The sequence below is a fragment of the Rothia sp. 11273D007AR genome, from assembly GCF_053547255.1.
Genome location: NZ_JBPPWJ010000004.1, coordinates 1 through 114,403, shown reverse-complemented (window position 1 = coordinate 114,403; position 114,403 = coordinate 1). Strand labels below are relative to the sequence as shown.

The 114,403-nt window shown below is 59.9% G+C and carries 102 protein-coding genes, 1 tRNA gene, 1 pseudogene and 2 riboswitches (1 of these 106 cut by a window edge); of the genes and pseudogenes, 74 read left to right on the top strand and 30 right to left on the bottom strand.

The genetic code is table 11. The annotated features are described in order from the left end of the window. Window positions 1–304: the 3' end of a DEAD/DEAH box helicase gene (locus ACED88_RS03415; RefSeq protein ID WP_449108707.1), read on the top strand. Its footprint begins 2,348 nt before the window's first position; the window shows 304 of its 2,652 coding nt (coding positions 2,349–2,652); its start codon lies off the left edge, out of view; it ends in the stop codon at window positions 302–304. 171 nt (window positions 305–475) lie between these two features. On the opposite strand, the gene ACED88_RS03410 is transcribed toward ACED88_RS03415, so the two are convergent. Next, window positions 476–949 (bottom strand): low molecular weight protein-tyrosine-phosphatase, encoded by a 474-nt coding sequence (locus tag ACED88_RS03410; protein WP_377125903.1) that lies wholly within the window; start codon window positions 947–949, stop codon window positions 476–478. Between the two features lie 302 nt (window positions 950–1,251). Here ACED88_RS03410 and ACED88_RS03405 point away from each other — a divergent pair, with 302 nt between their 5' ends. From ACED88_RS03405 to ACED88_RS03360, 10 genes are all read left to right on the top strand, one after another. Continuing rightward, on the top strand, window positions 1,252–1,677 hold the full coding sequence (locus ACED88_RS03405) for a hypothetical protein (protein ID WP_449108706.1): 426 nt from the start codon (window positions 1,252–1,254) through the stop codon (window positions 1,675–1,677). Beyond that, window positions 1,677–2,537, top strand: coding sequence for a hypothetical protein (locus tag ACED88_RS03400; RefSeq protein ID WP_449108705.1), 861 nt, complete (start codon window positions 1,677–1,679; stop codon window positions 2,535–2,537). Before ACED88_RS03405 ends, ACED88_RS03400 begins: the two co-directional genes overlap by 1 nt. Window positions 2,538–2,640: 103 nt before the next feature. Continuing rightward, a complete protein-coding gene (locus ACED88_RS03395) occupies window positions 2,641–3,318 on the top strand; it encodes a hypothetical protein (RefSeq protein ID WP_449108704.1) in 678 nt (225 codons plus the stop codon). Between the two features lie 315 nt (window positions 3,319–3,633). Next, entirely contained in the window at window positions 3,634–5,478 is a 1,845-nt protein-coding gene (gene dnaK, locus ACED88_RS03390; RefSeq protein WP_449108703.1) for a molecular chaperone DnaK, read from the top strand. A 2-nt stretch (window positions 5,479–5,480) separates the two neighbouring features. Next, a complete protein-coding gene (locus ACED88_RS03385) occupies window positions 5,481–6,086 on the top strand; it encodes a nucleotide exchange factor GrpE (protein WP_449108702.1) in 606 nt (201 codons plus the stop codon). A 97-nt stretch (window positions 6,087–6,183) separates the two neighbouring features. Next, window positions 6,184–7,182 carry a DnaJ C-terminal domain-containing protein gene (locus ACED88_RS03380; RefSeq protein WP_449108701.1) on the top strand — a complete coding sequence of 333 codons (999 nt, stop codon included), beginning with the start codon at window positions 6,184–6,186 and terminating at the stop codon, window positions 7,180–7,182. Window positions 7,183–7,184: 2 nt separating this feature from the next. Further along, window positions 7,185–7,610, top strand: a complete 426-nt coding sequence (locus ACED88_RS03375; protein WP_346875346.1) for a heat shock protein transcriptional repressor HspR — start codon at window positions 7,185–7,187, stop codon at window positions 7,608–7,610. A 188-nt stretch (window positions 7,611–7,798) separates the two neighbouring features. After that, complete coding sequence (locus ACED88_RS03370; protein ID WP_449108700.1) at window positions 7,799–8,884, top strand: LLM class flavin-dependent oxidoreductase; 1,086 nt, start codon at window positions 7,799–7,801, stop codon at window positions 8,882–8,884. Window positions 8,885–9,146: 262 nt separating this feature from the next. Then, window positions 9,147–10,247 (top strand): baeRF3 domain-containing protein, encoded by a 1,101-nt coding sequence (locus tag ACED88_RS03365; protein ID WP_449108699.1) that lies wholly within the window; start codon window positions 9,147–9,149, stop codon window positions 10,245–10,247. A gap of 160 nt (window positions 10,248–10,407) precedes the next feature. Continuing rightward, the gene (locus ACED88_RS03360; protein ID WP_449108698.1) at window positions 10,408–11,862 is read left to right on the top strand and encodes an alanine/glycine:cation symporter family protein; all 1,455 of its coding nucleotides are present in this window, start codon (window positions 10,408–10,410) and stop codon (window positions 11,860–11,862) included. An 87-nt stretch (window positions 11,863–11,949) separates the two neighbouring features. Here the strand turns inward: ACED88_RS03360 and trmB are convergent, their stop codons facing one another. The 5 genes and pseudogenes from trmB to ACED88_RS03335 form a co-directional block, all read right to left on the bottom strand. After that, complete coding sequence (trmB, locus tag ACED88_RS03355) at window positions 11,950–12,771, bottom strand: tRNA (guanosine(46)-N7)-methyltransferase TrmB (RefSeq protein ID WP_449108697.1); 822 nt, start codon at window positions 12,769–12,771, stop codon at window positions 11,950–11,952. Between the two features lie 160 nt (window positions 12,772–12,931). Next, window positions 12,932–13,183 carry a hypothetical protein gene (locus ACED88_RS03350; RefSeq protein ID WP_449108696.1) on the bottom strand — a complete coding sequence of 84 codons (252 nt, stop codon included), beginning with the start codon at window positions 13,181–13,183 and terminating at the stop codon, window positions 12,932–12,934. Between the two features lie 393 nt (window positions 13,184–13,576). Further along, window positions 13,577–15,181, bottom strand: a complete 1,605-nt coding sequence (locus tag ACED88_RS03345) for a GMC oxidoreductase (RefSeq protein WP_449108695.1) — start codon at window positions 15,179–15,181, stop codon at window positions 13,577–13,579. 701 nt (window positions 15,182–15,882) lie between these two features. After that, window positions 15,883–17,307: pseudogene (locus ACED88_RS03340) on the bottom strand (alanine/glycine:cation symporter family protein); the annotation flags it as partial. 151 nt (window positions 17,308–17,458) lie between these two features. Beyond that, window positions 17,459–17,863, bottom strand: coding sequence for a hypothetical protein (locus ACED88_RS03335; RefSeq protein ID WP_237198796.1), 405 nt, complete (start codon window positions 17,861–17,863; stop codon window positions 17,459–17,461). A 286-nt stretch (window positions 17,864–18,149) separates the two neighbouring features. On the opposite strand from ACED88_RS03335, the gene ACED88_RS03330 reads away from it, so the two are divergent. Then, window positions 18,150–19,583, top strand: a complete 1,434-nt coding sequence (locus ACED88_RS03330) for an amino acid permease (protein WP_449108048.1) — start codon at window positions 18,150–18,152, stop codon at window positions 19,581–19,583. Here ACED88_RS03330 and ACED88_RS03325 read toward each other — a convergent pair. Both ACED88_RS03325 and ACED88_RS03320 read right to left on the bottom strand, forming a co-directional pair. Continuing rightward, complete coding sequence (locus ACED88_RS03325) at window positions 19,580–20,422, bottom strand: HNH endonuclease family protein (protein ID WP_449108694.1); 843 nt, start codon at window positions 20,420–20,422, stop codon at window positions 19,580–19,582. The genes ACED88_RS03330 and ACED88_RS03325 overlap by 4 nt on opposite strands. 41 nt (window positions 20,423–20,463) lie before the next feature. After that, complete coding sequence (locus ACED88_RS03320; RefSeq protein WP_449108693.1) at window positions 20,464–21,912, bottom strand: TY-Chap domain-containing protein; 1,449 nt, start codon at window positions 21,910–21,912, stop codon at window positions 20,464–20,466. A 268-nt stretch (window positions 21,913–22,180) separates the two neighbouring features. Here ACED88_RS03320 and ACED88_RS03315 point away from each other — a divergent pair, with 268 nt between their 5' ends. From ACED88_RS03315 to ACED88_RS03305, 3 genes are all read left to right on the top strand, one after another. Further along, a complete protein-coding gene (locus ACED88_RS03315; RefSeq protein WP_449108692.1) occupies window positions 22,181–24,547 on the top strand; it encodes a Tex family protein in 2,367 nt (788 codons plus the stop codon). Window positions 24,548–24,659: 112 nt separating this feature from the next. Then, the gene (locus tag ACED88_RS03310; protein WP_237187148.1) at window positions 24,660–25,538 is read left to right on the top strand and encodes an aldo/keto reductase; all 879 of its coding nucleotides are present in this window, start codon (window positions 24,660–24,662) and stop codon (window positions 25,536–25,538) included. A gap of 53 nt (window positions 25,539–25,591) precedes the next feature. Continuing rightward, entirely contained in the window at window positions 25,592–26,425 is an 834-nt protein-coding gene (locus tag ACED88_RS03305; RefSeq protein WP_449108691.1) for an aldo/keto reductase, read from the top strand. Here ACED88_RS03305 and ACED88_RS03300 read toward each other — a convergent pair. Together ACED88_RS03300 and ACED88_RS03295 are read right to left on the bottom strand one after the other, a co-directional pair. Then, window positions 26,422–27,738, bottom strand: a complete 1,317-nt coding sequence (locus ACED88_RS03300; RefSeq protein WP_449108690.1) for an MFS transporter — start codon at window positions 27,736–27,738, stop codon at window positions 26,422–26,424. The genes ACED88_RS03305 and ACED88_RS03300 overlap by 4 nt on opposite strands. Window positions 27,739–27,741: 3 nt before the next feature. Beyond that, a complete protein-coding gene (locus ACED88_RS03295; RefSeq protein WP_449108689.1) occupies window positions 27,742–31,446 on the bottom strand; it encodes a DEAD/DEAH box helicase in 3,705 nt (1,234 codons plus the stop codon). 150 nt (window positions 31,447–31,596) lie between these two features. Beyond that, a riboswitch (SAM riboswitch) is annotated at window positions 31,597–31,724 on the top strand. 35 nt (window positions 31,725–31,759) lie between these two features. Here ACED88_RS03295 and ACED88_RS03290 point away from each other — a divergent pair. Both ACED88_RS03290 and ACED88_RS03285 read left to right on the top strand, forming a co-directional pair. Then, window positions 31,760–31,975: a nuclease PIN gene (locus tag ACED88_RS03290; protein ID WP_083091505.1), complete on the top strand. Its 216-nt coding sequence runs from the start codon at window positions 31,760–31,762 to the stop codon at window positions 31,973–31,975. Further along, window positions 31,972–32,403, top strand: a complete 432-nt coding sequence (locus ACED88_RS03285) for a plasmid stabilization protein (protein ID WP_237197002.1) — start codon at window positions 31,972–31,974, stop codon at window positions 32,401–32,403. Before ACED88_RS03290 ends, ACED88_RS03285 begins: the two co-directional genes overlap by 4 nt. 211 nt (window positions 32,404–32,614) lie before the next feature. On the opposite strand, the gene ACED88_RS03280 is transcribed toward ACED88_RS03285, so the two are convergent. Then, window positions 32,615–33,388: an SDR family NAD(P)-dependent oxidoreductase gene (locus ACED88_RS03280; protein ID WP_449108688.1), complete on the bottom strand. Its 774-nt coding sequence runs from the start codon at window positions 33,386–33,388 to the stop codon at window positions 32,615–32,617. A 112-nt stretch (window positions 33,389–33,500) separates the two neighbouring features. On the opposite strand from ACED88_RS03280, the gene ACED88_RS03275 reads away from it, so the two are divergent. Continuing rightward, window positions 33,501–35,327: a cell division protein PerM gene (locus ACED88_RS03275; protein ID WP_449108687.1), complete on the top strand. Its 1,827-nt coding sequence runs from the start codon at window positions 33,501–33,503 to the stop codon at window positions 35,325–35,327. A 194-nt stretch (window positions 35,328–35,521) separates the two neighbouring features. On the opposite strand, the gene ACED88_RS03270 is transcribed toward ACED88_RS03275, so the two are convergent. Further along, window positions 35,522–35,935, bottom strand: coding sequence for a hypothetical protein (locus ACED88_RS03270; protein ID WP_449108058.1), 414 nt, complete (start codon window positions 35,933–35,935; stop codon window positions 35,522–35,524). 111 nt (window positions 35,936–36,046) lie between these two features. Between ACED88_RS03270 and purN the strand changes: the two genes are divergently transcribed. Then, window positions 36,047–36,625, top strand: coding sequence for a phosphoribosylglycinamide formyltransferase (gene purN / locus ACED88_RS03265; protein WP_449108686.1), 579 nt, complete (start codon window positions 36,047–36,049; stop codon window positions 36,623–36,625). Window positions 36,626–36,752: 127 nt separating this feature from the next. Next, window positions 36,753–38,369 carry a bifunctional phosphoribosylaminoimidazolecarboxamide formyltransferase/IMP cyclohydrolase gene (gene purH / locus ACED88_RS03260; RefSeq protein ID WP_449108685.1) on the top strand — a complete coding sequence of 539 codons (1,617 nt, stop codon included), beginning with the start codon at window positions 36,753–36,755 and terminating at the stop codon, window positions 38,367–38,369. A gap of 228 nt (window positions 38,370–38,597) precedes the next feature. On the opposite strand, the gene ACED88_RS03255 is transcribed toward purH, so the two are convergent. Beyond that, window positions 38,598–40,298: a substrate-binding domain-containing protein gene (locus tag ACED88_RS03255; protein ID WP_449108684.1), complete on the bottom strand. Its 1,701-nt coding sequence runs from the start codon at window positions 40,296–40,298 to the stop codon at window positions 38,598–38,600. Between the two features lie 230 nt (window positions 40,299–40,528). On the opposite strand from ACED88_RS03255, the gene ACED88_RS03250 reads away from it, so the two are divergent. The 8 genes from ACED88_RS03250 (at window position 40,529) to ACED88_RS03215 (ending at window position 48,913) form a co-directional block, all read left to right on the top strand. Continuing rightward, the gene (locus ACED88_RS03250; RefSeq protein WP_449108683.1) at window positions 40,529–41,077 is read left to right on the top strand and encodes a TetR/AcrR family transcriptional regulator; all 549 of its coding nucleotides are present in this window, start codon (window positions 40,529–40,531) and stop codon (window positions 41,075–41,077) included. Between the two features lie 157 nt (window positions 41,078–41,234). Further along, window positions 41,235–41,325: riboswitch (SAM riboswitch) on the top strand. 94 nt (window positions 41,326–41,419) lie between these two features. Beyond that, on the top strand, window positions 41,420–42,232 hold the full coding sequence (locus ACED88_RS03245) for a methionine ABC transporter ATP-binding protein (RefSeq protein ID WP_449108682.1): 813 nt from the start codon (window positions 41,420–41,422) through the stop codon (window positions 42,230–42,232). Continuing rightward, the gene (locus ACED88_RS03240; protein ID WP_449108062.1) at window positions 42,225–42,887 is read left to right on the top strand and encodes a methionine ABC transporter permease; all 663 of its coding nucleotides are present in this window, start codon (window positions 42,225–42,227) and stop codon (window positions 42,885–42,887) included. The genes ACED88_RS03245 and ACED88_RS03240 overlap by 8 nt, the downstream gene beginning before the upstream one ends. A gap of 32 nt (window positions 42,888–42,919) precedes the next feature. Further along, window positions 42,920–44,296, top strand: coding sequence for an LLM class flavin-dependent oxidoreductase (locus tag ACED88_RS03235; RefSeq protein WP_449108681.1), 1,377 nt, complete (start codon window positions 42,920–42,922; stop codon window positions 44,294–44,296). Between the two features lie 63 nt (window positions 44,297–44,359). Then, window positions 44,360–45,250, top strand: coding sequence for a MetQ/NlpA family ABC transporter substrate-binding protein (locus ACED88_RS03230; RefSeq protein ID WP_449108064.1), 891 nt, complete (start codon window positions 44,360–44,362; stop codon window positions 45,248–45,250). 18 nt (window positions 45,251–45,268) lie between these two features. Then, the gene (locus ACED88_RS03225; protein ID WP_449108680.1) at window positions 45,269–46,486 is read left to right on the top strand and encodes an acyl-CoA dehydrogenase family protein; all 1,218 of its coding nucleotides are present in this window, start codon (window positions 45,269–45,271) and stop codon (window positions 46,484–46,486) included. A 256-nt stretch (window positions 46,487–46,742) separates the two neighbouring features. Continuing rightward, window positions 46,743–48,026, top strand: a complete 1,284-nt coding sequence (glyA, locus tag ACED88_RS03220) for a serine hydroxymethyltransferase (protein ID WP_449108679.1) — start codon at window positions 46,743–46,745, stop codon at window positions 48,024–48,026. 2 nt (window positions 48,027–48,028) lie between these two features. Next, entirely contained in the window at window positions 48,029–48,913 is an 885-nt protein-coding gene (locus ACED88_RS03215) for a bifunctional methylenetetrahydrofolate dehydrogenase/methenyltetrahydrofolate cyclohydrolase (RefSeq protein WP_237196985.1), read from the top strand. Window positions 48,914–48,990: 77 nt separating this feature from the next. Here ACED88_RS03215 and ACED88_RS03210 read toward each other — a convergent pair whose 3' ends face one another. Continuing rightward, window positions 48,991–49,701: a GntR family transcriptional regulator gene (locus tag ACED88_RS03210; RefSeq protein WP_237196983.1), complete on the bottom strand. Its 711-nt coding sequence runs from the start codon at window positions 49,699–49,701 to the stop codon at window positions 48,991–48,993. Window positions 49,702–49,772: 71 nt separating this feature from the next. Between ACED88_RS03210 and ACED88_RS03205 the strand changes: the two genes are divergently transcribed. The 3 genes from ACED88_RS03205 to ACED88_RS03195 are packed head-to-tail and all read left to right on the top strand — an operon-like array spanning window position 49,773 to window position 51,863. Further along, window positions 49,773–50,225, top strand: coding sequence for a hypothetical protein (locus ACED88_RS03205; protein ID WP_449108678.1), 453 nt, complete (start codon window positions 49,773–49,775; stop codon window positions 50,223–50,225). A gap of 19 nt (window positions 50,226–50,244) precedes the next feature. Further along, window positions 50,245–51,312, top strand: coding sequence for a tryptophan--tRNA ligase (trpS, locus tag ACED88_RS03200; RefSeq protein WP_423817327.1), 1,068 nt, complete (start codon window positions 50,245–50,247; stop codon window positions 51,310–51,312). 20 nt (window positions 51,313–51,332) lie between these two features. Next, window positions 51,333–51,863 (top strand): 2'-5' RNA ligase family protein, encoded by a 531-nt coding sequence (locus ACED88_RS03195; RefSeq protein WP_449108677.1) that lies wholly within the window; start codon window positions 51,333–51,335, stop codon window positions 51,861–51,863. A 61-nt stretch (window positions 51,864–51,924) separates the two neighbouring features. On the opposite strand, the gene ACED88_RS03190 is transcribed toward ACED88_RS03195, so the two are convergent. Next, complete coding sequence (locus ACED88_RS03190) at window positions 51,925–53,265, bottom strand: hypothetical protein (RefSeq protein WP_449108676.1); 1,341 nt, start codon at window positions 53,263–53,265, stop codon at window positions 51,925–51,927. A gap of 100 nt (window positions 53,266–53,365) precedes the next feature. Continuing rightward, on the bottom strand, window positions 53,366–54,475 hold the full coding sequence (locus ACED88_RS03185) for a mannose-1-phosphate guanylyltransferase (RefSeq protein ID WP_449108675.1): 1,110 nt from the start codon (window positions 54,473–54,475) through the stop codon (window positions 53,366–53,368). Window positions 54,476–54,790: 315 nt separating this feature from the next. On the opposite strand from ACED88_RS03185, the gene sdhC reads away from it, so the two are divergent. From sdhC to ilvA, 29 genes are all read left to right on the top strand, one after another. Beyond that, a complete protein-coding gene (sdhC, locus tag ACED88_RS03180) occupies window positions 54,791–55,171 on the top strand; it encodes a succinate dehydrogenase, cytochrome b556 subunit (RefSeq protein ID WP_237196975.1) in 381 nt (126 codons plus the stop codon). A gap of 3 nt (window positions 55,172–55,174) precedes the next feature. After that, window positions 55,175–55,660 carry a succinate dehydrogenase hydrophobic membrane anchor subunit gene (locus tag ACED88_RS03175; RefSeq protein WP_237196973.1) on the top strand — a complete coding sequence of 162 codons (486 nt, stop codon included), beginning with the start codon at window positions 55,175–55,177 and terminating at the stop codon, window positions 55,658–55,660. Between the two features lie 40 nt (window positions 55,661–55,700). Further along, window positions 55,701–57,464: a succinate dehydrogenase flavoprotein subunit gene (gene sdhA / locus ACED88_RS03170; RefSeq protein WP_135011169.1), complete on the top strand. Its 1,764-nt coding sequence runs from the start codon at window positions 55,701–55,703 to the stop codon at window positions 57,462–57,464. 1 nt (window position 57,465) lies between these two features. Further along, window positions 57,466–58,251, top strand: coding sequence for a succinate dehydrogenase iron-sulfur subunit (locus ACED88_RS03165; RefSeq protein WP_135011168.1), 786 nt, complete (start codon window positions 57,466–57,468; stop codon window positions 58,249–58,251). Window positions 58,252–58,324: 73 nt separating this feature from the next. Continuing rightward, on the top strand, window positions 58,325–59,548 hold the full coding sequence (locus ACED88_RS03160) for an amidohydrolase (protein WP_449108674.1): 1,224 nt from the start codon (window positions 58,325–58,327) through the stop codon (window positions 59,546–59,548). A gap of 305 nt (window positions 59,549–59,853) precedes the next feature. Continuing rightward, entirely contained in the window at window positions 59,854–60,951 is a 1,098-nt protein-coding gene (locus ACED88_RS03155) for a BMP family lipoprotein (protein WP_449108673.1), read from the top strand. A 206-nt stretch (window positions 60,952–61,157) separates the two neighbouring features. After that, entirely contained in the window at window positions 61,158–62,774 is a 1,617-nt protein-coding gene (locus ACED88_RS03150) for an ABC transporter ATP-binding protein (protein ID WP_449108672.1), read from the top strand. Beyond that, complete coding sequence (locus tag ACED88_RS03145; protein ID WP_449108671.1) at window positions 62,761–64,059, top strand: ABC transporter permease; 1,299 nt, start codon at window positions 62,761–62,763, stop codon at window positions 64,057–64,059. The genes ACED88_RS03150 and ACED88_RS03145 overlap by 14 nt, the downstream gene beginning before the upstream one ends. 2 nt (window positions 64,060–64,061) lie before the next feature. After that, on the top strand, window positions 64,062–65,354 hold the full coding sequence (locus tag ACED88_RS03140) for an ABC transporter permease (protein WP_449108670.1): 1,293 nt from the start codon (window positions 64,062–64,064) through the stop codon (window positions 65,352–65,354). Window positions 65,355–65,790: 436 nt separating this feature from the next. Continuing rightward, a complete protein-coding gene (locus ACED88_RS03135) occupies window positions 65,791–66,192 on the top strand; it encodes a cytidine deaminase (RefSeq protein WP_449108075.1) in 402 nt (133 codons plus the stop codon). 139 nt (window positions 66,193–66,331) lie between these two features. Further along, the gene (locus ACED88_RS03130; RefSeq protein WP_449108669.1) at window positions 66,332–67,630 is read left to right on the top strand and encodes a thymidine phosphorylase; all 1,299 of its coding nucleotides are present in this window, start codon (window positions 66,332–66,334) and stop codon (window positions 67,628–67,630) included. A gap of 35 nt (window positions 67,631–67,665) precedes the next feature. Further along, window positions 67,666–69,354 (top strand): hypothetical protein, encoded by a 1,689-nt coding sequence (locus ACED88_RS03125; protein WP_449108668.1) that lies wholly within the window; start codon window positions 67,666–67,668, stop codon window positions 69,352–69,354. Between the two features lie 86 nt (window positions 69,355–69,440). Further along, entirely contained in the window at window positions 69,441–70,685 is a 1,245-nt protein-coding gene (locus ACED88_RS03120) for an adenosine deaminase (RefSeq protein ID WP_449108667.1), read from the top strand. Next, window positions 70,682–71,389, top strand: a complete 708-nt coding sequence (locus ACED88_RS03115) for a MazG nucleotide pyrophosphohydrolase domain-containing protein (protein WP_449108666.1) — start codon at window positions 70,682–70,684, stop codon at window positions 71,387–71,389. Before ACED88_RS03120 ends, ACED88_RS03115 begins: the two co-directional genes overlap by 4 nt. 383 nt (window positions 71,390–71,772) lie before the next feature. Beyond that, on the top strand, window positions 71,773–73,053 hold the full coding sequence (gene eno, locus ACED88_RS03110) for a phosphopyruvate hydratase (protein ID WP_135013140.1): 1,281 nt from the start codon (window positions 71,773–71,775) through the stop codon (window positions 73,051–73,053). 756 nt (window positions 73,054–73,809) lie between these two features. Then, a complete protein-coding gene (locus tag ACED88_RS03105; protein WP_449108665.1) occupies window positions 73,810–75,801 on the top strand; it encodes a hypothetical protein in 1,992 nt (663 codons plus the stop codon). After that, the gene (locus ACED88_RS03100) at window positions 75,798–76,424 is read left to right on the top strand and encodes an ABC transporter ATP-binding protein (RefSeq protein ID WP_237205934.1); all 627 of its coding nucleotides are present in this window, start codon (window positions 75,798–75,800) and stop codon (window positions 76,422–76,424) included. Before ACED88_RS03105 ends, ACED88_RS03100 begins: the two co-directional genes overlap by 4 nt. 195 nt (window positions 76,425–76,619) lie before the next feature. Then, window positions 76,620–77,270 (top strand): FtsB family cell division protein, encoded by a 651-nt coding sequence (locus tag ACED88_RS03095; RefSeq protein ID WP_449108255.1) that lies wholly within the window; start codon window positions 76,620–76,622, stop codon window positions 77,268–77,270. Between the two features lie 43 nt (window positions 77,271–77,313). Beyond that, on the top strand, window positions 77,314–77,895 hold the full coding sequence (locus ACED88_RS03090; protein WP_449108254.1) for a DUF501 domain-containing protein: 582 nt from the start codon (window positions 77,314–77,316) through the stop codon (window positions 77,893–77,895). A 61-nt stretch (window positions 77,896–77,956) separates the two neighbouring features. Then, window positions 77,957–78,913, top strand: coding sequence for a Ppx/GppA phosphatase family protein (locus tag ACED88_RS03085; RefSeq protein ID WP_449108664.1), 957 nt, complete (start codon window positions 77,957–77,959; stop codon window positions 78,911–78,913). A 9-nt stretch (window positions 78,914–78,922) separates the two neighbouring features. Then, window positions 78,923–80,347, top strand: coding sequence for a S8 family peptidase (locus ACED88_RS03080; RefSeq protein WP_449108663.1), 1,425 nt, complete (start codon window positions 78,923–78,925; stop codon window positions 80,345–80,347). 190 nt (window positions 80,348–80,537) lie between these two features. Beyond that, window positions 80,538–81,923, top strand: a complete 1,386-nt coding sequence (locus ACED88_RS03075; protein ID WP_237199316.1) for an NAD(P)/FAD-dependent oxidoreductase — start codon at window positions 80,538–80,540, stop codon at window positions 81,921–81,923. Window positions 81,924–81,991: 68 nt separating this feature from the next. Beyond that, window positions 81,992–82,065 (top strand) — tRNA-Leu (locus ACED88_RS03070). A gap of 201 nt (window positions 82,066–82,266) precedes the next feature. Beyond that, window positions 82,267–82,809, top strand: a complete 543-nt coding sequence (locus ACED88_RS03065; RefSeq protein WP_449108662.1) for a DUF2975 domain-containing protein — start codon at window positions 82,267–82,269, stop codon at window positions 82,807–82,809. Continuing rightward, entirely contained in the window at window positions 82,796–83,029 is a 234-nt protein-coding gene (locus ACED88_RS03060) for a helix-turn-helix domain-containing protein (protein ID WP_237199318.1), read from the top strand. The genes ACED88_RS03065 and ACED88_RS03060 overlap by 14 nt, the downstream gene beginning before the upstream one ends. Before the next feature lie 216 nt (window positions 83,030–83,245). Then, window positions 83,246–84,124 carry an HAD hydrolase family protein gene (locus tag ACED88_RS03055; protein WP_449108661.1) on the top strand — a complete coding sequence of 293 codons (879 nt, stop codon included), beginning with the start codon at window positions 83,246–83,248 and terminating at the stop codon, window positions 84,122–84,124. 113 nt (window positions 84,125–84,237) lie between these two features. Then, entirely contained in the window at window positions 84,238–85,140 is a 903-nt protein-coding gene (locus tag ACED88_RS03050) for a Bax inhibitor-1/YccA family protein (RefSeq protein ID WP_449108660.1), read from the top strand. A 151-nt stretch (window positions 85,141–85,291) separates the two neighbouring features. Continuing rightward, window positions 85,292–86,545, top strand: a complete 1,254-nt coding sequence (locus ACED88_RS03045; RefSeq protein WP_237236660.1) for an AI-2E family transporter — start codon at window positions 85,292–85,294, stop codon at window positions 86,543–86,545. A gap of 17 nt (window positions 86,546–86,562) precedes the next feature. Then, complete coding sequence (ilvA, locus tag ACED88_RS03040) at window positions 86,563–87,819, top strand: threonine ammonia-lyase (RefSeq protein ID WP_449108659.1); 1,257 nt, start codon at window positions 86,563–86,565, stop codon at window positions 87,817–87,819. A gap of 217 nt (window positions 87,820–88,036) precedes the next feature. Here the strand turns inward: ilvA and greA are convergent, their stop codons facing one another. After that, window positions 88,037–88,537, bottom strand: coding sequence for a transcription elongation factor GreA (greA, locus tag ACED88_RS03035; protein ID WP_237199323.1), 501 nt, complete (start codon window positions 88,535–88,537; stop codon window positions 88,037–88,039). Window positions 88,538–88,692: 155 nt separating this feature from the next. Beyond that, window positions 88,693–89,103, bottom strand: coding sequence for a DUF4307 domain-containing protein (locus tag ACED88_RS03030; protein ID WP_449108246.1), 411 nt, complete (start codon window positions 89,101–89,103; stop codon window positions 88,693–88,695). A 151-nt stretch (window positions 89,104–89,254) separates the two neighbouring features. On the opposite strand from ACED88_RS03030, the gene mca reads away from it, so the two are divergent. Together mca and ACED88_RS03020 are read left to right on the top strand one after the other, a co-directional pair. Beyond that, the gene (mca, locus tag ACED88_RS03025) at window positions 89,255–90,214 is read left to right on the top strand and encodes a mycothiol conjugate amidase Mca (protein ID WP_377127946.1); all 960 of its coding nucleotides are present in this window, start codon (window positions 89,255–89,257) and stop codon (window positions 90,212–90,214) included. Between the two features lie 105 nt (window positions 90,215–90,319). Further along, complete coding sequence (locus tag ACED88_RS03020; RefSeq protein ID WP_237242397.1) at window positions 90,320–90,658, top strand: hypothetical protein; 339 nt, start codon at window positions 90,320–90,322, stop codon at window positions 90,656–90,658. Window positions 90,659–90,738: 80 nt separating this feature from the next. On the opposite strand, the gene trhA is transcribed toward ACED88_RS03020, so the two are convergent. Further along, window positions 90,739–91,479, bottom strand: a complete 741-nt coding sequence (gene trhA / locus ACED88_RS03015; RefSeq protein WP_449108243.1) for a PAQR family membrane homeostasis protein TrhA — start codon at window positions 91,477–91,479, stop codon at window positions 90,739–90,741. 189 nt (window positions 91,480–91,668) lie between these two features. Between trhA and ACED88_RS03010 the strand changes: the two genes are divergently transcribed. The 3 genes from ACED88_RS03010 to ACED88_RS03000 all read left to right on the top strand — a co-directional run bounded on the left by ACED88_RS03010 (window position 91,669) and on the right by ACED88_RS03000 (window position 93,530). Continuing rightward, complete coding sequence (locus ACED88_RS03010; RefSeq protein ID WP_449108744.1) at window positions 91,669–92,430, top strand: isoprenyl transferase; 762 nt, start codon at window positions 91,669–91,671, stop codon at window positions 92,428–92,430. Window positions 92,431–92,447: 17 nt separating this feature from the next. Then, on the top strand, window positions 92,448–92,984 hold the full coding sequence (locus ACED88_RS03005) for a prepilin peptidase (protein WP_449108242.1): 537 nt from the start codon (window positions 92,448–92,450) through the stop codon (window positions 92,982–92,984). Window positions 92,985–93,047: 63 nt separating this feature from the next. Beyond that, window positions 93,048–93,530 carry an NUDIX hydrolase gene (locus ACED88_RS03000; RefSeq protein WP_449108241.1) on the top strand — a complete coding sequence of 161 codons (483 nt, stop codon included), beginning with the start codon at window positions 93,048–93,050 and terminating at the stop codon, window positions 93,528–93,530. Here the strand turns inward: ACED88_RS03000 and ACED88_RS02995 are convergent, their stop codons facing one another. Then, on the bottom strand, window positions 93,531–94,034 hold the full coding sequence (locus tag ACED88_RS02995) for a MarR family winged helix-turn-helix transcriptional regulator (RefSeq protein ID WP_449108240.1): 504 nt from the start codon (window positions 94,032–94,034) through the stop codon (window positions 93,531–93,533). 177 nt (window positions 94,035–94,211) lie between these two features. On the opposite strand from ACED88_RS02995, the gene ACED88_RS02990 reads away from it, so the two are divergent. Continuing rightward, on the top strand, window positions 94,212–95,408 hold the full coding sequence (locus ACED88_RS02990) for an acetyl-CoA C-acyltransferase (protein WP_449108658.1): 1,197 nt from the start codon (window positions 94,212–94,214) through the stop codon (window positions 95,406–95,408). Here ACED88_RS02990 and ACED88_RS02985 read toward each other — a convergent pair. From ACED88_RS02985 to ACED88_RS02970, 4 genes are all read right to left on the bottom strand, one after another. After that, on the bottom strand, window positions 95,389–96,621 hold the full coding sequence (locus tag ACED88_RS02985) for a hypothetical protein (protein WP_449108657.1): 1,233 nt from the start codon (window positions 96,619–96,621) through the stop codon (window positions 95,389–95,391). The genes ACED88_RS02990 and ACED88_RS02985 overlap by 20 nt on opposite strands. Window positions 96,622–96,718: 97 nt before the next feature. Then, window positions 96,719–98,125, bottom strand: a complete 1,407-nt coding sequence (locus tag ACED88_RS02980) for a class II fumarate hydratase (protein WP_449108656.1) — start codon at window positions 98,123–98,125, stop codon at window positions 96,719–96,721. Between the two features lie 108 nt (window positions 98,126–98,233). Beyond that, window positions 98,234–98,857: a carbonic anhydrase gene (locus ACED88_RS02975; protein WP_449108655.1), complete on the bottom strand. Its 624-nt coding sequence runs from the start codon at window positions 98,855–98,857 to the stop codon at window positions 98,234–98,236. Window positions 98,858–98,960: 103 nt separating this feature from the next. Next, window positions 98,961–99,656 carry a DUF4245 domain-containing protein gene (locus tag ACED88_RS02970; protein WP_431464860.1) on the bottom strand — a complete coding sequence of 232 codons (696 nt, stop codon included), beginning with the start codon at window positions 99,654–99,656 and terminating at the stop codon, window positions 98,961–98,963. Window positions 99,657–99,845: 189 nt separating this feature from the next. Between ACED88_RS02970 and glpX the strand changes: the two genes are divergently transcribed. Beyond that, a complete protein-coding gene (gene glpX / locus ACED88_RS02965; RefSeq protein ID WP_237205912.1) occupies window positions 99,846–100,841 on the top strand; it encodes a class II fructose-bisphosphatase in 996 nt (331 codons plus the stop codon). 143 nt (window positions 100,842–100,984) lie between these two features. Here glpX and ACED88_RS02960 read toward each other — a convergent pair whose 3' ends face one another. The 4 genes from ACED88_RS02960 to ACED88_RS02945 all read right to left on the bottom strand — a co-directional run bounded on the left by ACED88_RS02960 (window position 100,985) and on the right by ACED88_RS02945 (window position 105,659). Further along, complete coding sequence (locus ACED88_RS02960) at window positions 100,985–102,004, bottom strand: lipid II:glycine glycyltransferase FemX (RefSeq protein ID WP_449108654.1); 1,020 nt, start codon at window positions 102,002–102,004, stop codon at window positions 100,985–100,987. A 36-nt stretch (window positions 102,005–102,040) separates the two neighbouring features. After that, window positions 102,041–103,606 carry an LCP family protein gene (locus tag ACED88_RS02955; RefSeq protein ID WP_449108653.1) on the bottom strand — a complete coding sequence of 522 codons (1,566 nt, stop codon included), beginning with the start codon at window positions 103,604–103,606 and terminating at the stop codon, window positions 102,041–102,043. Between the two features lie 155 nt (window positions 103,607–103,761). After that, window positions 103,762–104,406 (bottom strand): 5-(carboxyamino)imidazole ribonucleotide mutase, encoded by a 645-nt coding sequence (gene purE / locus ACED88_RS02950; protein ID WP_237187140.1) that lies wholly within the window; start codon window positions 104,404–104,406, stop codon window positions 103,762–103,764. 71 nt (window positions 104,407–104,477) lie between these two features. Then, window positions 104,478–105,659 carry a 5-(carboxyamino)imidazole ribonucleotide synthase gene (locus ACED88_RS02945; protein WP_449108652.1) on the bottom strand — a complete coding sequence of 394 codons (1,182 nt, stop codon included), beginning with the start codon at window positions 105,657–105,659 and terminating at the stop codon, window positions 104,478–104,480. Between the two features lie 283 nt (window positions 105,660–105,942). Here ACED88_RS02945 and ACED88_RS02940 point away from each other — a divergent pair, with 283 nt between their 5' ends. Continuing rightward, window positions 105,943–106,518: a GtrA family protein gene (locus ACED88_RS02940; RefSeq protein WP_449108651.1), complete on the top strand. Its 576-nt coding sequence runs from the start codon at window positions 105,943–105,945 to the stop codon at window positions 106,516–106,518. Here ACED88_RS02940 and ACED88_RS02935 read toward each other — a convergent pair. Further along, window positions 106,466–107,218, bottom strand: coding sequence for a TIGR03089 family protein (locus tag ACED88_RS02935; protein WP_449108650.1), 753 nt, complete (start codon window positions 107,216–107,218; stop codon window positions 106,466–106,468). The genes ACED88_RS02940 and ACED88_RS02935 overlap by 53 nt on opposite strands. Before the next feature lie 214 nt (window positions 107,219–107,432). Here ACED88_RS02935 and ACED88_RS02930 point away from each other — a divergent pair, with 214 nt between their 5' ends. From ACED88_RS02930 to ACED88_RS02915, 4 genes are all read left to right on the top strand, one after another. Continuing rightward, window positions 107,433–107,906, top strand: coding sequence for a WhiB family transcriptional regulator (locus ACED88_RS02930; RefSeq protein ID WP_431464866.1), 474 nt, complete (start codon window positions 107,433–107,435; stop codon window positions 107,904–107,906). 18 nt (window positions 107,907–107,924) lie between these two features. Then, window positions 107,925–108,188, top strand: a complete 264-nt coding sequence (locus ACED88_RS02925) for a DUF3499 family protein (RefSeq protein ID WP_185173418.1) — start codon at window positions 107,925–107,927, stop codon at window positions 108,186–108,188. A 143-nt stretch (window positions 108,189–108,331) separates the two neighbouring features. Next, a complete protein-coding gene (locus ACED88_RS02920; protein ID WP_431464868.1) occupies window positions 108,332–109,573 on the top strand; it encodes a L,D-transpeptidase in 1,242 nt (413 codons plus the stop codon). 136 nt (window positions 109,574–109,709) lie between these two features. Then, a complete protein-coding gene (locus ACED88_RS02915) occupies window positions 109,710–110,732 on the top strand; it encodes a TIGR01906 family membrane protein (protein ID WP_449108649.1) in 1,023 nt (340 codons plus the stop codon). A 4-nt stretch (window positions 110,733–110,736) separates the two neighbouring features. On the opposite strand, the gene ACED88_RS02910 is transcribed toward ACED88_RS02915, so the two are convergent. After that, window positions 110,737–112,344 (bottom strand): dolichyl-phosphate-mannose--protein mannosyltransferase, encoded by a 1,608-nt coding sequence (locus ACED88_RS02910; protein WP_449108648.1) that lies wholly within the window; start codon window positions 112,342–112,344, stop codon window positions 110,737–110,739. A gap of 86 nt (window positions 112,345–112,430) precedes the next feature. Here ACED88_RS02910 and rsmI point away from each other — a divergent pair, with 86 nt between their 5' ends. Continuing rightward, window positions 112,431–113,309 carry a 16S rRNA (cytidine(1402)-2'-O)-methyltransferase gene (gene rsmI / locus ACED88_RS02905; RefSeq protein ID WP_449108647.1) on the top strand — a complete coding sequence of 293 codons (879 nt, stop codon included), beginning with the start codon at window positions 112,431–112,433 and terminating at the stop codon, window positions 113,307–113,309. A gap of 94 nt (window positions 113,310–113,403) precedes the next feature. Then, window positions 113,404–114,225: a glycosyltransferase gene (locus tag ACED88_RS02900; RefSeq protein ID WP_449108646.1), complete on the top strand. Its 822-nt coding sequence runs from the start codon at window positions 113,404–113,406 to the stop codon at window positions 114,223–114,225. Window positions 114,226–114,403: the final 178 nt, after the last annotated feature.

Genomic DNA, 114,403 nt, shown 5'->3' with positions numbered 1-114,403 from the left:
CAAACCCACCATCGAAGCCCAAGCCATCGCCCGCGCCCACCGCATGGGCCAAACCCACGCCGTCGACGTCTACCGCCTCCTCGGCGCCAACACCGTCGACGAACGCATGATCGAACTCCTCGGCCTTAAATCCCAACTCTTCGACGAATACGCCCGCCTCTCCGCCACCAAGGACGGCGCCGCCGAAGCCGTCGACATCTCCGACTCCAAGATGGCCGCCCAAATCATCGCGGACGAACGCGCCCGCCTCGGCCTGGACACCGCCGCACCCGTGGCTGATAGCGAGGGGACGGCTGAGGGTTAGGGAACAGGAGGAAAAGCACGCAGGGTTCGCGCTCGCTGGGCGGACGCGGCCAGGGCGCCCCTTGCGCTGACAACCGCTCTCGTTCGTCGCCCGGGGGCTCCTCACGGTTCACCGCCAGCCCCGATCCACGTCAGCTCTCAGGGGCGCCCCTGCCCGCTTACCCGGCCCAGGCTAACTGCTGTGGGTCTGGATCTGCTCGATGACTCCGGGCACGGCGTCCCGAATCATCTGGAAGGTCTCGTAGAAGTCGCTCATATCGCCGTACCAGGGGTCGTAGATGCCCAGCCGGTCAAGGGGCTGGTCTGCGACAGCCGGGTCGAACTCGCGCATGAGCCTAACCTTGGCCGCTGCCTCGTCGTTAGGGGCCATACGCTTAAGCGCCCGGTAATGGTTGGTGTCCATGGCTAGAAGCAGGTCGTAGCGGTCAAAATCGGCCCGGGTGAACTGCTGGGCTCGGTGGGAGCCGGTATTGATGTTGAGCTCATCGAGCACCTTCTTGGCTCGACGATCGATGGGATTGCCCTCTTCCTCATTGGAAATGCCGCTGGAGGCGACCTCTACAGCGAGCCCGGCTTGGGCGGCAGCCTGCTTGATGAGGTACTCGCCCATGGGGGAGCGGCAGATATTTCCGGTGCATACAGTCATGATTCGATACATGCTCACTATGTTCCCATGAAGCTTTCGGGAAAGGTGGGCGGGCAGAGAAGCTGAATAAAAAGTGGTAAAAAGTTCGCTCTAAGGCGGAAAAATAAGGGCAACCTGTGTATAGTCTTACAGGTACACACACTTGATGGTGGCTCTTAGGCAAGAAGGTTTGCCCGGTTCATACAGCAGTGAACTGAGAAGAGCAGCACCAGACACTCAGTTTCTTGAGTTCTTTCGAGATGACAAAAGCCCCGCAGGCCACACACCTGCGGGGCTTTTGCGTACTGCCTACAATGGGTGACATGAGTACCAGCACAACAGTCAACGACGACCGCCCTGAGGAACAGACCCCTAAACCTCGCCGCAGCGGGGGTAACCGCCTAGCTCTTGCCGCTCTACCGCTCATTTTCATTCTTGCGCCCTGGGTTCTAGCGCTGACTGCGCCTGAGCAAGTGGTGATTACTTCGATTCTGGTCGGCACCCCACTCGTCCTTGCGATTCTTGCTGCCTACGATGCGGCAACCTACCGACCTAATCTCACTTTCTGCCTGTTGGCCGCAGCCTGTATGTGGCTGGCTTCCAGGCTTTTTTATCCGGACGGAGCGGGCTGGTACGTTTGGGCGGTAGTCATCATCTATATCGTGTCTGTCAGCCCCTGGCACAAAAAATTTACGGACGAGTGGGGCGCACGTTCCGAGGGTAAAGAAGATGCTGGGGGAGAAGACTAATGCTCCGCTGGGAACTGCACCACCCTGTGGTAGGGCACCTGCTTCTGGAGCGTGGATCTGATGCCGAATTCATCGAGATCGACCCGGACTGGCCTATCAAAAAACCAGACGAGAAGTCACTGCACGCCTTTAACGAGTCTCCGGTAGGGGCGAAGATCCGTGAACGTATCGCCGAACGTATCGATCGGCCTAAGCAACGGGTGAGGGTGCTCGTTGACGGTGAAGTAGTGGGCCGGTATGACCATACTCCTACCAGCATTGCACTCAAGAAGAACCTTCTAGACGGAAAGTTCTCCCGGGCTAAGACCACTGTTTCCACAGAGCCTCAGCTCAAACTCACCACAAACTTTCTGGATGAGCTGCTGGTCGTGGCCTATAAACATGGGACAGCTAAGGAATATGTCGAGCTCGACGTGCCAGCCGGTAGCCGGTCAGAAGCCTACCGTGAGGCGCTTGAAAGAAGCCCTTCTCGACGGTTTGTGTTGCCCTTGCTGTTCGGTCTGGGCCGCTCTGCCTGGTTTCTCGCCATGCTGGTGCTTATGCCTGTGCTGGGTAGGGTAGTGCAGTGGCTAGTCGAACGTCTTCCCGATATAAATGCGCCCCAGATAGCCCTGCCTGTTCCAGAATTTACTCTTTCCCTGCCTGCCCCACCCCAGATAAGTCTGCCCGTTCCTTCCTGGCGCGTCCCCTGGCCTACCATTACTCCGCCGGACTGGCTGCTTTTTCTCATGGAATACTCCAAAGCCTGGGTCCCTCTTGTCATCGGAGTAGTCGCTGCAATTCTGGCTGTACGTAATGGGAAAAAATCTAAGCGCAGGAGGGCCGAGCTCGAAACTGACGGCAAAGAAGCCCAGAGATAGTACAGGGAAAACGTAGACACCGCGCGAAATATAATCAAGCTGACCATTTTCGCCGGTAAAGTTGGCTAGGACACACACTATCTGTATGAAGGATGAGATTGCCATGACTCAGCAGCCTACAAACCCTGAGCCCAACCTTCCTGGTGCCGGTCAGGCGGCGTCCGCCCAGGGCGTCCCGCAGCCTGCGCCCGGCACCCAGGCACCCGATACCCTTATCGGCGGCCCTATGCCTCAGCCTTCTGCTGACCCGAAAAAGAGAAATATGGGTCTGCTCATCGGCGGCCTGATGGCTATCGGTATTGCCATAGCTATTCTGGCTGGAATCTTCCTGACTGGCGCGTTTGGTGGGTCGAGTAAGGTCTCCAGCTACGACAAGTTTAAGGAAGGGATGCAGGAAGCCACAGCAGGCTCTGCCGCCTCTGTCTGTGCTGATAGCGGTGACACCATCTTGGAGTCAGCTCTTGAAGAGTCCAAGCAGCAGGGTGCTAGCGATTTGGGTGTTGCTCCCGAGGATATCAATATTTATATTTGCTCCCCGGATGATTTGAGTAGCTTTGAAGGCATGATGGCCGTTGATGATTCTTCACCCCTCATTATGGGGTTCTATGTCAACGGTGCTTCCGTTAATGAGAATCAGGTTGCCGAATTTTCTCAGTCTGACTTTGAAGGTTCTTGGGTTACCTATGGAGAGAACTGGATGGCTGTAGGTGTGAACGCTGAAGAGAGCCTTAAGGCCAGCCTGCTTGATACCTTCAACGGTAAGGAAGCTGTGCTCAACTAAGACGTAGAGTCTCCGAAGTATCAGATCTGTCGGTACCCCCTTGTTGCGGGGTGCCGACTTTTTTTGTGTTCACTTTCAGGATTTTAAAAGGTGCGGACGCCGCCACCCGCCTTTGCCTTGCAAGGGCGGGGTGGGCGTCCGTCTACTCCCCACTAGCTTAAACTCTGACTGCGCAAAAAAGTTGAGTCTTTTTGACTCAACTCTGTTGACTTCTGCTCAAAACGTGGCAAACTAGATATCAAGACAAACGAGTTGAGCCCATGCGACTCAACTTGTTTGAAAGATGTACAGATAACCAAACCATAAGGAGTAAACATGTCACGTGCAGTAGGTATTGACCTCGGTACTACCAACTCAGTTGTATCAGTCCTCGAAGGTGGCGAGCCCACCGTCATTGCAAACGCAGAAGGCGCCCGCACCACCCCCTCCGTCGTAGCTTTCTCAAAGGATGGCGAAGTTCTGGTCGGCGACGTTGCAAAGCGTCAGGCGGTCACCAACGTTGACCGCACCATCGCTTCCGTCAAGCGCCACATGGGCACCAACTGGACCACCGACATCGACGGCAAGAAGTACACCGCCCAGGAAATCTCAGCCCGCACCCTCATGAAGCTCAAGGGTGACGCTGAAGCCTACCTGAACGACAAGGTCACCGACGCCGTCATCACCGTCCCCGCCTACTTCAACGACGCCGAGCGTCAGGCCACCAAGGAAGCCGGCGAAATCGCGGGCCTCAATGTCCTGCGTATCGTCAACGAGCCCACCGCAGCAGCCCTGGCCTACGGCCTCGACAAGGGTAACGAAGACGAACTGATCCTGGTCTTCGACCTCGGCGGCGGCACCTTCGACGTCTCCCTGCTCGAAGTTGGCAAGGACGAAGACGGCTTCTCCACCATCCAGGTCCGCGCAACCTCCGGCGATAACCGCCTGGGCGGCGACGACTGGGACCAGCGCATCGTCGACTTCCTGCTGGAGCAGGTCAAGTCCAAGACCGGCGCTGACCTCTCCAAGGACAAGATCGCCCTGCAGCGTCTGCGTGAAGCAGCAGAACAGGCCAAGAAGGAACTGTCTTCAGCAACCTCCACCAACATCTCCCTGCAGTACCTGTCCGTCACCCCCGAGGGCCCCATCCACCTGGATGAAAAGCTGACCCGCGCCAAGTTCCAGGACATGACCGCAGACCTGATCGAGCGCACCAAGAAGCCCTTCAACGACGTCATTGCTGAAGCAGGCGTCAAGGTCTCCGACATCGCCCACATCGTGCTGGTCGGTGGCTCCACCCGTATGCCCGCCGTCACCGAGGTCGTCAAGGAACTCTCCGGTGGCCGCGAACCCAACAAGGGCGTCAACCCCGACGAGGTTGTTGCTATGGGTGCAGCCCTGCAGGCAGGCGTGCTGAAGGGTGAGCGCAAGGACGTCCTGCTCATCGACGTCACCCCCCTCTCCCTCGGTATCGAGACCAAGGGCGGCGTGATGACCAAGCTGATCGAGCGCAACACCGCGATCCCCACCAAGCGTTCTGAAACCTTCACCACCGCTGAAGACAACCAGCCCTCAGTATCGATTCAGGTCTTCCAGGGCGAGCGTGAGTTCACCCGCGACAACAAGAACCTGGGCACCTTCGAACTGACCGGCATCGCACCCGCACCCCGCGGCGTCCCCCAGATCGAAGTTACCTTCGACATCGACGCCAACGGCATCGTCCATGTCTCCGCGAAGGACAAGGGCACCGGCACCGAGCAGTCCATGACCATCACCGGCGGCTCCTCCCTCTCCAAGGAAGACATCGACCGCATGGTCAAGGACGCCGAGGCCCACGCCGAGCAGGACAAGGCCCGCCGCGAGGCAGCCGAGACCCGCAACGCTGCTGAGAACACCGCCTACTCCATCGAGAAGCTCATCAAGGAAAACGACGAGAAGCTGCCCGAGGACGTCAAGACCGAGGTTCAGGCCGACGTCGACGCCCTGAAGGCTGCCCTCGAGGGTGAAGACGACGACGCCGTCAAGGCCGCTTTCGAGAAGCTGCAGGCCTCCCAGACCAAGCTGGGGGAAGCCCTCTACGCCCAGGCCCAGGCAGACGCCGCCGCTGGTGAGGGCGCCAAGGCTGACGACGACGTCGTTGACGCCGAAGTAATCGATGAAGAAGACGAGAAGAAGAACTAATCATGGCTGAGAACACCAACGAGCCCGTAGACAACCAGCCCGAGGGCACCGACCCTCTGGAGGACGCCTTCGCCGCCCCGGCAGCCGAAGGTCACCCCGAGCCCGAAGGTGTAGCTGCTGACGCTGCGGCAGATGAAGAATTTGCCGCAGCCGAGGCTGGCGAAAGTGCAGAGGCAGCTGAGAGCGCTGACGCGGCCCTGGCCGCCGAACGTCTCGAAGATCTGCGCCGCCTTCAGGCCGAGTTCACCAACTACAAGAACCGCACCGCCAAGGAAAAAGACCAGCTGCGCGACTTCGTGATCGCCGATCTGGTTGCTGCCCTGCTGCCCGTCATCGACGATATCGATGCCGCCCGCAAGCACGGCGACCTTGAAGAAGGCCCCTTCGCCGCCATCGCTAACAAGCTCGAAGAGACCCTGACCAAGCAGGGCCTTGAGCGATTCGGCGAGGTCGGCGAACCCTTCAACCCCCAGGTGCACGAGGCTGTACTGCAGCAGCCCACCAGCGAGGTTGAGCCTGACTCAGTCTCCATGGTCCTGCGCAACGGCTACAAGGTGAAGGACCGCGTGGTCCGCACCGCCCAGGTAGCCGTAGCGGTAGCAGAATAAGGACGCGGGCGGGCACCCGGCCTGATACGTCAGGCTGGGTGCCCGCCCAGTTCTACCCCCCTAAAAGACACAAGATCTACCTCGGAAGGAGAGGCATATGGCGAGCGAAAACTGGCTCCATCAAGATTTTTATAAGGTACTAGGCGTAGCCGAGGATTCCTCCGAGGCAGATATCAAGAAGGCCTACCGCAAGCTGGCCCGCAAGTACCACCCCGACCAGAACCCCGGCGACGAGGCCGCCGAAAAGAAATTCAAGGAAGTCTCAGAAGCCTACGACGTGCTCTCAGACCCCAAGCAGAAGGAAGAGTACGACCAGATCCGTAAGTACGGGGCCGCAGGCTTTGGTGGGGCAGGTGGCTTCCCGGGCGGGTTCCCCGGCGGTGCTGGTGGCGGAAACTTCACCTATTCCACCAGCGGCGGCGGAGCAGGCATCAACATTGAAGACCTGCTCGGCGGCATGTTTGGTGGCGGTGGCTTTGGCGGGGCCGGACGCTCCACCGGCGGCTTCCCTGGCGGTGCGGGTGGCTTTCCCGGTAGCGGCTTCTCAGCTCCCAAGGGCGAGGACGCCACCACCAGCGCCCGCATCACCATCCAGCAGGCCTACGACGGCGCTGAGGTCTCGGTGTTCCGCCCCGGCGGCTCCCAGGCCCAGGTTCGCCTGCCGCGCGGCGTCAAGGACGGCCAGAAAATCCGTGCCCGAGGCAAGGGGCACCCCGGTGCCGGTGGGGCAGGGGACCTGATCGTCACCGTCCGTGTGGACTCCCACCCCGTCTTTGACCGCGAGGGTGATAACCTGCTCGTGCGTGTGCCCGTCACCCTGGAAGAAGCCGTCAAGGGCGGCGTGATTGAGGCCCCCACCCTCGACGGCGGGAGCGTCAAACTCCGCCTGGCTGCCGGGGCCCCGTCCGGCCGTAAGCTGCGTGCTAAGGGCCGCGGCTTCGTGACCAAGAAGGGCACCGGCGATATGCTGGTTATCCCCGAGGTGCAGCTGCCCACCAACCTCACACCCGAAGCTGAGGCAGCCCTTGACGCCTTCTTCGCGGTGGCACCCCAGGCCAACCCCCGTGAGGACCTGCTGAGGAAAGCTGGTGACTAGGAATGGCTCTCGAATCTGACCGCCCGGTCTTCGTTATCTCCGTAGCGGCCGAATTGGCCGGTATGCACCCACAGACCCTGCGCCAGTACGACCGCCTGGGGCTGGTGCAGCCCCAGCGAGCCCCGGGGCGGGCCCGTCGCTACTCCGAACGCGACGTGCAGAAACTCCAGGAGATTCAGGAGCTCTCCCAGTCCGGCGTCTCGCTCGAGGGTATCAAGCGCATCATGCAGCTGGAGAACCAGGTGGAGGCTCTGCGAGCCCGCATGACCGAGCTGCAGGCTGAGAATGAGGCCCTGCGCAATCGCCTGCAGGAGAACTCTCGCATCTTTGCTGCCGGAACCTCCGGTGGGGCTGTGCACCTGGCCCGGGGCAAGCGTCCTGCTGCCCGCCAGACCTCCCAGGCCGTGGTGCTCTACCGGCCGCGCTAAGTCCGCCCCTGGGTCTTGACTGTAGCGATGGTTGCCATCAGCGCGAAAGAGATTCGTGCTGATGGCAACCATCGCTACATTCAAGATACGGCTAACCATAGCACCACAGAAAACTTTCGGAATAAAGCAATGTAGGCTGGTGTTGAACCTCCTGTAAACGATCAATACAGCGCCGAAAGGTAAACGAAATGACCAGCATCAGTACCGCCCCCGACCTGCGTCCCAGCCTACCCAGCGTCGATAACACCGCCTTTCAGATGGGGCTAGACACCTTCGGAGACACCACCGCTGACCTGGCAGGCAACCGCCTGCACCACGCCCAGGTCATCCGCAACGTCCTTGAGCAGGGCCAGCTGGCCGACCGCGTCGGCGTCGACTTCTTCGGTATCGGTGAGCACCACCGTCCCGACTATGCCGTTAGCGCCCCCGACACCATCCTGGCGGGCCTGGCAACCTCCACAGAGCGTATCCACCTAGGTTCGGCCGTCACCGTCCTCTCCTCTGACGACCCCATCCGCGTCTACCAGCGCTTCGCCACCATCAACGCCCTCAGCAACGGCCGTGCCGAAGCCGTACTGGGCCGCGGCTCCTTCACCGAGTCCTTCCCCCTCTTCGGCTACAAACTCGAAGACTACAACTCCCTCTTCTCTGAGAAGTTCGACCTCTTCACTAAAATCATCACCCAGGAGCCCCTCAACTGGAACCCCGGCAACCGTGAACCCCTGGTCAATCAGGAGATCTACCCCAAGACCGAGGGCATTCTTAAGCACTGGCTGGCTGTTGGTGGCAGCCCTGAATCTGTTGCCCGCGCGGCCCAGTACAAGACCCCGCTCATGCTCGCGATCATCGGAGGCCCCGCTGAGCGCTTCAAGCCCTACACCGACCTCTACCGCCGGGCCAACGAGCAGCTGGGGAACGGAACCCTGCCTATTGCCGTGCACTCACCCGGCCACATCGCCGAGACGGACGAAGAAGCCCGCAACCAGCTGCGCGAACACTGGATCGCTAACCGCAACAAGATCGGTGCCGAACGCGGCTGGGGTCCGGCAGGGGAGCGCGAATTTGAGCACGAAATTGAACACGGTGCCCTCTATGTGGGTTCGCCCGAAACCGTCGCCCAGAAGATTGCCGATACCGCCAAGAAGCTGGGCATCAACCGCTTTGATCTCAAGTTCTCCAATGGCGCTCTAGCCCATGAGCACTCCATGAACTCGATTGAGCTCTACGGCACCAAGGTACTGCCGCGCGTTCGCGAACTGCTGGCAGAAGATTAGAGTAAGGACGCCTGTGGCAGCGCAAGCGGCCACAGTAGCTAATAAAGTGGCGGCACCCTGTTTGGGTGCCGCCACAATCTTTAAGTCTACGGTAGTCAGGGGTGGGTATGCCAGGCTTTGTGGGAAAACTATCAACCTGCTGTTCATAGGCCGTCATTCTGCTGCAGATAAGGCTTAAAGTCTTGAAAATCCCGGTATTAGTCAGCTAGCTTAGTTCTATCAGCGGGTAGACCCGCCCCATCGATCGACAAAGGAGCCGACCGTGACCGACACCCACCTTTCTTCCAACAAGCCCTTCGACACCCTCGACCTTAAGGCTCTGACCGAACCCGCAACTGAGGGGGCTGTCCGAGTCACCCTCACCCTTCCCACCGAACGCGCCGGTCGCGACACCACGGGAAATGCCACCCGCTTCCGTAACCTTGTCTCATCTGCCCGTGAGAAGCTCGAGGCAGCCGGTCACGACGCAGACCCCATCCTCGCTCCTGCCCAAGAACTCCACGACGACCGTGACTACTGGCAGCACCAGGGAGACGGTCTGCTGATTCTACTCGATGGCAACCAGCTCACCGCCCAGCGCCTGCCCTTCGAGCTACCCGAAAGCGTCACCGTAGCTGACGACTACGACCTCACCGCCCTCGTCCCTCTCCTCAGCACCGACACCAGCCTGCACCTGCTGGCGCTCTCCCGCAAAGAAGTGCGCCTCTTTGAAACCGACGGCACCCGTATCGGCCGCATCAACCTCGAGAACATGATCGAGAGCGAAGACGATATCTACAACGACTACGATGTGCAGCGCACCCAGCAGCAGGCCCCTAAGGGTGGTGGGGAAGCCACCTTCCACGCCCACACCAATGATTCCGATACCGACCGTATCTACCGCGAGCGATTCCTGCGCAAGGTAGCCCAGGGCATTGAAGCGGAGATAGCAGAGCCCAACCGCCACCCGCTCGTCCTCGCGGGAGTTGAAGAACTGGCCAACGAGTTCCGTTCTGTTACTAGCTGGGGCGAGGTGCTTGAAACCGTCATTACCGGCAGGGTCGATGAGATGAGCGAAAGTCAGCTCCTAGAAAAGCTGCAGCCCGTACTCGCTGAGGTAGCTGGTACTGAAGCCAAGAGTCTCGCCCAGCAGATTGACGATGCCCGATCCGGTAAACGCTATATCGGTGCGGGCGAGATTGTAGACGCAGCGACCCAGGGGCAGATTGCCACCCTGCTGGTGGTCCCCGGTATTGAAACTGCCGCCGACGGTCAGCTCAGCGAAAAGGCCCAAGCTATTAACCTGGTGCTCCGTTCAGGTGGCGAAGTGAAGCCCGCCCCCGAACACCAGGAAGAAAAACTGGCAGCAATCACTCGCTGGTAAGCAGGTACACAGAATAAGACGAGATAGGCCACCGGTTCCTTGACTCGCTATAGTTGAAAAGGCGCCCCACCGCAGTGCACACGCCTGCGGCGGGGCGTCCTTATTCATCACGCAGCTGCGGTGCTCCCTCGCCCGCAGCGACCTGTATCAAGGACACCACATGACCTTTCAAGACGTCTTGAGCGCTATAAGCTCCCTCATCTGGGGGCCCTTTGTGCTCATACCGCTGCTTCTTGGCACCGGTATCTACCTGACGGTGCGGCTGGGCTTTATCCAGCTCACCAAACTACTCGTCGCTAACCGTCTAGCCTTCTTCGAACGCAAGGACGACGGCGCCACCGGCGGCGACATCTCCCAGTTCCAGTCCCTCACCACCGCCCTAGCCGCAACGGTGGGTACCGGTAATATCGTCGGCGTTGCCACCGCGATTTCCATCGGTGGCCCCGGCGCCCTCTTCTGGATGTGGGTCACCGCTATTTTCGGTATGGCCTCCAAGTACTCCGAAGCCTTCCTGGGCGTGCGCTACCGCACCACAGATGCCAAGGGAGAAGTCTCCGGCGGCCCCCAGTACTACCTCCAGCGCGGCATCAAAGGCCCCCTGGGCAAATTCCTAGCCCTCTTCTTCGCGGTAGCCGCCGTGCTGGCGTCCTTCGGCATCGGCAATACCGCCCAGGGTAACTCCATTGCCCACAACCTTGAAGATACCTTCCACCTGCCCGCAGCCCTCACCGGCATCGTCCTGGCCATCATCACCCTCTTCGTGCTGATGGGCGGTATCAAATCTATCGGGCGGGTAACCAGTGCCTTCGTGCCGGTTATGATCCTCTTCTATGTGGGCGGGGCCCTCTATATTCTGGGTGTGCACGCCGCTGACCTGCCCGCGGCCTTCGGCCAGATTTTTGCGGACGCCTTCACCGGCTCCTCCGCTGTCGGCGGCTTTGTGGGCTCCACCCTCATGTACGCCGTGCAGTACGGCGTGGCCCGCGGTATTTTCTCCAATGAATCCGGCATGGGCTCTGCCGCTATCGCCGCGTCAGCCGCCCAGACCACCCACCCGGTGCGACAGGGCATGGTATCGATGACCCAGACCTTCATCGACACCATCATCGTGGTCTCCTGCACCGGCCTGGTACTGGTTGTCACCGGTATCTGGCACGCCAGCGACCCTGCAACCGGCGAGCAAATGTCTGCTTCCGTGATGACCAGTCAGGCCTTCGCCTCGGTAATAGGCCCCGCTGGAAGCTGGATTGTGACCATCGGCCTGGTCATGTTCGCCTACTCCACCATTCTGGGCTGGGCCTACTACGGCGAACGCAACATTGAGCGCCTCTTCGGCCGCCGCGGTGTTACCCCCTACCGCCTTTTCTTCGCGGTGATTGTCTACTTCGGTTGCACCATGGAACTGACCGTGGCCTGGACCTTCTCAGACATCGCCAACGGGCTCATGGCCATTCCCAACCTGATTGGCCTGCTCCTCATGTCGGGGCTAATCGTGAGGGAAACCAAGTACTACCTGGCTAACGACCCCAAACTCACCGCATCTAAGGCCGAGATCGACGCCTTTATGCAGGGGCACCCCGGAGCGATTGACTCCTACGAGAAAACGGGGCAGTAAGAAGACCCTCTACCTATAAAAGAGGCGGGTACCCGAACACCTATGGTGCGTTCAGGTACCCGCCTGTTTTACACAGCTAACGGATTTTTACCGACGAATGTAGGTCAGGTCGTGAGCCCGGCGGCCCGCCTCACCGGCCTTGCGTTCGAAACTGGTGACCACGCGTCCGTCCCAGCGAGGGGCCCAGCCGCCAACAGGGTCTTCATCGGTGGTGTTTTCACCGGCGTGGGCGTTGGTGAACTCGGGGTGGGCATCAAGTACCTCACGCATGACCAGGGCATATTCTTCCCAGTCGGTGGCCAGACGCCAGATACCACCGGGCTTAAGAACCCGGGCTACCTTATCTGCAAAGGCAGGGGAGACCAGACGACGCTTGTGATGGCGGGCCTTGTGCCAGGGGTCGGGGAAGAAGACCCAGAGCTCATCAACAGAAGACTCTTCGAGTAGGTTATCGAGCAGCTCGGGGGCGTTGGCCTGGGCTACGCGTACATTCTCGACCCCGGCCTGACCCATCTTCAGCAGCAGGTCGGCGATGCCGGGGGTGTAGACCTCAACAGCCAGGAAGTTAGCCTCGGGCACCTGGGTGGCACGGTTGACGATGGCCTCGCCCAGGCCGGAGCCGATTTCAACGACGAGAGGGGCATCGGCTCGTCCGTACAGGGTCTGCTGGTCAAAGACCGCGCCCTCAGCGACCGAGGTATCGCCGATGTTGCGGGGCAGGTCGAGCACATGGGTAGGGGCGTAGGTATCCCAGGCCTTCTGGCGGCGGGCGGTCAGACGGTCGCCGCGGCGGACGAAGGAGTAGGGCTGGCGGTGAAATTTTTCGGGGACGGGGGCGGTCAGGTCTTCACCTGCCGCTGCACGCTCGGCCTTAGCGGCCAGGTCCTGCTTTTGCTTGTTGGTTTCCATAACTCTCCTTACGAGGTTGAAACAGATAAACCGGCGCGCACGGAAACGCAAAGTGCCGCCGGTAGGGGAAAGAAAGACTTCCCCAAGTATATCGTCACAGATAGACACCGGGGCAGGCTGAAAACAGCCTGCCCCGGTGGAGGGTCCCTGACGGTTCTACTTAGTAGATAACGCGGCCCTGGGTGACGCCCATGTGCTCAAAGTTATCGTCTGAATCGCCGTCCATCTCATCGATGACAGTAACTGCTACGAACAGCTCGTACTGGACGTTCCAGAAAGGGAAATTCACGTAATAGCGCAGGGGAATCTCTACGGACTCACCGGGCTGTAGGACGCCGGAGTAGGTCCAGGTAAAGGAGGGGGAACCCCCAGCCTGCCTGTCCAGCGTACGCGAAGGTGACGAGCGGATCACTTGAGTTAACGTAGGTGCCGGCCCGGTTTGAACCGGTAGCGTCTGTAGCAACATCGTTCATGTCGGTCAGTAGGGTGCCGCTGGGGTTCACTGCGGGCACCGTACCAACATTGGTGATAGTCATGGTATTGGGAAAAGACGCGTAAGCGGCTACGTTAGTCGTGGTGGTTGGGCCACGGTAGATGGGGCTGTCATAGACAGGCTCGAAGGTTGACCAATCTACAGTGGGGTCAGCAATCTGAATTGCCAGATCGGTACGAGGGACCTCTTCAAAACTCGCAGCGTAAGCGGGGATAGCTGCGGTCGCCAGGACAGCGGGGGGCCGCCCAGGCACCAGCTTTCAGTACGGTGCGGCGTTTGGGAGTGTGCGCAGTCATTGTGTGCTTTCTGTGTTTAGGCGAAACGGCCTGCTGCCAGCAGGCGGTCCATGTTGCGTTCTGCGATAGCAGTGATGGTTACGAAGGGGTTAACACCAATCTTGCCAGGAATCAGGGAGCCGTCCATAACAAAGAGACCGGGAACACCCTTTACTTCACCGTTGAGATCGGTGGTTTCACCGATAACGGCGCCGCCGAGGGGGTGGTAGGTGAAGTAGTCGGCGAAGGTCTTGCCACCCTGGAAGAGGCCGGTGTTGTAGGAGGTGCCGGGGTTGGCCGCGTTCATCTTGTCCATGAAGGCCTTAGCTGCTGCAACGCCGGGGGCAGCCTTAGCAGCATCCCAATCCAGTTCCATAGAACCGGTTGAGCTATTCCAGATGAACTTGCCCTTGTTGGGGTTGTTAGTGATGGCCAAGTAGAGGCCAATACGCATGTCGATGCCGGCAGGGAAGGGAGCCAGCTCGGCAAAGACCGAGTTGGTGGAATTATCCCAGTTGGAAACACCCATGGCGGGAATGCCGGACTGGTAGCCACCGGTGGCGGCGTTCATGTTACGGGCAACCATGATGTTGCCATTGGGGCCCCAGTTGGTACCCAGGGTTGCGGGCAGGTTCTTGATGGTTCCGGCACTCTTAGCCTGCAAGAGCAGGCGGTTGGTACCAACGGAACCTGCTGCCATGATGACGCGGTCGTAGACCTTCTTAGATGTGGCAAGGATATTGCCCTTGAAGTCGATGGTCTTCAGGTCCAGGGCAAAGGTGCCATCTGCCTGCTGGGTAATGGAGGTGACCTCGGTCAGGGGGGTCAGGTTGACCTTGCCGGTGGCAAACGCGGTAGCCAGAATGGTCTTAGGTAGAGACTTCTTACCGTGATCGTTACCGAAGATGACCTGGCCGCCCAGGGCTGACTTGGGTACGCGGGCAAAGTTCTCGCGGCGCATGTAGTCCCAGTCGTAGACATTGGGTACGAACTGGTGTTTGAAGCCGGCCTTGGCAGCCTGGGAAGCTGAGAGGCGTGAGAACTGGTACCACTTGGAGGTGCCGATAACGTCAGAGGGGGGTGCAGTGACGCCCAGGTTGGCGTTAGCGCGGGGGAAGTAGGTGGCGTACATTTCAGCCGCGTCAAGCTGGGGGAGGACCTGCTGGAAGTAGGACCGGATGGGGGTAACGGCCATACCACCGTTGGCGAGGGAGCCACCGCCAACGCCCTTGCCCACGTAGACCTTCATGTTAGCGAAGCGCTCAACGCCGAGTACGCCGGCTGCACGGCCGATGGAGCGGTTAACGAAGTCCATGCCTGCGATGCTTGAGAGAGGCATGTCGGTTCGGTCTTCAAACCACATGGAGCGTTCGGTGGGGGAGGTCATCTGGTCAAACTTGTAGCCGTTTGACTTGGCTGCCATCTTTTCCCAGTCTGCACCCATCTCAATCATGTCGACGGTGTAGCCCTTTTCGGTCAGGGCGCGGGCGGCTACAGCGCCGCCGTAGCCGGAGCCGATGATAGCGATGCGCTTCTGGCCGTTAGCATGGGCACTGGTAGCGGTAGCGGCGGTCAGAGCGGACGCGGCAGATGCAGCTGCGGTCAGCTTTAGGGCTGAGCGACGGTTTGGGGTAAATGACATGGGTGTGTCCTCTTCTATATACAGGTGCGAAACCGAGTGAGTGGTGCTCGTAAGCCTTGGGGGAGACCGCGAGAGCTCTGTGGGCTGTTCAGCAATATTCTGGGGGATATTTTTCAGAATACGAAAAGTCCTGTCCCCACTTTAGCGGTATTTTGGGTGCGCTTATGTCGCAGTCTGTGGGGTGGGTGGTGCCTTGTGGGCTCTACTGTGCTGAAAAACCGGATTGTGCTTCTGGGGGTGCGGTTGGTTTGTCTCTGTGGAGTGCTGTATTTAGGGTGAGACGGGCCCGTTTGTTCCGGTCTGGAACGGAATAACACTTGATGAATCAAGGAAAATTTAAAAAAGCTATGTTCAGCGTGGAATTTGCCCGATGCATTTTTTAAAAACCAACTGTACTACTTTATGGGCTAAATATGTGTGATAGATACGAAAAACTATTTTGTGCTCTCGGTCGAGTCGTCGATAGCGCGTGGGTCGGTGGGGGAGCCGAAGGTAGGCTTTGCCTGCTGGATGATGGGTAAGGAGCCTGTCTGTAGGGGGATACTTCCTGTGTTGACCTCTTCGAGGGTGATGTCGTAGAGCTGGGGCTGGTTGGTCTGGCTGGCCTCGTCAGCAAGCATTTTTTCGGTCACCACTTTGAGGCTGGTGGTATCGGGGTGTTCTAGAACCGGGTTCTTTTGGGTGAGGTCAACTTCATGATCGATTTGGGCGTCCAAGCCGCCCGGGTGGCCGTACATAAAGCTGTCGATGTTATCGACCGTTGCTTCGAAGTTGGGGTCGTGAGTGAGGTACTTTTTGGTTTCGCGGGCTACCAGGCCAGAGAGCAGTAGCAGGCCGATGAGGTTGGGGATGGCCATGAGGCCGTTCATGATATCTGAGAAAGTGAAAACCAGAGTGAGCGGGGCGATGGCGCCAAGCCCACAGACCAGGGCAAAAATCATGCGATAGCTAACGATAGCCTTGGCGCCACCACCGAGTGACTCTAGGGCGCGTTCGCCGTAGTAGGACCATCCGAGCACGGTGGAGTACCCCAGGAGGACCAGGCAGAAGGTGACGACGTAGCCGCCCCAATCACCGGGCAGGCCGGTGGCAAAGGCAATCGAGGTTGATGTGGCCGGGTCATCGCCCCGCCAGGTGCCCGTTGTGAGCAGAATAAAGCCCGTCATTGAGATCACCACGATGGTGTCAACGAAGGTCTGAGTCATGGAGGCTAGCCCCTGGCGCACAGGGTGGGAGGTGGTGGCTACGGCCGCTGGAATGGCCGCGGTGCCCATGCCAGATTCGTTGGAGAACAGGGACCGTTGGGCGCCGACCTGTAAGGCAAAAATCATTCCGGCACCGACAGCTCCTCCGAGGGCGCCTTCGCCGGTAAAGGCACCCCGCAGAATCATGGTGAAAACCTCTGGAAGCATATGGGCGTTGATGGCCACAATGTAGGCCCCAAAACCCAGGTAGAGCAGAATCATGAGGGGTACACAGAAGGCGGTTACCTTTGAAACCGTTTTAATGCCGCCGAGCAGGGCTGCCGCGGTTCCTAGAGCAAGGACGCCTGCAGTGAGGTAGGGAGGGATGTTGAAGGAGTGCTCTAGGTTGGCTGAGATGGCGTTTGCCTGGGTCATGTTGCCGATGCCAAAGCAGGCGAAGACGCAGCAGACGGCAAACATGGTGGCAAGGAATTTGCCGAAGCGGTTGGGGATCCCGCGCTGGAGGTAGGCTTGCGGGCCGCCGGTGAGTTCGCCCATCTTGTCTCGATGGCGAAAGCGGACACCCAGAAAGCATTCGGTATATTTTGAAGCCATACCGAAAATGGCGGTAATCCACATCCAGAAAAGAGCACCAGGGCCGCCGATGCTGAGGGAAAGCGCAACACCAACAATGTTGCCGGTGCCTACGGTAGCGCCGAGGGAGGTGCTCATGGCCTGGAAGGAGGATATTTCTCCTTTGGCTCCCTCCTGACGGGAGCGCCGTCCGAACTGCAGGCTCATGGCCTTGGTGAAGAGTCTCAGTTGAATGAGGCCTAGCCTGACGGTGAGGAAGATGCCGGTGCCAATGAGGAGGGGAAGGAGTAGAAAAGGTCCCCAGATGAAGCTGCTGGCTGTGTCGAGTGCTTCTTGTAGGGCGCCCACTCTTCTAACCCCTTCTTTCTCTGTGGTCTAACTCTCGTTAATTTATCATAAGGCTGATGATTAGCCTGCTTCCTGTTGGTTTATTAAGGATAGAAAAACCGCCTTCACTCCGTAGGGGTAAAGGCGGTTGGGTAGAAGAGATCTGGGGTTACTACTTCTTGCTGGAGAAGAGTAGGGCCAGGCCTGCGCCGAGTAGTACGGCGTCCTTGGCCATTGCGGTGCCTTCCTGGGTGGGGCGTATGCCGTCTTCCTTGGTGAGCGAGTCAATGTTGAAGTACATGCTCAGAAGGCCTGCTGAGAAGGCGGTCAGGCCCAGGCCTGCCAGCTTTGCGGGGACGAACGGGGTCAGCAGGGTGGCGCCGAGCAGGGTTTCACTGGTTGCCAGTAGCTTGCCGAACTGCTTGTCAGAAAGCTTCGATACCTGGGGGACGCCGTTGGCAGCCATGCCCTTGAGGTGGCTGTAAGTCTCTTCGTCCATGGAGAGCTTGTTGATGCCCTGATCAAGAATAAGGGCACCAGCGGTGAGGCGGAGGGCGGCGTTAGAAAGCTTAGGCATGAGAATTCCTGTCCTAGTGGGGCTCGGCTGCGGTAACAAACCGAGAAATTTTGTTTCCGTGTAAACATTCTAGCGTGTGGAGAGCCACTTAGATAGTGGGAGTAAGCGACTCTCAAGGGGGCAGCTATCAACATTAACGGAACAAATACCCCTGCTAGAAGGACTACACTTGAGCTGAACTATAACAAAATACCGGTCTGGAAAGGCGCGTTACCCCCTGTTCTCATCGAATATGAAGGGTCGCGTTCGCTCCTGGCAGGACTTTGACTCTTCTAAGGGGGCGCTCATGGCTACAGCCGAGCACACACCTGATGCGCAGGCAACCGAAGGTCTGCAACGAGGTTTATCAAACCGTCATATCCAGCTCATCGCTATCGGCGGTGCAATCGGCACGGGCCTCTTCATGGGTTCAGGCAAGACCATCTCGCTGGCAGGCCCGTCCCTGCTCCTGGTCTACGCAATCATTGGTTCTGTTATTTTCTTGGTGCTCCGCGCTATGGGAGAGCTGTTGCTCTCCAACCTCAAGTACAAGACCTTCAACGATTTCATCACAGATTTGCTCGGACCCAGCGTAGGTTTCCTTATGGGCTGGTCCTACTGGTTTACCTGGGTCGTCATCGGTGTTGCCGATATCATCGCCATCACCAGCTACGTTCATTTCTGGTGGCCTGACCTCCCTGCCTGGATCCCAGCCCTCTGTCTCATCGGCCTGCTGCTGGCTCTGAACCTACCCAGCGTGAAGAACTTCGGTGAAATCGAGTTCTGGTTTGCCTTGATCAAGATTGTGGCTATCGTCCTGCTCATCATCGTGGGCCTGGTGATGGTCTTTGCAGGCTTTACCTCACCCAACGGTGACAAGGCATCCGTGGCAAACCTGTGGAACGATGGGGGCTTCTTCCCCATGGGCGCAAGCGGCTTCTTTGCCGCCTTCCAGATCGGTATCTTTGCCTTCCTGGGAGCTGAGCTCATCGGCACCACTGCAGCTGAAACTAAAGACCCCACCAAGACCCTGCCCCGGGCCATCAACGCGGTGCCGGTGCGTATTATCGTCTTCTACGTGCTGACCCTGGCCGTGATTCTGATGGTGACCCCCTGGCGCAACATCGACCCCAACCAGAGCCCCTTCGTTGAGATGTTCACCCTGGCAGGCCTGGGCTTCGCCGCCCACCTGGTGAACTTCGTAGTGCTCACCAGTGCGACCTCGTCCGCTAATTCGGGCATCTTCTCAACCTCCCGCATGATTTACGGCCTGGCGCAAAACGGCAATGCCCCCGCCATCTTCGGCAAGCTCTCCAAAAACGGCGTGCCCCGCAACGGTCTTTTCCTGACCACTGTATTGCTATTCTCGGGTCTGATTCTGCTCTATGCGGGTGACTCCCTCATTGCCGCCTTCACCCTGGTCACTACGGTGGCATCGGTGCTGACCGTTGTGACCTGGTCGCTGATTATGATTGCCTACCTCAAGTACCGCAAGACCCGCCCGGAACTGCACGAGGCCTCTGTCTACAAGCTGCCCGGTGGCGTCTTTACCTGCTACGCTGTGCTGGTCTTCTTCGTGGGCGTCATCGTGCTGCTCTTTATGTACGAAGACACCCGCCAGGCCCTGATCGCCATGCCGGTCTGGTATGCCCTGTTAGGTGCTGGCTGGTGGCTCATCTACCGCAAGAACCGCGGCCAGACCCTCACCGCCCGTGCCGAGGAGAAGTCCAAGCACCACTAGCCCGCAAAAGCAGACCTGTAAGCGGGCTGGTCAGGGCAGGTTGCTAGGACGCCCTGCATAGCCCGCTTTTCAGCGCTGGTGACAGTGAGCTGGTAGGCAGCTTTGACCGATACCTGCCGTGCCACATACTCGCAACGATAGCCTGGCTGGGGGAGCCAGGCGTCCGCGCTTTTATCGGACTTCTCAGTGTTAGCCGTCTGCCCCGCAGCCTGTAGGTTAAGAGGGTCGTTAGCGAGCAGGACGCGCTCTTCTGCACTCCACTGCCAGGCCCCCGAAGACCAGGCGTTGGATAGGGCCACTACATGGTCAATGGGGACAGCCTCACTGGTCTTAGGCCCGCGCGTAAAGTCAATACTCTCAGCCGTATAGGGGTCGATAAAACTCCCCGAGAGGACGTAGCAGTTACTGGCAATCTCAAGCGTACTCAGGTCCCGGGTCAGAATATCGTTGCGCTGGTCGCACCCGTTCTGGTCAATATCAGCCCAGGGATTACCGTAGGCATCTCGCTTGTACCGGGTCTCAGCATAGGGCTCGGCTACAGTCAGGCTAGCAAGCACCTCACTAGCTGTGGAATAGGTTTGCACCCCGGAGCCAGCAAAACCGGTGCTCACGGGGGTGCCTGCCGGGTTGAGCAGATCATCGAGCGCAGCGCGGACGTTCCACTCGTGAGAGTGCAACCAGAGCACACCGCCCACCAGCAGAATCACAATCAGCAGAAGCACCAGAGCCCGCCGCAGACCCCGGGGTAGGTCCGCTACAAGGCGGACGCCCGCACGGATTTGGCGGTTGCTGGGCGCAGAAAGACGGGGAGCTGACGAACGTTTACGGGAGGCACTCATAGGCAACCCATTCTAGCGCTGGGAGCTGGGCACCTCTCCCCTTAAAAATCGTCAATTGATATGAAACCGTTACCGGTCACCGGAACCATGGGAATAGACCCCGTACCGGGGTGAGCGACATGTACCGAAAGGTTACCGGTCGGGTCATCTGACTGGTAGTAATCAGGGTGGTCACAGCCCATGCCCCGGTGCATGGCTTCGATGACGCCTTCTGCGGCGTCCGAAACCGACAGGAAATTTCGAGCCCAACGGCCGCCCGGCGCGGGAGCCGTCCACCCGGCCTTTTCCAGCATCTCCGTATCAAGCTCCACTTCGATGGCCTCAAACTCATCGGGGGACGTGAGCTCACAGAAGTAACCGGCAGGTGAACGGAAAATACTCACAAAGTTAGTGACGTCCTCCGTTTTCACTACCTCAGGAGAGAGGTAGTAGATCCGCAGCGAAAGGGTCCATGGCAGTTCATCAAGACGCTGCTTGGTGACCGATAGGAGCTGCTGCCAGGCACGGGCGGTACGCTCGCTTTCGGTTAGCACCTTTGGCTGTACCACGCCGATACCCTGAGCCTGAATCTCTTGAATGTTGAGAGGCTCGGTGGGGTCAACCGGGGGTTGTTTGAGGGACCTGGCAGGTAAAGCAGGCGAACCACCCAAGGCCATTGCGTCGTTGAGCATCTGGCGGCCAACCTGTAGGGCCAGATGCCAGGAGCCGTACTTGGCCCGTACCGTACCTAGATGGGGCACGCGTCCGCTCCGGGCAGGGTCTTCAGCCCAGCTGCCGTAGAGCAGCGCCGAGGGCTTGCGGTCGTAGCGGATACAGTAGTTCAGGAACTCGCCCAGAGTGTTGCGGAAGGTGCGCTCGCTCAGGGTGTGGGCCTCGAGTTTAATACCCTGCCCCTCAGCATTCGGAGGGCAGGCCCCCACCTTGAGCAGGGCCTTGGACCAGGAACGGTCCCCCAGACGGTCCTCAATCAGGGCTCGGGACGGGGGCCAGGAGAAATCCCCGCGAGAGATATGGGCAATCTCTTGCGGCAGATGGGCGAGGAAGTCGTCGTAGGCCTGCTCTTCGAGCTCGGTATAGGGGTGTTCCGCCATGTATTTGAGGGCTGCACCGATACGCCCGACAATTCCGGAAATTGCCTCAGCGGGGACCGCAAAGGACTCCAGCATGCGCGGAAGATCCTGGATGATGGTCGGGTCAAGACCTACCGCCGCGTACTCATAGTCGGGCTCAAGATCAAAACTGACAGCTACTGCGTACCAGATAGCCGAGGCCATGAGCACATTTGAGTGGGTTTGCCCCTGGCTACCGCTAAAGAACCAGCGGCCAGAATGAACGGCCTGATCTAGTAGGTCGCGATCGATATCGGGGTAGAGCACGGACGCCCGGTGCACGGCTTCAGAGGACGTCCAGCCCATGCGCGCCAGGCCGCTTAACAGAGAATCGTAGCGTTCACAGAACTCTGTATAGGTAAGATCAGCTGCGTCTGGCACGGTGGTTCTCCAAAGCAAGGTTGAATAAGGGCGTGGTAGCGGTACAAGAGACTCGGCGTAGGTCTGGTGATTCCGGTGCCGAAAATATATACCCTGTATGACTACTACTTTATGTGGTGTTAACCCTCTCTGCCCACTGCAAGCGTAACTATTACACACAGGGTTGGTGGTACACGCTGTCTTATGTGAATCAGGTGACTAGAACGTCCTTTGAACCCAGGCCTCTTGCTGAACCCGGTCATAAAACCGGTATGAGAAACTAGAAACTATGACACACGCAGGCCCGGTAGCAGACCCCCACGCCCCCCTTCCCTCAATCGAGGAACGTATCGCTGTAGAACTCGGTGCTCGGGTTGACCAGGTGCGCTCGGCTGTAGCCCTGCTTGATGATGGGGCCACCGTGCCCTTCATTGCCCGCTATCGCAAGGAAGCCACAGGCGGGCTGGACGATGCCCAGCTACGCACTCTTGCTGAACGCCTGCGCTACCTGCGGGAGCTCGAAGAGCGCCGGGCAGCTATTGTGCAGACCCTGCACGAGCGGGCCCTGCTTACCGACGAACTGGCCGCCGCGCTGGCGTCCGCGCCCACCAAAAACGAGCTCGAGGCGCTCTATGCGCCCCACAAAACCAAACGCAAGACCCTGGCTTTTCTCGCCCGTGAAGCCGGTCTGGAGTCCCTTGTTGAAGATCTGCTCGAAGTTCCCTTTGCCCCCACTGCCGACATCGCTGACGCCTACGTCGAGCCTGAACTAGCCGATGCCGACCCCGGTACGGTTGAAGCCACCGTCGCCTCGGTCGACAATGCCCTGGACGGAGCCCGGGCTATCTTGATTGAGCAGGCTATGACCGACCCCGCCCTGGCCGAAACCCTCCGCCAGCGCTTTGTACGCCGCGGCGTCATTACCTCCCGGCTAGTACCCGGCCAGCAGGAGGCCGGAGCAAAGTTCAGCGACTACTTCGAGTTCAACGAAGAAATCCGCCGCATTCCCTCCCACCGGGTGCTGGCCCTGCTCCGCGCCGAAAAAGAAGGCGCCGTTAAGGTCAGTTTCGATGTGGACGTGCTGCCCCCGGCCAAGTCCTCCCTCAAGGGTGCCGCCCGCGAAGCTGCCGAAATTTTGGCCGAAGAATACGACCGGGAGCGTAGCTGGTATGAACGCACCGTGGCTGAAGCCCTGGGAATCGGGGCCCAGGTGCTCAACATGGTCTCCGACGAAGCCATGGTCGTTGGCTGGCTGGCCAAGACCGTGCGTATTGCCTGGCGCCAGCGGCTACTGCCCCGCCTCGCTACAGAAGCCCGAACCTCCCTCTTCGAACAGGCGGAAAAGGACGCCATCGCCGTCTTCGCCTCCAACCTGCGCGATGTGCTGCTGGCAGCCCCCGCTGGCTCCCGCACCACCCTCGGGCTCGACCCCGGGCTACGCACCGGCGTCAAGGTCGCCGTCGTTGGGCAGACCGGCCAGGTACTGGCCACCGACGTCATCTACCCCCACGCCCCCCGAAACCAGTGGCAGGCGTCCCTCGACACCCTCACCCAGCTGGTGTGCACCCACGGTGTAGAACTGGTTGCTATCGGCAACGGAACCGCCAGCCGCGAAACCGATAAACTTGCCAGTGACCTCATCAAACAGTGCACTGCTAACGGCTACCGGGGTCTTGAAAAAGTGGTGGTCTCCGAAGCGGGAGCCTCCGTCTACTCAGCCTCAGAACTGGCCAGCCGCGAACTCCCCGGCATGGACGTCTCCCTGCGCGGTGCGGTCTCTATCGCCCGCCGCCTGCAAGACCCCCTGGCCGAACTGGTCAAAATCGAACCCCAATCCATCGGCGTCGGCCAGTACCAGCACGATGTTTCACCGGCTGCCCTCACCCGCGCCCTCGACGGCGTGGTCGAAGACTCCGTCAACGCTGTGGGTGTACTCGTCAACTCAGCCTCCCCGGCTCTTCTTGCCCGGGTGGCGGGCTTCAACAAGACCATCGCCGAAAATATCGTTGCCTACCGCACCGAGCACGGCCCCTTCACCCGCCGCACCGACCTGCTCAAGGTGCCCCGCCTCGGCCCCAAGGCCTTCGAACAGGCAGCCGGCTTCGTCCGCATCACCGACGGCAGTGAACCCCTGGATGCTTCGGGTGTGCACCCCGAATCCTACGACCTTGCCCGCAAGATTGTGGCCGCAGCCGGCGGCTTCACCCAGGGCAAAGTCAGCGCAGACGCCCTCGCTGCCCTCAACCCGCGTGACTTCACCACAGCCACCGTCGGCATCCCCACCATCACCGACATCATCACCGAACTTTCTGCCCCCGGCCGCGACCCCCGCCCCACCTTCCGCACCGCCCGCTTCGAAGAAGGCATCGAAACGATTGCCGACCTTACCCCCGGCATGATTCTTGAAGGAACCGTCTCCAACGTCGCGGCCTTCGGCGCCTTCGTCGACATCGGTGTGCACCAGGACGGCCTGGTACACGTCTCGCAGATGAGCCGCGAGTTCGTCTCCGACCCCCACACCATCGTCAAATCCGGCGACATTGTGCAGGTCCGTGTGGTTGAGGCCGACCCCGCCCGCAAACGTATCTCCCTCTCCCTACTTCTCGAAGAGCCAGAACCTAAGGCTCGCAAGACGAGCGGACGTCGGCGCCGCTAGTCAAAACGGCAGGCAGGGGTGCGGCTGCAACCAGCACCCTGAACGCCAGCCCCGAGCCAGCTGGCTGCCACTGCACCCCGCCCCTGCATTCTCCACAGCAAAGGACCTCACCATGAACCTGTCCCTGACCATGAACGATGGCTGCAGCATTCCCCAGCTAGGCTTTGGTACCTGCCGTATCGCACCGGCTGCCACCGCAGCAGCAGTAGCAACCGCCCTCGACACCGGGTACCGTCACATCGATACCGCCACCATCTACAAGAATGAAGCGGGAGTGGGGCAGGCCGTGGCCGAATCTGGCTTACCCCGCGCCGAGCTCTTCGTGACCACCAAGCTCTGGAATACCGACCAGGGCTACGACACCGCTATCGAAGCGGCCGAACGCTCCCTGGAACTTCTGGGTCTGGACTACCTCGACCTCTACCTCATCCACTGGGCCCAGCCCAGTCTTGATCGCTACCGGGCCTCCTGGGAAGCCCTGGTCGAGCTGCGCGAGCGCGGGCTGGTACGCTCCATCGGCGTCTCTAACTTCACCGACACCCAGCTTGACCAGATCATCGGCGACACCGGCGTCACCCCGGCTGTCAACCAGATTGAACTGCACCCCTACCTCACCCAAACCAGCATGCGGGCAGAAAACTCAGCCCGCGGCGTCCTCACCGAAGCCTGGAGCCCTCTCGGCAACGGCTTGGTGCTGACCGACCCCGCCCTGCAAGAGCTCGCAGGCGAACGCGGTATCGGGGTAGCCGAACTGGTGCTGGCCTGGCACCTGACTATAGGTAACGTGGTTATCCCCAAGACCGAAACACCCTCCCGCATGGCCTCCAACCTGGCGATGCAGGGAATGGAACTAACCCCTGACGAAATAGCGGCTATCGAAGCCCTGCACCGTAACCACCGCCTCGGCGGCGACCCCGCCGAAGGCGACCTGGGCGCCCCCGAATACAGCGACCGGCGCACGTTCACCCCTACCGAACAGGCTAGGGGCTAAGAGTAGGGAAGACTAGAGTGGGGTGTGACCGTGCATACGCGAAAGGACAAGATATGACTGAGTCACCCCGCCTCACCTTCAACGACGGCAACAGCATTCCCCAGCTGGGCTACGGCGTCTGGCAGGTAGAAAACGATACCGCCGAAAAGGTCGTCGGCCTGGCCCTGGAGGCTGGCTACCGTCACATCGATACCGCCAAGATCTACGGCAATGAAGAGGGCACCGGCAAGGCTATTGCTGACTCCGGCGTCGCCCGCGAGGACGTCTTCCTCACCACCAAGGTCTGGAATGACGAGCAGGGCTACGAGCAGGCTCTAGCCGCGGCAGAGGCTTCCCTGGAACGCCTGGGCACCGACTACGTTGACCTGCTGCTCATTCACTGGGCCAAGCCTGCCCAGGGTCTCTACGTCGATACCTGGAAGGCCCTGATTGAGCTACAGAAGCAGGGCAAGGCCAAGTCCATCGGCGTCTCTAACTTCCCCGAGGAACAGCTGCGCGAAATCGTCGCCGAAACCGGCGTTGTGCCCGCCATCCACCAGATTGAGCTGCACCCCTACTTCGCCCAGGAGAACCTGCGCGAGGTCCACGCGGAACTGGGTATCGTCACTGAAGCCTGGAGCCCCCTGGGTAACCGCTCCGATCTGCTGGAGAACCCCGTCATTGGCGAGATTGCAGAAGCCCACGACGCCACCCCCGCCCAGGTTGTGCTGGCCTGGCACCGGGCCCACGGCATTGTGGCCATCCCCAAGTCAGTGACCCCCGAGCGTATCGTCTCTAATTTCGAGTCCCTGTCGGTTGCCCTGACCGGTGACGAGGTTTCAAAGATTGACGCGCTCTCATCAGCCGAAGGCCGTATCGGCCCCGACCCGGCAGATATCGACTTCTAGGAGCCAACGATAGGCTGCTGCCGTGTTTCGGGGATAGGCTCCGGTACATAGCGCCAGAGGGCGGGTGCCGCCAGCGTCGCTAGGGCGATGGTGACCATGACCAGGGTTCCGCCGACCACAGCGGCTAGGGGAGAGCCCACCAGCTCGGCGGCACCGCCCACAAAGGCCATGCCCAGGTTGGGGCCGCCCGCAACCGTGATAATGAAGAGCCCTTGCAGGCGTCCGCGCAGGGCGTCGGGGGTGGCTACCTGAATAATGGTGGAGCGGTAGACCGACCCCAGGGCGTCTGCCCAGCCCATGAAAGCCAGGGCCGCAAAAGCCAGGCTGAGCGGTAGCAGGTTTTCGGTGATGGAGGCGCTGGGCACCCGCCCCTCATAGGCCCATGCGACGGTGCCGAAGGCGATAAAGCCCAGCCCCCACCCGGTGTAGCTGAGGGTGAGGAAGCGCCCCTGGCGGCGGACGTCCTTGAGGAAGCCAGAGAAAGACACCCCCAGCAGGGCACCTACGGGGCCGGCAGCTAGCAGCAGGCCGGCTCCGGCTTCACCGCCGCCGAAGGTCAGGGCGGCCAGCGCCGGGATGAGCGGGCGGGCCTGGGCGAAGAACATGCCGAGTAGGTCCACCACAAAGGTCATACCCACGACCGTATTGCGCCGCACGAACCCCAGCCCCTCGCGGATTGAGGTCAGGACGGACGGACGCGCCGCCCCGCTCTGCTCCGGGAGCATGGCAGGTAGCCGGTAGAGGGCCCAGATGCCGACGGTCATGGCAAAGACATTGATGGAGTAGGTGAGCTGGTAGCCCACTGAGGCCACCAAGAGGCCGCCCAGGAGGGGCCCGGCGCTCATGCCCAGGGTGCCCACCGACATCATGAGGGTGTTGGCTGCCGGGAGCAGGCGCGGTTTGATGAGGCGGGGGATAATGGCCCCGCGGGCGGACTGGTTGATGGGCTGGAGCAGGGACTCGGCGGCAATGAGGGCATAGAGCACCGCCACACTGTGGATGTTGAGCCAGGCGTGCAGGGCGATGAGTACGGTGACGCCCCACATACCCAGGGTTGCGGCTAAGGCGACCTTGCGCCGGTCGTAGCGGTCAGCAATCACGCCACCGTAGAGGCCGCCGATAATCAGCGGTACCACCGAGACCAGGCCCACCAGACCCACTGCCCCGGAGGAGCCTGTCAGGGCATAAATCTCAAGGGCGATCGCCACCGAGGTGATCGCAAAACCTATGGTGGAAAAGAGCCCGCCCAACCAGATGCGCCTGAAATCGGGGGAGTAGGTGAGCGGGGTGAAGTCCATGAGAATCTTACCCACGGCTTACTCTCCTTTCTTGTCTGCCAAGGCGGTGCCCTGCTCAGGTTCTGGGGCCGCTAGCAGGTCGCGGATTTGGGCAGCGGTGAGCTGGGAAGCAAAGAAGGCCCCTTCATCGACCACAGCATCAAAGAGGGCGGCCTTGGACTCCTTGAGTTCCATGACCTTCTCTTCGATGGTGCCCGCCGACACCAGGCGGTAGACCATCACGTTCTTGGTCTGCCCGATACGGTGCACGCGGTCAACGGCCTGCTGCTCGGCAGCCGGGTTCCACCAGGGGTCCATGATGAAGCAGTAGTCGGCGCTGGTTAGATTCAGGCCGAAGCCACCTGCCTTCAGGGAGATCAGGAAGACAGGGACGGTGCCCGCCTCAAACTCTTCAAGGAGCTCCCCGCGGTTTCGGGTGGAGCCATCCAGGTAAAGATAGGGGATGCCCAGGTCAGAGAGCCTGCCCGCGACCTTTTTGAGGTAGCCGGTGAACTGACTGAAAATCAGGGCCCGGTGGCCGTCGTGGATAATTTCGGGCAGGTTCTGCTCCAGGTAGTCCAGCTTGGACGACTCCACCCCGGCGTAGCGCTCGGCGTCAATCAGGGTGGCATCCAGCGCCAGACGGCGCAGGGTAGTCAGGGACTGGAAGATGGTGAAGCGGTTCTTGTCGATATCTTCCAGCAGACCCAGGATCTTCTGGCGCTCGCGCTGCAGGTGGGTGTCGTAGGCCCGGCGGTGGGCCGGGGCCAGGGGCACATCGATACGCATATCGGTCTTCTCGGGCAGGTCGGCGGCCACCAGTTCTTTGGTGCGGCGCTTCATGAGCGGACGGATGCGGCGGCGCAGCCTGCCCAGGGCCTTGGTCTCTTCCCCTGATTCGATGGGGGTGGCGTAGACGTCCTTAAAGGCGCGGGCCGAGGGGAAGAGCCCCGGAGCAGCAATAGAGAACATGGACCATAATTCCATGAGGTTGTTTTCCATGGGGGTGCCGGTGACCGCAATCTTGACGCGGGCTGGCAGGTCGCGGGCGGCCTGGTGGGCCTTGGTTTTGGCGTTTTTGACGAACTGGGCCTCATCGAGCACCAGCCCCTCAAAGGTCTGCTGACTACCCATCTCAAAGTAGTGTTCTTCATCGAGCCGGAAGAGGGCGTAGCTGGTCACCACAACATCGGCTCCGGCAACGGTATCGGCCAGTCGCCGCTTCGACTTTCGCACTGACTCTTCCACCCCCACCACCGTGAGGGAGGGGGCAAAACGCTTGATTTCCCGCACCCAGTTGGGCACGACCGAGGTGGGGGCGACCACCAGGAAGGGGGAGGACGCGTCCGCCCCACCTTCTGGTGTGCCGGGCTGGTGGGCGGCACCCAGCGGGCTGGCGGCGTCCTGCTTTTTCTGCTGGGCGTGCAGGAAGAGGGCGATGGTTTGCAGGGTTTTACCCAGGCCCATGTCATCGGCCAGCACCCCGCCCAGGCCGTGTTCCCAGAGGAAGGCCAGCCACTGGTAGCCCTCTACCTGGTAGGGGCGCAGGGTTGCCTGCAGGGTGGTGGGCACGTCGGCGGGGGAGTGGTCATCGAGGTTGAGTAGGGCAGAGACCTGCTCATCCCAGGCGGCCACGGTCTGGGTTTCTGCGGCTAACTCTTCGAGTTCTTCCCAGAGGCCCACCTGATGGCGGTTGATTTCGAGCGGGCCGGTCTTGTCGGTGAGCTGGGCAGCTTCGCGCAGCAGCTCTTGTAATTTCATAAACTCGGGCCGGTCGAGCGCAAAGTACTGGCCGTTACCGAGCAGCAGGTGGGTTTGGCCCTTAGCCAGGGCGGCAACAACATCGGAGAAGGCCACATGCCAGTCCCCGGCCTTGATAGCAACGCCCAAGCCGAACCAGTCGCGGCGACGGGTGTCATCCACCGTTACGATGATTTCGGGGGCTTCATCGAGCTCGCGGAATTCGGGGCGGGGCCCGGTCACATCAACGCGCACACCCTCAATCTGCTCGTAGTCGGGCAGGTAGGTTTCCAGCAGGGTGCGGGTGCCCCAGTTCTCGGTGTAGTGGCGTGTGAAGGGAATGCCCGGGCGGATCCTCTTGACCTCTTTGAGCACCCGGTACTCGTGGGCGGTATCGCGCACATCGGCCCGGTCTTCGCCGGGGTAGCCCAGGGCATCAAGCCTGAGAAAATCACTGTCATCGCCGGTGGGGTTGACCGGGTATTCCCAGTGCCAGCCGGTATGGGCGGTGAAGGGCGGGCCCGGCTCGTCAAAGGCAATGCTCAGCACCAGGGTGGGCATGCGGACGGCCGGCAGCTCAAGATCTTCGCTGCTCGTTGAGATGGGCAGTGCCCGAGTGAGGGCAGGGTAGTAGTCGGCAAAGAAGGCGGGGACATCGGTAGCCGGAACGGTGACCGGCTCACCGGATATCAGGGATTCGGCAACCGCATCCAGCGGCTCAGCTAGGGGAATGAGCACCAGCTCGGAGTCGGCGGTGAGCCAGGAGGGGCGGTCCGCGGGCGCTACGTCCTCAGCCTGGGCAAGAGCCGAGGGCAGGGTGGACTCCCAGCGGGCTGCGGTTGCAGCCTTCACATAGGCCTCCTGGGCCGCCCCGCCCAGGGCGATAAAGCCCTGCCGGTTATTGCCCAGCTTGTGGGTAAAACTAGCGGGCAGGGTGTAGGCCCCCCAGCGGAGCAGGGGAGTCAGGCGCAGGGCATCGGCGGACGACCCCCGCTCGGGTACCGGTTCAAGGGCCAGTTCAACCTGGGGAGCGCTCGCGATAGTCAGACCGGTTTCTTTGCCGTCTAAGAGGACAGACAGACCCACCTCGCTAGCAGATTCCAGCATCTGCCAGAGCAGGGAAGAATCCACATTCGAGATAGAAGCCCAGTCGCGGTGGGAGGAATAGATGGACTGGGAGCCCCGAATCACCGCGTAAAACTCATTGAACCAGGCCGCGTGCTCGGGGAGCAGACCGGTTCCTGCCGACCCGGCGGCAGAGCCCGAAAACTTCTCCCAGCTCAAACCGCCCTTAATCCACTTGCCGCGGGCCCCCATCATCAGGGGCCGGGCTTCAAGCGATACGCGGGGCGCCCCGATGTTCTTGGTCCACCCGTACTTACCGGGCACCACCAGACGCAAATCAAGGGCACCGGTCACCCGGTGATTGCGGCTATCGTAGCTGGGGCGGGCAGCAAGAGAGTGGGCCAGGGACCGCCGCCAAGCCGGCAGGGACTGCCCAGCCCGAGCACCGGCGTCCGCCTGCTCTTCGGTACCGGCACTCGCCTGCTCACCCCGGTGTTCCCGCAGCAAATCCGCGGCCCGCTGCAGGCCCACCGTATCGGCCATCTCCAGGATTTCCTGTACCTTCTCGTCGGTGCTCGCTGTGGTCTTCCAGGTACTTGAGGATGCCGTCATAGCCCGCTTGGCCTTGGCCGTACGGTCGATTGCGGTCAGCATCAGCGCCACCGCGTGCTTGCAGTTGTGGGCCACCGGGCAGGAACAGGTCGCCGAAAAAGCATAGGAGCCTGCGGTGACCTCCGCGGGGAAGGCCACCCTCGCGGTGTAGGGGGCAGAACCCGAGCCAGCCACCTGCCCCTCCAGCACCCGCGCCTGCTCGTCATAGGTGTAACGAATGACGTTACCCTCCCGCATATACCGCTGCCCCCGCGTGTAGGCACCAGAGCCCACCTGCCGAATAATGGCGGGGGCTGTCACCGGGATTTCAGGGAAAGAAGTAGACACAGGCGCACCTTCACAACAGAGCAAATACCTAGTCTTCTAGCGTATCGCACCGCCTTACCCACAGTGCCCACGGGCTGGTTCGTCACAGTAAGAAAAATTTCTGAGACCGGTGTTTACAGAAGCGCCAACAGCGGGTTATGCTTTTACCAGCTTCAAGAGATTCAACTGTCAAGCTCCGACTTTGGTTGAACGCCAACCCCATGTTCACGGGTGGCTCGGATGACGAAGCGGTCTGCATCGCGCATTTCGGCGCTGTTTGGTGCAGGCAAGAGCAAGTTTCGAAAGGAATGCGCACTTTACGCGCAACGACGGCATGTCAAACGCTCGACCTCACGCCCACCGTCCTCACATCACCGTTCAGAAGAACATCTCTGCTGCCTCTGTACCCGCCCGCGGCGGCTACACCGCAATGAGCATCCAGGACTACACCCGCATCTCCAACGAGCGCAGCGAATTCCTCAACTTCCTGCTGGCCCCCAACCCCAGCGGTATCCCTGCAACTGAGTACGGTGTTCTGAAAGCTGCATGAGCCAGGTAGGTCTGCTTCTCGATTCCGATGTCCTTGCTGAGATCCGCAAGGCCAACCCGCACCCGCAGGTAGTGAACTGCCTGCGCCGCCGCTCCTACCGCACCATGTACATCTCGGTGCTCAGCCTCGGTGAACTCAAGGGGCTTTACCCCTACCCAGAAACCGAACGCTGGCTCGCTGAGCTCATGGATCGTTTCGACTCTCACGTACTAGAAGTCGATGCGAAGGTATCACTGGAGTGGGCCGGACGCCACGCCGAGAAGCATCTCCACCTGGTGGGTGGGCAGCGCCCCGCCCCCCTCGCCACAGCAGCCCTTGAGGGCCTGATGGCTGCCACCGCGACCGTCCACCAGCTTGAGATTATTTCGAGCAAGGCCGAGATTTATAAGTCCTGGGGCGTCCCGGCGGTGGATCCCTGGGAAGACTAGAGCCCGCAACATAGGTTCCACAGGCTCACGCTCGATGGAGCCCAGCAGATTCCGAGCGCGCGAGGAAACAAATCTGCGGGCGGAATAGGCGCAAGCCTGACCCTCACGCCCCGCCTAACGGCGGATTCCGTTCGCTCTTGCGTGCTCGCGCGCTCGCACCCGCTCACTTCATCCGAGCCAGCAGCTTCGCTGTGAGCCTGCGGAACCTTATCTAATAGTCTCGCGTTCTCGCTATCGCAGCTGCCACCAGCCGGCGGGGTAGCACCCGTGCGGCTGCGACCGTTAGTTTGTAGGGTAAGGACGGCACACAGATCGGCTTACCTACCGTGACCGCAGCGATACCTTCGGCAACAACCCGTTGGGGGCTCAGCCATAAAAAGTCCGGTAGGCGGGGCTCGCCCTGGCCCATGGCGTCGTGGAACTCTGAGCGGGTTAGACCCGGGCATAGGGCCGTTACATGGATACCCCGATGTGAATACTGCAGGTGGGCCGATTCTGAGGCTACCACGAGGAAACGTTTAACCGCTGAGTAGGTGCCGCCGGGGGTAAAGGCTGCCACTGATGCAACGTTAATAATGCGGCCCCGCCCGCGCGGCAGCATGGCAACAATCGCCGTGTGCATGAGCTGGAGCGGGACCCTGGCCAGTACGTCGACCTGGTCTAGGTGGCGTTCTACGGGTGCTGCATCAAAGCTCTTGCCGAGACCGAAACCCGCGTTGTTGACCAGTATCTCAACGGGGCGCTCAACCTGCTGTAGGCGCTTAACTAGGCGGGCGACGTCCTGCTCCACCAGCAAATCGGCAGGGATTACCTCAACATCTACCGCGTACCTGTCGCGCAGCTGGCCTGCTAGGTCTTCTAGAGTCTCGACCCGCCGGGCGGTGAGTACCAGGTTGTACCCGGCTGCTGCATACTGGCGGGCAAACTCGGCGCCTATACCTGCCGAAGCGCCGGTGATCATCACATACGAAGTTTCACTGCTCATGGCTCCCACTCTACAGCCGGGGCGAGCTGGGCCGGTTATCTTCACCGCACTCTTACCCTGTATACCGGAGCCATCAGGCACACAACAGAGAAACATGACATGATGAAAGACGATGAATACCACCGCTCACCCCAAACGTTCCCTCCCTATGCCCCTGTGGCTGCAGGGCTCAGTTGAACTTGCCCTCGTTGCGCTGGCCTCTTACCTCACCGTCGTCCTGCTTCTGGTGGCGGTCTGGTACACCAACGGCTTCAACAGCAGCGGTACCCTAGCCGGTGCTGTCTCTGTGGCCGGGCACCTGTGGCTACTGGTTCACGGCGTTCCCCTGAACATGAATATCCCCGAGCAGGGGGTCTTCTCAGCGGTGACCGGAACCATGAGCCTGGTACCCCTGGGCCTCACACTGATCCCCCTAGCCCTCTGTTACCGCTCCGGCCGCCGCCTGGCCCGCGCCAGCTACGAGGGCCAGTTCTGGCAACCCCTGGCCGGTGGTCTTCTCGCCTACGCCGTGGTGGGCGCCGGGGTGAGCCTGCTATCCACCAACGACTTCTTCTCCACCTCACCCGTCCTTGCCGCACTGGTACCCCTCTGGGTAGCTACCCTGGGCATCATCTTGGGCGGGTACGCCGAATCGCGCTCGCTAGCCGCCATGATCGGTGTGAACGCGGCTGACTGGGTGAAGAAATTCAGCCAGTATTCCCGCTGGGCAGGCTCCTACGTCTGGGCCCTGCTGAGGGCGGCCCTGGTGAGCGTACTGGCCTTTGTAGCCGGTGGCGCCCTGCTGCTGGTCGTCACCCTCTTCTGGCACTGGGACGACGTGGTCTCCCTTTATCAGACCCTGCACGCTGGTGCCGTCGGCGGCCTAGCCCTAACCCTGCTGCAGCTGGGTCTGCTCGTGAACCTGGTGGTCTACTCCATGGCGTGGAGCTCCGGCGCGGGCTTTGCCCTGGGCACCGGCACCTCCGTTGACCTGACCGGCACCAACGTGGGGGTCATGCCCTCCCTGCCGGTGCTGGGGGCGCTGCCGCACGCGTCCGAACCCTGGGGCTACCTGGCCCTTGCTGTGCCCCTAGCCGCAGGTGCCCTGGGCGGCTGGTGGTTCTTCCGCGAAGGTGAAAACCACTTTGACGAGTGGCTTTCCCTCAAGATTCGCTTCCGCTGGCTGTCCTGGCCCCTCTCTACCCTGGGGCTTGCCGTCCTGACCTTGCTGCCGACCTTCCTGCTGACCACCCTGCTGGGTTGGGCCGCTAACGGGTCACTGGGGCTGGGACGCTTCACGGCTATCGGCCCGCACCCCCTCATCTTTGGGGCCTTCTCTGCCGTGCTGCTGGCGGCCGGTACCATGCTGGGGCTGGGCCTTGCCCACCTGCTGGTGCGCGACACCTCCGGTGAACTGGAGCGCTTTGCCCAGGCCAAGCCCACCCGCGAACAGAAGCGTGCCGCCCGCGCCGAGGCTAAGGCCCAGAAGGCAGCGGCCCGCGCCCAGCGCAAGGCAGAAAAGGCAGGGGCTGACCAGCCGGACGCCGCCCAGCCCGATACCGAGCAGGCCAGTCAAGAGCAGGAAGAGACGGATTCTCAGGACGCGGGTGGCAAGACCCCCGCAGAGGGTGGGTCGGTTGCGGCCTCCAGTGAGAAGGGCGCCGCTGCGCTGGCGCTGGCCCGCATCATGGCTGACCGTGAGCAGACCCAGCCGGCCGAGAGCGACGAGCCGGCCGAGAGCGATGAAGCTGCTCCTGAGACTGAGGAAGTAGCGCCTGAAAACGAAGCTGAAGAACCCGCATCTAGCGAAGCAGAAGCAGAGGCTACACCCGAGACTGAAACTGAAGAACCCGCTGTGCCCTTCCGGCCCGTGGTGAAGCGTCCTAAGTCCCTGCGTGCCCGCCGCCAAAAACGACTTGAAGAGCTGGCAGAAGGTACGGGCAAGGACACTGAAGATTAGTAAGAGGTGGCCCAGACTCGCAGCGAAGCTGCTGGCTCGATGGAGTGAGCGGGTGCGTCAGCACACAAGAGCGAACGGAATCCGCCGCAAGGCGGGGCGTGAATCGCCCTTGTGAGCGATAGCGAACCGGGCGAGAGGGCCGGCAGCGAGCGTGAGTCTGGGCCACCTTTGCGTATAAGGTAACTACTCAAAACCTACTGCCCCATGAGCTGCTGCAGCAGGCCGTCGCTCATTTGCGAGGTGCACTGCTGCTGGCGGCTCAGGGTCACAGCCTGCTGCAAGCACTCCGCATAGGCGATGGTGGCGTCCACAAAAATCAGCTGAACCAGCGCGGCGAAGCCCAAAAAGAGCGACCAGAGCATCACCATGACCATGAGTACCACCGAAAAAGCGGGGAACTTAGCCCTCGCCATTTTCACCAGGGTCACCGTGGCAAGAGTGAAAGTCAGTACCGCTAGAGCTGCTGTTACCGCGGCAAACCAGCCCGGGTACGAGGTGCTAGCCACCGTAGCAACCATCGCCAAAAACGACAGGCGGGACCACACCTTGATATTCTCAAGCACACGGTCAGAGGGCAGCTGGGTGGAAGGACGCACGGTGTCAGACATACCTACCACCTTACCGCGCCCTGCCGCCAGCCTCGAACAGCGCAAACTACCGGTGTCTCAGCATAAAAACGCGGCAGTGTGTTGGCGCTCGCATACGATAAACTTTCCTGTATGCGCATTGTGGTGATGGTGTCCGGATCGGGCACAAATTTACAGTCCATCCTTGACTCCGTGGCAGCCGGCGACCTGAACGCCACGGTCCTGGCCGTGGGCGCCGACAAGCCCTGCCTGGGAATCGAACGAGCAGAGGCAGCCGGAATCGAGACCTTCCTCGTAGAACCGTCCAACTACGATACTCGCGAAGCCTGGAACCGCGCCCTGGAAGAAAAAATCGCCAGCTACGGCGCCGACTACATCATCTTCGCCGGCTTCATGCGCATCGTCGACGCCCAGCTCGTTGACCGCTTCAAAAACCGCATCATCAACACCCACCCCGCCCTGCTGCCGTCCTTCCCAGGAGCCCACGGCGTGCGCGACGCCCTTGCCCACGGGGTCAAAGTCACCGGGCTCACGGTGCACCTGGTCGACTCCGGCGTCGACACCGGCCCCATCCTGGCCCAAGCCGCCGTCGACGTCCTCGATGACGACACCGAAGAAACCCTGCACGAGCGCATCAAGGTCAAAGAGCGAGTGCTCCTGGTAGAAACCATCGCCCGCCTGGCCCAAGACCTCAACGGCGAACCCGCCTAACCCACAAGTTTAGCCCCGTACCACGGGGCTGGGCCTAGGGTCGGGGCTCCTTACCAAAACGACTCACACCCACGTAACCACCTGCTGACCCGGCCCAACCCGGCAGCAAAAGAAACGGAGTTAATCTGTGAGTCTCATTGAGCTCGACCGCGTACCGCTCAAGCGTGCCCTCATCTCTGTCTACGACAAGACCGGTCTCGAAGACCTAGCAAAGGGCCTGCACGAAGCCGGCGTTGCTATCGTCTCCACCGGTTCAACCGCCTCCACCATCGCCGCAGCCGGCGTCCCCGTCACCGAAGTCTCCGACATCACCGGCTTCCCCGAATGCCTCGAAGGCCGCGTCAAAACCCTGCACCCCCGCGTCCACGCCGGCATCCTGGCAGACCGCCGCAAGCAGGAGCACATCGACACCCTCAAAGACATGGACATCGAGGCCTTCGACCTGGTCGTCGTCAACCTCTACCCCTTCGTTGAGACCGTAGCCTCCGGCGCAGACCAGGACGCCATCATCGAAAAAATCGACATCGGCGGCCCCTCCATGGTGCGCGCAGCAGCCAAGAACCACGACGCCGTAGCCATTGTCGTCGACCCCGCCAAGTACGGCCAGGTCGTTGAAGCCGCCAAGGCCGGTGGCTTCAACCTGGCAGAACGCCGCCGCCTGGCGTCCGCCGCCTTCGCCCACACTGCCGCCTACGACACCGCCGTCGCCACCTGGACCGCAGCCCAGTTCGAACAAGACGAAGACGCCAACTACTGGCCCCCCTTCGCCGGACTCGCCTTCGAACGCTCCGAATCCCTGCGCTACGGCGAAAACCCCCACCAGGCAGGCGCCCTCTACGTCGACCCCGCCGCAACCCCCGGCATCGCCCAGGCAGAACTGCTCGGCGGCAAAGCTATGAGCTACAACAACTACGTCGACGGCGACGCCGCCCTACGCGCCGCCTACGACTTCGACGAACCCGCCGTCGCCATCATCAAGCACAACAACCCCTGCGGCATCGCCGTCGGCGCAGCAGACGCAGCAGACGCAGCCGACCCCATCGCCGACGCCCACGCCAAGGCCCACGCCTGCGACCCCCTCTCAGCCTACGGCGGCGTCATCGCAGCCAACCGCGAAGTCACCGCAGCCATGGCAGAAACCGTCAAGGGCATCTTCACCGAAGTCATTATCGCCCCCTCCTACGCCCCCGAAGCCCTGGAAATCCTGCAGACCAAAAAGAACCTGCGCATCCTCCAGCTCCCCGAAGGCTTCGCCCGCGACACCATCGAATACCGCCAGGTCTCCGGCGGCGCCCTCTTCCAGGACGCCGACCGCCTGCACGCCGACGGTGACAAGGTCGAAAACTGGCAGCTCGTCGCCGGTGACGCCGCCGACGAAGCCACCCTCGCCGACCTCGAATTCGCCTGGAAGGCCCTACGCGCCGCCAAATCCAACGCCATCCTGCTCGCCAACGACGGAGCTGCCGTCGGCATCGGCATGGGCCAGGTCAACCGCGTTGATTCCTGCCGCCTCTCCGTCGAACGCGCCAACACCCTCGCAGAAGGCGCCGAACGCGCCCGCGGCTCCGTCGCAGCCTCAGACGCCTTCTTCCCCTTCGCCGACGGCCTCCAGGTACTCCTGGACGCCGGCGTCCGCGCAGTCGTACAGCCCGGCGGCTCCATCCGCGATGAAGAAGTCATCGCTGCCGCCAAGGAAGCGGGAGTGACTATGTACTTCACCGGAGCTCGTCACTTCTTCCACTAGGGCTTCCAAACGAGTTAGGTTAGCTTATTCGTGACGAAGATAGGGCAGGCTCATGCTCGCTGCCGACCCTCTCGCAGGTTCGCTGACGCTCACGCGCGATTCACGCCAGCCCCGGAGCCAGCAGCTTCGCTATGAGCCTGCCCTATCTTTTCGGGAACCAAAATGCTTATAAAAGTCCGCCCCTCCACATACGGAGGGGCGGACTTTTATCGTGCTATGTGAAGAACCCTACTGCTGCGCAGCTGCGTCCGAGACGCCGGTGAGGGCTTCAGTGAAGATGCGCTGCACGTCGGTGGGGGAAGACGCCATATGGGCCTCGCCGCCGACGCTCTGGGCGATGGTGGTCAGGGCGTTCATGTCGGCGTCCTCAGAGATACCGATCATGATGATGAAGACCGGGTTAGCAGGGTCCTGCTCAGCCTGAATGGTAGAAATCAGTTCTTCCTGGCTAATTGAACCATCATCAAAGTTTTCACCGTCGGTCAGTACAATCACGGCATTTACCGAACCGTAGGCGTAGTTCTCCTTAGCGGAGCGGAAGGCAGCCAGGGTGGTGTCATAAAGGGCGGTGAAGCCGTTGGGGTCAATGGTCGCGGCAATACCCGAGCCAGCCTCCTGTAGGAGCACCCGCTGGGTCTTACCGTCTACGGTTTCTTCAAAGCCGCGCACAGGTACCAGCTCCTGGTAGTCAGAAACAGAACCGTCGGGCAGAGTAAGGTCACGAGAGAACTTCCACAGACCCATAGAGTCACGGGCAGGGAAGAGCTGGGAGCCAGCTAGCACAGATTCAACGGTGATATCCATGCGGGACTTATCGGTACCTTCTACCGGCTGCAGCATGGAACCCGATGCGTCGAGCACCACCAGAGCATTCAGCGGCGCAGACTGCAGAGAGTAAGAAGTCCAGACCTGGGTGAGCACATCCTGGTTGCTGGGAGTCAGCTCCGCAAAGCTACCGACGCTGTACTCGCCTTCTAGCTCCTGGCCGTCCGCTGCGCGCAAGCCAGCAGCTGCCAGGGCCTGCTTGCCGTCCTCGCTACCCATGAAGTCGATAATCTGCTGGGCAGCCTCATCGATAGTGGTGTTATTGCTGGAGGACGCCTGGTAGAGGGGGTAGTTGAGAGCAAAGGAGCCGTCGCCGGGCACAGTCGCGGTCAGCCCGGAATCTGCGTGGGCTGAGGCATAGGCTGCGTAGTCAGCCTCGGTGACGATCGCGGCGTCCTTGGTGCCATTATCCACATCGGTCAGCAGCTCGGTGGCGCTCTGGGCAGCCTCGGTTACACCGATGCTCTGGGCACGCAGGGCGGTGCCGCCGGTGAGGTCCTCAACGCTAACGGTACCCGCTGACGCCTCAGAGATACCCCCGAGCAGGGCCGCGAAAGCGCCGGAGTCCTCCTTGGGGTCACCCATGCTGACGGTGTTTTCAGCCTTGAGGGCTTCGAGCCAGGTGCCGTAGCTGGTGTTATCTTCTGACACGATGACGCCCGGGGTCTGGGCAAGGGACTCCGCAAGGGGAGTCAGACCGGTATTAGCTTCGCTCATGGCCAGCTCAGCGCGGGTGGTGGAGTCAGGAATCCAGAGGTTGGTGGTTGCTGTGCCGCTGGTTGACTCGGTGAGTACATCGCTGGCGGTCTTATTGGTGGTGATGTCGAGGGTGATACAGGTGTCCTCGTCCACGGGCATAGCCTTCAGCGCTGCTGCCATAGGTTCGGTGGTGGCCACGGTGACAGCCTGGGTGGTTGAGCAGGCAGCCGGAACGGTCTGGCCGCTGGTCGTTGACTGTTCCCTATCAGAGGTGATGTTGGTGTAGGCGATAGCGCCGCCGCAGAGCAAAATCACGGCTGCAGCGCCGGTTGCAATCCACTTGCGGCTATTCTTCTTCTGCTTCTCAATACGCTCTTGACGGCGCGATTTGGCGGTGTTCACCATGGGGTGGGTGCCTCTTCCCTAATGCTGTGCGGTGGGGTGTGCGAGCGGGGGTCCCTCAGCAGGTGCGACTGATGAGGCACTCGCATGCGCGGCTAACTACTGCTGGGTAGCGCCGCTGGTTCGCCCTTTAGTGTAGCAAGAAAGGGGTGTTGGTGACGGGGTTTATAGGACGGTGGCGGCGGGCTGCTGTGCTTTAAAATGGGAGGGTGCCGAAAGTCAGTGAAGAGTATATGCGTTCCCGTCGTGCCGAGCTTGTTGCGGCTGCCCGCGCTGTGTTTATGCAGAAGGGGTATCAGCAGGCGTCGATGAGCGAGGTGATTGCGGCCTCGGGCTTATCTGCCGGGGCGATTTATAACCACTTTTCGGGGAAAACCGAGATTATGGCTGCGGCTGCCCGGGTAGACCTCTCTCAGTTTGAGGCGCGCAGCGATGAGCTGCCCTGGGAGTTTGTGGAGCGCTGTCTGGTGACCCTGCGGGACGACGAGCAGCTCACGCGTTTTTTGGCGATCACCTGGGGTGAGGCCGTGACGGTACCTGAGGTCGCTGAGGTCGTGGATGAACAGCTGGGCCTCTTGCGCTCCCGCGTGGTAGCGAGCTACCGGGCCTGGGCTGAGACCGAACTCGATTTTTCCCCCTCGGAGCTAGAAACCTGGTTACAGATGCTGGGCTCGGCGGTGCTGTCTGTGCTGACCGGCTTTGTGGTGCAGGCCAGCACCGTGCGCGACTTTGACGCCGAAAGCTACTTCGAATTTGCCCGCACCATTTTGCGGCAGGCCTAGCCTCCCTTTTTCCTGCGCGGACGCCGGTGAGCTGCTCACCGGCGTCCGTTTGTCTTTGTTGTTGCATAAGGCGTCATAAAAAGTAAGACAGGACATATTAGGTCGCACAAGGTTAAAAAGTTGGTACAGCTTTCGCCTAACCCATAGGCTAGCAACATCACCATCAAGAGCGACCGAGAGATCTGGCTCGAAGACGTCGCAGCAACCAGCCCTACCGGGCACGGTGCTACCGCCAGAACCGATGGGTTCTCCGTTTCTCTCTGAAATACACCCACCCCTGATGCTATTCAGTGAGGCGGGATCCCCCTCGCAATACTGCACTAAGTCATTGCAAGGAGACATATGATTTCATTACGGGATATTAGCGTGGAATATACCCGCGGGTCTGAAACGGTTCGAGCCGTTGACCGCGTCAACCTTGAGATAGCCCCCGGGTCTATTCAGGGCATCGTAGGGTTCTCTGGCGCGGGTAAATCTACCCTGCTACGCACCATCAACCTACTTGAACGCCCCACCAGCGGCACTGTAACGGTCAACGGTCAAAATCTCACCGATCTATCGGCCTCACAACTACGCCAGACCCGCCACAACATCGGTATGATTTTTCAGCATTTCAACCTGGTCGCTAACCTCACCGCCGTGAAAAACGTAGAGCTCTCTCTTAAGTTCGCAGGTATCCCACCGCGAGAACGGCGAGCGCGGGCACTGGAAGCTCTCAACATCGTTGATTTAGCCGATAAGGCTGACGCGTATCCAGGTCAGTTATCTGGCGGCCAGAAGCAACGCGTTGCTATTGCCAGAGCGCTAGCAACAAAGCCAAGCGTCCTCCTCTGCGACGAGCCTACGAGCGCCGTTGACCCGCGCACCACAACCTCTATCCTCCAGTACCTACGCACGATTAATGCTGAGTTGGGCATAACCACCGTAATTGTCACCCACGAAATGAACGTCATCAGGGCTCTAGCCCATAACGTGGCTGTACTTGAAAATGGCCAGCTGGTAGAACGCTTTGACCTTTCCCGTCTTCTAGATCCAGCCTTCACCCCCACCAGTGAAATCGGGCGACTGCTACAAAACGACGACATCGTGCTTACAGACCCGACCTCACGTGTGCCCCCAGCGAACGCCCTTCTACAGGAGCTAACCCATGTTTGAGCGAATTATCGAAGTTTCACCCGAAATCTGGCTAGCCCTGGGGCAAACACTCATTATGTTGTTGGTGGCTATTCCCCTGGCAGTCCTCTTCGGAACCCCTCTGGGAATCTTGCTCTACCTCATTGGTCCCAAGGGACTGCACCACAAGCCCATCCTCCACAAGGTTCTTGACACAGCCGTCAACATCGTGAGGTCCTTCCCTTTCCTCATTCTTCTTATTGCAATCATCCCGTTCACCCGTCTACTGGTAGGCACCAGCCTCGGTACCGCCGCAGTCTGTGTACCTCTTACCATCAACGCTATTCCCTACTTTGCCCGCTTTGTCGAACAGAATCTCACCCAGCTAGGTGACGGAACCGTTGAAGCGGCTCTTGCCATGGGCGCAAAAGCTCGACACATCATTACCGACGTCCTCCTTGTAGACGCCCGCCCTGCCCTGGTCACATCAATCACCATTATGACCGTCAGCTTTATCTCATACTCAGCTATGGCAGGCCTGGTAGGCGGGGGAGGCATCGGCGACTTCGCGATTCGCTACGGCTACTACCGCTACGAAACACCGCTCATGATTGTCGCCATCCTGCTCATGATTGCCCTCGTCTCTCTCGTACAGTTCAGCGGTTCTCGCCTATCTCGAGCCCTCGACAAGCGCTAAAAATAAATTTTTCACAGTCCAAGGGGACACCTATGTCAAAAACACACACCCCCAACCGTAAACGCCTGCTCTTGAGTGCTTTCGTTATGAATACTGGAAGCCACATCAGAGGTGGTCTCTGGCGACACCCCGAAGCCGAACAGCACCGATTCAACGAACTTGCTCTATGGCAAGATTTAGCCCGCCAGCTCGAAACAGCAAAGTTCGATGCCCTCTTCTTAGCTGACGTTGTAGGCGTCTACGGCGATTACGGCGGAAATAGCGACGCACTGATCCAAAAGGGACTGCAGATACCGTCAAACGATCCGCTCGTTCTAGCGTCTGCGCTTGCCGCTACTACGGAGCACCTGGGTCTTGCTATAACCTCATCCACCATCCAGGCCCACCCCTTCACCTTCGCGCGTCAGCTCTCGACGTTGGATCATCTGAGCGGGGGCCGAGTAGCCTGGAATATCGTTACCAGTGCCCTCGAAAATGCCCACCGTAACTTTGGGGCAGAAACAATCCCTGAACACGATAGCCGCTATGACGAAGCTGAAGAATACCTAGATGTGGTGTATAAGCTGTGGGAAGGGTCTTGGTCGCACAACGCCCTGAAACTAGATAAAGAATCTGGGATTTTTGCTGACCCAACTGGAGTGAGGCCTATCAACCACAGAGGCAAGCGATACTCTGTCGATGGACCTCATCTAGTAGCTCCTAGCCCGCAGCGTACTCCTTTCCTTTTCCAAGCAGGCAGCTCCCCTCGAGGTACTCGCTTCGCTGCCCGCCATGCTGAGGCTACCTTCATTTTTGCCCCTAACCCGGCTCACGCTGCTAAGGTTTCAAGCCGGTTAGAGACGGCAGCTGCTGAAGTAGGACGGAAGCGGGAGGACATCAAACTCTTTGCTGGTCTGTCCTTTACCGTGGGCTCTACTGAGGAAGAAGCTCACCGAATTTATGAGCAGGAGAAAGAATACCTGGATCTTGAGGCAATCATTGCCCACATCGGAGGTAGTTTAGGGGTCGATTTCGGTGGAGTTCCCCTAGACACACCGCTGGGTGAGATCCGTACTGAGGGCTCCGTCGGACTGCTTGAAGCAATTGCCGATTCGGTACCCGGCGGCAACCCTACCCTTGCAGACTTAGCCCGCTATCGGGCTGAATCCCAGCACATCGTAGGTAGTCCGGAACAGATTGCCGACAGGCTTGAAGAGTGGGCAGACGCAGGGGTAGACGGTATCAATATCATCAATTCCCTGCTACCGGGCTCCTACACCGACTTTATTGATCAGGTTCTTCCCATTCTGCGTGAGCGCGGTCTGGCTCAAAGCGATTATGCCCCCGGCCCTCTGCGCCAAAAACTTACCGGCGACCCGTATCTAGCAGAGAACCACTACGGCAAATCCTTCCTCGCTCCAAGCATCTAAACCAACGATTATTTGTACGTCATCACTAGTAACCACACCGTTATACCTACAGGAGACTTCACCATGACAACCACATCTCAAATCTCACTGACCCGCCGCCAGGCTTTACTGGGCTCGGGTCTCGGGCTCGCCACCGCGCTGGGACTCTCAGCTTGCGGAGCCCAGAGCGCCAGCAACTCAACCGATAAAACCATTACTATCGTCGCTACCGAATCAGCGCCCTACCAGGAGCCGGTCAACATTGCGAAAGAAATTCTGGCAGAACAGGGTTGGGAGCTAAAGCCCACTTTCGTGACCGATATAGTGCAGCCCAACCTTGAAGTTGCCCAGGGTAAATACGACGTCAACTACTTCCAGCACGTGGCTTACCTGGAACAGTTCAACGAAGATAAAGGGCTAGATAATATCCCGCTTTTTTACGAATACACCTCACCTGCTGGCCTGTGGAGCGCCCACTACGCTTCGCTCGATGAGCTGCCTGATGGAGCTAAGATTGCCCTACCTGTAGACACCTCGAACAACGGACGAGGACTTAAGCTTTTGGAACAGGCAGGGCTGCTTACTCTGACCGAGGGGAAGTCTGTAATTCATCTATCCCAGCGGGATATCATCGAGAACCCTCGTAACCTGGAATTTGTTGAAGTTGATCAGCAGTCTCTCTCACAGACCTACGAAGATGTTGATGCCGGCTTTCTCTTTGTGCGTTTAGCTGCCGAAATCGGCCTAACACCCGACGATGCCGTTGCCTTTGAAACGACTGAAGATGCCCTGCCCTATATCTGTGTAGTAGCTTCACGCCCTGACTTTGCCGGTACTGAAAAAGCTAAAGTGCTTCAAGAAGCCTTCCACTCTGAGCGGGTTCGCGAATGGTTTGAAAACTATATCGGGGGAGTGCTTGAAACCCCCTGGGACCGTGATATCGAATCAGACATTGCCAGCTGGAAGAACGCCTAATCACTAGGGGAAAGTACGATGACTCTCTCATTTATTTTGCCTCTTGGTGCGCCTGCTCGTCCTGCCCGTCATAAGCACTGGCTAGAAGTAGCAGAGCAGGTTGCTCGCACACTGCGCACCGATGTCCTTGAACGAGACCACGCTGGGCAACCACCGCTGGCAGAGAAGGAATTGCTCCGCCAATCCGGTCTGTTGCCGCTGAATATTCCCGCTCATCTAGGTGGAGAAGGGCTGAGCTGGCATGAATGTTTTGAACTGGTGCAAGTAATTGCTCGAGCCGATAACTCTATTGGTCAGTTACTGGGCTACCACTATATCTTTCAGGTCTTCCCCTATCTTGATCTTCAGGGCGAAGCAGCGGAGCAGCTAGCCCGGGAAACACTGGCCAACCACTGGCTCTTTGCATCCACCGGAACTCCCCAGGGGAAACAGATAGAGGCAGAGCACACTGAGGCCGGCTGGGTGCTTAACGGTACGAAGCCATTTGCTACAGGTAGCTACGTGGCTGACCGTATCTTCTCTCGTGCTATCACAGAAGACGGAACCCGATTAGTTGCTCTCATAGATACCCAGGCGGATGGCGTTATCCGCCACGATGACTGGGATGTTCTCGGTTCTCGCCTGACAGCTACCAACTCTATTGAATATAGGGATTTGCTGATTACCGACGAGCAGATTATTGCCCGTATCCCAGCCACAGACGCTGAACGAGAACCCGCTAAGACCCTTTCTACCCCGGCCTTCCAGCTGCTGTTTTCTACCGTCTACTTAGCGGCAGCTGAGGGAGCTTTATCTGAAGCTCTCACCTATACGCGTGAGACTTCCCGACCCTGGTTCCATTCTGCGGTCGATCGGGCAACAGAGGACCCTTATATTTTGAGTCAGTATGGTGGGTTTGTGGCTCAAGTGCAGGCGCTTTCTGCCGTGATACAGCAGGCCACAGATGCCCTAGACTGGGGATTTGCGCAGGGGCAGCAGCTCACAGAGGAGCAGCGGGCCCACATTGCAGAGCAGATCGTTACAGCTAAAATTACAGCTCACCGTACAGCTCTTGACGTTACTCAGGGGGTCTACGATGTGACGGGTGCCCGGGCTACCAAAAAAACGGTGGGGCTGGACCGTCACTGGCGGGATGTGCGCACCCATACCCTGCATGATCCTGTGGCTTACAAGCAGGCAGAACTTGGCTCCTACGTGCTAAACGGTACCTTGCCAGCTCCTAGCGCCTACCAGTAGGCCTAGCCTCCCTTTTTCCTGCGCGGACGCCGGTGAGCTGCTCACCGGCGTCCGCGCAGCTTAAAAGCGGGGGTGGGTAAAAACCTGAAAATTATCTCAAATCTGCCGGGGCAGCGGGCTCTCGCTAGCTAGGTCACATACACTTAAAAGTAGAGTGCGCTCACACGCGCCGCTCGGTTAAAGCATCACGTGATCTTCTGTATCCCCTCGTACAGATAAGCAGAAGAAACTGATCCACCATACTCAAGGAAGTGGCATGACCAACCTTTCACCCAACGTCACCAACCTGCCCCTGGCTGAGGTAGACCCCGAGGTCGCTGAAGCTATCCAGCACGAGCAGGAACGCCAGCAGAACACCCTCGAAATGATTGCTTCAGAGAACTTCGCTCCCCGCGCTGTGCTTGAAGCTCAGGGTTCTGTTCTGACTAACAAGTACGCCGAAGGTTACCCCGGCCGCCGCTACTACGGCGGCTGTGAATTTGTTGATGTTGTGGAGCAGCTGGCTATCGACCGCGCCAAGGCCCTCTTCGGTGCCGACCACGCCAACGTACAGCCCCACTCCGGCGCCCAGGCCAACAACGCCGTCATGCACGCCCTGCTGACCCCCGGTGACAAGATTATGGGCCTGTCCCTGGCCCACGGCGGTCATCTGACCCACGGTATGAAGCTCAACGTCTCGGGTAAGCTCTACGAGGTTGTTGCCTACGGCGTGGACGAAGAAACCGGCCGCGTGAATATGGACGAGGTCCGCGAACTGGCCCTGGCCGAGAAGCCCAAGGTCATTATCGCCGGCTGGTCAGCCTACACCCGTCAGCTGGACTTCGCAGCCTTCCGCGCTATCGCCGACGAAATCGATGCCTACCTCTGGGTCGATATGGCCCACTTCGCTGGCCTGGTCGCAGCTGGACTGCACCCCAACCCCGTCCCCCACGCCCACGTGGTGTCCTCCACCGTCCACAAGACCCTGGCAGGCCCCCGCTCCGGCTTCATCATGTGTGTTGAGGACCTGAAGAAGAAGATTGACTCGGCTGTCTTCCCCGGCCAGCAGGGCGGCCCCCTCATGCACGCTATCGCCGGTAAGGCTACCGCCTTCAAGATTGCTGCTTCCGACATGTTCAAGGACCGCCAGGCCCGCACCCTCGAAGGCGCCAAGATTCTGGCTGACCGTCTGAACCAGGCCGACATGGCAGAGGCCGGCGTTAAGGTCATCTCCGGTGGCACCGACGTTCACCTGGTCCTGGTTGACCTGCGCGACGCCGAAATCAACGGCCGTGAGGCAGAAGATCTGCTGCACGAAGCCGGTATCACCGTCAACCGTAACGCAGTGCCCAACGACCCCCGTCCGCCCATGGTTACCTCCGGCCTGCGCATCGGCACCCCCGCACTGGCAACCCGCGGCTTCGATGCTGAAGCATTCACCGAGGTCGCCGACATCATCGCCGAAACCCTTAAGCCCGGCGTCGACGTCGCAGCCCAGCGCGAGCGCGTCACCGCCCTGTGCGAGAAGTTCCCCCTCTACTCCGGTATCGAGGAGTGGTAAACATGCCGCAGATTCTTGACGGCACCGCTACCGCCGCCCAGATTAAGAGCGAACTCGCCGAGCGCGTAGCTACCCTGAAAGAAAAGGGCGTTACCCCCGGTCTGGCGACCGTGCTGGTGGGCGATGACCCCGCCTCCCGCTCCTACGTGGGCGGCAAGCACCGCGACTGCGCCGAGGTTGGCATTGCCTCCATCAAGGTGGAGCTGCCCGAGACCATCAGCCAGGAAGAGCTTGAAGCTGAGCTCGAAAAGCTGAACAACGACCCGGCCTGCACCGGCTACATCGTTCAGTTGCCCCTGCCCAAGCACATCGATACCAATCGCGTTCTTGAGAAGATTGCCCCCGAGAAGGACGCCGACGGCCTGCACCCCATGAACCTGGGCCGCCTCGTCCTCAATGTGGGTGAACCCCTGAACTCGCCCCTGCCCTGCACCCCTAACGGTGTGATTGAGCTGGTGGAACGCCACGGTATTTCGTGGAAGGGTAAGAAGGTTGCTGTGCTGGGCCGCGGTATTACCGTAGGTCGCCCCCTGGGTCTGCTGCTGACCCGCAAGGACGTCAACTCCACCGCTACCCTGGTGCACACCGGTACCGAGGACGTCAGTGCAGCCCTGCGCGATGCCGATATCATCGTGGCCGCTGTGGGCGTTGCCCACGCCGTGAAGGCTGACCAGGTCAAGGACGGCGCTATCCTGCTCGATGTTGGTGTCTCCCGTATCGAGGACCCCGAGACCGGCAAGAAGAAGCTGACCGGCGACATCTCACCCGAGGCCGCCGCTAAGGCCAGCTGGTACTCACCCAACCCCGGCGGCGTGGGCCCCATGACCCGCGCTATGCTGCTGGTCAACGTGGTAGAAACCGCAGAACGCCAGGCAGCCTCAGCCTAAGCGTCCACGAGAATCGCCGAGTGCCTACCAAGAGCGTATGCACTCGGCGATTCTCGTATGCACTCACGGAAAAAGAACTATCTCTTGACCTCTATCTCAAAGTCGTAGCGGTCGCCCCGGTAGAGGGTCTGGGTGCTTTCAACGGGCAGGCCGCGCACGGTGTAGCCCACTTTTTCAACGCGTAAGGCGGCTGCCCCGAGGGGAACCCCCAGCCGGGCTGCTTCTGCCTGGGTCAGGTTGGTCGCTACCACCCGCACGGTTGCGGTTTCCACCTGGAAGCCGGACGCCCTCATCTGGGCATCGAGCGAGGCAGACAGCTCGGGCTCCACATGGGAGAAGGCCTCGGGCAGGAAGTGGGCGGTTTCAAGAGCGATAGGGGAGCCGTCCGCCTGCCGTAGCCGCTGAATCTGAATCACCTTGGCACCGGCGTCCAGATACAAATCGCGCTGAACCGCCAGCGGCGCCTCGATGAGGTGGCAGGTGAGGGTGAGGGAGTGGGGGCGGTGGCCGCGCGCGGCCATGTCGTCTGTGAAAGAGCGCAAGGACGGCGCCCGCATCGGGTGCTTGCGCGGGGCAACATAGGTGCCTGACCCCTGCACATGGTAGATAAGGCCGGCGTCAGCTAGTTCCCGTAGGGCCCGGCGGACGGTGTCGCGTGAGACGGAGAAGATATCCTGCAGCTGCCGTTCTGTGGGCAGGGGCATGTTCTCATCGGCCGGGCAGATATAGCGCTCTTCGATAAGCTGGGCGACCTGATGGTACTTCGTTTCACGTGATGAGGGCATCATGTACCCCACTTTACGCTTAAGTTGGGCCTGCGATTCAGCGCGGCCTGGCTTCCTTTGACATAATAGAGGTCATGCAGTCGAACGGTTCAGAAAAAACAGCACAAGAGCAGAACACTAAGGTCGTCCTGATAGGCGCCGGTATTGGCATGGCGATTTTGGTTGCCCTGCTGGCTTGGGCTATCGTCCAGTCAGCCCGCGAAGAGTCGGTGCTGGGTTGGATTCTGGCCGGTATTATCGCAGCCTGGCTGGGTATCGCAGCCTACCTTCTAGTGAACGTCAACCGTACCCTGGTCGCCCAGCGCAAGGCCTACGAGGAGCACGCCGTGAAGCGCGCCGAGTACGAGTCTGATGTACACACCGAGAAGCTCGCCCACTCTTTCCAGATTTGCCTGGTGCAGTCAAAGGTGATTGCTGAGCAGCTTGAGGCCAACGACGAAAACTCCCGCGACATGATTGATCGCGCTATCGACACCATTAACTTCACCGCTAAGAACGGTATGGAACTGGCCCGTGAAGGGGCCTAAACACAGCGAAGGACGCCCCGTGAGCAAGTCACAGCAGACCACCCCCGAAGAAAACATCAAGGCTAAGATTCCCAACGCGGCAACCGGTGCGCCGCGCGCTTTCTCGGGCGCCCAGCCGTCCGCAGATTCCATGCACCTGGGTAACTACATCGGTGCGGTCAATAACTGGGTTGACCTGCAAAAAGACCACGAGTGCCTCTACTTCATTCCCGATATGCACTCGATTACCGTGCCCCAGGATCCCGCGGTTCTGCTGGAGCGCACCCGCAAGACCGCGGCCCAGTACATCGCAGCCGGTATTGACCCCGAGAAAACCCCGCTTTTCGTGCAGTCCCACGTGCCCGAGCACGCCCAGCTGGCCTGGGTGCTCAACTGCATTACCGGCTACGGTGAAGCTGCCCGTATGACCCAGTTCAAGGACAAGGCCGCCAAGCAGGGCACCGACAACGCCTCGGTGGGGCTTTTCACCTACCCCGTCCTTATGGCGGCTGATATCCTCCTCTACCAGGCCGATGTGGTGCCGGTAGGTGAAGACCAGCGCCAGCACCTGGAGCTGACCCGCAACCTGGCCCAGCGCTTCAACTCCCGCTTCGGTGATACCTTTGTGGTGCCTGAGCCGGTCATTCTCAAAGAGACTGCCAAGATTTACGACCTGCAGACTCCCGACTCCAAGATGAGCAAGTCAGCCACCACCGATAAGGGCATTATCTGGCTGCTTGATGACCCCAAGAAGACCGCCAAGAAGATTAAGTCGGCGGTGACTGACGCGGGCACTGATATCTCTTACGACCGCGAGAACAAGCCCGGTGTCTCCAACCTGCTGTCCATCTACTCGGCGGTGACAGGTAAGGCTATCGATGATATCGTCGCCGACTACGAGGGCAAGATGTACGGCCACCTCAAGGTAGACCTAGCCGAGATCGTGGTTGAGGAGCTGACCCCCATTCGGGAACGCGCCCTGGAACTCATGGACGACCCCGCTGAGCTCGACCGCCTGCTGGCCATCGGTGCCGGTAAGGCTCGTGAGATTGCCTCTGTGACCGTGAAGAACGTGTATGACGCGGTAGGCTTCCTGCCCGCCCTCTAAGAGTTAGACAACCTAGCCTGGTGGCTTCTTCACCGACCATAGACCCCGACCGCAGGTACCTCAGCATTGTTGCTGAGGTACCTGCGGCGGTGGCCGAGTACCTGGTCTCTTGGCGGGCGAGCCAGGGGCTGGTGGGCCCCGCTGCTCAAAGCTGCCACATTACGATTCTCATTAGTGAGGACGCCGGCGGTGACCCCCTGGGGGCAATTGAGCAGGCTGTGATGGGGCTAGATCCCGTGCAGGTGAGCCTGGGGGCTGCCACAAGCTTTGAGCCGGTTACCCCGGTGACCTACCTGCCCGTGACTACCGGGGCAGATGGGCTCACCCTGCTTCATGCAGCCTGCCAGCAGGCGGTAGGGGAGTCAGTATCCCCTTTTCCCTACGAGCCGCACCTCACCCTAGCCAACCATGCCCCGGCCCCTGCCCTGGCGGCGTCCTTGCGCGATTTTGCGACCCTACCACCCGCTCTTGCCCATTTCACCGTGAACCGGCTGACGGTCTACCGATTCAGCGCAGGCAGCTGGCAGCAGCTGGGAACAGTAAATCTATAGCAAAAGGCCCTGCTTCTTCGCACCATGAGCGAAGAGGCAGGGCCTTTTGAGTGAGCTGTTTTTAGTGGTCAGAGTCCACTTCGGTGGTGGTGACCAGTTCAGCGGTGCGGGAGATACCGTTGATTTCGTTGGGTACCTCGGGCAGGTCGATGCTGGCAAATACCTCGGCGGTGCCGTCCGCAATCTTCGCCAGGGAAACAACGTGTAGCTTCTTGGTGGCAGGGTCGGTGACGTAGGCGGTTTCGCCGTCAACCCAGATGGCGGGGCGGGGGTCCTGCCAGATTTCTGATTCGGTCCAGGAATCCATGATGTCCACGGAACCCAGCTCGGTGCCGTCCTCAGCCCAGAAGCGCAACTTACCGTCGGTGGTCAGCAGCAGGTGGGAGCCTTCGGGGCCGCGGGCCAGCGACCGGAAGGTGTAGGAGACGCCTTCGGGCAGGGTGATCTTAGTGCGTTCCTTGGTGATGGTGTTGATCAGGGCGAACTGTTCGGGGCGTTCGAGCTCGGCGTCCTGGTCGGTTTTGTAGTCGGCAAGCACGATAGCTGAATCAGCTGAGCCGGCCTGGTTGCCGGAACGGGAGTAGGGGTCTTCGGGGTTGGTGACCTTGGTGAAAGTGCCGTCTGCGTAGATGAGGGCGCCGTCCTGGCAGCCGACGGTGAAGGTATCGTTAGCGGCAATGGCTTCGCCGTGAATACCGGGGCAGTCGAGGTTTTCGGTGACAACCGAGCCGTCTGCATTGATGATGGCTGCGCCGGTGCGGGCGTCCTCGGTGCCTACCGATACCAGGTACTGGTTGTTCTCGAGGGGGATGGCCAGGCCGTGGTGGGCGTCGGGCAGGGTGATGGTTTCGGTGCTGACGCTGGTGGCGGTGTACTGGTCAGCACCGGTTAGGTCGGCGGGGGAGTAGACCTCGATGGTGCCGGTGTTGTCGGCGAACATGGCTGAGCGGCCGTAGTCGGTGATGACGTGGCCGGTGCCGTCCGCTGCGAAGGACAGGGAGGTGAGGGTGGGGGTGGTGGTGTAGTAGTGGTCGTGGTCGCCGTGGGCTTGGGTCCAGGCGCCCATGTCGAGCATGGTGTAGGAGGAGCCGTCTGCTACGACCAGGTGGCGGTTGTCGCCTGCGGGCTGCAGGCGCAGGAAGCCTTCTTTTTCAATGGTTTCGATGACTTCGAAGGTTTTGCCGTCCACAATCATGATTCCGCCGTCGTAGGTCAGGGCGATGCGGGCTGAGGGGGTGGAGGCTTCGGTGATGGCTGCACGTTCTGCGGTTGCGGTTGTGGTGGCGCTGGCCTGGTCGCTGCTTGAGGTGGCGGAGGGGGCGGACGCTGCCCCGCAGCCTGCAAGGGCAAGGGCGAGGGTGGCGCTGATGAGGGTGAAAAGGGGGCGAGAGGTGTTGTGCATGCCCACCAGTCTAAACTAAATGAGAATCATTTGCATAACGTGAGTGTCAAAAAGGCCCGCACCGGGAAAACGGTGCGGGCCTTTGTGTAACTCTGATGGGCTAGAGCAGGTTGTCCTGGCCCAGTTCTTTCAGGGTGTTCACGGTGTTTTTCACGCTCTGGGCGTCGTCGCGCACGGTGACAAGCAGGGCATCTGCGGTGTCAACGATAACAACATCTTCGATACCGATGACCGAAATCTTACGGCCGGTGTTGTTGACGACGATACCGGTGGATTCTTCGCTGATGACGCTGGACTTGTCGCCCAGTACGAAGAGGTCGTCACCGCTCTTTTCGATGTTGAGGCGGGCTACGGCGTCAAAGTCGCCTACGTCGTCCCAGCTGAAACGACCGGGAACCATGGCTACGTCACCGGCTGCTGCGGCAGGCTCAGCTACTGCATAGTCGATGGCGGTCTTGGGTAGGGTCTCCCAGAGACGGTTCATGCAGGCTTCACGTGCGGGGGTATCCCAGGCGCGGGCGATTTCCATGATGCCGGCGTAGAGTTCCGGCTCGTTGGCTTCGAGGTACTGCAGCATGAGGGCTGCAGGGGCCACGAACATGCCGGCGTTCCAGGTGTAGTCGCCGCTGGCTACGTACTCGGTTGCGGTGGCCTCATTGGGCTTTTCGACAAACTGTTCAACAGCAAGGACGCTGGGGGCGTCTTCCAGCCCCAGGTTCTGGGTGGCCTTGATGTAGCCGAAGGCGGTGGAAGGTTCGGTGGGTTCGATGCCGATGGTGACGATCTTGCCGGAGGCCGCGGCGTGTACGGCCTCGCGTACTACGGCCTGGAATTCTTCGACCGGGCTGATGATGTGGTCAGCGGCGAAGGAGCCAATGATGGCCTCGGGGTCGCGCTCGTGCAGAATAGCGCAGGCAAGGCCAATGGCTGCTGCGGAGTCGCGAGGTGAGGGTTCGAGTACCAGATCGGACCCGCGCAGCTCTGAGAGCTGCTGGGTGACGGCATTGGCGTGGGCCTGGCCGGTGACGACAAGGACGCCATCAGCTGCGAGGTCAACCAAGCGATCGTAGGTAGCACGGAGGAGGGAAGAACCTGTCCCGGTCAGGTCAAGCAGAAATTTAGGTTCTACGGCGCGAGAGAGGGGCCATAGGCGGGACCCTACGCCGCCGGCCGGAATGAGGGGGTAGAACCGTTCAAGTGGTGTTCTCATTGTTTCTACAGTGTACCCAGAATTGAAGTCATAATGATGAAATCTTTTCCTTAAACTGTACGGCGCCGGTCACTTTTGACGGAAAACCTCACGGCGGCTTCCGCATGATAACGCCGATAGCTGGCTTAAGGGCATTAAAACCTTGCCTATTTCCCGGAAATACGGGGGTAAGAGATGGTGACACGGTGTAAGTAAGCAGCCCTAAAACCTGCTAATCTTGCTGTTGAGTAGAACACACAATACGTATGTTGCGTGGGTGCACAGATAGGCTCAACCTATCGGTGTGTCGTCTCGCATCACACAGGAGGTTATTCAGTGCCGAATACATCCAAGGGCACGCTGTACCGCGGCCGTGAAGGTATGTGGTCGTGGGTTGCCCACCGCATTACCGGTATCGCCATTTTCTTCTTCTTGCTGGTTCACGTGCTTGATACCGCCGTTGTCCGCGTCTCTCCCGAGGCCTACAACGCCGTCATGCACATCTACAAGAACCCCATCATGGGTCTGGGCGAAGCTGTTCTGGTAGCAGCTATTGTCTACCACGCTTTTAACGGTATCCGCATTATCCTGGTGGACTTCTGGAAGAACGGTGCCAAGAACCAGAAGGCTATGCTCTGGGGCGTCCTGGTGCTTTGGGCCGTCGTCATGGTTCCCTTCCTCGTCCGTCACTTCATGCTCGTCTTTGGGGGTCACTAAGACATGGCAACTCCTCTGAAAACCAAGATTTCGGTTCCCCGCAGCCGCGACAACACCGTATCGGGTGTCAAATACAACCGAGCCTCGTCCAAGCGCAACAACTTCGAGATGTTCGCCTGGCTTTACATGCGTGTCTCCGGTGTTCTGCTGGTCATTCTGATTTTCGGTCACCTCTTCGTCAACCTCATGATGGGCGAAGGCGTACACCGCATCGACTTCGGTTTTGTCGGCGGTAAGCTGGCTAACCCCTTCTGGCAGGTCTGGGACCTTCTGCTCCTGTGGCTGGCTATGCTGCACGGCGCTAACGGCATCCGCGTCATCATCGACGATTACGCAGAGAAGGACGGCGTGCGCTTCGCCCTGAAGGTAGCCCTCTTCCTTGCCACCGCTTTCGTGATTCTTCTGGGCACCCTGGTCATCTTCACCTTTGACCCCTGCCCCGCCGGTGCAGCCGCAGACCTTCTGCCGTCCTTCTGCACCGCCCCGTAAGCTATTGGCGCTCTAGATTTTAGAAAGAAGCATTCACACAATGCAGGTACATAAGTACGACGTCGTTATCATCGGCGCAGGCGGCGCAGGTATGCGAGCCGCTATCGAAGCTGGCCAGCGCGTCCGCACCGCTGTGCTCACCAAGCTCTACCCCACCCGCTCCCACACCGGTGCTGCCCAGGGCGGCATGTGTGCGGCTCTGGCTAACGTTGAAGAGGACAACTGGGAGTGGCATACCTTTGACACCATCAAGGGCGGCGACTACCTGGTAGACCAGGACTCAGCTGAGGTCATGGCTAAGGAAGCCATCGATGCCGTTCTCGATCTTGAGAAGATGGGTCTTCCCTTTAACCGCACTCCCGAGGGCCGTATTGACCAGCGCCGTTTCGGCGGCCACACCCGCGACCACGGTAAGGCTCCTGTACGCCGCGCCTGCTACGCAGCAGACCGCACCGGCCACATGATTCTGCAGACCCTCTACCAGAACTGCGTCAAGCACAACGTAGAGTTCTACAACGAGTACTACGTGCTCGACCTGGTTATGGTTGAGGACGAGGACGGCGTCCGCCGCCCCGCAGGCGTTGTCTCCTACGATTTGGCTACCGGCGACGTCCACGTCTTCCAGGCCAAGAGTGTTATCTTCGCCTCCGGCGGCTGTGGCAAGATCTTCAAGACCACCTCCAACGCCCACACCCTGACCGGTGACGGCATGGCAATTGCCCTGCGCAACGGTATTCCGCTGGAAGACATGGAGTTCGTGCAGTTCCACCCCACCGGCCTTGCAGGCCTGGGCATCCTGGTTTCTGAGGCTGCCCGCGGTGAAGGCGGTATCCTGCGTAACTCCGACGGTGAACGCTTCATGGAACGTTACGCCCCCACCATTAAAGACCTGGCCCCCCGCGATATCGTGGCCCGCTCCATGGCGAACGAGGTTCGTGAAGGCCGAGGCTGTGGCCCCAACAAGGACTACGTCCTTCTGGACCTCACCCACCTCGAACCCTCCCACATCGACGAGAAGCTCCCCGACATCACCGAGTTCGCTCGCACCTACCTGGGCGTTGAACCCTACACCGAGCCCGTCCCGGTTTTCCCCACCGCCCACTACGCCATGGGCGGCATCCCCACCAACATCAAGGCAGAGGTACACTCCAACTCCGAGGACATCATCCCCGGCCTCTACGCTGCCGGTGAGGTTGCCTGCGTATCGGTGCACGGCTCCAACCGCCTGGGCACCAACTCCCTGCTCGACATCAACGTCTTCGGTAAGCGCGCCGGTATCTACGCGGCAGAATACGCAGCCTCAGCTGACTTCCTGCCCGTCCCCGACGATGCAGCAGACGCCACCCTGGAACTGCTCAACCAGATCCGCAACGGCGAAGGCACCGAAAAGGTAGGCCAGCTGCGCAAGGAACTGCAGGACGTCATGGATGCCGACATGCAGGTCTTCCGCACTGAGGCAACCATCCACAACGCTGTCAACAAGATTGTTGAACTCGAAGAGCGTTACAAGAACATCCAGATTCAGGACAAGGGCAAGCGATTCAACCTCGACCTGCTTGAAGCTGTTGAGTTGGGCTTCCTGCTGGAACTGGCCAAGGTTATGTCTGTGGCTGCCCTGCACCGCAAGGAATCCCGCGGCGGCCACTTCCGCGAAGACTACCCCGACCGCGATGACGCCAACTTCATGAAGCACTCAATGGTCTACCTCGATGAGAACGCCGAGATGGAAGGCATCAAGGGCCTGCGCTTCGACACCAAGCCCGTGACCTTCACCCGCTACGAACCGATGGAGCGTAAGTACTAAAATGGCTGATTTTGAAGCACGTGAACCCGAATCCAAGGTTGAGCTGAAGTCTGAGTCAGGCGAAGCGGGCGCTATTCCCACCTTCGACGTGACTGTGCAGGTTCGCCGCTACAACCCCGAAGAGTCAGCAGAAGCCCACTGGGACGAATTCAAGCTGACCATGTACGGCACCGACCGTGTACTCGATGCCCTGCACAAGATCAAGTGGGAGATTGACGGCTCGCTGTCCTTCCGCCGCTCCTGTGCCCACGGTATCTGTGGCTCCGACGCCATGCGCATCAACGGCCGTAACCGCCTGGCCTGCAAGACCCTGCTCAAGGATCTTGACCTGTCCAAGCCCATCACCGTTGAGCCCATCAAGGGGCTGCCCTGCGAGAAGGACCTCATCGTAGACATGGAACCCTTCTTCCAGGCCTACCGTGAGATTATGCCCTTCCTGGTCAACGACACCCACGAGCCGGAGCGCGAGCGCTACCAGTCCCAGGAAGACCGCGCCCGCTTTGACGACACCACCAAATGCATCCTCTGCGCCGCGTGTACCTCGTCCTGCCCCGTCTTCTGGACCGACGGCCAGTACTTCGGTCCTGCAGCTATCGTCAACGCCCACCGCTTCATCTTCGACTCTCGCGATGACGCCGGTGACATGCGTCTTGAGATTCTCAACGATAAGGAAGGCGTCTGGCGCTGCCGCACCACCTTCAACTGCACCGAGGCTTGCCCCCGCGGTATTGAAATTACCAAGGCGATTGCCGAGGTCAAGCAGGCTATCCTGGCCCGTTCCCTCTAAAGGCCGGTAGAAAGTCGCGCTCCACATCCCCTGTGGAGCGCGACTTTTTTGTGCGAGGGGCTACTCTATATACATGTCGTCCTATTCTTTTGCTGCAAGCTCCTTGGATCTGAGCTCACCCTTGTTTGCCCAGCGTCTGCGTACCCTGGTGCCGGAACTGATTGCTTTTCGCCGCGAGGTGCATCAGAACCCTGAGCTGTCGTACCTTGAGAACAAGACGACCGAGCGTATTTTCCGTACCCTCACCGAAGCGGGCCTGGCCCCCAAACACCTGAAGGGTACCGGCTGCTATGTGGACGTGGGGTCTGGCCCGATGGCCGCTGCCCTGCGCGCCGATATCGATGCCCTGCCGATCCAGGAGGAAACCGACCTGCCCTACGCCTCGCAGGTCGATGGTGTCATGCACGCCTGCGGTCACGATATTCACCAGACCGTCATGCTGGGGGTTGCTATTGCCCTGCACCGCCTTCACCAGGAGCTTCCCCTGGGCGGCACCGTGCGCATTATTTTCCAGCCCGCTGAGGAGCAGCTGCCCGGCGGGGCCGTGGACGTCATTGCCCAGGGCATCCTCGAGGGTGTACCCAGGGCCTTCGCCCTACACTGTGAACCCAAGGTCGACGTGGGCAAAATTGGCACCCGCATCGGCGCCATTACTAGCGCCTCCGATACCATCAAAATCACTCTTAAGGGCCGCGGCGGCCACACCTCCCGCCCGCACCTGACCGAGGACGTCATTTACGCCCTCTCCCAAATCGCGATTAACGTGCCTGCTGTGCTCTCGCGCAAGACGGACGTCCGCTCCGGCGTGCTGGTTGCCTGGGGGCAGATTGAGGCGGGGGTGGCTCCCAACGCTATTCCGTCCACCGCTTTTTTGGCGGGTACCATGCGCTGTCTGGATGCGGACGTCTGGAAGCAGGCCGGTGCCATGCTCGATGAGGTGGTCGATCAGATTGCTGCCCCCTATAACGTAGAGGTTGAGCTTGAGCACTACCGGGGGGTGCCGCCGTCCGTCAATACCGAGGACGAGGTGGCCATGATTGAGGCCGCCTCCCGCGCGGAGCTAGGGGAGGACTCCGTGGTGCTGGTGGAGCAGTCCATGGGCGGGGAAGACTTCGCCTGGATGCTTCAGGAGGTTCCCGGCGCCCTGATTCGTCTGGGCACCCGCGTGCCCGGTGGGGTGACCTACGATCTGCACCGGGGGGACTACGCGCCGGACGAACGCGCGATTGAGTACGGAGTGCAGGTTATGGCCGCGACCGCGCTGCGGGCTATCCGCTCGGAGCTGTCTCGCAGCTAACCTCCGGGAAGTTACCGGCTGGTAACTTTTTTCAGAAAATTTTTTGAGAGGGCAGGACGCCAGCTCCCGCTTCCGGGGGTGGCCTCCTGCCCTCTGTGATTAGCTCAAATACCTATTCGGTGTGATTAAACAGCAGCAACCTGTTACGCGGTTCACGTTCTTTAAGGTGAATCGGGGGTGAATGGGAAGCTGAATCACACTAAGATGTGTTGTGTTACGCAAAATTTTCTCTGAAAGCACCACTCACACATAGTTGGCGTAAACTATGCGCCACCCGCTTTCAGGGCCGTACGAAAAGGACCTTCATGGCTTTCTCACGTAAGCACGTTGCATCCACCGGTTCCATCCTGGGTATCTCAGCCCTGCTGCTGTCAGCATGTGGCGCTGCCCCCGAAGAATCATCCTCAGCCTCCGGCGAGAGCAGCGACTACCTGGGCTGCATCGTTTCTGACTTCGGTGGTTTCCAGGACAAGTCCTTCAACCAGAACTCCTACAAGGGTCTGCAGGATGCCGTTTCTGAATACGGCATCGAGCACAAGGAAGCTGAATCCACCACCGAAACCGAGTACGGCCCCAACCTCGACCAGATGGTTCAGTCAGGCTGCAACCTGACCGTTACCGTTGGCTTTGGTCTGGCAGATGCTACCAAGGAAGTAGCAGAAGCTAACCCCGATATGCACTTCACCATCGTTGACGATAACTCCATCGAGCTCGACAACGTGCGCCCCATCGTCTTCGACACCGCCCAGGCTGCCTTCCAGGCAGGCTACCTGGCCGCTGCCCAGACCAAGACCGGTAAGGTCGCAACCTACGGCGGCATGGAATTCCCCACCGTTACCATCTTCATGGACGGCTTTGCTCAGGGCGTTGCCTACTACAACGAGCAGAAGGGCGCCAATGTTGAGGTACTCGGCTGGAACACTGAGGCCCAGTCAGGCACCTTCACCGGTGACTTCGAAGACGCCACCAAGGGCAAGACCAACACCCAGAACTTCCTGGACCAGGGCGCAGACATCATTCTGCCCGTAGCTGGCCCCGTAGGTTCCGGCACCCTCGAAGCTGTCAAGGAATACAACGCCACCAGCCCCGAGAACCCCGCTTCTGTCATCTGGGTTGATGCTGACGGTGTTGAAACCAACCCCGACTTCCAGGACATCATCCTGACCTCCATCATGAAGAAGATGGACGCCGCTATCACCGAAACCATCAAGTCAGACATGGACGGTAACTTCACCTCCGACGCCTACATCGGCACCCTGGAGAATGACGGCGTTGGCCTGGCCCCCTTCCACAACTTCGAATCAGCAGTCTCAGACGAGACCAAGGCTGAGCTCGACAAGATCAAGGAAGACATCATCTCAGGTACCATCAAGGTCGAAACCGCAGGTACCCCCACCGCCTAAGCAGGCAGGTTAGCCTCGGGCTACTCACAACGGCTCACACCCTCAACCAGAGAGGTGTGAGCCGTTTGTCTGGCCAGCGGTCCTGCTCTTGCAGACAGCCTTTAGGGTAGGAGCCTAAACCGCTAAACTAGGCACAAACACTCCTTCACTCTGCAGCCTGCACCAGGCCGTAGTGTGCGTCCGGTTCTCACACAGAAAGCCACCCCATGAAACTCGAACTGCGCAAGGTCACTAAACGCTTCGGTGACTTTACCGCGAACGATAGCATCGACCTTGTGGTCCGCCCCGGCACAGTACACTGCTTGCTGGGTGAAAACGGCGCGGGTAAGTCCACCCTCATGAACGTCATCTTCGGTCTCTATCAGCCCACCGAAGGCCAGCTGTTCATCGACGATCAGCCGGTTGAGTTCTCAGGTCCCTCAGGCGCCATGGCAGCAGGCATCGGCATGGTGCACCAGCACTTTATGCTGGTCCCCGTCTTCACCGTTGCCGAGAACGTGGCCCTGGGCTCCGAATCCCTCAAGGGTGGAACCCTCGATCTTGAGACCACTCGCCGTAAAATCCGTGAGATTTCAGACCGCTACGGCTTTGCTGTCGATCCCGACGCCATCGTTGAAGACCTGCCCGTTGGCGTGCAGCAGCGCGTTGAAATTATCAAGGCCCTGGTGCGCGACGCAGAGATTCTGATTCTTGACGAGCCCACCGCTGTGCTCACCCCGGCAGAAACCGACCAGCTGTTGGGCATCATGGATCAGCTCCGTAAGGACGGCAAGTCCCTGCTCTTCATTTCCCACAAGCTCCGCGAAGTCCGCGAAATTTCGGACGACATCACCGTCATCCGCCGCGGCAAGGTCGTGGGCCACGCTGACCCCTCCATGTCGACCACCGAACTGGCCTCCCTCATGGTCGGTAAGGCCGTGCAGCTGACCGTCGATAAGTCTGAGGCCCAGACCAACGATCAGACCTTCGCCGTCGAAAACCTCACCCTGGTTGCAGAGAACGGCGTGCCCCTGCTCAAGGACGTCACCTTCACCGTGCACGGCGGCGAAATTCTCGCCGTTGCCGGTGTGCAGGGCAACGGCCAGACCGAATTGGCAGAATCCATCATCGGTCTGCACCCCAAGGCCACCGGCTCCATGAAGCTCAACGGCACCGAGCTGCTGGGTATGACCACCAAGCAGGTCCTGCGCACCGGCGTCGGCTTCGTGCCCGAAGACCGTAGCAAGGACGGCCTCGTCGGCTCCTTCTCTATTTCAGAGAACCTGATCCTCGACCTTTTCGACACCAAAGATTTCTCATCGGCAGGCACCCTCAACCGTGCCAAGATTTCTGAAAACGCCGACCGGGCAGGTGCTGAGTTCGACATCCGCATGGGCTCCAAGGAGCACACCGCCTCCACCCTTTCCGGCGGTAACCAGCAGAAAATCGTCGTAGCCCGCGAACTCTCCCGCCCGCTAGAACTCTTTGTCGCATCCCAGCCCACCCGCGGCGTCGACGTCGGCTCCATCGAGTTCATCCACAAGCGCATCGTTGAAGAACGCGACAAGGGCGTGCCCGTCATCATCGTCTCCACCGAACTCGACGAGGTTTACGGTCTAGCCGACCGCATCGCCGTCTTCTTCCACGGCGAACTCATGGGCATCGTCCCGCCCAGCACACCCCGCTCCGTGCTCGGTCAGATGATGGCAGGAGCCACCTACGAAGAAGCCCTCGCAGCAGCCGCAGAACACGAAGAAGAAGCCCCCAGCGCTTCCCACGCCAAGCACATGGCCACCACCCCCGAGACCCCCTGGGCAGAAGGAGAAGAGAATGAGCGAGCATAAGCCCGCAACCCCGCAGGTAGACCCTGCCCTCGCTGCCGATACGGCAGTTAAAACCCCGCCCCAGGACGTCCCCTCCCAGCTGGTGGCAACCGAGAAGCCCTCAACCTTCGCCCGCATCGCAGGCGGCAACGTCGGCCTCTCCATCGGCGCAGCCCTGGCAGCCTTCATCGTCGGTGGCCTGCTGATTGCAGCAACCGACCCCGCCACCCAGAAAGCGGCCTCCTACTTCTTCGCCCGCCCCATGGACACCATCAGCGCAGGCTGGACTGCTGCCTACGAGTCCTACCTGGCCCTGCTGCAAGGCGCTATCTACAACCCCAACGGTAAGAGCTTTGTGCAGCAGATTCGCCCCATCACCGAAACCCTGACCGTAGCCACCCCGCTCATCTTTGCGGGCCTGGCCGTAGCCCTCTCCTTCCGAGCAGGTCTCTTCAACATCGGTGCCCAGGGCCAGATTATCCTTGGCGCTATCGTCTCCGGCTGGGTTGCTCTCAACGCCGGGCTTCCCGCCATCATCACCCTCCCCCTGGTTGTCCTCGGCGGCATCCTAGGCGGTGCAATCTGGGGCGGTATCATCGGCGTCCTCAAGGCTAAGACCGGTGCCCACGAAGTCATCCTGTCTATCATGATGAACTACATCGCGGCTAACCTGCTGGTCTACCTGCTCAAGACCCCCCTGCTCCAGCGCGAAGGTAGCTCCAACCCCATCTCCGAAAAGCTACCCGAAAGCTCAGTCTTCCCCCAGATCCTAGGCCCCTCCTTCCGCCTCCACCTGGGCTTCATCCTCGCCATCCTGGCCGTCCTCTTCATCAGCTGGCTCCTGAACCGGTCCACCATCGGTTTCCGCCTGCGCGCAGTCGGCGCTAACCCCAACGCCGCCCGCACCGCAGGTATCTCGGTTGCCTCTGGCTACATCATCGTCATGGCGATCTCCGGCGCCCTCGCAGGCCTCGGCGGCACCGCTCAGGTCGCAGGCACCGAAAAGGTGCTCACCACCGGCATCGCAGGTACCCTAGGCTTCGATGCCATCACCGTAGCCCTGCTCGGACGCTCCACCCCCTGGGGTACCTTCTTCGCCGCCCTCCTCTTCGGCGCCTTCCGCGCAGGCGGCGTCTCCATGCAGGTTGCCACCGGTACCTCCATCGACATCGTCCTCGTGCTCCAGGCCCTCATCGTCCTCTTCATCGCCGCACCCCCGCTGGTCCGTGCCATGTTCCGCCTGCCCGACCCCACCGGCAAGCCCAAGAAAAAGAAGTCAGCTAAGAAGAAGGCCGTGGAGGCATAACCATGAGCGTCACCGCAACTCCCGAAACCACCGCCAGCACTTCAGAAGAAAAGCTGGTCGTCAAAAACTGGAAGAACCCCATCATCTACGGGGTACTCGCCATCATCGGCACCCTGCTCATCGCCCTGCGCGCCCCCAAGAGCACCATCAGCATGGGCATCAGCGACGGCGTCAGCTGGTTCTCCGCTGAACCCCTGAATATCAACCCCCAGGTCTACGGCTGGGTAGCCTCCATCGTCATGCTGGCCCTCGCAGGCTACGCGCTGGTGACCACCAACGCCGGCAAGACCCTGGGCCGCTGGGTAGCCCCCCTCTTCTGGTTCTCCTTTGCCTCCGGCCTACTCATCTGGGCCATTGGCTCTACCGCCAAGCCAGAACTCTCCCTGGTCTCCCTGCTCAACGGCGCCGTGCTGCTCTCCATCCCCATGATCTTCGGCTCCATGGGCGGCCTGCTCTGCGAGCGCTCCGGCATCGTCAACATCGCCATCGAAGGCCAGCTCCTGCTGGGCGCCTTCTCAGCTGTCCTGGTAGGTTCCATCACGAAGAACGCCTGGGCAGGCCTTCTCGCAGCCATGATCGGCGGCATGCTGGTCTCAGCCCTGCTGGCCCTCTTCTCCATTAAGTACCTGGTCGACCAGGTCATCGTGGGTGTCGTGGTCAACGTCCTGGTCTCAGGTCTCACCGGCTTCCTCTTCAGTCGCGTCCTCGAACCCAACGCGTCCACCCTCAACTCCGCACCCAAGCTGCCAGCCTTCGCCATCCCCGGCCTCTCCGAAATCCCTGTTCTGGGCCCCGTCCTCTTCAACCAGAACGTACTGGTCTACCTCATGTACATCGTGGTAGCCGTCATCTGGTTCGCCCTCAACAAGACCCGCTGGGGCCTACGCACCCGCGCCGTCGGCGAACACCCCAAGGCCGCCGACACCCTGGGCGTCAACGTCAACCGCCTGCGCGCCACCAACGTGCTGCTGGCCGGTGCCGTAGCCGGTATGGGCGGCGCCTTCTTCACCCTGGTCTCCGTATCCTCCTTCAACTCCGACATGACCGCAGGCCAGGGCTACATCGCCCTCGCCGCCCTCATCTTCGGCCGCTGGACCCCCATCGGAGCCCTCTCCGCCGCCCTCCTCTTCGGCTTCTCCCTCAACCTGCAGTTCGTCCTCTCCATCCTGGGCACCAGCGTGCCCACCGAACTGCTCGCCATGCTGCCCTACCTGGTCACCATCTTCGCGGTAGCCGGTCTGGTCGGGCGCTCCCGCGGCCCGGCTGCCGTCGGTACCCCCTACGTCAAGGAATAGGTCCGGACGGATGCAGGGAGATAAGTAGCGCCATCCGGGTATGCCGCCGCCGCGCAACCATTCTTTCTCCTCGCGCGGGGCGCTCGTCGAAATTCATCGCCAGGCCCGATCCACGCGCCGGCAGGCGGCATACCCTACCGGCGCTTGAGCTCCTTCTCCCCTAAGCCAGGTGGCCGCTACCTTCATGTAGGGTAGCGGCCATTGCCGTCTTAATGTTCTTGAGGCTGGGCTAGGGTGGAGGCGGACGCCCCGGCAGCCGACTGGCTGGGATGAGTAGGGGTTTCCGCGAAGCGAAACAGAAATCCCTGCGAATTAGCCGAGCCTGCGAGGCTACATGAATCGCGTGCGAGCTCTGCGAGCCTGCGAGAAGGTTAGTCGGCAAAGGGGCGTCCGCCTCCACCTCCCCGTACCTGTAGAAAAACAAAGGAAGATAACAATGACTCCACACACCATTGACTGGGACCAGCTCACCGCTGCCGCCACCGCAGCCCTGGCGAACTCCTACTCGCCTTATTCCAACTTCGCGGTGGGGGCCGCAGCCCTAACCACCGACGGGCGCCTGATTACCGGCGCGAACATCGAAAACGCCTCCTACGGGATCACCCTCTGCGCCGAATGCTCCCTCATTTCCGAGCTCTTCCGCACCGGCGGCGGCAAACTCGCAGCTTTCGCCTGTGTCGATAAGGACGGCAACGCCCTGATGCCCTGCGGCCGCTGCCGCCAGCTGCTCTACGAACACAGCGCCCCCGGCATGCTCCTGCGCTCCACCAGCGGAGTGCTCACCATCGAGCAGATGCTACCCGACGCCTTCGGCCCCGACCGCCTAGCTGCCCCCTAACGTCCCTATCTTTCCCGTTCACTGACCGCTTTGCTCAGGCCAAGCCCCGGCGCAAACTGGCATACTGGAAGAGACGCCCGAACAACACGACACAACAGGGCAGGGGAGCGAAGCTGCACCCTGCCGGGAAGGTGAGCGCTTGAGCACCGAAGCTTTCGACGCCGTAGACATTATCCGCACTAAACGCGACCAGGGAACCCTCACCAACGACCAAATTGACTGGGTCATCGACGCCTACACCCGCGGCGTTGTAGCCGACGAGCAGATGAGCGCCCTGGCCATGGCCATCTTCCTCAACGGCATGAACCGCGAAGAGATTGCCCGCTGGACTGACGCCATGATCCGTTCCGGTGAGCGCATGGACTTCTCATCCATCATCGGTCCCGGCAAAAAACTCGCCACCGCAGATAAGCACTCCACCGGCGGCGTTGGTGACAAAATCACCCTGCCCCTGGCCCCGCTGGTCGCCGTCTATAACGTGGCCGTACCCCAGCTCTCAGGCCGCGGCCTGGGCCATACCGGCGGCACCCTCGATAAGCTCGAAGCTATCCCCGGCTGGCAGGCCAACATTTCCAACGAAAAGACCCTGGACATTCTCGGTACCGTCGGCGCTGTTATCTCAGCCGCAGGCACCGGCCTGGCCCCCGCCGACAAGAAGCTTTATGCTCTGCGCGACACCACCTCCACTGTTGAGGCTATTCCGCTCATTGCATCGTCCATCATGAGCAAGAAAATTGCCGAGGGCACCGATTCTCTGGTGCTGGATGTTAAGGTCGGTTCCGGTGCCTTTATGAAGGACGCTGCCCGCGCCCGCGAGCTGGCAGAGGTCATGGTTGAGCTGGGCCAGGGTGCCGGCGTTAAAACCAGTGCCCTGCTCACCAACATGGACACCCCCCTGGGCCTGACCGTTGGCAACGCTAACGAGGTGGCAGAATCCGTTGAGGTGCTCGCCGGCGGTGGGCCCGCAGATATTGTCGAACTGACCGTTGAGCTGGCCCGCGTCATGCTCAAAAACTCCGGCATCGACGCCGACCCCGCCGAGGCTCTTGCGGACGGCCGCGCCATGGACAAGTGGCGCGAAATGATTTCCTCCCAGGGCGGCGATCCCGATGCAGCCCTGCCCCAGGCTCGCGAAACCCACACCGTCTACGCTGACGCAAGCGGCACCCTAACCCGCCTGGACGCCCTGGCTGTGGGTGTGGCGTCCTGGCGCCTGGGCGCAGGCCGAGCCCGCAAGGAAGACGCCGTGCAGCTGGCAGCGGGTATCAACCTGCACGCCAAGCCCGGCGACACCGTCACCGCAGGCCAGCCCCTGATGACTCTGATGACCGACACCCCCGAACGCTTTGAACGAGCCCTGGAATCCCTCAAGGACGCCTGGACTATCGGAGGCGATTACACCCCCACCGACCTGATCCTGGATAGAATCAACGCGTAAACCTACCTTCGCCCCTGCAAGAAAAGAGAAGAACCGTGGGCCTATTTAGCCGCAAAAAAACTCAGGAACCTGCCCCTGTAGAGAGCTCCACTCAGCGGGACGTCCTGGCAACCAGCCTGGATGCCGAGCAGACCGCTGCCACTCAGACTGCTGAAACAGCCGCTCCTGCCAGTGGCCAGTTTGCCCCCACCGGGCTGGGTGCAGGTGAGGGCCTCAAGGCCGTCGTGAAGCTCATGCGTGCCAAGGCAGAGGGCCAGGTGACCCTGAACCTGACCCAGAACGCCAACGACATGAAGTACACCCTCTACCAGCGTGGCCAGGAAGTTGAGTCTGGTCTGGTCACTCCCGGTAGCGAGTGGTTCCAGGCTGTGGCTGACCTCTACGTTGAGGAAGAGAAGAGCGAGCGCGGTGCCTGGAACCGCGCCCTGATTGTGGTCAACCCCGCCATTGGTAGCGATGCGGCTGTGCATGCTTCTTTCATGAACACCGCCACCAGCAAGACCCACAACCTCAACTATGCCCTGGATATGGGCGCTGCCCAGGCTCAGCATGCTGGCGAGGCTGAGCAGGCCGGTGAGGCCCAGCAGGTTGCTGAGGCTGAGCAGGGTAAGGACGTCGCCCCCGCCCCGGTTGCCGCAGGGCAGGGGGAAACCGCAGCCCAGGCTGAGGATCGCATGAGCCGTATCTCGGCCCGTCTGGCCCAGGAGAAGGCAGCGCAAGAGAAAGCAGCACAGGAGAATACTGACCAGAGCGAAGCAGAGACGGCAGAAAGCCCCGCTGAGGAAGCCTCAGACAGGGCTGAAGAAGCGGCTGTAGAGCCTGCGCAGGAAGAGGCTCCCGCGGCAGAAGCAGGTAACGATGAAGAAGCTGCTGCGGAAGAAGCTGCCGCTGAGGAGGCTCCCGAAGTAGATGCCGCTTACCAGCAGGGGGCCGTGACCGCCGCTGCCGCTGAGAACTACCCGGCGACTGCGAGCGTCCGCTCTGCAACTCCGGCAGAAGAAGCAGCGCCCGCCGAAGACACCGCCCCGGCAGAAGAAACTGCCGCATCCGACGAGAACGACGCCCACCAGCTGCCCACCCACCTGGACGACAGCGAATTCGAAGCCGACGACCAGCCCCAGGCGTCCGCTGCCCCGGCCCAGGCCCGCAGCCTGCCCGCGTCCGCCCCGACCCTGGACGCCCCCATGACCGGCACCAGCGTCGATATCGCCCCCTCCTACGCCGAGCACAGCCAGCCCAAGCCCTCTGCCACCGAGAAGGCCAGCGGCAACCTGGTGCTCACCGAAGCCGAGGTTGTCTCCCGCTTTGCCCCCGCCTACGAGGCCCTGTTCGGGGCAGACGGCACCGCCCGCGATGTGTCCACCGTGCTCATCCGCGTGCGTACCCTGGGCTCCTACTACGACGCCCTGACCCACGTGCGCCGCAACGGCTTCTGGGAACAGGTACGCACCTTCGATCTGATTCCCGAAGAGACCCTGGCGATTCTGCAGCTCAAGGCCGACTCCTACAAGGAAGGCCACGGCTCACCCCTGGCCATCAACATCCGCTTCACCCCCGGCACCCCGGTCGAGGCCTCCTTCGACTATGCCGATGAAGAAGCCTTCGTGCGCTACCCCGAGCACCTGCCCGCCCAGCAGTACGTTGAAGAGCTGCGCATGTTCCCCCGCACCGGCGAGAACATCCCGGCCCACATGAGCGAGGCCCTAGCCTCCTGGACCTTCTAGGCCCACTCACCCCTCACCTGATGCACCCGCCCCGAAAGAGCCCCGGCCTTTTCGGGGCGGGCCACTACTGAAAGAACCTTCTCCACATGACTGCACCCGCGCCCACCCTGACCTGGCTCCAGAAACTCCCCAAAGTCTGCCTGCACGACCACCTCGACGGTGGACTGCTTCCCGAGACCCTCATCGAGCTAGCCGACCGGGTAGGGCACACCCTGCCCACAACCGACCCGCAGGAACTGGGGGAGTGGTTCAAGCAGGCAGCGGACTCCCGCTCCCTGGCCCGCTACCTCGAAACCTTTGAGCACACGGTGGCCGTCATGCAGACCGAAGAAAACCTGCGACGAGTCGCCCGCGAGCACGTGCTGACCCTGGCCGCCGACGGCGTCATCTACGGTGAGGTGCGATGGGCTCCCGAGCTGCACCAGCGCGGCGGGCTCACCATGGCCCAGGCTGTTGAAGCGGTAGCCGACGGGCTCATGGACGGCATGGAACAGGTAGCTCAGGCAGGCGGACGCATACTGGTCAACCAGATCCTGTGCGCCATGCGCCACCAGAACAACTCCCTGGAGGTCGTCAAAACCGCCCTGACCTACCGGGCCCTGGGCGTGGTGGGCTTCGACCTGGCCGGGCCTGAGGACGGTCACCCTACCTCATCCCATGCAGAAGCCTTGAACCTTGCCGCCGAGCACTTCCTACCCGTCACCCTCCACGCCGGTGAAGCCTTTGGTCTGGCCTCTATCCGCGAAGCCCTGGTCACCGGCCGGGCCCTGCGACTGGGCCACGGCGTCCGCATCACCGAAGACATTACAGCCCGCACCCTGGCAGAGATCGACCCCGACGGCTCCCTCATGCCCGGGGCAGACCCAAATCAGACCGTCCTGCAGCTGGGCGAGGTCGCCGAAGCCGTCAAAAACCGCCGTATCGTGCTTGAAACCTGCCCCTGCTCCAACCTACAGACCGACGCCGCCGAAAAAGCCAGCAACGTGGGGCAGAAGAAGGCCTTCGAACCGGCCCTCAGCCACGAAGAGCACCCGGCAGCCCTGCTCCTGCAGGCCGGGTTCGCGGTCACCATCAACCCCGATAACCGCCTGATGAGCGCCACCAGCATGACCCGGGAATTCGCCGAACTCGCCACCCACCAGAGCTTTGGCCTGCCCGAATTCTTCGAAGTCACCTACAACGCCATCAACGGAGCCTTCTGCTCCTTCGACGAAAAACAGGCCCTACTCACCAGTATCCAGAGCGCCTACGGGCAGCTGGCCCTCGAAGAGCCCGGCCAGGCAGACGCCGGCCAGGCAGGTACCGGCCAGGAAGAGCAGCGCGGCGCATGACCCGGCCCAGACAAGAGCACCCCGCACCCTTACCAGAACCCGGTGACCTCGGGGGCAGCTTCGAGCACCTGATGGAGCTCATGCAGACCCTCCGCAGCCCCGACGGCTGCGCCTGGACGTCCGCCCAAACCCACGCGTCCATCATGCACTACCTCATCGAAGAAACCTACGAGGTAGCCGAAGCCGTTGAAGCCCCCGGCGGAGTCAACCTGCCCCTGCTGCGCGAAGAACTCGGGGATGTGCTGCTCAACGTCATCTTCCACGCCACCATGGCCGCCGAAACCCCCGCCGCGCAGGGCGGCTTCACCATGCAGGACGTCATCGACGGGCTCGCCGCCAAACTGGTGCGCCGCAACCCCCACGTCTTCGCGGCTACCGACCAGGGCCGCGAAAAGCTCAGCGCCGCCGACATCTACGACACCTGGGACCAGCTCAAAAAAGCCGAAAAACCCGAACGTACCGGCCCCTTCGACGGGATCCCACCGGCCCTGCCCGCGCTCGCCCTCGCTGCCAAGGTCGCGGAGAGAGCCGAGACTGCCGGGGCTGACCTTACAGGCGCGGACGCCGGTGGGCAGCTCCCAGCCTTCGCCAACGAGCAGGAGCTGGGCGCCTACCTCTACGAGCTGGCAGCCTCCGCCCGCGCCGCCGGACTCGATGCGGAACGGGCCCTGCGGACCTATGTGCAAGGGCTAATACGCGACTGACACGGTGGGGTGGCGGTGCTCTGGCAGCCCGCTGGCTGGATGTAGCGAGCGGGTGCGTCAGCACATAAGAGCGAGTGGAATCCGCCGTTAGGCGGGGCGTGAATCATGACGAGCCGCCAGGCGAGGAATGAGAGGGTCGGCGGGCAGAAGAGCACCGCCACCCCACCAGCACCGCCATAAGGTAGTTGTGACCCGTTGGTCAGAATCCCACAAAACCTCAGAAGTGCTGAAGAAAACCGTTGGAAATGTTGAATTCCTGTGTGCTTATGTGGGTTTTTTGGTAGACTGGGGGCATAAACGCGCACGGGCTCCACGGCCCGATCAGCAACCGGCTGTAGCGCTATATAGCCATTTTCATTTCTCATCCTTCAAGGAGCATTTTCATGGCTTTGATTACCGCAGTTCACGCTCGTCAGATTCTTGACTCACGCGGCAACCCCACCGTTGAGGTTGAGGTTCTGCTCGAAGACGGCGCTTTTGGCCGTGCAGCAGTTCCCTCAGGCGCATCCACCGGTGAGTGGGAAGCCGTAGAGCGCCGCGACGGCGACAAGGCTGTTTACCTGGGCAAGGGCGTTCTCGGCGCTGTCTCTGCAGTGATTGAAGAAATCGCTGAAGAGGTTATCGGCATCGACGCAACCGACCAGCGCGCTGTTGACGCAGCCATGATCGCCCTGGACGGCACCAACAACAAGGGCAAGCTCGGCGCAAACGCTATCCTCGGCGTTTCCATGGCCGTAGCTAAGGCAGCAGCTGAGTCTTCAGACCTGCCCCTCTACAAGTACCTGGGCGGCCCCAACGCTCACGTCCTGCCCGTTCCCATGATGAACATCCTCAACGGCGGCTCACACGCTGACTCCAACGTTGACATCCAGGAATTCATGATCGCCCCCATCGGCTTCGACACCTTCTCCGCTGCCCTGCAGGCTGGCGTTGAGGTGTACCACGCTCTCAAGAGCGTTCTGCACGACCGTGGCCTGTCCACCGGTCTGGGCGACGAGGGTGGCTTCGCTCCTAACCTCGACTCCAACGCTGCAGCTCTTGACCTGATCATCGAGGCTATCGAGAAGGCCGGCTACAAGCCCGGTGAAGAAATCGCCCTGGCTCTCGACGTTGCTTCTTCTGAGTTCTACAACGACGGTGCCTACGACTTCGAAGGCCAGAAGAAGTCCGCAGCTGAAATGTCTGCCTACTACGCTGACCTGGTTGCTAAGTACCCCCTCGTTTCCATCGAGGACCCCCTGGACGAGAACGACTGGGACGGCTACAAGACCCTCACCGCCGAAATCGGCGACAAGGTTCAGATCGTTGGCGACGACCTCTTCGTAACCAATCCCGAGCGTCTGGCTCAGGGCATCGAGGGTGGCGCTGCTAACGCCCTGCTCGTGAAGGTAAACCAGATTGGTTCACTGACCGAGACTTTCGACGCTATGAGCATGGCTCAGCGCAACGAGTACCGTTGCATGGTTTCACACCGTTCAGGTGAGACCGAGGACGTCACCATCGCTGACCTGGCTGTTGCTACCAACGCTGGCCAGATCAAGACCGGTGCTCCCGCCCGCTCCGAGCGCGTTGCTAAGTACAACCAGCTGCTGCGCATCGAGGAAGAGCTCGGCGATCAGGCTGTTTACGCAGGCAAGGGTGCTTTCCCCCGCTTCGCAAAGTAGTCTGCCCACTCTCTAAGGTAAGAGAGTAAGGACGCCCGTGCCCCGGCCAGGTTGCCCCTGGCCGGGGCTTTGCGTATTTAAGAGGCTTATTCATAAGGGGTTTCGCAGGCTCACACTGGATGGAGCCCAGCAGATTCTGAGCGCGCGAGGAAATAAATCTGCGGGCGGAATGGGCGGTAAGCCTGACCCTCACGCCCCGCCTTGCGGCGGATTCCGTTCGCTCTTGCGTGCTGTCGCACCCGCTCACTTCATCCGAGCCAGCAGCTTCGCTGTGAGCCTGCTCCACCTGCCCTAATGAATAAGCTTCTAAGAAGCTGATAGCTTTGATCGTATTTGCTGTACTACCTGGTGGTATCACCTAAAGATAAGGTTCTTCGTTTTTTTGTAGTTCCTGAGCAGTTTCAGGCCAGTAGAATTTGGTTAAAAACCTAAAAATGTATTGTATGTCACCAAGAGGGGGGGTAGTATAGCTATACACCTCTCAGGAGGGGTAAAGAAAAAGATGCATGGAAGGTGGTTGGGCCTGCAATCCATGTATCGAGGCTTATTCGCATGGAGTTCCGCAGGCTCGCACTCGCTGCCGACCCTCTCGCCTGGTTCGCTTCGCTCACAAGGCGATTCACGCCAGCCACCGAGCCAGCAGCTTCGCTGCGAGCCTACTTCACCTACCCTTATGAATAATCCTCATTACAGTGAATTATCACTAAGGAGAATATTTAGAGTGTGAAAGGGTGAGTGTAAGTGATACGGCGTTGTATGGCTTTTCTCAGTTTTCTAGCTGCAATTTTGATTGCCTTTTCGCTTTGGCAGGCCATGCAGAGTTTACAGTATTCTTACCCCGCTGGCAGTAATATCAGTTTTTCGCTCAACACAGCAGGTCAGCTTGAAAATAAACAGACTCTCACAAAGACTCTCAACGATTTAGCTCTTAAGCACGATACCAATATTTATAAAATAACCAGTGGGCAATCTGAAACCACTGAAACGCAACGCAACCTCGTAGTCTTTGGAAATCCTCAAAAAATTTCAGACCTGCATATTGCAGAGGGAAAAATTCAGTGGGCTGCGCCAGAGGTTTCAGGAACCCTCGTCACTTATGACAGGCTAGGAGAAATCCCTCTTAGTGGTGATTATGTACTCAAAAATAATCCTGAACTAATTAGGGATATACAAGAAACACTTGCTCAGGCCGGAGTAGACGTTGCAATAGGTAACGAACTGAATCCCCTTGTAAGAAACGCAAGCTTGGTCGCTCAAAGTGGTGCTGGTGCAGCTCTCATAGCAACAACCTTAGCCACTGCTCTACTTATGACAGGCTACTTTGCCCGTAAAATGCGAGGCCGTTCTATCCGGTATCTAGGCGGAATGACATACCGTCAAATCCATCGACAAGATATAGGTGCGACAGTGCCCCCGCTGGGAATAGGTGCTCTACTTGGGGTGGTTTTCTCAGCTGCGGGGCTTTACGCGATGACAAACGTTGCAACCCTGCATACATTGTTACCGTTTATAGCAGGAGCAGTGCTCTTCTACCTTGTAATTCTTTTTTTCCTTACCGGAGGAATCTCATGGGTTTGCAAACCGACGCTTCAAGCAGTGAGGGAACGCCGGGAAAATTATCGAAAAGTAACACTTTTGTTAGTACTTCTAGCGACTTTTGCTCTTGCGCTGACTACATTCACAACTGCGAATACTTTGGCGCTTAGTAAAGCTGCTTACAGAAGTCTGACACAAGCTAAAGAGCTTGAACTCCTTGGTGATGCCTATGCTCTTAATATCAACTCAAGTTATTTCGACAACCCAGAAAATTCCGACCAATTGGAGCTAACGCTCAATACCCTCGAGGCGCAGGGTAACCTCTACCTATCCCTCGCTTTCAGCACTGCTTTTGAAGGAATGGAAACTACGAGCGGGGACGCATTTGATGATATCTTCCTAGTTAATACTGAGTATTTGGAAGCAACCGGAACTACTCCAGGGCTAGAAATAAGAGAGCTGGATCAAGATATCCTTCAGGGGAGTTTCATCGACTTCTGGAAACCCCAACTAGAGATTCTGTTGAAGGACCCCTCAACCTTCAACCAGGCTTTCTCCTTCTATACTCCTACCGAAGATCACATGGTTCTGGGGCTGGGAACAAACTTTCACTATGGGGGAAAGACCGTCGAAAGTTCTGATGCTTTAGTAGTGCTAGTTCATAATCCTGTTCAATACTTGCAAGTGAATGGGGCTCTTATGCCTCTGATGACCACAGGGAATGTCTTCTTCGCTGATCCAGAAGAGACTCTGCAAATATTTGAAGCGGCCCCCTTTTATTCTCAAGGTGTTTACTCAGCGGACAGCATCAATGACAACTCTCTTACCAAAGCCCAAGGGTTTTGGCAGGAACTAGTCTTTTACCTACTATCAGGAATCTTGCTTGTAGTTTCACTGATAGCCTTGGTTTACACCAGAGCACTTACTTGGGCTCGGTCTCAACGCGAGAGTATCTTTATTCTTCGTTGTGCCGGTAAGCGTTACCAAAAAATCGTAAATAATCCTCTACGTATTCAGGTAGGGTACGGTGCTGGAGCTTTGCTACTTGGAGCAGTCCTTGCTATAAGCATCGGTTCCTATTCAACTGCTATAGATGGAATACAGTCCTTCATCCTTATGCTAGGGCTCTATCTACTGCTCCTGGTATCTTCCTATATCTTTGTTACCCGTCGTGAATTCAAATCTGCTGTACTGCGAGAGGAACAATCATGACCCACCTTGAGGCACAAAATATCACTGTAGTTATAAGAGAGAGAAAAATTATTCAGGAAGTTTCGCTTTCTGCTATGCCGGGGCAGATTACGGCGCTTACAGGAGTCAGCGGCAGCGGTAAAAGCACCCTACTAGCTACCCTCGGTCTTCTCGTAACACCAACATCGGGAAAAGTTACTATTGATGGCCATGACACAAGCCCATGGCCAGAGAAGAAACGGGCCCAGTTTTGGGCTCAGAAGGCAGCCTTCATATACCAGGATTACGGAACATTGACTGATGAAACAGTCGGCGCAAATGTAACCCTCTCAGACCGGGATTTTAAACGTAACCGCCAGACTGTCGAAGAGGCCCTAACCCAGGTAGGGCTGGAAGGGCGTAGTCTAGAACCCGCAACCGTACTTTCTGGAGGTGAAAAACAGCGACTAGGCATTGCCCGGGCCTTGTATAAAAGGGCTGATGTTCTCTACGCTGATGAGCCCACAGCTTCACTAGATCACCATAATAGCCAACTAATATATGACTTACTCAGACAAAGAGCAGACGCCGGTGCTACGGTACTTGTAGCAACTCACGATGACTGGCTCATCTCACGTTGCGATGCTGTCTACCAACTGCCGTAAACAAAGAAACAAGGTAGACAATATGCCTTGTCTGCCCACTCTCTAAGGTAAGAGAGTAAGGACGCCCGTGCCCCGGACAGGTTGCCCCTGGCCGGGGCACTGCCCTTTAAGGGCGAAGGCAGGAACCGTTCAGCGGGTGCCCAGTTCAGACGGTAAAATAGGAAAATCACGGACGAGAGGGCAGGAAGAGCACTTATGGCACGCACACCGGGTAAGAAACCCAACCCCATCGCAGCCTTTTTTGGCTTCGGCCTGGGGAAGCCGGCGTCCGCCCCCTCTCAGGAAAAGCAGGCCAAACCCCGCCGTGCCCGGGCAGCCAAGCCCCTGCGCACCGAGACCACCGCAGAAACCCCCTCGCAGGAGCTGGGCACCCCGGTAGCCGCCCACTCCTTCAGCGGGCACTTCATCACCTTCGCCATCGTGCTGGTGATTATCGCCCTGTCGGTCTACACCCCGCTGACCTCCTTCCTTCGCCAGCAAAACGAAATCAACGACGCCAAGGCCAGCATCGCCGCCCTGCAAGCCGAGCAGGACTCGCTGAACGCCCAGGTCAGCTGGTGGCAGGACGACAACTACGTCAAGCAACAGGCCCGCAGCCGTCTCTTCTACGTACAACCGGGGGAGACCCCCTACCTGGTGGTAGGCGTGGACTCCACCAGCGAGCTGGCGGACGACACCAGTGCGGCCGCTAAAACCGCCCCCGAAGACTCCTGGACCACCAAACTCTGGGGCTCCCTGCAGCTGGCCGCCGAAGACACCTCCGTCAGCAGCCCGGCCCCCGGCACCTCAAACAGCCCCAGCGCCAGCCCCTCAGCTAGCTCTAGCGCTACCGCCACCACCCGCTAGCGCCGGTAGACTAGAAAAACCAGCACCACCCTCTAAGGACACCATGACCACACCCGCAAACACCGAGCACCAGCCCCAGGGCTTCGGCGTCACCGCCGAAACCCTCACCCCCACCGAGCTTGACCTGAAAGTGCTCTCAGCCCAGCTAGGTCGCACCGTGCGCGATGTCGTAGAAATCCCGGCCCGTTGCGTCTGCGGCAACCCCCTGGTCGCTGCCACCGCCCCGCGCCTGGCCAACGGCTCGCCCTTCCCCACCACCTTCTACCTGGCCCACCCCGTCATCACCGCCGCAGCTTCCCGCCTTGAAGCAGAAGGTGCCATGTACGAGATGACCGATGAAGTCACCGACGACGAGAGCAAGGCTGCCGCCTACCGGGGAGCCCACGAGAACTACCTGGCAGAGCGCGAACGCATTCGTGTCAAGGCCGGCCTAGAAGAAGTGCCCGAAATTGAGGGCGTTTCAGCCGGTGGCATGCCCACCCGCGTCAAGTGCCTGCACGCTGTGCTCGGCCACACCCTAGCTGTTGGCCGCGGCATCAACCCCTACGGGGATGCAACCCTCGACCTGATTGCCGAGTGGTGGACCCCCGAAACCTGCCACTGCGACCCCGCCTGGCGCAACTAGCCGCCCACCGGCGTCCGCCCCACCCTACCTGTACCTGCCCTACGAGTCACCGGGAGTAACCATGCGCGTTGGCGCTATCGACTGCGGAACCAACTCAATTCGCCTGCTCATCGCCGAGGCCGAAGCCACCGAACACGGCTTTGTGCTCACCGACCTTGAGCGTCACATGAAGATCGTGCGCCTGGGCAAGGGCGTGGACGCCACCGGCTGGCTAGCCAAAGAATCCCTGGAGCGCACCTTCGCCGCGGCCCACGAATACGCCGACCTGCTGCGCGAATACGGGGTAGAGCACGTACGCTTTGCCGCCACCAGCGCCACCCGGGACGCGGGCAACCGCCAGATTTTTATCGACGGCATCCGCGAGATTCTGGGGGTAGAACCCGAGGTCATTACCGGGCGGGAAGAGGCAGAACTGTCCTTTGCCGGTGCCGTCTCGTCGGTGGGCAATACCGACGAGATGACCCTGGTGATTGACCTGGGCGGCGGCTCCACCGAGTTCGTGCTGGGAAACAAGGACGGCCTGGCCGCAGCCCGCTCAGTTGATATCGGCTGCGTGCGTATGACCGAACGCCATATTAGCTCCGACCCCGCCAATGTCACCCAGGTTTCCCGCGTCATTGCAGATACCGACCGGGCTATCGCAACCGCAAGCGCCTCCGTTGACCTTTCTGCCGCCCGCCGCGTTGTGGGCGTGGCGGGAACCGTCACCACCGTGGCAGCCCACGTGATGGGGCTTGACGCCTACGACCCCGAAAAAATCGACCGCGCCGAAATCGCCATCAAGGACATCTCCCGGGCCGCTGCCGACATAGTCGCTATGACCAGCGCCGAACGCGCTGCCCTGCCCTACATGCACGAGGGTCGGGTGGACGTCATCCCCGCAGGGTCAGTTGTCTGGGCCCGCATCGTTGAGCGCATCAGCGCCCTCACCGGGGGAGCGGTCACCAGCGCTATCGCTTCCGAAAAAGACATCCTCGACGGTCTGGCCCTGTCGGTTGCCGAACGCGCCAGCCGCTAGGAGTCGCACATGGCCTTTCGGCGACTCCCCACCGGCACCGCCCTGCTCACCAGTGGCCTTGCCCTCACAACGGCCCTGGCCCTAGGCGTCCTACCGGCTCGTGCCACCACCGCTAGCCCCTCTGCCAGTGCCAGCCCCACAGCAAGTGCGTCAGCCAGCGCTACCTCAAAGGCCAGCGCCAGCCCCAGCGCCCTGGCCTCGGTACCCACCATCGCTACCCCCAAGGGCGACTCAATCCGCGCCCGCGAGTACTGGCTCACCCAGTACGGCTTTACCGACCTGTGGAGCGAAACCACCGGCAAGGGCGTTACAGTCGCCGTCATCGACACCGGTGTAGACGGCACCCACCAGGACCTGGCCGGTAACGTGGTGAGCGGCTACGACGCCTCGACCGGAACCACTAAGAACAAGGGCTGGAAGGGTCTGGGCGTTGAACCCGAACACGGCACCCTGGTTGCCTCTGTGATCGCAGGCCACGGCCACGATGACGGCATCACTCCCGCTAATTCCGGCGAACCCGGGGAGTCCGCAGGCATGATCGGGGTAGCACCCGATGCCACCATTTTGCCTATTTCCCTAGAACTCGGTACCACCAGCGCCACTACCCGCTCGGTCGACGAGCAGATTCCGGACGCCGTGCGCTACGCCGTCGATAACGGGGCCGATATCATCAACCTGTCTGTGGGCTCCGATAAAACCAGCTGGCCCGAATCCTGGGACTCTGCCTTTGCCTACGCCGAAGAAAAGGGCATCATTATCATCGCCTCTGCCGGCAACCGCGGTGCCGGTCTCACCCAGGTCGGGGCACCTGCCACCATGCCCGGGGTACTCACCGTTGGTGGCGTTGATAAGAACAAGCAGGAATCCTGGTCCTCATCCTCGCAGGGTATCTCTATCGCTGTCTCAGCCCCCAGCGAGTCCATGATCGGCGCTATCCCCAACAACAAATACGCCACCTGGTCAGGCACCTCAGCCGCCGCCCCCATCGTCGCCGGACTTGCCGCCCTCATCATGGAAAAATACCCCGACCTGACCGGCAACCAGGTGATCCAGCGCATCATCGCTTCCAGCGATGACGCCGGAGCGGACGGGCGCGATGCCCTCTACGGCTACGGCATCATCAACCCCAAAGCCGCCCTGGCCAGCTCCACCCCGGATGACACCGACACCAACCCGCTCGGCTCCATGAGCGACTGGATCAACGTCCACCGCAAAAACACCGCCTCAGCTGCGCCCAGCGCCAGCGAAACCCCCGTGCACCAGGCCGGCGAAACCATCACAGAAGCAGCCGCCCCCACGCCCGTCCGCCCCGTTGAAGACTCCGGCATCCTGCCCTTCATCGTGCTCGCCGCCTTCGCCCTCTGGGTCGGCATCATCACCTTCGGCTCCATCCACCAGCTCACCAACATCATCAAACGCAGCCGTCGCCGCTAGCCCGAGCCCACCTCATCTAGCCTTCATCAAATCTTCACCCTGCTCTGAAAGGCTAGACACCGGCAGGGCAAGAAACGCTCACAGCAAATACACCGCCCAAAACTATGCTTAAACCCCGCAAAAGTGGCAATATAAGCATGGAGACTTTTTGCCGGAACACCGGCACTACACCAACAGGAAGTTAACTCGCATGGCATTCAACAAGATTGCACAGGACCGCCCCCGCGTCCTCATCGTCGGCGGCGGCTACGTCGGCTTCACCGTCGCAAAGAAGATCCAGAAGGTCATCAAGGAGTCCGGCGGCGTCGTCACCGTTGTCGACCCCAACCCCTACATGACCTACCAGCCCTTCCTCCCCGAAGTAGCTGCAGGCTCCATGGAAGGCCGCAACGCCACCGTACCCCTGCGCCAGCACCTGCGTGACTCAGAAATCATCGGCGGCCGCGTCGTAGCAATCAACCACGCTACCAAGACCGCAACCATCGAACCCATCAACGCCGGTGAAACCTTCGAACTGACCTACGACGAAATCGTCCTGGGCGCAGGCGCCGTCACCCGTGCCTTCCCCATCCCCGGCCTGGCCGAGGTTGCCATCGGCATGAAGACCGTTGAAGAAGCAGTCTCCGTCCGCAACTGGGTACTCGAGCGCATCGAAATCGCCTCCCTCACCACCGACGAGGACGAGCGCCGCCGCGCCCTCACCTTCGTCATCGTCGGCGGCGGTTTCGCAGGCGTCGAAACCATCTCCGAACTTGAAGACATGGCCCGCGAAGCCGTCAACCGCAACGACCGCCTGCGCATCTCAGACCTGCGCTTCGTCATGGTCGAAGCAGCCCCCCGCATCATGCCCGAGGTCCCCGCAGACCGCGCCGAAAAGGTTGTCGCTGAACTGCGCGCCCGCGGCATCGAGGTCCTGCTCAACACCTCACTCTCCGACGCCACCGACGGCCACCTGCAGCTCATCAACATGGGCGACAAGTCACCCGCCGGTGAACTCGACACCGACACCCTGATCTGGACCGCCGGCGTCGCAGCGTCCCCCATGCTCAAGGACACCGACTTCCCCATCGACGAGCGCGGCCGCGTCCGCGTACAGGCCGACCTGCGCGTTGCAGGCGATGAAGGCATCATCGAGGACGCCTGGGCAGCAGGCGACAACGCAGCTGTACCCGACCTCTCCGGTGGCGGCGTCGGCGGCTTCTGCGTCCCCAACGCCCAGCACGCCTCCCGCCAGGCCCTCAAGCTGGCAGAAAACCTGCTGGCCAAGCGCCGCGGCGAAGCACTGACCGACTACTACCACGAGACCATCGGCGTCGTTGCCGGCCTGGGCCTGTGGAAGGGCGTAGCTAACTTCAAGGGCAAGACCATCGGCGGCCCCATCGCCTGGCTCATGCACCGCGGCTACCACGGCACCGCTATCCCCACCACCGAACGCACCGCACGCGTCATGGCCACCTGGGCACTCAACCAGATCTTCGGCCGCGACACCTCATCAATCCGTCACCAGCGTTCACCCCGCCGCGCCTTCCAGCAGGCTACCGGCACCGCACCCGAAAAGACCAAGGCAAAGCTCTAGGAACTTTTCTGGTATAAAGGTATAAGCGAAAGCGCTCGCCGGGTGAGGCCCGGCGGGTGCCCGCTCAAGGCCCTATAGCCCAATTGGCAGAGGCAGAAGACTTAAAATCTTTGTGTTCCGGGTTCGAGTCCCGGTGGGGCTACAAAAATGGAGAGTACGTCAAGCGCAAAGCGCAGGCGTACTCTCTTTTTTGTTACCTGGGTGAACTGGGCGCCCCTGACTAATTCTGTTTAGGCTGAAGACTTGCACGGCATATCGATAAACGATAACATCGATAAACGATATGTAAATAGTTGAGAGAGTTCATGCGAACAATCATCAATTAGTCAGAAAGGAAGCGACTGTGTCTACAAGTCCCCTTAGAAAGAAAAGCTTCTGGTCGTTTGACGTTACTGCATTGGCTATGTTGTGCACCCTATTTCTTGTCACTTACGTACTGAATGTATTTGTCGATCAGAAATTTCATACTTTCCTGAGCCCGGCAGTTGAAGGTGGTGTCAGTTTTGACCTTGCAGCTGGGGGTCCCTTTGCATACTTAATGACAGGTTTTATGCTCAAGTCGGCGAGCCTGCTAGTTGCTATTTGGGGAATGTGGTCCATGCTGAATCGCATTAAGAATGGTCAGCTGTACACCGAAGAGACATCAAAACGTGCGGTTGTCGTTGCCTATGCGGTACTCGGCTGGCTGGTTGGCAGTGGTATTGAAGGCATGGGTAACAATTTCCTTGCGCACCGTCTTGGCCTGAACGACCAGTGGAGCGGTGGTCTACTCACCAATACTTCAGTCATGGTTCTTGTGTTCCTGCTGCTTGCGATGCTGTACGTCCTGCAGGGGTCGATTCGTCAGGCAATTGAGCTTCAGGAAGAGGTTGATGACCTTGTCTGAACCGGTTGAAAAGAGTGGCAAATACATCCACTGTAATTTGGGTGTTTTACTTGATCAGCGTTCTATGACATTGCTTGAGTTGTCAGACCGAGTTGGGGTGACAGTTGCTAATCTTTCTAAACTCAAAAACAATCGTGCGAAAGCTATACGGTTTAGTACGCTCCTTGCTATTTGTGATGTTCTAGAATGCTCGCCGGGCGACCTCTTGAGTATTGAATAGGGAACGACAGCGATTGTCACCCATCCCCCCCCGAGAATGGGGGAGACTCTGGCTCACAAGTAAGATATTGTTTTATTCACCCTATTCGTTTTCTCTTGACCCCGAGATAATCTATAGGGTCAAGAGAAAATGAGTAGGGTGAACTTCTAGGTTCGGGTAAAGGACGCTGCGGCAGTAGTATCTGCGGCTCCTAGGGTTTTCGATAGAGTAGAAGCTATGAAGACACCTCATCTCTACGCTGTTGACCTCGATGGAACCCTGCTCACCGACCACAAAACCTACAAGCACGAGCAGCTGGACCGCGTCCTGACCCTGCTAGCTGAGCAGGGCTCCTACCTGGCGGTAGCAACCGGCAACCAGATGCCAAAAATCGAGGAATACCTGGCCGGGCATGAACACAACAAGAATCTGTACTACATCGCAGAGAACGGTGCCATTATTCATAACCAGGGCACCGACTTAGCCCTGTGGGGTTTTAGCCCTGACCTGGTAAACCAGGCTCTGGCGGCTCTCGAGAACTTCCCTGCTCTGGGCATTATTCTTTCCTGCCGTCACCACTCTTTTGTTCCCAGCGACCGGCTAGCGACCATCGCCGGACGTGTGCACGAACAGGTCACCAAGGTCGGCATTGACCTGCCCGGCTGGGACCCGGAAGACCCCATCACCGCGATTCGTCCTTTCTACCCCAATGTGGAAGCCATCGATGACCCGAGCACTATCACCGAAACCGTGGTGAAGATTGCCCTGAACGCTGACCCCGGTGAAGGTATCTATGAGACCATTGAAAAACTTCATGCCGCCCTACCGGCAGGGGTTGCGGCAACCTCCAGCGGGTTTGGTGCTATCGACCTGATTATTGAGGGCAACCACAAGGGTCACGGCCTGGCCTGGTTGGCTGACCACCTGGGACTGGCTGCTGAGCAGACCACAGCCTTTGGCGACTCTGGCAACGACCTTGAGATGTTTAGCTACGCGGGGCGCGCTATCGCCATGGAACACTCTGACCCGGTTCTCGCCCCGGTCACCGACCTAACCATCGGCTCGAACAACGATGGGGCCGTCCTTAACTTTCTTGAAGCTGAACTGACTGCCTAAACCGCAGCTGCTCACGCCCTGAGAAAAACGGGCAGAAATACCGGCCAAGATTCGGTAGGGTAGAAGGCAAGACATTTACCACGACTACTTATTACCACTAGGAGACAACAGCCGTGGCAGGTAACCCCCTGATCAACAACATGACCAAGCCCGCTGGCGACCCCCGCTTCGGGCAGTTCGGTGCTGGCGGCACCACCACCGCCAACCCCTACGGCCAGCAGGCCCAGAACCCCTACGGCACCTACCAGCAGGGTAGCTACACCCAGCAGGCTCCCTATGGCTACGAGAACCAGCAGGTGTCGGCTGGCCAGCTCAACGACATGTACAACGCCGGTACCGCTGGCCCGGTTGATACCAACCGCATCACTATCAACGACATCATCATGAAGACCGGCCTGAACCTGGGTCTGGTTGTCGTGGGTGCTGTCCTTGCCTGGTACATGCCCGTCCTCATGTTCCTCGGTTTCATTGGCGGCCTGGTGCTGGGCTTCGTCAACGCCCTGAAGAAGAAGGTCTCACCTGCCCTGGTGATGACCTACTCGGTCATGGAAGGTCTGCTGGTTGGCGGTATCTCTCGAATGTTCGAGGCTTCCTACCCCGGTATCGTGGTTCAGGCTGTTCTGGCAACCGTCATCGTATTTGCAACCATTCTGGCGCTCTACAGCTCCGGTAAGGTGCGGGCAACTCCCAAACTGACCCGCTTCTTTATGATTGCGACGATTTCCTACGCCGTCTTCTGCCTCATCAACCTCGTTGCCTCCTTCTTCTTCGATTTCAACGCCCGCGGTGTTGAGGTAATGGGCATTCCCCTGGGCCTCATCATCGGCCTCTTCGCCGTGCTGCTGGCTACCTACTCCCTGCTGCTGGACTTCACCCACGCATCTGATGCCATCAAGATGGGCGCCCCCGAGCGGGAATCCTGGCGCATTGCCTTCGGCCTGATCGTGTCACTGGTCTGGCTCTACATCGAGATTCTGCGTATTCTCTACTACGTTCGAGCTATGGCAGACGACTAAAACCTAGACTCTTCTTAGAGCACTAGAGATAAAATCCTCGCCCGGGGCAGAAGCAACTGTGCTTTTGCCCCGGGCGAGTTTCGTCACGCTTATGCCCGGGATACGAGCTAGCGCGGGGCAGATAATAAGGAAACGTGGGAAGATAGAAAGTATGAGTGTCACTATTCCTGAACCCCCTGCCCGGCAGACCGCATCTGACCGTCAGGTGCCCTTTGCCCTGCAGATTGCAGCAGCCTGGTCTTGGCGTCTGATGATTGTGGGCATTGCAGCCGCAGCCCTCTACTGGATGCTGGCTAAGATCTCCCTCATCGTCATTTCGATTATGATTGCGGCCCTGCTTGCTGGCCTGATGTCGCCGGTTGTCTACTTCCTCCGCCGTAACCGCATCCACGCCGGTATTGCCACCGCAATTACCGAGGTTGGCCTGATTGCAGCTGTCGTCGGCCTGCTCGCTCTGGTTGGCCAGCAGCTCACCGCGGGCTTCTCCTCCCTCTCAGACCAGGTGGTTGAGGGCTGGAACCAGATTGTTGCCATGCTCAACAACCTGCCCATCGACCTGGGGGCAGACAAGATTGACCAGTACATCAGCCAGCTGGTCACCACCTTGCAGGACAACTCATCGAGTATCTTGAACGGCGTAGCCAGTGTAGGCTCTACTGCCGCCGATATCGGTACCGGTATGGTGATTGTGCTCTTTACTCTGATCTTCTTCCTCATGGAGGGCGAGAAGATCTGGCTCTTTATCGTCAAGCTCTTCCCTCGCAACGCCCGCCGTGCAGTGAATGGTGCTGGTCGTCGCGGCTGGAAGTCCCTGGTCTCCTACGTGCGCGTTCAGGTCTTTGTGGCAGCGGTTGATGCCGTGGGCATCGGTCTTTCCGCCTTCTTCCTGGGCGTCCCCCTGGCCCTGCCCCTGGGCGTCCTCGTCTTCCTGGGCTCCTTCATCCCCGTAGTGGGTGCGCTGCTGACAGGCGCTATCGCCGTCCTGCTGGCCCTGGTCGCCAACGGCCTGGTCAACGCACTGATCATGCTAGCCATGGTACTGGTAGTACAGCAGATTGAATCCAACATCCTGCAGCCCCTGGTCATGGGTAAGGCCGTAGCCCTACACCCCCTGGCCGTTGTCATCGTGGTGGTTGCCGGCTCGATGCTCTACGGCATCGTTGGCGCCCTCTTCGCCGTGCCCGTCCTGGCAGTGGTCAACACCGTCATCAGGTACCTAGCCGGACGCGAGTGGGAACACGACCCCGATATCCGTGAAGAAGAATTCCTCTACCCGCACGAACAACGCCGACGCGAGAAAAAAGCTATCGCTGAGAAGGTCAAGGAACGCCTAGAGCGTATCAAGGAAGCCGAAAAGGCCGACGAAGATGCCCTCGAAGCCATCAACAACGGCGCCCAGAAATAAGACACAACGAGGTAACGATGCAAGCACCCGACCCGGTAGAGCTCCCCGTGAGCCTAAGTCAAATTGAAGACGCAGCCCGCCTACTCGACGGCGTCATTGAGCGCACCCCCGTGGCCCACTCACGCGCCCTGAGCGAGCAGATTGGCTCCGAGGTCTTCCTCAAATGTGAGAACCTACAGCGCTCAGGCTCCTTCAAGGTACGCGGCGCCTACGTGCGCATGGCTAAGCTCACCGAAGCTGAAAAGGCCGTGGGCGTGGTGGCAGCATCGGCAGGCAACCACGCCCAGGGCGTGGCGCTGGCAGCCTCCCGCCTGGGCATCGCCGCCCGCATCTACATGCCCCAGGGCGCAGCCCTGCCCAAGATTGCAGCGACCCGCAGCCACGGGGCCGAGGTCGTGCTACACGGCGTGAACGTGGACGAAGCCCTGGCAGAAGCCAAGCGCTACGCCGAAGAAACCGGCGCTGTCTTTGTGCACCCCTTCGACAACGAAGACATCATCGCCGGCCAGGGCACCCTGGGCCTAGAAATCCTGGAACAGGTTCCGGACGTCGACACCATCTTGGTGGGCGTCGGCGGCGGCGGTCTGCTGGCTGGGCTCTCCATCGCGGTGCGCTCGCTGGAAGAAAAGCTGGGTAAGAAAATCCGCATCATCGGCCTCCAGGCTGAGCACGCGGCAGCCTACCCGCCCTCTCTCGCGGCAGACGCCCTGGTGCCCCTGAAAAAGGTCTCCACCATCGCCGACGGCATCGCGGTGGGCCGCCCCGGCCAGCTCCCCTTCACCATCATCAAGAACCTGGTGGACGACGTGCACACCGTCTCTGAAGACGAAATTGCCCGCGCCCTCATCTTCCTGATGGAACGCAACAAGCTGGTCGTTGAACCGGCAGGCTCGGTCTCTGTAGCGGCACTGATGAGCGGCTCTCTCAAAGAAAAGTACGGCGACCTAGGCACCACGGTCTGCCTGCTCTCGGGAGGCAACATCGACCCCATGCTCATGCTCAAGGTGATTCAGCGAGGCCTGTCGGCTGCGGGTCGCTACATGACCATCAAGCTCATGCTCAACGACCGCCCCGGCGAGCTCACCACCATCTCCCGCATCATCTCGGAGCACGACGCCAACGTCACCGGCGTGGACCACACCCGTCTGGGTGGCGCCCTCTCCATGGGCGATGTCTCCATCACCATCGACATGGAAACCAAGGGTGTAGAGCACTGCCAGGAGGTTATCGCAGCCCTGGAAGCTGAGGGCTATAAGCCGATTGTGGTTTACTAAAAGATTTCTGAGACGCAGAATATTTGCCTTTGCCTGCGACCCTCTCACCGGTTCGCTGCGCTCACAAGTGATTCACGCCAGCCCCGAAAGCCAGCAGGCTGCCGGCAAATATCCTGCGCCTGAATCTTGCCCCTCAAAGCAAACCGAAGCCCGGGCGTCCGCCCCTCGAAGGAGGGAAAGGACGCCCGGGCTTCGGTCTATCTACCGGCGGGCAGATTTAGCCCTGGAAGGGCTTAGCAGAGACAATCTTGACGGGAATCTGCTTGCCGTTGGGGGCTTCGTAAGAAAGCTCGTCACCCACCTTGTGGCCGTTAATGGCGGCACCCATTGGGGACTTCTCCGAGAAGACCTGCAGGTCGGTGCCGCCGACCAGGGTGTCGGCTACTTCGCGGGAGCCGAGCAGGAAGGTCATGGTCTTGCCCGCGATGTTCGCTTCAACGACCATGCCGGGCTCAACCACGCCGTCGTCGGCTGCGGGCTTGTCTGAGACCTGGGCGGTTTCGAGCAGGTGCTGCAGCTGCTTGATGCGGCCCTCGTTCTTGCCCTGCTCTTCGCGGGCTGCGTGGTAGCCGCCGTTTTCTTTCAGGTCGCCTTCGTCGCGGGCTGCTGAGATACGGTCGATGATTTCCTGGCGGTAGGGGCCTGAGAGGTGCTCAAGCTCAGCCTTGAGCTTGTCGTAGGCTTCCTGGGTGAGCCATGCGCCTTCGTTTTCTGCCATGTGTTTACTCCTTGTAAGCAAGGCCCCGCAGCCGGTGCGGCTGGGGACCGTGGGTGCGGACGGAGCGGAACGCCCCGTGTAAAAGGTCAGTCGTGAGCCTAGTCTACCCATAGGCGGGGTAAGCTCCCTAACTTTACCCCTAGAGAGAAAGGGAGTTAGTCAACCTTCCAGCAGCTATCGACGGTGGCTGTGGTTGCTTCGCCCAGTACCCTGAACTGAACGGTCTGTACCGAAATGCCGTTGCCGTTTTCATCGGCGTAGGGGCCAATCGCGACTTCTTTCCAGCCGACGGGGGCACCCGAGGTGTTAAGGGCCTTAACCGCGCAGACCGCGGTATCTTCGGCCCGTTTACTGACCTCAAAGGTTATCGAGACTTCGTCGGCACTGGTCAGGGTAAAGCCAACGTCGCGGCCGGTAGGCTCGTCGCTGGAGTCAGCCTGCACCCAGAACACAAAAGCGCCCCCCACAAGTACCGCTACCAGGGCCAGCACATACCAGAACCACTGGGGCAGGGCCCGACGCTGGCGGACGGTGCCGTAACGGGCAGATAGGTCAGGGGCGGTCATCAAGCCCACACCTTTCATACGGGGTAATAGAGAAAACGAGGAGCCCCACCACGCCAGGTAGAATTGACCAGTGTCTTTGAATGCGGGTTCCTTCCTCATTTACGATACCCCAAACATTACTCGAGCCACCTTCGCACTACTGGAGTTTTGCATGAGCAACACTGAATCACCCGCACCCGGCTTTGACCCCTCCCTGCTAGCGCCGCTCAAGGACGACTACACCGGCCTGCGTATTCTGGCGGTCCATGCCCACCCCGATGACGAGTCCTCGAAGGGTGCCTCGACCATGGCAGCCTACGTGGCCCGCGGGGCCCGCGTCATGGTGGCATCAATGACCGGTGGCGAGCGCGGCGATATCCTTAACGAGGCAGTTAACAGCAACCCCGCCGCCCACCGCGACCTGGCGGGCGTCCGCCGCGCCGAAATGAAGCAGGCAGCTGAGGTCCTCGGTATTGAGCACCGCTGGATCGGTTTCGTCGATTCGGGCCTGCCCGAGGGCGACCCCCTGCCCCCGCTGCCCTACGGTTCCTTTGCCAGCCTGCCGCTTGAGCAGGCGTCCGCCCCGCTCGTGCGCCTGGTGCGTGACTTCAAGCCCCACGTCATCCTTACCTACGACGAAATCGGCGGCTACCCCCACCCCGACCACATCATGACCCACCGGGTCTCCGTAGAGGCTTTTGAGAAGGCGGGGGACGCGGACGCCTACCCCGGCACCGGCGAGCCCTGGCAGGTCTCAAAAATCTACTACGACCGCGCTTTCAACTTTGACCGAGTCATGGCCTTCCACAGCTACCTCGAAGGTGCAGGCCTCGAATCCCCCTTCGCCCAGTGGGTTGCTATGTCGATGGAAGAAGACATTGAGGGGCACCGTCCGCCGGTTTCCCGCCACCAGACCACCACCCGCATCTCTTCAGCAGACTACTTCGAAAAGCGCGACGCGGCCCTGCTCGCCCACCGCTCCCAGGTAGCTCCCGACTCCCTCTTCTTCGCCGTTTCCCCCGAGGTCCAGCGTAAAATCTGGCCCTTCGAAGACTATGTACTGGCCCAAAGCCGCGTTGAGAGCGAACTGCCCGAAACCTGCTTCTCCACCGGCATCGACTACAGCTCCTAAAGACAGGAAAGGCTCAGCTCCACCGCGTACAATGGGGACTATATGCTCAGCTAGGCCAGCGCCCCAGATAAAGCCCTGCACCCAAGACCAGAGGAAGCCGTCACCGTGTCAGCCCTGATCCCTCCATCACTTACGATCCTTGCAGCCGAAGCGACCCCCACCGTCATTACCACGGTCAACCCCGACGGGTCCTTCCGGGGCTCACCCGGCATCGTGGGCTTCATCGTCACCTTCTGCCTGGCCCTGGCTATCGTACTGCTGGGGCTTGACTTGACCCGTCGCGCTCGCCGTCTGCGCTACCGTAGCGAATACGCTATTGCCCGTGAGGCTGAGGAGCGGGCGGCTGCTGAGGCCGCGGCCCAGGGGAAAACCGAGGAGCCCGTACACGCCACCGTGCGCGATGAGGCCGTGGTGGCTCAGGATCATTTGCGCCGCCCCCACTAGGTTTTTAAGGGAAGAGAAAATAAGGACGCCGCACCCGGCCGGGTGCGGCGTTCTTGAGGTATGGGGGCTGTTGGCGCGGTCTAGAGGAAGATGCAGAACATCACGGCGATGTAGTGCTGGATAAAGCCGAGCACGGTAAAGACGTGGAAGAGCTCGTGGAAGCCGAAGATCTGCGGGGCCATGGCGGGGCGTTTGGTGCCGTAGAAGATGGCTCCGATGATGTAGCTGGCTCCGCCGGTGGCGATGAGAACGGTAGCGACGGGGGAGACCTGCCAGAAGTCGCCCAGGTAGAAGACCGCCATCAGGCCCATCACAACGTAGATGGGGGTGTAGAGCCAGCGGGGGGCTCCGGTCCAGAAGACCCTGAAGAGGGTGACTGAGAGGGCGCAGCCCCAGATGCTCCAGAGCAGGATGGCCTGCTGGGTGCCCTCAAGGAGGGTCAGAGCTACCGGGGTATAGGTGCCCGCGATGAGCAGGGTGATATTGGCGTGGTCGAGCCGTTTGAGGAGCATGCGGGCTCTGGCTGACCAGAAACCGCGGTGGTAAATACCCGAGATGCCAAAGAGCAGGACGCCGGTGAGGGCAAAAATAGCGCAGCCGACGCCGACAATCCCGCCGCCGGAGAGAGCGATGAGCACGATGCCGGCGATAAAGGCTACGGGCGCAAAGCCTGCGTGAATCCAGCCGCGGAGTAGGGGTTTGCCGTTTTCACGGTAGAAATCGATGGTTTCGCGTTGCACATCGGTCAGTCGGTCAAGCACGCCCTGGTGGGGTGCGGCTGATGAACCGGAGGTCTGGGAGCGGTGAACACGTGAAGCCATATATTTAGTATGGCAGGTCAAAATAAGCGCGGTCTAGGGGGTAGCTAGAAGCTGAAATAACGGGCAGGGAGCCGGGGCGCGGCGTCCGCCCACCTGCGCAGAGGAGGGCAGGGGCCTGCCCGAGCCCGCCTTGCAGGTAGAATGAGCAGGGTAAAGACCAACCTGCCACCCCACAACCAGGAGCAGCACATGAAGCTACCGCAGCCACTGTACACGGTGTATGAGCGGTCCCTGATTTCTGCGATTCCAGCGGAGAAACTGCCCCAGCACATCGGTGTGCTGGTCGATGGTAACCGCCGCTGGGCTGCCCTTTTGGGGGAGAGCACCAAGCACGGCCACGAGGCCGGTGCGGCCCGTATCATCGAGTTTCTCGGCTGGTGCACGGAATTAAAGATTCCGATGGTGACCCTCTACATGCTGTCTACCGAGAACCTGAAGCGCAGTAGCGATGAGCTGAATGACCTGGTTGAGGTAATTGAGGGGTTCGTGGGGCGTCTGACCGCCAGCGGCCTGGCCCGGGTTCGCCCGGTGGGTCAGCTGGAATCCCTACCAGCGAGTTTGCGGTCTGCCTTTGAGGTGGCTGTTGAAGAAACGGTGGCGGTCAGCGGCCTGCAGGTGAATATCGCTGTTGGGTATGGCGGGCGCCAGGAGATTACGGACGCCGTGCGAGGCCTCCTGCGCGAGGCGGCAGCTTCCGGCCGGAGTCTTGAAGAACTCGCTTCAAGTCTGACCAGTGACGATATTTCCCGCCATCTCTACACCAGCGGTATGCCCGACCCGGACCTGCTGATCCGGACCTCGGGGGAACAGCGCCTTTCTGGTTTTATGACCTGGCAGTCGGCCTACTCCGAGTTTTATTTCTGCGAGGCCCTGTGGCCTGACTTCCGCCGGGTTGATTTCTTGCGAGCCCTGCGTGATTACGCCCAGCGTCAGCGCCGGTTCGGTTCCTAAGGATAGCCGGGGCTGCTATGCTCGAACAGATATATAGCCTAGCGGCAGAAGGGCTAGACGGACGCTGGCAGGCGGCCTTAGCTGCCCTGCTGTTGGCCTGGGTGCTGGTGTGCTACCTGGTGGCAGCGGCTCGGCTGTGGGTTATTGATGTGCGCGAACACCGCCTGCCCGACCGTATCGTTTTACCGCTGTATGCCCTGGTGGGCCTACCTCTTTTTGGAGCCATCGTGCTGGTGGCCCCCGACCCCTTTGCCCAGGCGCGGCAGACTGCCTACGGGGCAGCGATGATGTTTGGCTTGTATGCGCTCATGCGCCTGGCATCTCGCGGGGCGCTAGGCCTGGGGGATGTGAAACTGGCCGGAGTTCTAGGTCTTTTGCTCGCCTATTTCTCGCCCCTGAACCTGCTCTGGGGCAACCTGCTCATTTTTCTGACCGGCGGCCTATATTCTCTTATGCTTATACTGGCTCGTCGGGCTACAGGCCGCACCCACATAGCTTTTGGTCCCTTCATGCTTCTTGGCACCACTGTTGCCCTGCTCTTTCCCGCAACCTAGCGCACCTTGTGCGCCTGCTCCCTTGGGGCGTCCGCACCGGGTGCCTGCCCACGAAAGGAAAATATGCCTACCCCACAATTTATTACCGACCTGCGAGCCAAGATTGGCTCCGACATGCTCTGGCTCTCTGGCGCTACAGCTGTGATTCAGAGGGACAACGGCGATATTCTGCTGGTTCGTCGCAGCGATACCGGGGCCTGGACGCCGGTCACCGGCATTGTCGACCCCGGTGAGAACCCCGCCCTGACCTGCCTGCGGGAGGCCGAAGAAGAGGCCGGGGTAGTTATCGAAGTCGTGGGCTTTGCCCAGTTGAAAGCCGACCCGCCCATGACCTTCGATAACGGGGACCGTTGCCAGTTCCTCGATCACACCTTTTACTGCCGCTACATCTCGGGGCGAGCCCGGGTCAACGACGAGGAATCGAGCCAGGTGCGCTGGGTACCGGTGGACCAGCTGCCTGACTACTGTAGCGAGCGCATGCTCGATAGAATCGACGCCGCCCTGCACTGGCAGAACGGCGCCCGATTCGATTTAGAAGCCAGATAATTAGGCCTCGGCTGAGAGCTTACGCAGGAGCTCAACCAGCACAGTGCGTTCAACCGGTGTGAGCTTCTCCGCCCACCGAGCTTCTACCGCATTCTGCTGGCTAAATATACTTTCGATAAAGCTGGTGCCTCGGTCCGTGAGTTCTAAGAGGGTGCCACGCCCGTCATCGGGGTCTTTGGCCTTAGTGATTAATCCTTTTGTTTCTAGGGGCTTACTGATATTAGAGACAGCAGCCCTCGTCATCCCGGTGATATTCGCAAGACTACTAGCCGAAGTCGAGCCAAGGTTCCACAGGGCAAAGAGCACCCGATAGGCTGCCCAAGAGCTACCAACCGGTCGGTGAACGGTGGACTCAAAGTCGTGGGTGATAGCAACCGAAGCGCGGTTGAGTGACATAGCTAGGAGCGTAGCGTCAGCGTTGACGGGCTCCTCTAGCTCACCGAGGTTCTCGGTAACCTGGTCGATAAAAGACCAGTAGGTGTGGTTACGGGGTGATGGTTCCATTCCTTAAGCCTACTCACTGGGCGGCTGTGAGAGAAAAATAAGCCGCCTATTACAGGTATAAACCGTGGCGGTCACGCTATCCATTGGTCTACTCTTGACCGACAGGACGTCGGGGGCTAGTCTCTAAGAAAATCATGAGATAGCCGGTGCAGCGACGCTGCTGCAGAAGGAAGAAACATGCAGACCCACAACAAGGACGTTGTCATTATCGGTGCTGCCCGCACCCCCCAGGGCAAGATTATGGGTGCCCTTTCATCTCTGAGCGCTGTTGAACTGGGCACCCGGGCCCTGGCTCAGGCGCTCAAGGCCAGCACTCTAGCCCCTGAACAGGTTGAAGCTGTGATCTTTGGCCAGGTGGTGCAGGCCGGTGCAGGGCAGAACCCCGCCAAGCAGACCGCAGGTGCTGCCGGTATCCCTGTGGCTACCCCGGCGGTGACGGTCAATAGCGTTTGCCTCTCGGGTCTGCGCGCGGTGATAGATGCCGCCCGGCTCATCCGATCGGGTGAGGTTCAGGTCGCTGTGGCGGGCGGCCAGGAGTCCATGTCTCGTGCCCCTTTCTTACTGCCGGATTTCCGCTCGGGCAGGGTCTTCGGCGCTACCGGCGTGCTCGATGCTGTTGAGCGTGATGCCCTCACCGATGCCCAGAGCGGGGAGTCGATGGGCGTGCTGACCGAGGGGTCTAACGCCCGTTTTGAGGTGACCCGCCAGGAGCAGGACGCCATCGCGGCCGCTTCCCACCAGCGGGCCCACGCCGCGGCGTCCGCCGGGCTTTTTGAGGCCGAAATTGCCCCGGTGCAGGTGAAAGGACGCAAGGGGCAGGTCACCGAGGTCAGGGCGGATGAAGGTGTGCGTGAGGGAACCACTGTCGAGGTGCTCGCTCAACTGCCGCCCGCTTTTGAGCAGGGCGGAACGATTACCGCCGGGAATGCCTCCCCGCTCTCTGACGGGGCAGCGGCTCTGGTGCTCTCAAGCCGCGAATTTGCTGAAGCGAATGGAATCAAGCCGCTGGCGACCGTCCTCGCCTGGGCTAATACCGCTGGCCCCGAGAACGTGCTGCACTATCAGCCCTCCCGCGCTATCGCTGCTGCCCTTGACAGAGCCGGGCTAACCGCGGCCGACCTAGACCATGTGGAAATTAACGAGGCTTTTGCTGCGGTTTCTGCGGTCTCTGCCCGTGAACTTGGTCTTGACCTGCAGAAGGTCAACCCCCACGGTGGTGCTATTGCTCTGGGGCATCCGGTGGGAGCGTCCGGCGCCCGCCTGGTGGTTCATGCCGCTCATACGCTTGCTGGCGGAGGGCATGGGGAGCACGCGGCTGTTGCCCTCTGCGGCGGGGGAGGGCAGGGCGACGCGATCATTCTGAGGGCAGTCTAGGGGGAGAAAGGGCAGGCTCCTGGGTCTCTTTAATCTTTTTCTCCAAAGAATCATGCTCTTCTCGGGCATCCTGGAGAGCCTGCTCTAGAACTGCACGCCTAAAGTCCTTCCCCATATCTCCTGTTTGCAGATATTTTCTGTATTTTTTGTAGATGTAAGACGCGGTGCGGTGATTTGCTACAATAAGAATAGGTGGAATGATAAGAGCGGTGATAATAAAAATATTTGGATTGTCTCCCCTGATTACCATTTCGGTAAATGCTAGATGTATAAAAATATTTATTGTAAATAATATTGCACCGAAGAGTGTGGTTGGCCTGTAGTATGCTTTTTGTTCCCTTTTCTCCAGTATGTCTTCCCTGGTTTCTCTGGTTGCCTTTTCGTATAAATCTCCCAGGTAGAATATTTGAAGGGAAAAAATAAATATTACAATAATGATGTTTTCTGCGGATAAATTTCTTATGGTTTCAATCGGGTTATATTTATTGAATAGGGTCGCAATAAGTATTATAAATAATGAGGATGTTACTAGGGGAATGCTTGTGAAGAGAAGGAAGAGATGAGAAGCCCACCTGCTTTTCGCGTATCTAAGGTAGGCCCTGATTCTGTGGAATTCTTTGGCTCCTGCTAGACTTGCTACCTCTTGTGAATTGGTCTTGTTGTCACTAACTTCTTCGAGTTGACCCTCCAGATTTCTTATATTTTCTTGATTTTTAGCCTTTCGTTCGCTGAGCTTAGATGTATCAATTGGCGGGTAGGCTGAGATGAGATGGAATATATAGGCGGATGCTAGATAGAAGATGAATTCACCAAAGCTTAGTTGACCTCTATCTTCTTGGAAAAAGTAGAAGTTCATGCAAATTAAGGAGTATATGCATAAAACTGAAGATAGGTTAGACACTCTATTTTCGATGAAGCTTCTTGTTTTTTCATCTTTTTTGTTTAGCTGAATCCTATTGGCAAGGGTTGTTGCAATGTAGAGGGTGGCGAGCGCGCCGGCGGCTGCTAGGAAATCAACTGGCTTGATGACAATTCCTGAGATAAACCTTGTGGTATTTAAGATATCTTCTGGAGATGCATTTTCCTGTCCTTCAATGAGTCCTTTATCTATTAATAGGTGCGGTCTAAGTGAAATCAATACAGTGCATCCGCTGAGTATTATAGATAAAAATATTTTTTGTAGGAACCTGTTTTCTATAACTTTTTGAATCATATTAAAATATTTTCTGTGAGAGTGCCCGGCACCCCAATATCGGAGTGCCGGGCACTGTCCTATGAGAACTCCCTAGATAGGGGAGCGGGGCTGGGGCTTAGAAGTTACCCAGCATCTTAGTGACGTCTAGGGCCTCGTCGAGCTGGGCCTCGGTGATCTCGCCGCGCTCAACATAACCCAGGGCGATGACGGCCTCGCGCACGGTGGTCTTGTTAGCCACCGAGTACTTGGCGATCTTGGCCGCTGCCTCGTAGCCAATCAGCTTGTTCATGGGGGTCACTGTTGAGGGGGAGGCCTCAGCCAGGAAGCAGGCACGCTCCACGTTGGCCTCCAGGCCGTCAATCATCTTGTCGGCCATCACGCGGGAGGTGTTGGCCAGCAGGCGGATAGACTGCAGCAGGTTGGCGGCCATAACCGGGATACCCACATTCAGCTCGAAGGCACCGTTGGTGGAGGACAGGGCGATGGTGGTGTCGTTACCGATGACCTGGGCGCAGACCATAATGGCTGCTTCACAAATCACGGGGTTGACCTTGCCGGGCATAATCGATGAGCCGGGCTGCAGGTCGGGAATGTGCAGCTCACCCAGACCGGTATTGGGGCCTGAGCCCATCCAGCGAATATCATTGTTGATCTTCATGAAGGAGTAGGCGATATTGCGTAGCTGGCCGGAGGCCTCAATCAGGCCGTCGCGGTTGGCCTGGGCCTCAAAGTGGTTGCGGGCCTCGGTTAGGGGAAGGCCGGTTTCTTCAGCCAGCAGTTCGATGACGCGGGCGGAGAAGCCGTCGGGGGTGTTGATGCCGGTGCCAACTGCGGTGCCGCCCAGGGGAACCTCAGCCACGCGCGGCAGGGAAGCGTGGATACGCTCAACACCGTAGCGCACCTGGGCTGCGTAGCCGGAGAACTCCTGGCCCAGGGTCACGGGGGTGGCGTCCATCAGGTGGGTGCGGCCGGACTTGACGACGTCCTTGAACTCCACAGCCTTGCGCTCCAGGGACTCGGCCAGGTATTCCAGGGCCGGGACCAGGTCCTTGAGCAGAGCCTCGGTAGCGGCCACGTGCACGGAGGTAGGGAAGACGTCGTTGGAGGACTGGGAGGCGTTCACATGGTCGTTGGGGTGGACCTCAACGTCCTGACCCTCCAGGGCCTGGTTGGCCAGGGTTGCCAGCACCTCGTTGGTGTTCATGTTGGAGGAGGTGCCGGAGCCGGTCTGGAAGACGTCGATGGGGAAGTGCTCATCGTAGTCACCAGCAGCTACCTTATCTGCAGCATCGCGGATAGCGGCGGCGCGGGTGGCATCAAGAACACCCAGCTCCTCATTGGCGCTCGCTGCTGCCTTCTTGATGAGGGCGAGGGCGCGGATGTGGGCAGACTCCAGTGTCTGGCCTGAGATGGGGAAGTTTTCGACGGCACGCTGGGTCTGGGCGCGGTAGAGGGCATCTACGGGTACGCGGACCTCACCCATGGTGTCGTGTTCAATGCGGTATTCAGTGTTTTCTGCCATACCGACTAGTCTAATACGCCGCCGTGACGGCTGTCGCATTGGGTGCTAAAAATGACGCGCTAGCAGGCCTGTCTAACCCGGGTGTGTAATCCAGGAAAAGCGGCGGTTTTAGACGGTAATGAGGGGTGAGGACGAGTAGACCAGGTCGGCCTTGCCGTCGGCCAGGTGGTAGAAAACGCCAATGACGGCCAGGGAGCTGTCCTCGATACCTTCACGGATAATCCCGGACTGCTCAGCAATGCGGGCCGCAGTCTGGCGGGTATGCTCCACCACCATATCGTTGATAGAGGCACCTTCGGGCAACTCCGGTGAAATAACTGACGGCAAGATACCCTCCACCAGATTGCGGATAAACCCGCCGGGCATTTCCCCCTCGACCAGGGCCTTATGGGTTGCGGTAATAGCGCCACAGGAGTCGTGACCCAGCACCATAATCAGCGGGGTCTTGAGCTCACCGCTGGCGTATTCCAGGGAGCCGAGGACTGCGTCATCCAGCACCTGCCCGGCCGTCCGCACCACAAAGGCATCGCCCAGGCCGAGATCAAAAATAATTTCTGCTGCCAGGCGGGAGTCCCCACAACCGAAAATGGCGGCAAAGGGGTATTGGCCAGCTACCAGTTCGGCACGGCGGGCGGCGTCCTGGTGGGGGTGGGAGCGGTTGCCCTCCACAAAGCGGGCATTGCCTTCAACAAGGCGTTCCCATGCCTGGACGGGGGTTTCGATAGCGGTCATAGCTGACGTCCTTTCGCAGTGGCTTAGGTCTAACCTAGCAACCTGCCAGCCCCAAGACCTGTGTAAGGCGAATTACATTTTTGTAAGGACGCCGGTGGGCGGCTTACTGGATTCCGCTTGAGGGGGTGGGGGAGGCCGTGGATGAGGGGGCTGCCATGTAGGCAACAGTAGCCTCAGCCAGGGCCTGGAACTCAGCTGCCTCGGCCTCGCCCTTGAGAATGACGGTGGTACCGTCTACCTCTCCGATGTAGAAAGTGGTGACCTTGCTCTTGTCGTCAGCATCCACGAGAGAGCGCACGTCCCAGTCCACGCCCCCGGCCTGCACCGTAGCCTCGGGTACAGCCTGCCCTACCGTCTGGGCAACCCAGGTGGGGTTGGTGTCGGTGGCCTGAATGAGCTCGATAAAGTCGTTGGAGGGGGTTACTTGGCCGGTGGACCAGTAGTTGATGCCGTCTGCCTGGCCGGTGTTCCAGCGGGCGTAGTTGTAGTGCCAGCCTTCCTGCTCGGCGGCTGCGACCGGGTAGCCTGCCTGGTCGCTGGCCTCGTAGGCAATCACGGGGAGGTCAACGGTGGGTCGGTAGGGGTTCTTGTTGGGCTGCGGCATCAGCCAGATGACCGGCAGTAGCAAGAGCACCATGACGATCATCGAAATCACCATATTGCGGGCGGGCGCATTGATGCGGGCAGCCTGCTTTTCGGTAATTTGTGGGACTACCTGCTCGGTGGCGTCCGGGGCCTGGGTTTCAGGGGCGGACGCCTGTGGCAGGGGCTGGTTGCTGGGGTTAGTCGATGAAGTCACGCCTTCTATTCTGGTCTAAAGGGGGCGCCCTGTGCCACTTGCGAGCGAGAATTGCCGGCATCATCTGTGTCAAGTAGGGGCGCACCGGCCCGTAACACGGCGGGGAAGCGAGTACTCTAGAGTGTGGAGGCTGAGCGCCCCATAACAGGGAGCCAGCTGGCACTGTTAGAAGCTACTCGAAGGTGAGTCATGTCAGAAGTAATGAACGAAGATCGTAACCTTGCGCTGGAACTGGTGCGTGCAACCGAGGCTGCCGCTATTGCCTCGGGCCCGCTGGTGGGCGCAGGCGATAAGAACATGGCGGACGGTGCTGCTGTTGATGCCATGCGCGCTCGCCTTAAGACCGTGCACTTCAACGGCACCGTGGTGATTGGCGAGGGTGAGAAGGACGAGGCCCCCATGCTCTTCAACGGCGAGCAGGTGGGCGATGGCTCGGGAGCTAAGTTCGATGTTGCTGTTGACCCCATCGACGGTACTCGCCTGACCGCTCTGGGTATGGATAACGCGCTCTCCGTCATTGCGGTAGCTGAAGGCGGCACCATGTTTGACCCCTCCGCTGTCTTCTACATGGAGAAGCTGGTTACCGGCCCTGAGGCAGCTGACCTGGTCGATTTGCGCCTGCCGGTCAAGCAGAACCTGCACCTGGTCGCTAAGGCTAAGGGCACCAGCATTAACCAGCTCACCGTCTGCGTACTGGATCGCCCCCGCCATGCCAAGCTCGTTGAAGAGATTCGCGCAACTGGCGCCCGTACCCGCATGATTCTTGACGGCGACGTTGCTGGTGCTATTGCCGCCTGCCGTGAGGGCACTGGCGTGGATTTGATGATGGGCACCGGCGGTACCCCTGAGGGTATTGTGGCTGCCTGCGCTATCAAGGCCACCGGTGGCATTATCCAGGGTCGTCTTGCCCCTATCGATGACGCTGAACGCCAGAAGGCCCTGGATGCCGGCCATGACCTGGACGCTGTGTTGACCACCGATGAACTGGTCACCACCGATAACTGCTTCTTCGCCGCAACCGGCATCACCGACGGTAAGCTCCTGCGCGGTGTGCGTTACGGCCGCGACACCGTCACCACCCAGTCCTTGGTCATGCGTTCTAAGTCAGGCACCGTGCGCCTGATTGAGGCTGAGCACAAGCTCTCCCGCTACTCGGCAATGATCGCCGGGACCATGAATCGTTAGGAATTTAGCTTCACATAAGGGCAGGGGCAGATGCGCCCGAAGCCGACGTGGACCGGGGCTGGCGGTGAATCGCTTGCGAGTTCACGAGCCAGCGAGAGCGGCTGTCGGCGGGGTGCATCTGCCCCTGCCCCTATATCTATCCCTTATTTACCGATACGCGCCCGAACCTTACCGACGGCGTCCTTGGCCTTGGGGAGCAGGGTGCCGGTGGCGAACTTCTTGCCCTGAGCTAGGGCTTCGCGGCCTGCGCGGATGCCCTGGTAGGCCTTGTAGCCAGCGGTTGAGACGGGCAGGTCCCAGGTGCCGGGGTAGGCTACCGAGGTGCCGCCGAAGGACTTCTTGAACTTGGTGAAGCCAGCCCATTCGTGGTTGGGGTCGTCGTTGGGGGCGATGCCGAAGAGGTCCATGTAGGTCAGGCCCTTTTCTTTGGCATCCAGGATGATGGTGGAGAGCAGGGGGTTACCTACCTGAAGTTTCCTGTGGGCAAAGGAGGTTGCTGCGTGGGCGTAGACGCGGGTGTCGTCTGAATCGTAGGTGAGGGAGGCTCCGATAGGCTCACCGTCTACCTTGGCGATGAAGAGGGCCGCGGCGTCCGCTGGCATAAGTACCTGGGCGACGCGGGTGAGGTAGTCGTCCTGCTGGCGGTTGAAGCCAGCGCGGCCGGCGGTTTCGTCGAGGTATTTGAGCAGAATCGTGATGTCCGCGGGGTTCTGAGATTTCTCGAAAGTCACGCCCTTCTTATGGATGTTCCGGTGCAGGTTGCGGTTGGTCGATTTCATGTCTTTCAGAATCTGATCTTCAGATTGGGTGAGATTAATGATCTGAGTGTGTGAGGGTTGCACCTGGCGCGGTGCAAGGGTGAAGCCGCGGGCTGCGAGAAAGGCTTCACCGCTCTGCGAGCCCCAGATAGAGCTGTTGATGGGCTCAACGCGGATGAACCAGCACTTGTTGTCGGTGGCTACGCGTTTCATATCTGCGATGGCGGCGTCGAAGGCGGCGGCGCTGTCGGCTTCGGGCCCGTAGGGGGCGTAGAGGTAGCGGCCGGTGGAACCGCCTTCGAGGGTGGCCATGTAACGCCAGCCTTTACCTTCGCCACGGAAGACCTGGTGGCCGTTGGCTTCTTGGAGCTGGGCCCAAATATCTGACTGCAGAATTGTACTCATGCGCACCAGCTTACCGTCTAGCAGCTTTTCGTGGGTTTAGGGGACGGAGCAGGTGCCGTTGTCGCTGAGCTCAGCGGTCAGCTGTGCCCGGTAGGTGGCTGTTTCGATGACATCTAGGTGCTGGTGTGCGGACGCTGGAGAGCCGGTACGTGCGGCAGCTTCGGTTGCGGCGGTGGGCTGGATGCCTGAGGCTGAGCCGGCAATGACCTGCTGTACCGCGGTATGGAGCTGGTCGAAGTCGGGGTAGGTAGGGAAGCTGGTATCGAAGTAGGGCGGGCCGGCAGCGAACTGAATCAGGTCGTAATTCTTGGACTTGAGGGCGACATCACCCAGGGCTGCCAGGCCGCTTTGGGGGATGTTGGTTTCGATGACCTGTTCTCCGGCTGCGGTGATGTCTGCGAACTTGGTGAGTACGTTGGCGGGGTCGAGCTGCTTGAGCATGGCTGCCTGCACGCAGCGCTGGCGGGCCTGGCGGTCGTAGTCGGAGGCCCCTTCGCGGGAGCGGGCGTACCAGAGGGCGTGGAAGCCGTCGAGGTGTTGGATGCCGGGTTCGATGTAGCCGTCGATGGGGTTGGGTAGGCCTGTGATTTCGTTGGTTCCACCGCCGATGGGCACGTAGCCGCCTACGTCAATGGTGATGCCGCCTAGGGCGTCGATGAGCTGTTCAAAGCCCGACATGTCGATCAGGATGTAGTTCTCAACGGTGATACCGAGGATGCCGGAGACAGCGTCCATGGTGGCTTCTGCTCCGGGGTCATCTGCCCCGGGGTAGAGGTCGGCGTAGTCGGCGGTGACGGTGGGGTAGAGGGCGTTGAGGATGCACTCGTCGCCACAATCGAAGCCCGTCGGGTAGACCTCCCAGAGGGGGGAGCCGTCTTCGAAGATGGCATTTTGCAGGTTACGCGGTACTGAGATAGTAATCGCCTGACCGGTCTGAGCGTCGATGGAGACCACGGTCATGGAGTCGGGGCGGCGGCCTACACGGTCGGCGCCGGCGTCCCCGCCCATGAGCAGGATGTTATAGCGGCCGTCCTGTTCCTTGATGGGGGTGCCGCCGGCGAAGATGTTGCCGAGGGCGCCGCGTCCTACCCAGGTGATGTAGGCGGCGTAGCCTAGCCCGCCGCCGGTGAGGGCGATGCAGGCAACGAGGGCAAGAGTGACCAGGGGTTTAGAGCGGCCTTCGAGTAGGCCCGGTCGAATGGCACGCAGGGTTGCTAGGAAGAGGTAGACCCAGCCAATAGCTAGGCCCACCAGGGCCGCTGCTACAAGTAGCAGTACCCAGGTATTGGTGACCAGGGAAAGCACGAGGGTGCGGCGGAGCGTCCAGAGTAGTAGTAGAGCTAGCACAAGGCCCCAGACAGTGAAGGTAACCTTTAGTGCCCGGCGCCCCAGAGTCTTCTGCCCGGTCAGTAGTTGGGCAGAGCCCGGGAGGAAGAGGGTGAGCAGGAGTAGGAGCCAGGCCCGGCGGGTACGGACGGATGCCGATGCCGCTTCGGGGTGTTTCAGCGGATCGGTGTAGGTAGGTTCTACCAGGTGCTGACCTCGTCCCCTGACACCCGTGATAGGGGCTGCGGAGCGTGGGCGCTTGCGCTCACCGGACATGTGTTTGCCTCCCTGGCGTGGTGGGCCTAAAAAATAACTGAGTGTGGTTGAGTATCTTGGTATCTACTCAACCACACTACTGAAAGAAGCTGGGTGCTCCCGGAGCGGTCTTCCTGAACTTGCCGAGGGGCAGGCAGGAGCCGCTGGGCAGGGGGTTAGGGCGCGTAGGGGGTCTTTTGCTGGCCGTCCCGTTCGTCATTGTGGGCGGGAGCGGTGAGCGGCTGTGCGGGTGCGTTGGGGGCGGCCCCTTCACCATCGAGTTCTGCCTTGTGCTCTTCAACCTTGGCGCGCAGAGCGGCACCCTTGTCCATGGCGGTCTGGCGCAGGGAAGCGGCGAAGTCTACGAGGTCGGCCCGTACCTGGCGGGCAAAGCCGTCGCTGCCTGAACCGAGCATACGCAGGGCTAGCAGGCCGGCGTTGCGGGCACCGTTGATGGAGACGGTCGCGACGGGCACACCGGCAGGCATCTGCACAATCGACAGGAGCGAATCCATGCCGTCGAGAGACTTGAGCTTGACCGGCACACCGATAACGGGCAGGGGGGTAACAGAGGCCAGCATGCCAGGCAGGTGGGCTGCACCGCCGGCACCTGCAATGATGACGCGGATACCGCGGTCTGCTGCTTCACGCCCGTAGGCAATCATGTCTTCGGGCATGCGGTGAGCTGAGACCACGTCTGCTTCGTAGGGGATACCGAATTCTTCGAGGACTTCAGCTGCTGCTTCCATGACCGGCCAGTCTGAGTCTGAGCCCATCACGATGCCGACAATGGGGTTATTGGAGTCGTAGGGGGAGGTCATGTTGCTCCTTGAAACTAGGGGTGGTGCGGACGCCCGCCCCACCTGGGTAGGGCCGGGCTGATTCCGCGGGGTTAGGGGGTAGAAGGGCCGTCGGTGAGCAGGGAGGCTGCCGCGGTGGCCTGCTGGCGGAGGGCCGCTAGCTCATCTGCGGGACCGGTCATATTGATGTGCCCAATCTTGCGGCCGGGCTTTACCGCCTTGCCGTAGTAGTGGACCTTGGCAGCCGGATAGTCTTCCATGAGCTGCGGGTAGACGCCGAAGATATCGTCGTTGGTGCCGCCCAAGAAGTTCTTCATCAGGGCGACTTCGCCCTTGATGTCGGTGCTGCCCAGGGGGTAGTTAGCAACGGCCCGCAGGTGCTGCTCAAACTGGCTGGTGACTGAGCCGTCCTGGGTCCAGTGGCCGGAGTTGTGGGGGCGCATGGCGAACTCGTTAATGAGGAAGCCAGCTTCAGAGCCGGGAACCTCAAAGAGCTCAGCGGCCATCACGCCGGTGACGCCCAGTTCGGTTGCAACCTTAAGGGCGGCTGCCTGGGCAGCTTCTGCTACCTCGGGGGAGATGCCGGGGGCCGGGGCAATAACCTCGTCACACACCGAGTTCACCTGAATGGACTCGGCTACGGGCCAGGCCTTAACCTGGCCAGAATCACGGCGGGCTACCAGGGCAGAAAGCTCGCGGGTAAAAGGAACCTTTTCCTCTACTAGGAGCGCTGAAAAATCGGTGCGGGCCGGTAGCTGCTCAAACCAGGGCGCTGACTTCTCGCGGGCGTCCTGCTCATCATCGAGCACCATCACGCCCTTACCGTCATAGCCACCCCGCGGGGTCTTCAGAACAACAGGCCAACCGCCCTCATTACCGAAGGCGAGGAGTTCGTCTAGGGTGCGCACTTCGGCCCAGCGGGGGTTGGGCAGGCCCAGGCGGTCAACGGCCTTGCGCATCTCAATCTTGTCCTGGGCGTGGACTAGGGCAGCGGGGCGGGGCTGTACATTAACACCCTCATCCATCAGACGCTGCAGAAAATCGGTGGGCACATGCTCATGATCAAAGGTGAGCACATCAACCTCGCGAGCAAAAGCTGCCAGGGTATCGTAATCCCGGTAGTCACCCACCGGTGCCAAGGGCACCGCCCGGCGGGCGCAGACGTCCTCGCTCTCAGCAAGAATACGAAGATCGAAGCCAAGCTCGGTAGCGGCGGGCGCCATCATACGCGCCAGCTGACCGCCACCCACAACACCAATTTTTGGTCCAGTCATAGGGTAAGTCACATTCACTAGGCTACCTGGGCACACGGTGCTTGTAAAAGCCCCAGCTACATGCTGAACAGGTGCGGTAATAGCGGGTGAGCTCCCAGGTAACGCCCCGCAACCTGTGAGCAAAATACTACCCCTGCTAGGAGGGCACCGAGCCCACAGCGCCTGTACTATGTGAACAGAAAAGACCTGCTCCCCAGTTCAGTCAGTGTGCCCCAGGCTCCCTGCCGAACTTATACCAGTTCCCGCCGGGAGGGGCCCGCACCAGAAGACTAGGGAGAAAACCATGAGCTCGCTCAAGCAGCGCCTAGAAACCCTGTGGCACAGTCACGGCCGGGAGATAGCCCAGTTCCTGAGCGTCGGTGGCCTGGCTTTCATCATTAACTCGGTGGTGACCTGGTCGCTCATGCACTCCATCTTCTCTGATGGGCACGCCAAGGCTAAGGTTGTAGCCGGTATCGTTGCCACCATCTTCTCCTGGGTAGCAAACCGCCTGTGGACCTTCCGCGAAAAACGCACCGGCAACAAGGTGCGTGAGGCTATCGAATTTGGAATTGTTAACGCCATCGGTATCGGCGTTGAGGCATCCTGCGTGCTCTTTAGCGTCTACGTACTGGGGCTGACTAGCCCGCGGGCGTCCTTTATCTCGGGCACCATCATCGGTACCATCTTGGGCACTATCGTGCGCTACTTCCTGTACAAGTTCTGGGTCTTCTCTCAGAGCAGGAGCCATAACGGCGATAAGACCTCCGAAGAAAAGCGCGCCGAGCTGATTGAAGAGGCCACCAAAATTATGACCGGCTCCCTGCCTATCGTTGAGAAGGCAGAGACCGGGCCCGTTCGTCGCCCAAAACTCGACTAAGACGCTCCTGCTCCCAGGCCACTGCCGGGTCGAGAACCAGGGCAGCCCGGCCTGAAGCCATCACCGCCAGTGTCTGCTCTAGGTAGGCGGCATCAAAACGCTCCCCCGGAACTTGGAGGGCGGCTACTTCGTGCTCATATTGGGTAGTCAGGGCCATAGCCTGCTCGGTGAGCTGCTCCATCAGCCGGCCATAGCTGGTGCCCTCCCAGGCATGCCCCTCTGCTGCTGGGGCAGCCCAACCCACATAGACGTCGGGGTGGGACCTCACCTCAGCGGCATAATCAAGTACCTCAGACGGCAACTGTCCCATAAAACGAGGTGCCAGCGGCTCGGCGGCGACAGCCAACAGGTATTCTTCCTCGGCATCCTCTAACTCTGACATATCAAAGGCGGCGCGGACGTCCGCCCCCGCCTGCAGCTCCCACGTCAAGGTCGCCCCGACCCGCAGACCAGCTGCTGCCAAAACTAGCGAACGCCAGTGCAGGCGCTGGGGGAGCGCCAGCAGAGAGCCAGGCTCTACCTCACACTCATCAACCAAAAAATTAGCGGTCTTTGCGACCCAGTTGTCAAAAACCCGACCCGAAAGCTCAATCCGCTCACCCGGCGCTGAATACCAGAGCAGGGCAGGAGACTGCCGCTGAGCCAAAAGATTCATGAACTGAGGGAACGAAGAAGCTGCCTGGGAAAATGATGCTGTCATGCTCCCTACTCTAGGGCACCGCCCGCTCCGCGGCCAGAGGGCCCCGTACGCGGTAAATGCATATACCACAGAGAAACGCAAATTATTGTGAGAGAATCTCGTGTGAAGAAGATTTTTTTAATCCCAGCTTGACGAATAGGCGGTTACACGCGTGTAATTAGGTGCAGGGAATTTTTTTATTCTGTCCTCAGTTTGGGATATGAAAGGGAAGACTATGGGCCTCCACAGCCGCCTGCCTCAGGGCGCTGCAGGGCGCACGCCTGATGTGGCCCAGTACCACACTATGCACTCTGCCCAGTATTTAGAAGACCAGGCTACCGCTTTGCTCAATGCCGCAGCCCCCAAAAGCCGCGGCCGTGCAAGCTCACTTGCCAGTAGCTCAGCTACCGACATGTTCTCCACCGACTCCGAGGCCCTCTCCCTCTGGCAGCAGGCCGCCGGTATCTACAGCACAGACGGTGACGACGGCGAACTCTCCTGGCAGGCAGATGCCCTCTGCGCCCAGACCGACCCCGAGGCCTTCTTCCCTGAAAAGGGCGGATCAACCCGCGACGCTAAGCGAGTATGCAGCGAATGCCCCGTTCGCGAAGCCTGCCTAGAATACGCCATGGAAAACGACGAGCGCTTCGGTATCTGGGGCGGCTTATCAGAGCGTGAACGCCGCCGCCTCCGCAAGCAAGCTATCTAAGAAAGAAGGGCTTGATTCATGGCAATCACCCGCCAGTGCTCACGCCAAACCTGCCAGCGTGAGGCTATTTTCACCCTCACTTATGCCTACGCCCAGTCAACCGCTGTGATTGGCCCCCTTTCCGTGCACCGGGAACCTCACGCCTACGACCTGTGTGAATTCCACGCTGACCGTCTCACCGCCCCCCAGGGCTGGGATGTTGTGCGCCTGGACGCGCCCACCACCAGCCCCGCGGCAGAAGAGCAGGCAGAAGCGTCCTACCCACCCCTACGTTCTGTTTAGAGCGAGATCCGGTATAACCCGTTGGTCTATGACCAACGGGTTTTCTTGTAGGCCCTATATCAAAAAGAGCCCTTATCCGATAAACTTTGACGAGCACACAACACACTTGCGCCCACAGTACGTGACATAAGGAAGATAAGTTCGTGGTCAACCCCATCAACGCAGCCAACCGAGACACCTTTACCCGTCGGTCCTTCGTGACCGTAGGAGCTCTGGGCACAATGACTCTTGCTGCCTGCTCCACACCCGAGAGCAGTACCAACAGCGCAAGTGCCGCTGCGACTGCAAGCTCAAGCCCCACTCCCACCGTAAAGTTTGCCGGTACTGTAGAGGTTTACCCCGCCCTCGACGAGGTAGAAATCAACCCCATCGAGACCGTCACCGTTACCACTGCTGATTCAACACTCACCAAGGTTACTGTCGCCACCGCGGAGGGTGAGGAACTCGCCGGTGAGCTAGCTGCAGACGGTAAGAGCTGGACATCCACCGACCGTATGCTCTTCCACAGCGATTACACCGTAGAGTGGGAAGCAGAAGACGCTGCAGGTACCGCAGGAACCGGCGAGAGCACCTTCTCTACTGTCTCCGCTGCCTACGAAGTAGACGCCCTCATGAACTTTGAAGATGGAGCCAGCTACGGCATCGGCAAAATCATTCAGTTCAACTTCTCTGAGCCCGTGCTCAACAAGGCTGAAGTAGAAAAGCGCATCACCGTGAAGGGCGGAGGCGACCAAGCCGGTAAGTTCCGTTGGTACAGCGATTACATGGTGCGTTATCGCCCTGAAGATAAATGGGCCACTAACTCTACCGTAACTGTCACCATTGATATTTTTGGTCTCGATGTAGGCAACGGCATGATCGGTAACCACACCACCACTCGTACCTTCAAAACCTGGAATAAGCGCTACGCTTTTGCAGATAACAACACCAAGACCATCAAAATGTACGTTGATGATGTCATGGTGCGCGAAGCATACATCACCCTGGGAAATGCTGATTGGCCTTCAGTAGTGGGCCAGCTGGTCATCATGGAAAAGGCCGAGAGCTACTACTTTAACTCTGGCTCCCTTAACCTGGCTCCTGGTGACCCCCACTACTACGAGCCTTTCTGGGCTTCTTGGACTTCCCGCCTGACCTCCGGCGGTGTATTCGTGCATCAGGCCCTCCCCTCAGCCTGGTCATCGGTAGGCCGGGTAAACGTCTCCCACGGCTGTATCGGTATGCTCCCTGAAGACGCTAAGTTCTTCTACAACACCTTCGGTGTAGGTGACGTTGTGGAGACCGTAAACACCGGCTACCCCCAGGCTGACCCCGACGACGGTTATGGCGACTGGAACATCCCCTTCGCCAACTACCACGACTCAAACTGGAAGGGTAACTGGTAAGGTCAAAGCCTGCCTCAATAGTCTTAGAAACTCCCGCTCTGTAGCACCGCCCCCGGTGCCCGAGCGGGAGTTTTTGATATCTACCGCGTAGAATACACAGGCAGACGCACCCTAGATACCCGGGAGGAAACCCACCGTGGCCCAGCAGCCCGACCAGAACCAGGAGTGGAAGAAACTCACCCCCGCCATCACCACGCCTAAGGCCGATAGCCTACTGTCAGCCCGTAGGGCTGAACGCGGTATTCAGACTCCGACTCATACCGTCCACGAGGTAGGCGACACCGGTTCATCGGCAGAGCAAACCGACACAGATACTCCCTCAGAGGCCGCCCCCTGGACCGCGCCCCTAGCCGCGGTGGCAGCCCCCGAAGGTAGTGCGTCCGCCCCCGAAGCCACCCCGGCTGCAGAACGCGCTGAAGCCCGCGAAGTCGCGGTAGACGACAAGCCCCGCCTGCTGGGGCTGCGCCGGGCCATCATCGCCCTGATCGTTCCCGTGCTCACCATCATGCTAGCCGTGCGTGCCGTCGCCAGCCCCGCCTTCCTCTGGCTCGAATACCACCGCCCCGGCTTCCCCGCAGACAGCTACGGCTTCGATACCCAGGAAAGACTGCGTCTGGGCTCTTATGGGCTGGACTATATCTTGAACTTTGCCCCCCACACCTACCTGGCCGATATCACCACCGGCGGTAACGCTGCCTTCCTTGCCAGCGAAGTTGAGCACATGACCGACGTCAAACGGGTCATGCTCATCAGTATCACGTTTGCCCTCATCATGCTGGTACTGGCCCTGCTCTCAGCCCGAACCCTGCGCCTGCGGGCCCCGGGCGTCCTGCGCTCATCCCTCTTCACCGGTGCCTGGCTCACCCTGGCCCTACTTGTTGGCCTGGGCGTTGCCGGAGCTATCGGCTGGGAAGCCTTCTTCACTACCTTCCACGAGGTATTCTTCCCCCAGGGCAACTGGCAGTTCCGCATGAGCGATACACTCATCCGTCTCTACCCGCCCCAGTTCTGGGTGGACGCCGCCGCCACCGCAGGTGCCCTCACCCTCTTGATGACGGCAGCCATCCTCGCTATGACCTGGCCTACCCGCTACCGCAAGCAGCTAGCCCTCAAGCGCCGGGCAGAGGGTCAGGAGCTCAAAGAACTCCTGACCAAGTAAACCCTTAAATCCAGGCGTCAAACCACATGCGCTCGCGCCACTCGGTGTAGGGGACGGTCTGGGCTGTCCAAATAGGCCAGTAGTAGATAGAGACTAACAGTGCGAAGACCACAAAGAGCCCTACCACCAGTAGCCCTGCCCGGCGGCGGCGTACGCTGTCGCCGGGGCGTCCTAGCGCCAGCCCTAAAATACCTGCCAGCATAAGAATCAGGTAGGGCTCGAAGGAGAGAGCGTAGAAGAAGAACATGGTGCGCTCGGGGTAGGCAAACCAGGGGAAATAGCCCACCGCGAAGACCGCGAAAAGGGTTGCAAAACGCCAGTCGCGGCACAGCAGCACAATGAGCAGGGACAGGGTCGCAACGATGATAAAGGACCACCAGATGAGCGGGTTGCCGATATTCAGCACCGCCTCAGAGCAGGAATCAACCGTACAGCCGTTCACGCCCAGGTCAGGGGACTCATAGTAGTAGCTGGTGGGGCGACCCAAAATCAGCCACTGCCAGGCCGGGGACTCGTAAGTGTGGGGAGAATCCAGCCCCGAATGGAAGGCATAGGCAGAGCGGTGGTACTCCCAGAGCGAGCGCAGAGACTCCGGCAACCAGAGAACTCCTTCGCCGGGGTGCTCTGCTGCCCAGTTGCGGTCGTAGGCTGAGTCTGAAAGGAACCAGCCGGTCCAGGTCGCCAGGTAGGTGAGCAGGCCGGTACCGATGAGAGCAAAGAAGGCGAGGACGCCGTCGCGCAGGAAGCCCGCGACATACCAGCGGCGGATGCCGGCTATACGGCGGGCGTTGGCGTCCCAGAAGACCGTGAGCAGGCCGAAGATAGCGATGAAGAAGAGGGCGTTCCATTTGACGCCGACCGCCAGACCCGCACAGATGCCTGCGATGAACCGCCAGTAGCGGAAGCCCAGCCAGGGGCCATAGCGCATGAAGTCGTCGGTGGGGGCGCCCTTGTGCTCGCGGGCGTGAGCTGCGATCCGGGCAGCGAGCTGGCGCCTTCCCTGGTAGCGGTCAAGCAGCAGGGCCACGAAGGTGGCCATCAGCCAGAACATGAGGAAGATATCGAGTAGGGCAAAACGGGACTGCACAAAGTGCAGGCCGTCGATAGAAATCAGCAAGCCAGCAAGGGTTGCTACCGTCACTGAGCGGAAGAGTAACCAACCAGCCAGCATGACCAGGCCCACCGACAGGGTGCCGGTGAGTGCTGCGGCAAAGCGCCAGCCGAAGGGGTTATCGTCACCAAAAATTGCCATGCCGAAGGCGATCATCCACTTACCAACCGGCGGGTGAACCACATATTCGGCGGTTTCAAGGATGCCCGATGGGGCTCCGGCAACGAAAGTCTCGTTGGCTGTATCAGACCAGTTGCGCTCATACCCAAAGTGCAGCAGGGAGTAGGCGTCTTTAGCGTAGTAGGTTTCGTCAAAGACGATGGCGTTAGGGTTAGCCAGGTTTACAAAACGCATAAGCCCGGCAAGTACTAGCACAAGCAGGGGCGCCACCCAGCCGTAGCGGGGCAGCGGTACCGCTGTTACAGCTAGCCGCGCCCGGAGGGCTGACTCGGTGAAAGCGTCTTTGAGGGTCAGGACGGCAGAGGTTGGGTTAGATGTCACCCTAGATATGCTACCCGGGGCAGCAGAATCATGCGTGCGTGTAGCGCCAAGACTCACAGGGTACAAAAGTAGTAGGGTTTAACCCTATGGAACCCTCCCCTCATACCACGCCCGCTGCGCCGGCCGAAGGCGGCGCCCTCGTCCTGGGCGGCACCCCCATCGGCAACCTAGCCGACGCCTCCCCGCGTCTGCGTGAGGCGCTCGCATCCGCCGACGTCCTGGCCGTAGAAGATAGTCGTACCCTGCGTAAACTCGCTGCCGGGCTGGGTGTCACCACCCGGGGTCGGGTACTGGTCAACCACGACCACAACGAGGCCGACCGTGCCGGTCAGATTGTTGAGGCTGTGGCAGCCGGGCAGACCGTGCTACTCATGTCGGACGCCGGTATGCCAGCGGTTTCTGACCCCGGCTATGTGGCGGCAGCAGCCGTAGCCGACGCTGGTCTGACCGTCACCGCCCTGCCCGGCCCCTCGGCTGTGGTTACCGCTATTGCTGTTTCCGGCCTACCCTCGGGCCGTTTCACCTTCGAGGGTTTCCTAGCTCGCAAGGGCTCAGACCGCACCCGCCGTCTCAAGGCCCTTGCCGCCGAAGAGCGCACAATGGTCTTCTACGAATCCCCCCACCGCTTGGCCGCGACCCTGCATGACTTTGCTGAAACCTTCGGGGCAGAGCGCCGGGCGGCTGTCTGCCGCGAACTTACCAAGCTGCACGAAGAGGTTGCCCGTGGCAGCCTGGCAGAACTGATCACCTGGGCAGAGTCCAAGCAGATGAAGGGCGAAATTGCCATCGTGGTGGAGGGGGCGCCCGCACCTGAGGCCGAAGAAGCAGAGAACCTAACCGATCTTGTCCTTGAACTGGTGGATGGCGGGGTGCGTCTGAAAGATGCCTGTGCACAAGTTGCCGCCTCTTACGGGGTGTCCAAGCGTGACTTGTATGAGGCGGTACTAACGGTGCGTGAGGGGTAGTATTTGGGTATACTGGAGCTCAGGAATATACAAGTATATTCCTGTCCATGATAATGAAATTATCCTCTTTCTCTTCGAGAATTTTGGTAGTGCGATGTCCAGTATTTTTTACCAAGTAAAACATAAATTTAAACCCCACATAGAAAATGGAAAAGACAAGTTTTGGATTACAAAGGATAGGTTGATTCCCTATACCTACCGAGAAAATCCTGGGGCTACTTTTATGTCAAATAGTCTTGACCCAGTTCCAGCACCAAGAGAAGCTCCTTTGAAATTGTGGTTTTTGTGGATGGGGAAGAATGAGCTCACAGCGAACCGTTTGCGCAATCTTGAATATCTTAAGAAATTAGGAATTCCTTATGAGCTGGTAACCAACCCTTCTCAGGTTGAAGTAAGGGGAGGTGTTCACCCTGGTTTTGGATATCTAACACCGGTGCATAAAGCTGACTACTTGCGTATGTATATTATGTATCACCATGGTGGCATTTATACGGATATTAAAGAAATCCGTGGAGATTTAGCTAATAGTGTTCGGATTCTTAATAGTGATGATGGACTGTGGGCGACGGGCTATCCTGAACTTGGGAGGTGGAGCACCGCAAATGTTCCTGGTCATCTTGGGCAGCAGATTAGACGCCACTACGGTCTATTGATGGGCATGGGTTTATTTGCCTTTAAGCCACAGACTCCATTGGCCGGTGAAGCTTTGCAAGAAATGGAGCGTCGTATGACTGAACGCATGATAGCTCTAGAGGCTGCTGATGCAGGTGAAAGTGATAGTTATAATCCACCTCAGGGTTACCCCTTTGGCTGGACGGAATTATTAGGCGAAATCCTTCATCCAATTTCCTTAAAATACCATAAACATATTTATAAAGATGATACTCTTGGTGTAATTACAGAAAATTACCGATAATATTTAACGAGGAGGCTTATTCAAAAGTAGACACACACCCCACACCCACCAACTAGACAACGGCCCCACCCGCGGCAAAAATATGAGCGTTAAATCTCTATAAATAACCTCAAGCCATACCGGACAAGACCGTTGCTACACCAGCGTACAACCGGCCTCACAGCCACGCAATTCGCCA

What these genes read in the sequence shown, in the direction of transcription:
- ACED88_RS02985 (WP_449108657.1), bottom strand. Translation starts at nt 96,621, where the DNA reads ATGATTCAAAAAGTTATAGAAAACAGGTTCCTACAAAAAATATTTTTA.
- ACED88_RS03150 (WP_449108672.1), top strand. Translation starts at nt 61,158, where the DNA reads ATGAAACTCGAACTGCGCAAGGTCACTAAACGCTTCGGTGACTTTACC.
- ACED88_RS03155 (WP_449108673.1), top strand. Translation starts at nt 59,854, where the DNA reads ATGGCTTTCTCACGTAAGCACGTTGCATCCACCGGTTCCATCCTGGGT.
- sdhA (WP_135011169.1), top strand. Translation starts at nt 55,701, where the DNA reads ATGCAGGTACATAAGTACGACGTCGTTATCATCGGCGCAGGCGGCGCA.
- ACED88_RS03205 (WP_449108678.1), top strand. Translation starts at nt 49,773, where the DNA reads ATGCAGTCGAACGGTTCAGAAAAAACAGCACAAGAGCAGAACACTAAG.
- ACED88_RS03140 (WP_449108670.1), top strand. Translation starts at nt 64,062, where the DNA reads ATGAGCGTCACCGCAACTCCCGAAACCACCGCCAGCACTTCAGAAGAA.
- ACED88_RS03315 (WP_449108692.1), top strand. Translation starts at nt 22,181, where the DNA reads ATGACACACGCAGGCCCGGTAGCAGACCCCCACGCCCCCCTTCCCTCA.
- ACED88_RS03085 (WP_449108664.1), top strand. Translation starts at nt 77,957, where the DNA reads ATGCGCGTTGGCGCTATCGACTGCGGAACCAACTCAATTCGCCTGCTC.
- ACED88_RS03410 (WP_377125903.1), bottom strand. Translation starts at nt 949, where the DNA reads ATGACTGTATGCACCGGAAATATCTGCCGCTCCCCCATGGGCGAGTAC.
- glyA (WP_449108679.1), top strand. Translation starts at nt 46,743, where the DNA reads ATGACCAACCTTTCACCCAACGTCACCAACCTGCCCCTGGCTGAGGTA.
- ACED88_RS02995 (WP_449108240.1), bottom strand. Translation starts at nt 94,034, where the DNA reads ATGGAACCATCACCCCGTAACCACACCTACTGGTCTTTTATCGACCAG.
- ACED88_RS03360 (WP_449108698.1), top strand. Translation starts at nt 10,408, where the DNA reads ATGACCTTTCAAGACGTCTTGAGCGCTATAAGCTCCCTCATCTGGGGG.
- ACED88_RS03120 (WP_449108667.1), top strand. Translation starts at nt 69,441, where the DNA reads ATGACTGCACCCGCGCCCACCCTGACCTGGCTCCAGAAACTCCCCAAA.
- ACED88_RS03135 (WP_449108075.1), top strand. Translation starts at nt 65,791, where the DNA reads ATGACTCCACACACCATTGACTGGGACCAGCTCACCGCTGCCGCCACC.
- ACED88_RS02900 (WP_449108646.1), top strand. Translation starts at nt 113,404, where the DNA reads ATGTCCAGTATTTTTTACCAAGTAAAACATAAATTTAAACCCCACATA.
- ACED88_RS03210 (WP_237196983.1), bottom strand. Translation starts at nt 49,701, where the DNA reads ATGATGCCCTCATCACGTGAAACGAAGTACCATCAGGTCGCCCAGCTT.
- ACED88_RS03330 (WP_449108048.1), top strand. Translation starts at nt 18,150, where the DNA reads ATGGCTACAGCCGAGCACACACCTGATGCGCAGGCAACCGAAGGTCTG.
- ACED88_RS03290 (WP_083091505.1), top strand. Translation starts at nt 31,760, where the DNA reads ATGTCAAACGCTCGACCTCACGCCCACCGTCCTCACATCACCGTTCAG.
- ACED88_RS02935 (WP_449108650.1), bottom strand. Translation starts at nt 107,218, where the DNA reads ATGACAGCATCATTTTCCCAGGCAGCTTCTTCGTTCCCTCAGTTCATG.
- ACED88_RS03075 (WP_237199316.1), top strand. Translation starts at nt 80,538, where the DNA reads ATGGCATTCAACAAGATTGCACAGGACCGCCCCCGCGTCCTCATCGTC.
- ACED88_RS02930 (WP_431464866.1), top strand. Translation starts at nt 107,433, where the DNA reads ATGGGCCTCCACAGCCGCCTGCCTCAGGGCGCTGCAGGGCGCACGCCT.
- ACED88_RS03270 (WP_449108058.1), bottom strand. Translation starts at nt 35,935, where the DNA reads ATGTCTGACACCGTGCGTCCTTCCACCCAGCTGCCCTCTGACCGTGTG.
- ACED88_RS03095 (WP_449108255.1), top strand. Translation starts at nt 76,620, where the DNA reads ATGGCACGCACACCGGGTAAGAAACCCAACCCCATCGCAGCCTTTTTT.
- ACED88_RS02960 (WP_449108654.1), bottom strand. Translation starts at nt 102,004, where the DNA reads ATGAGTACAATTCTGCAGTCAGATATTTGGGCCCAGCTCCAAGAAGCC.
- trhA (WP_449108243.1), bottom strand. Translation starts at nt 91,479, where the DNA reads ATGGCTTCACGTGTTCACCGCTCCCAGACCTCCGGTTCATCAGCCGCA.
- ACED88_RS03010 (WP_449108744.1), top strand. Translation starts at nt 91,669, where the DNA reads ATGAAGCTACCGCAGCCACTGTACACGGTGTATGAGCGGTCCCTGATT.
- purE (WP_237187140.1), bottom strand. Translation starts at nt 104,406, where the DNA reads ATGACCTCCCCCTACGACTCCAATAACCCCATTGTCGGCATCGTGATG.
- ilvA (WP_449108659.1), top strand. Translation starts at nt 86,563, where the DNA reads ATGCAAGCACCCGACCCGGTAGAGCTCCCCGTGAGCCTAAGTCAAATT.
- ACED88_RS03030 (WP_449108246.1), bottom strand. Translation starts at nt 89,103, where the DNA reads ATGACCGCCCCTGACCTATCTGCCCGTTACGGCACCGTCCGCCAGCGT.
- ACED88_RS03245 (WP_449108682.1), top strand. Translation starts at nt 41,420, where the DNA reads ATGATTTCATTACGGGATATTAGCGTGGAATATACCCGCGGGTCTGAA.
- rsmI (WP_449108647.1), top strand. Translation starts at nt 112,431, where the DNA reads ATGGAACCCTCCCCTCATACCACGCCCGCTGCGCCGGCCGAAGGCGGC.
- ACED88_RS03280 (WP_449108688.1), bottom strand. Translation starts at nt 33,388, where the DNA reads ATGAGCAGTGAAACTTCGTATGTGATGATCACCGGCGCTTCGGCAGGT.
- ACED88_RS03100 (WP_237205934.1), top strand. Translation starts at nt 75,798, where the DNA reads ATGACCCACCTTGAGGCACAAAATATCACTGTAGTTATAAGAGAGAGA.
- ACED88_RS03395 (WP_449108704.1), top strand. Translation starts at nt 2,641, where the DNA reads ATGACTCAGCAGCCTACAAACCCTGAGCCCAACCTTCCTGGTGCCGGT.
- ACED88_RS03105 (WP_449108665.1), top strand. Translation starts at nt 73,810, where the DNA reads ATGGCTTTTCTCAGTTTTCTAGCTGCAATTTTGATTGCCTTTTCGCTT.
- ACED88_RS03380 (WP_449108701.1), top strand. Translation starts at nt 6,184, where the DNA reads ATGGCGAGCGAAAACTGGCTCCATCAAGATTTTTATAAGGTACTAGGC.
- ACED88_RS03165 (WP_135011168.1), top strand. Translation starts at nt 57,466, where the DNA reads ATGGCTGATTTTGAAGCACGTGAACCCGAATCCAAGGTTGAGCTGAAG.
- ACED88_RS03145 (WP_449108671.1), top strand. Translation starts at nt 62,761, where the DNA reads ATGAGCGAGCATAAGCCCGCAACCCCGCAGGTAGACCCTGCCCTCGCT.
- ACED88_RS03115 (WP_449108666.1), top strand. Translation starts at nt 70,682, where the DNA reads ATGACCCGGCCCAGACAAGAGCACCCCGCACCCTTACCAGAACCCGGT.
- ACED88_RS02955 (WP_449108653.1), bottom strand. Translation starts at nt 103,606, where the DNA reads ATGTCCGGTGAGCGCAAGCGCCCACGCTCCGCAGCCCCTATCACGGGT.
- ACED88_RS02980 (WP_449108656.1), bottom strand. Translation starts at nt 98,125, where the DNA reads ATGGCAGAAAACACTGAATACCGCATTGAACACGACACCATGGGTGAG.
- mca (WP_377127946.1), top strand. Translation starts at nt 89,255, where the DNA reads ATGAGCAACACTGAATCACCCGCACCCGGCTTTGACCCCTCCCTGCTA.
- ACED88_RS03310 (WP_237187148.1), top strand. Translation starts at nt 24,660, where the DNA reads ATGAACCTGTCCCTGACCATGAACGATGGCTGCAGCATTCCCCAGCTA.
- ACED88_RS03230 (WP_449108064.1), top strand. Translation starts at nt 44,360, where the DNA reads ATGACAACCACATCTCAAATCTCACTGACCCGCCGCCAGGCTTTACTG.
- purN (WP_449108686.1), top strand. Translation starts at nt 36,047, where the DNA reads ATGCGCATTGTGGTGATGGTGTCCGGATCGGGCACAAATTTACAGTCC.
- ACED88_RS03285 (WP_237197002.1), top strand. Translation starts at nt 31,972, where the DNA reads ATGAGCCAGGTAGGTCTGCTTCTCGATTCCGATGTCCTTGCTGAGATC.
- ACED88_RS03185 (WP_449108675.1), bottom strand. Translation starts at nt 54,475, where the DNA reads ATGAGAACACCACTTGAACGGTTCTACCCCCTCATTCCGGCCGGCGGC.
- ACED88_RS03225 (WP_449108680.1), top strand. Translation starts at nt 45,269, where the DNA reads ATGACTCTCTCATTTATTTTGCCTCTTGGTGCGCCTGCTCGTCCTGCC.
- glpX (WP_237205912.1), top strand. Translation starts at nt 99,846, where the DNA reads ATGTCAGAAGTAATGAACGAAGATCGTAACCTTGCGCTGGAACTGGTG.
- ACED88_RS02945 (WP_449108652.1), bottom strand. Translation starts at nt 105,659, where the DNA reads ATGACTGGACCAAAAATTGGTGTTGTGGGTGGCGGTCAGCTGGCGCGT.
- ACED88_RS03175 (WP_237196973.1), top strand. Translation starts at nt 55,175, where the DNA reads ATGGCAACTCCTCTGAAAACCAAGATTTCGGTTCCCCGCAGCCGCGAC.
- ACED88_RS02925 (WP_185173418.1), top strand. Translation starts at nt 107,925, where the DNA reads ATGGCAATCACCCGCCAGTGCTCACGCCAAACCTGCCAGCGTGAGGCT.
- ACED88_RS03090 (WP_449108254.1), top strand. Translation starts at nt 77,314, where the DNA reads ATGACCACACCCGCAAACACCGAGCACCAGCCCCAGGGCTTCGGCGTC.
- ACED88_RS03190 (WP_449108676.1), bottom strand. Translation starts at nt 53,265, where the DNA reads ATGCACAACACCTCTCGCCCCCTTTTCACCCTCATCAGCGCCACCCTC.
- ACED88_RS02975 (WP_449108655.1), bottom strand. Translation starts at nt 98,857, where the DNA reads ATGACCGCTATCGAAACCCCCGTCCAGGCATGGGAACGCCTTGTTGAA.
- ACED88_RS03275 (WP_449108687.1), top strand. Translation starts at nt 33,501, where the DNA reads ATGAATACCACCGCTCACCCCAAACGTTCCCTCCCTATGCCCCTGTGG.
- ACED88_RS03255 (WP_449108684.1), bottom strand. Translation starts at nt 40,298, where the DNA reads ATGGTGAACACCGCCAAATCGCGCCGTCAAGAGCGTATTGAGAAGCAG.
- ACED88_RS03405 (WP_449108706.1), top strand. Translation starts at nt 1,252, where the DNA reads ATGAGTACCAGCACAACAGTCAACGACGACCGCCCTGAGGAACAGACC.
- ACED88_RS02940 (WP_449108651.1), top strand. Translation starts at nt 105,943, where the DNA reads ATGAGCTCGCTCAAGCAGCGCCTAGAAACCCTGTGGCACAGTCACGGC.
- ACED88_RS03325 (WP_449108694.1), bottom strand. Translation starts at nt 20,422, where the DNA reads ATGAGTGCCTCCCGTAAACGTTCGTCAGCTCCCCGTCTTTCTGCGCCC.
- ACED88_RS03305 (WP_449108691.1), top strand. Translation starts at nt 25,592, where the DNA reads ATGACTGAGTCACCCCGCCTCACCTTCAACGACGGCAACAGCATTCCC.
- ACED88_RS03385 (WP_449108702.1), top strand. Translation starts at nt 5,481, where the DNA reads ATGGCTGAGAACACCAACGAGCCCGTAGACAACCAGCCCGAGGGCACC.
- ACED88_RS02990 (WP_449108658.1), top strand. Translation starts at nt 94,212, where the DNA reads ATGCAGACCCACAACAAGGACGTTGTCATTATCGGTGCTGCCCGCACC.
- ACED88_RS03370 (WP_449108700.1), top strand. Translation starts at nt 7,799, where the DNA reads ATGACCAGCATCAGTACCGCCCCCGACCTGCGTCCCAGCCTACCCAGC.
- greA (WP_237199323.1), bottom strand. Translation starts at nt 88,537, where the DNA reads ATGGCAGAAAACGAAGGCGCATGGCTCACCCAGGAAGCCTACGACAAG.
- ACED88_RS03005 (WP_449108242.1), top strand. Translation starts at nt 92,448, where the DNA reads ATGCTCGAACAGATATATAGCCTAGCGGCAGAAGGGCTAGACGGACGC.
- ACED88_RS03345 (WP_449108695.1), bottom strand. Translation starts at nt 15,181, where the DNA reads ATGTCATTTACCCCAAACCGTCGCTCAGCCCTAAAGCTGACCGCAGCT.
- dnaK (WP_449108703.1), top strand. Translation starts at nt 3,634, where the DNA reads ATGTCACGTGCAGTAGGTATTGACCTCGGTACTACCAACTCAGTTGTA.
- ACED88_RS03235 (WP_449108681.1), top strand. Translation starts at nt 42,920, where the DNA reads ATGTCAAAAACACACACCCCCAACCGTAAACGCCTGCTCTTGAGTGCT.
- ACED88_RS03335 (WP_237198796.1), bottom strand. Translation starts at nt 17,863, where the DNA reads ATGCCTAAGCTTTCTAACGCCGCCCTCCGCCTCACCGCTGGTGCCCTT.
- ACED88_RS03240 (WP_449108062.1), top strand. Translation starts at nt 42,225, where the DNA reads ATGTTTGAGCGAATTATCGAAGTTTCACCCGAAATCTGGCTAGCCCTG.
- ACED88_RS03080 (WP_449108663.1), top strand. Translation starts at nt 78,923, where the DNA reads ATGGCCTTTCGGCGACTCCCCACCGGCACCGCCCTGCTCACCAGTGGC.
- ACED88_RS03160 (WP_449108674.1), top strand. Translation starts at nt 58,325, where the DNA reads ATGTCGTCCTATTCTTTTGCTGCAAGCTCCTTGGATCTGAGCTCACCC.
- trmB (WP_449108697.1), bottom strand. Translation starts at nt 12,771, where the DNA reads ATGGAAACCAACAAGCAAAAGCAGGACCTGGCCGCTAAGGCCGAGCGT.
- ACED88_RS03000 (WP_449108241.1), top strand. Translation starts at nt 93,048, where the DNA reads ATGCCTACCCCACAATTTATTACCGACCTGCGAGCCAAGATTGGCTCC.
- ACED88_RS03375 (WP_346875346.1), top strand. Translation starts at nt 7,185, where the DNA reads ATGGCTCTCGAATCTGACCGCCCGGTCTTCGTTATCTCCGTAGCGGCC.
- ACED88_RS03250 (WP_449108683.1), top strand. Translation starts at nt 40,529, where the DNA reads ATGCGTTCCCGTCGTGCCGAGCTTGTTGCGGCTGCCCGCGCTGTGTTT.
- ACED88_RS03215 (WP_237196985.1), top strand. Translation starts at nt 48,029, where the DNA reads ATGCCGCAGATTCTTGACGGCACCGCTACCGCCGCCCAGATTAAGAGC.
- ACED88_RS03060 (WP_237199318.1), top strand. Translation starts at nt 82,796, where the DNA reads ATGACCTTGTCTGAACCGGTTGAAAAGAGTGGCAAATACATCCACTGT.
- ACED88_RS03055 (WP_449108661.1), top strand. Translation starts at nt 83,246, where the DNA reads ATGAAGACACCTCATCTCTACGCTGTTGACCTCGATGGAACCCTGCTC.
- ACED88_RS03045 (WP_237236660.1), top strand. Translation starts at nt 85,292, where the DNA reads ATGAGTGTCACTATTCCTGAACCCCCTGCCCGGCAGACCGCATCTGAC.
- eno (WP_135013140.1), top strand. Translation starts at nt 71,773, where the DNA reads ATGGCTTTGATTACCGCAGTTCACGCTCGTCAGATTCTTGACTCACGC.
- ACED88_RS03400 (WP_449108705.1), top strand. Translation starts at nt 1,677, where the DNA reads ATGCTCCGCTGGGAACTGCACCACCCTGTGGTAGGGCACCTGCTTCTG.